The sequence below is a fragment of the Geodermatophilus sp. SYSU D00705 genome, from assembly GCF_054050135.1.
Window position 1 is genome coordinate 1 of record NZ_JBJGYT010000017.1, and the last position, 99790, is coordinate 99790.

The window sequence follows — 99790 nt, forward strand, 5'->3', positions numbered from 1 at the left end:
CACAGCGTTACGGCGGCCATGGCGAGAGGGAAACGCCCGGTCTCATTCCGAACCCGGAAGCTAAGCCTCTCAGCGCCGATGGTACTGCCCCGGAGACGGGGTGGGAGAGTAGGACGCCGCCGGACAAACCTTTCCGCCAGGGCCCCAGCATCCGTGCTGGGGCCCTGCCGGCATTCCCCGGAACAATCACGACGGCACCATTCCGGGCTCCGCCGGTGCGGTCACCGCCGGGCGCGCGGCTCCTTGGTCGTGGCGCCTACGTTGTCGGCGAACCAGGCGTTGAGCGCGTCGAGGTCACGCCACGCCGTCCGCACCTCGTCGAGTGCGCGCGCTTCGTGCAGCCACTCGGCCGGCTCCCAGCGACGCGTGGCGTGCAGGGACTTGTGCCGGAGGAGATCGGCACGGTCGCCGTCCGCGGAGAAGCCGCTCGGTACCCGGGTGAGCCGCTCACCGGCGATGTCCCACCCGCGGGCGGCGAGGCGGTCCACCTCGGCCCGCAGCCGGCCGCCCTGCACGTCGTCCGCCACGGCGCGGCGGTACCGCGCCACCTGGTCGGACTCGAGCCGCCAGCAGCCCCCGGAGACCCGCAGGCCGTCGGCGGAGACCTCGACGTACCAGGCGCCCGCCCCACGCCCCTCCGGGTTCACCACCGCGCCCTGGTGGGTCTTGTACGGCGTCTTGTCGTGGCTGAAGCGGACGTCGCGGTACGGGCGGAAGAGCTTCGCCGTCCCGAACTCCGGGGCCAGCTCGTCGACCAGGGCCTGCATCGGGGCACGCACGCAGGTGTCGTAGGTGGCCTTGTGCCGCGTCCAGTACGTCTTGCTGTTGTCGGCCTCCAGGCCCTCGTAGAAGACCAGTCCCTCGTCGGGGAACCCGGCGAAGCTCACCCTTCCGCCTCCTCCAGCAGTGCGTGCCAGCGCACCTCGCGCAGCGGGCCCTGCCCGGTGTCGAGGGTGCGCACCCAGCCGTCCGGCGCCCAGCCGGCCGACTGGAAGAAGTCCGCGGACACCCGGTCCTGTTCCGGCAGCCAGACCGAGAGGCGGGCCGCCCCGGAGTCGCGGGCGAGGTCGGCGACCGCGGCCAGCAGCCGGCTGCCGTGCCCACGCCGTCCCCAGCGGGGCTCGACGAGCAGTACGGCCACCTCGGTGGTCGGGCCCGCGGGGTGCGGCACCTCGCCTCCGCCCACCTCCGGTGGGCCGTAGGCCGCGAAGCCGACGACGTCCTCCCGCTCGAGGGCGACCAGCACGCCGTGCGCGGGCGTGGGGGGTGAGGTGACCGCGGCCAGCCAGCTGTTCGCGGCCGCCTCGTCGTCCCAGTCGTCGAGCACGTCGGCGGGGAGCACCGAGCGGTAGGCGGTGCGCCACGTGACCAGCTGGACCCGCGTGATGGCGGCGACGTCCTCGGCCCGGGCGCGGCGCACCGAGACCTCCGCGCTGCCCGAGAACCGGGGGAACGGCGAGGTCGGCTGCACGCGGCGAGCCTAGGGCCCGCGCGGTTCCCGTCGGACCCGCCGGGCAGGATCGAGATCGTGGCTGCTCCCGTCGTCGACCGGTTGCCCGCCGCGCTCGCGCGGCGCATCGCCCTGGCCGCCCAGGGACTCGCCGTCCCGCGGCCGGAGGGGACGGTCAACGGCGGGCACCTGCGGCGCCTGGCCGACCGGCTGGCCGTCGTCCAGATCGACTCGGTGAACGTCCTCTCCCGGTCGCACTACCTGCCGGCGTTCAGCCGGCTGGGCCCCTATCGGCGGGCCGCCTTCGACGAGCTGGCCGGGCGTCGCCGGGAGCTGTTCGAGTACTGGGCGCACGAGGCGTCGTTCCTGCCCGTCCGGCTGCACCCGCACCTGCGGTGGCGGATGGCCGCTGCGGAGGAGCACGCCTGGGGGTCGATGGTGCGCATCCAGCGCGAGCGCCCCGGCTTCGTCGCGGAGGTCCTCGACCGGGTGCGCGACGGGGGGCCGCTCAGGGCCAGCGACCTCGCCGGGCCGCGTCCGGACCGGCCCGGCAGCATGTGGAACTGGCACGCGGGCAAGGTCGCGCTGGAGTGGCTGTTCTACACCGGCGTCCTCAGCACCCGCGGCCGGACGGCCGGCTTCGAGCGCGTCTACGACCTGGCCGAGCGGGTGCTGCCCACCGAGGTGCTGCGCGCGCCCACCCCCGAGCCGGCCGAGGCGGTCCGCGAGCTCGTCCGGACGGCGTCCCGCGCCCTGGGCGTGGCCACCGAGCGCGACCTGCGCGACTACTTCCGGCTCCGGCCGGGGCCGGCGCGCACCGCCATCGCCGAGCTCGCCGACGCTGGCGAACTCCTGCCGGTCGAGGTCGCCGGGTGGGGTGCCCCGGCCTGGCTGCACCCGGAGGCGCGACGTCCGCGCTGGGCCCGGGCGCGGGCGCTGCTGAGCCCGTTCGACTCCCTGGTGTGGGAGCGGCCGCGGGTCGAGCGGATCTTCGGGTTCCGCTACCGCCTGGAGATCTACACGCCGGCGGACAAGCGGGTGCACGGGTACTACGTGCTGCCCTTCCTGCTCGGTGACCGGCTCGTCGCCCGCGTGGACCTCAAGGCCGACCGTCGGGCCGGCGTCCTCCGGGTGCAGTCCGCCTTCGCCGAGCACGGCGTCGACCGGGCCGAGGTGGCCGCCGAGCTCGCCGCCGAACTGGCCCTCATGGCCGGCTGGATGGAGCTGGAGGCGGTCGGCGTCGCCGATCGCGGCGACCTCGCCGGGGACCTGGCCGCCGCCGTCGTCGTCCGTTGAGACGGCCTCAGCTCTCCTGCAGGCCGGCCAGCCGGCGGACGACGGTGAGGCCGACCGGGCTGCCGGGCCACGCCCGGACCAGCGCGGCGTCCCCGGCGCTGCGCACCACCCACCGCAGCGCCAGCGCCACCACGACCACGTCGTCGGCGTAGCCGAGGACCGGCACGACGTCCGGCACCAGGTCGACCGGCGACAGCAGGTAGGTCAGCAGCGCCCACAGCCGCCACCGCACCCCGCGGGGGAGGGAGCGGTCGGCGGCCAGCCGGCGGACCAGGCGGACGAGGTCGGGCAGCAGGCGCAGCGCCTCCCGGACCGTCAGGTCCGGCGGGCGGGCCCGCCAGAGCAGCAGCAGGAGGACGGCCCAGAGCAGGAGCAGCCCGCCCGCGACGGCGAGCAGCGTCTCCCACCAGTCCACGGTGACGAGTCTGACCGGTGGGGCGGGAGCGATCCGCAGGCGCCCGGCCTCGCGCTCCCCGTCGGCGGCCCGCCGTAGTCTCGGGGCCGTGGGAAGCGCAACCGACGGCCCGATCGACACCCAGTACGAGGACCTGCTGCGCCGGGTGCTGGAGCAGGGCACCCCGAAGCAGGACCGCACCGGCACCGGCACCGTCAGCCTCTTCGGTGAGCGGCTGCGCTACGACCTCTCCGAGCGCTTTCCGCTGGTCACCACGAAGCGGGTCCACTTTCGGTCGGTCGCCGTCGAGCTGCTGTGGTTCCTCCGCGGCGACAGCAACGTGCAGTGGCTGCGCGACAACGGGGTCACGATCTGGGACGAGTGGGCCTCGGCCGAAGGGGAGCTGGGGCCGGTGTACGGCGTCCAGTGGCGGTCGTGGCCCACGCCGGGCGGCGAGCACGTCGACCAGATCAGCGCCGTCCTGCAGACCCTGCGCACCGATCCCGACTCGCGGCGCATGGTGGTCTCGGCCTGGAACGTCGCGGCCCTGCCCGAGATGGCGCTGGCCCCCTGCCACGCGTTGTTCCAGTTCCACGTCGCCGACGGAAGGCTGTCCTGCCAGCTCTACCAGCGCAGCGCCGACCTGTTCCTGGGCGTGCCGTTCAACATCGCCAGCTACGCGCTCCTGACCCGCATGGTCGCCGCCCAGGTGGGCCTGGCCCCCGGCGACCTCATCTGGGTCGGCGGGGACTGCCACGTCTACAGCAACCACGTCGAGCAGGTGACCGAGCAGCTCTCCCGGGAGGTGCTGCCGTTCCCGCGGCTGGAGCTGGCGCCCGCGCCGTCGCTGTTCGACTACACCTACGAGCACTTCACCCTCGACGACTACCGGCACCACCCGGCCATCAAGGCCCCGGTGGCCGTGTGACGGTCGCGCTGATCTGGGCCCAGGCCCACGGCGGGGTCATCGGCGCCGACGGGGCCCTGCCCTGGCACCTGCCCGAGGACCTCAGGCTCTTCCGCACCCTCACCACGGGCTCGACGGTGGTCATGGGCCGGCGGACGTGGGAGTCGCTGCCCGAGCGCTTCCGCCCGCTGCCGGGGCGGCGCAACGTCGTCCTCACCTCCGACCCCTCGTGGACGGCGGACGGCGCGCACGTGGCGTCGTCCGTGGCGCAGGTGCTCGCCGAGCGGGACGGCGACCTGTGGGTGATCGGCGGCGGCCAGGTGTACGTCGCCTTCCTGCCGTTCGCCGACCGGGTGGTCGTCACCGACGTCGACACCCGGGTGGACGGCGACACGTGGGCGCCGGAGCTCGGCGCCGAGTGGCACCGGGTGTCCCGGGAGCCGGGAGAGGGCTGGTCGACGTCCTCCACGGGCCTGCGGTACGCCGTCTCGGAGCACCGGCGGTCCGCGCCGGGGGACCGGCCCGGGATCGCTCGGTAGATTCTCCCCATGACCAGCGACCCCGCCCGGCCCTTCGGGCGCGTTCTGACGGCGATGGTCACCCCCCTGGCCGAGGACGGCTCGATCGACCTCGCCGGGGCCCAGGAACTGGCCGCGCACCTGGTGGACCGGGGTGGCCACGACGGCCTCGTCGTCGCCGGGACGACGGGGGAGTCGCCGACGCTCAGTGACGCCGAGCAGCGTGCCGTCCTCGAGGCGGTGCTCGACGCCGTCGGGAACCGCGCCACCGTCGTGGCCGGTGTCGGCACCAACGACACCGCCCACTCCATCGAGAAGGCGCGCGACGCCGAGCGCCTCGGTGCGCACGGCCTCATGGTCGTGACGCCGTACTACAACAAGCCCCCGCAGGCCGGCCTGCTGCGGCACTTCACCGCCGTCGCCGACTCCACCGACCTGCCGGTGATGCTCTACGACATCCCGCCGCGCACCGTGGTCCCCATCGAGGTGGAGACGCTGGTGCGGGCCGCGGAGCACCCGCGGATCGTCGCGGTGAAGGACGCCAAGGGCGACCTCGGCGCGGTGGCCTGGACCCTCGCCCGCACCGACCTCGCCTACTACAGCGGCGAGGACATGCTGAACCTGCCGCTGCTGGCCCTCGGCGCGGTCGGCGTCGTGAGCGTCGTCGGTCACCTGGTGGGCCCGCGCCTGGCCGAGCTGATCGCGGCGGTCGAGTCCGGTGACCTGGTGAAGGCCCGCGCGGTCAACGAGAGCCTGCTGCCGGTCTACACCGGGATCTTCCGGACGCAGGGGGTCATCCTGGTCAAGGCCGCGCTGCGCGAGCTCGGCCTGCCCGCCGGCCCGGTCCGCCCGCCGCTGGTCGACGCCACCCCTGAGCAGGTCGCCACCCTGCGCGCGGACCTCACCGCGGGCGGGGTCGCGCTGTGACGGCGGGTGCCGTCCAGCCGCACCTCGACCTGCAGGTCCCGCCCCCGCTGCCGGCCGGCGGCCTGCGGGTCATGGCGCTCGGCGGGCTCGGCGAGATCGGCCGCAACATGGCCGTGCTGGAGTTCGACGGCAAGCTGCTGGTCATCGACTGCGGCGTCCTCTTCCCGGAGGCCGAGCAGCCCGGCGTCGACCTGATCCTCCCGGACTTCGGCGTCATCGAGCACCGGCTGGACGACGTCGCCGCGGTGGTGCTCACCCACGGGCACGAGGACCACATCGGCGCCATCCCGTACCTGCTGCGGATGCGGGGGGACATCCCGCTGGTGGGCTCCCGGTTCACCCTCGCGCTGGTGCGGGCCAAGCTGCGCGAGCACCGCCTGGACCCGGTGCTGGTGGAGGTGGCCGCCGGCGAGGACCACGTGGCCGGGCCGTTCCACTGCGAGTTCCTCGCGGTCAACCACTCGATCCCCGACGCGCTGGCCGTCGCCGTCCACACGCCGGCCGGGGTCCTGGTGCACACCGGCGACTTCAAGATGGACCAGCTCCCGCTCGACGGCGTCCTCACCGACCTCGGTGCCTTCGCCCGGCTCGGGCTGGAGGGCATCGACCTGCTGCTGGCCGACTCGACCAACGCCGAGGTGCCCGGCTTCGTCGTCTCCGAGCGCGCGATCGGCCCCGTGCTCGAGGACGTCTTCCGCCGGGCCACCCAGCGGCTGATCGTCTCCAGCTTCGCCAGCCACGTGCACCGCATCCAGCAGGTGCTCGACGCCGCGGAGGTGCACGGCCGCAAGGTCGCCCTCGTCGGGCGCTCGATGGTCCGCAACATGGGCGTGGCCCGCGACCTGGGCCTGCTGCGGGTGGCACCCGGGCTGATGGTGTCGCTGGACGAGGCGACGTCCATGCCGCCCGAGCAGGTGGTGCTGGTCAGCACCGGTTCCCAGGGGGAGCCGCTGTCGGCGCTGGGGCGCATGGCCCGCGGTCAGCACCACCAGGTCACGATCGAGGCCGGGGACACCATCGTGCTGGCCTCCTCGCTCGTGCCGGGCAACGAGACCGCCGTCTACAAGGTCATCAACGGGCTGGCCCGCCTCGGCGCCACCGTCGTCCACAAGGAGACGGCGATGGTGCACGTCTCCGGGCACGCCCCCGCGGGGGAGCTGCGCACCCTGCTCAACGTCGCCAAGCCGCGGCACCTCATGCCGGTGCACGGGGAGTGGCGGCACCTGCGCGCCCACGCCGCGCTGGCCGAGCAGACCGGCATGGCCGCCGACCGGGTGCTGCTCGCGGAGAACGGCGTGGTCGTCGACCTCGTCGACGGCAAGGCCTCGATCGTCGGCAGCGTGCCCGTCGGCGACGTCTACGTGGACGGGCTCAACGTCGGCGACGTGGGGGAGGAGTCGCTGCAGGAGCGGCGGATCCTCGGCGACGAGGGCTTCGTGGCGCTCACCGTCGTCATCGAGCCCTCGACCGGCACCATCGTGCGGCCGGTGCACCTCAACGCCCGCGGCTTCGCCGACGACCCCACCGTCTTCGACCCCGCCCTGGCGCTGGTCGAGGACGCCCTGCGGCGCACGCTGGCCGACGGCGAGACCGACCCGCACCGGCTGTCCCAGGTGATCCGGCGGACGGTCGGCAAGTGGGTGTCGGACACCCACCGCCGCCGACCGATGATCATCCCCACCGTCCTCGAGGTGTGAGTCGGAGTGGGGGGAACGCGTCCCTCCCACTCCGTCACCGCAGCTCGATCGGCTCGATGCCCTCGTCCGCGGGCAGCTCGAAGCCCCACACCTGCGCGTAGAACGACAGCTCGCCGTCCAGGGCCGCGCGGATGTTCTCCGCCCGCCGGAACCCGTGCTGCTCGCCGGGGAAGAGCAGGTAGGCGTGCGGCACCCCCTTGTCCCGCAACGCCCCGACGATCGCCGCGGCCTGCTCGGGCGGGACGACGCGGTCCTCCTCGCCCTGGAACACCGCCAGCGGGGTGTCGAAGGCGTCCACGTGCGAGATCGGGGAGCGCTCGGCGTAGACGTCGGCGCCCTCCGGCCACGGGGCGACCAGCGAGTCCAGGTAGCGGGACTCGAACTTGTGGGTGTCGGCGGCCAGTGCGCCGAGGTCGGCGACGCCGAAGTGGCTCGCGCCGGCGGAGAAGACGCCCGGCCGCAGGCACAGCGCCGCCAGGGTGGTGTAGCCGCCGGCCGACCCGCCGCGGATGGCCATGCGGGCGGGATCCACCCGGCCGCTGTCGGCGAGGAACCGCGCGCAGGCCACGACGTCGTCGAGGTCGACCACACCCCACCGGCCGCGCAGCGCCTCCCGGTACCGCCGGCCGTAGCCGGTCGAGCCGCGGTGGTCGACGTCGGCGACGCAGAACCCGCGGGAGGTCCAGTACTGGACCCCCAGGTCGAGCACCGCGGAGGTCGCCGAGGTCGGGCCGCCGTGCACCAGCACGAGCAGCGGCGGCCGGGTGCCGGCGGGGGCGGAGGCCTCCGGGTTGGTCGGCGGGTAGACCAGCGCGTGCGCGACGTCGATGCCGGTCCCGTCCTCGGGTGTGGGGAAGCTGACGTGCTCGGGGCGGGAGAACCACGCCGGGTCCAGCCCGAGGTCGCGGGCCGGGCGCAGCACCTCGGCGGTCCCGTCGTCCGGGCCGACCCGCAGCACGACCGGCTCGGCGTCCGGACCGCCGGCGACGCAGACCACCGACCCGCCGGCGGCGGTCACGTACCGGAAGGCCGCGTACGGCAGCGCGAGGTCCCGCAGGGTCCCGTCGGGCTCGCGCACGGCCAGCCGGTCGGTGCCCTCCCCTGCGCGCGCGACGACCACCCGGCCGTCGGGCAGCACCGCGAACCGCCGGGCGCCGAACACCCACTGCGGCCCGGCGAGGTCCGCGCCGACGTCCAGCACCGGCTCGACGTCCCCACCCGGCCGCCATCGGTACAGCGCCCAGACGTCGCTGCGGTCGGCGCAGAACCACAGGCTGCCGTCGGCGGCCCAGACCGGCTGGACGACGGACTCCGCGCGGCCGTCCGGGGATCGGCCGCCGGCCACCACCGTCTCGGTGCCGTCGGCGGCCCGGACGACGAGCGCGGCGGCGTCCCACGGCATGTCGGGGTGGTCCCACTGCAGCCAGGCCAGGTGCCGGCCGTCGGGGGAGAGGCGGGGGTCGGAGACGAAGTCCGGGCCGGTGACCAGGACCTCGGTGGTGCCGTCCGTGCCGATCCGCACGACCTCGTTGACCACGTCGGCGGCCGCGCCGCCCGCCGCGTGCGTCTCCCGCACGGCGAGGACACCGCCCGGGACGACGTGCAGGTCGGCGTAGCGCACCCCGGACGGCAGCGGCGGCTCGGGCGTGACCGCGCTCGGCTCGGCGGCACCGGGGCCGAGCCGGTACAGCCGCTGGTCGGCGAACTCGGTGAACCACAGGACGCCGTCGGCGACGGTCCACGCGCCCCCGCCGTACTCGTGCACCCGGGCGCGGGCGTTCCACGGCGGGGGCAGGGGGTCGGCGGTCCGGCCGTCGGCGGCGCGACGGACCAGTGCCGAGCGCCCGCCCTCGCCGGGCCGTGACTCCGACCACCAGAGGTCGTCCCCGTCCACGGCCACCTCGCCGAGCCGGGCGGCGGCGCGGACGACGAGTCCCGAGGTGATCGGGGTGGGCCAGCTCCCGTACGGGGTCGTCGGCATGCCATGACCGTAGGTGGCGGACACGTCCCTCCGCCTGCCGTCAGGGGACCCCCGCGGCCATTACCGTCTGACGCATGCCTGCTCGCTCGACGACGACCCGGCCGTCGGGTCGGTCGTCCGCGCGCGGCCGCTCCGGCTCCGGGTCGACCGCGTCCCGGAAGCGACCGCCCGCGAAGCGACCCGCCTCCGGCGGTCGCAAGCCCGCGGCCCGCAAGCCCGCGGCGAAGAACTCCGGCCCCGGTCTCTGGGGCGTCATCAGCGGCGGCTGGTCGCTGCTGGCCCGCGGTGCCGGGGGGCTGGCCCGCTCCGTGGCCCGTCCGGAGGAGGCCGAGCCGCTCGCGCCCGAGCACCGCCGCGACGGGGTCGGCCTCGCCGTCCTCGGGCTGGCCGTCGTGCTCGGTGCGGCCGCCTGGACCAACGGCATCGGCCCGGTCGGCGCCGCGCTCGCCGACGCGGTGCGCTGGATCGTCGGCTCCCTGGTGATGGTGCTGCCGGTCGTGCTGTTCTTCGCCGCCCTCCGGCTGCTGCGCCGGGGTCCCCGCCCCGAGGCCCGCGGCCGGCTGGTGATCGGCTGGATCTGCGCCGTCGCCTCGGTGCTCGGCATCGCGCAGGTCGTGGGGGAGGGCGCCGTCCCCGCCGCGGGCCGGCCGGGGTCCGGCGGTCTCGTCGGCTGGGCGGCGGGCACCCCGCTGGTCGCCGGCGTCGGCAGCGTCGTCGCCGTCGTCCTGCTGGTCCTGCTCGCGTTCTTCGGCCTGCTGGTGCTCACCGCGACGCCGGTGCACCAGATCCCCGAGCGGCTGCGCGAGCTGGGGGACCGGCTGCTCGGCCAGGGGTCCGACGAGGACGCGTACGACGACTGGGACGACGAGGAGGACGACGAGCCGGTCGCCCCGCCGACCCCGCGTCGCGCCCGCCGCCGCTCGCTGTCGGAGGACCTGCTCGACACCGGCCCGGTCGACACCGTGCCGGCCATCGACCACGCCGCGTTCGACGAGGCGCCGGAGGCCGTGCGCCTCGAGCGGCCGCCCGAACCGCCCCCGGCGCCGCGCCGGCCGGTGGTCGACCGCACCGCCCCGCCGGAGGAGCTCGAGCCGGTCACCGAGCCCGAGCAGCTGCGCATCGAGCCGGTCGAGGGTGCCTACACGCTGCCCTCGGTCAGCGTGCTGCGCCCCGGCGACCCCCCGAAGAAGGGCTCGAAGGCCAACGACGCGGCCATCGAGGCGATCACCGGCGTGCTCGAGCAGTTCAACATCGACGCCGCCGTCACGAGCTTCACCCGCGGCCCGACGGTGACCCGCTACGAGATCGAGCTGGGCCCGGCGGTCAAGGTCGAGAAGATCACCGCGCTGACCAAGAACATGGCCTACGCGGTGGCCAACGACAACATCCGCATCCTCGCGCCGATCCCCGGCAAGTCCGCGGTCGGCGTCGAGGTGCCCAACGTCGACCGCGAGATGGTCAGCCTGGGCGACGTGCTCCGCTCGCAGGTGGCCAAGCAGGACCCGCACCCGATGCTGGTCGGCCTCGGCAAGGACATCGAGGGCGGCTTCGTCTGCGCGAACCTGGCGAAGATGCCGCACCTGCTGGTCGCCGGCGCCACCGGTGCCGGTAAGTCCAGCTGCGTCAACTCGCTGCTGACCTCGCTGCTGCTGCGGGCCACGCCCGACCAGCTGCGGATGATCCTCATCGACCCGAAGATGGTCGAGCTGACGCCGTACGACGGCATCCCGCACCTGATCACGCCGATCATCACCGACCCGAAGAAGGCGGCCACCGCGCTGGCCTGGCTGGTCGAGGAGATGGAGCAGCGCTACCAGGACATGCGGGCCACCGGCGTCCGGCACATCGACGACTTCAACCGCAAGGTGGAGCGCGGCGAGATCACCGCCCCGCCCGGCAGCGAGCGGGTGTACCGGCCCTACCCGTACATCCTCGCGATCGTCGACGAGCTCGCCGACCTCATGATGGTCGCGCCGCGCGACGTCGAGGAGTCGATCGTCCGGATCACCCAGAAGGCCCGCGCCGCCGGCATCCACCTGGTGCTGGCCACCCAGCGGCCGTCGGTGGACGTCGTCACCGGCCTGATCAAGGCCAACGTGCCCTCGCGGCTGGCGTTCTCCACCTCCAGCCTCACCGACAGCCGGGTCATCCTCGACCAGCCGGGCGCGGAGAAGCTGATCGGGATGGGCGACGCCCTGTTCCTGCCGATCGGCGCCGGCAAGCCGATGCGCGTGCAGGGCGCCTACGTCTCCGACGGCGAGATCGAGGCGGTCGTCGACTTCACCAAGCGGCAGGCCGAGCCCGAGTACCGGGAAGAGGTCTTCACCGCCGGCGGGGGCGAGAAGAAGGAGATCGACGAGGACATCGGCGGCGACCTCGACCTGCTGTGCCAGGCGGTCGAGCTGATCGTGACCAGCCAGTTCGGGTCGACGTCCATGCTGCAGCGCAAGCTGCGGGTCGGCTTCGCCAAGGCGGGCCGGCTCATGGACCTCGCCGAGAGCCGCGGCATCGTCGGCCCGTCGGAGGGCTCCAAGGCCCGCGACGTGCTGATCAAGCCCGACGAGCTCGAGTCGGTGCTGTTCACGCTGCGCGGCGGCACCCTCAGCGAGGCCTGAGGGCGGCCGCCCGGCGGGGAGGGCGGGGTCACTCGCGGGATCCCGACCGGGCTCGACGCGGCGACTACGATGGGCCGGTGACAGCTCTGCCCGACCCTGCCCGCAAGGTGGCGGTGGTGACCCTCGGGTGCGCCCGCAACGAGGTCGACTCGGAGGAGCTCGCCGGCCGGCTGGCCGCCGGCGGCTACGAACTGGTCGAGGACGCCGACGACGCCGACGCGGTGCTCGTCAACACCTGCGGGTTCATCGAGTCGGCCAAGAAGGACTCCGTCGACGCGATCCTCGCCGCCACCGACTCCGGCGCGCAGGTCGTGGCCGTCGGCTGCATGGCCGAGCGGTACGGCTCCGAGCTCGCCGGCGCGCTGCCCGAGGCCACGGTGCTCGGCTTCGACGACTACGCCGCGATCGGCGACCGGCTGGACGACGTCCTCACCGGCCGGCCGCTGGTGCCGCACGACCCGCGCGACCGCCGCACGCTCCTGCCGATCAGTCCGGTGGCCCGCACCGCGGCGGTCGCGGCGGTCGATGCCCCGGCGATCCCCGGCCACGGCTGGCTGCAGCGGCGCCGGCTGGCGTCGGGGCCGTCGGCGGCCCTGAAGCTGGCCTCCGGCTGCGACCGCCGGTGCGCCTTCTGCGCCATCCCGGCCTTCCGCGGCGCCTTCGTCTCCCGCCCCCCGGCCGAGGTCCTCGGCGAGGCGCAGTGGCTGGCCTCGCAGGGCGTGACCGAGCTGGTGCTGGTCAGCGAGAACTCGACCTCCTACGGCAAGGACCTCGGCGACCTGCGGTCGCTGGAGCGGCTGCTGCCGCAGCTGGCCGCCGTGGAGGGCATCACCCGGGTGCGGGTGGCCTACCTGCAGCCGGCCGAGATGCGGCCCGGCCTGCTCGAGGTCATCGCCGGCACCGAGGGGGTCGCGCCCTACTTCGACCTGTCGTTCCAGCACTCCTCGCCGGGGCTGCTGCGCCGCATGCGCCGCTTCGGCGGCACCGACGACTTCCTCGCGCTGATCGAGCGGGCCCGGTCGCTGGCCCCGGGCGCCGGCTTCCGCACCAACGTCATCCTCGGCTTCCCGGGGGAGACCGAGGACGACGTCGCCGAGCTCGAGCGCTTCCTCGTCGAGGGCCGGCTGGACGCGGTCGGCGTCTTCGGGTACTCCGACGAGGAGGGCACCGAGGCCGCGGGGCTGCCCGGCAAGCTCGACCAGGCCGAGATCGACGCCCGCGTCCGCCGGGTCACCGACCTGGTGGAGGAGCTCACCGCCCAGCGCGCCGAGGACCGCGTCGGCGACCGGGTCGAGGTGCTGCTCACCGAGGACCTCTCCGACACCGACGGCGAGGGCACCTGGCTCGGGCACGCGGCCCACCAGGACCCCGAGGCCGACGGGACGACGACGGTGACCGGCGTACCGGACGGCGCGGTCGCCGGACAGCTGGTGACCGCCGAGGTGGTCGGCACCGAGGGTGTCGACCTCGTCGCCGCCGCGCTGGTACCCGCGGTGACCGCATGAGCTCGGCACCCGCGGACCCGGCCGCGACCCCGCCGCAGTCGGTGCGGGTGCTCAACCTGCCCAACGCGCTGACCGTGCTGCGGCTCGCCGTGGTGCCGGTGTTCGCCGTCCTGCTGCTGACCGACGGCGGCACGGACGAGGCCCAGCGCTACTGGGCGACGCTGTTCTTCGCGCTGGCCATCATCACCGACCGCTACGACGGGATGATCGCCCGCCGCACCGGCCAGGTGACCGAGTTCGGCAAGCTGGCCGACCCGATCGCCGACAAGGCCCTCACCGGCACCGCGCTCATCGGGCTGTCGGTGCTGTCGCTGGTCGCGTGGTGGGTGACGCTGACGATCCTGGTCCGGGAGGTCGGCGTCACCCTGTTGCGGTTCTGGGTCATCCGGCACGGGGTGATCGCGGCCAGCCGGGGCGGCAAGGCCAAGACCGTCGTCCAGGCGCTGGCCGTCGGGCTCTACATCCTCCCGCTCGAGGGCGTGCTGGCCAGCGTCCGCTGGTGGGTGATGGCGGCGGCGCTCGTGCTGACCGTCGTGACCGGCCTGGACTACGTCTACCGCGCCCTCACCCTCCGGCGCACCAGCGCCCGGGCGATGCGGGCGGCAGCCGCGCGCCGCGCCGCCGGCCCCACCGGAGGACCCCGCACCGACGCGGCCGCCTGAGCGAGGACCCGCCGCACAGGACGGGGAAGGGCCGTGCGGCTCTGGGCGTTACGCCCAGAGCGGACGCGCCGGGGATGGCGCGGTGCCCGTCAGTGGCTCCGCGTACCGTGAGCGCACGGCGCCCCCGAGGGAGCCGCCGCCCCCGCAGAGGCAGGACAGGAGACGGCCATGACGCTGCTGCGCACCCAGCTCGGCACTTCCCTGCGCGGCCACCGGCTGCGTCAGCGCCGGACGCTGCGGGACGTCTCCGGAGCCGCCCGGGTGAGCCTGGGGTACCTCTCCGAGGTCGAGCGCGGCCAGAAGGAGGCATCCTCCGAGCTGCTCGCCTCGATCTGCGAGGCCCTCGACCTCGAGCTCGCCGACCTGCTCGCCGAGGTCAGCCTCGAACTGCGGCACGCCGACGGCGGGGTCCACCCGCTGACCCCCGCGCCCGGCGCCGTCGCCGCCGAGCCGCCCACCGAGGAGGCCGCGGAGGAGTCCGCCGCCGAGCCGGCGCTGGCCCTGGTGGGTGCACCCGCCCGCCCTGCGGCCCGTACCGCGGTGTCGCTGGCGGCCTGAGGTCGCCGACACGGCCGACGCGCAGCGCCCGCCGTCCTCGGCGCGCGCTCCGGGCGGTGCCGGACAGGACGCATGGTGACCGTCGGTCCTCCCTCCCCGCCGCCGGGCTGGGCGCCGCCGGCCCCGGTGCACGTGCCGGGCTCGCACACCCGCAGCGGCAACGCCATGAACCGCACCCGCGCCGGACTCCTGGACGGCGCCGCCCGGGCGTTCGCCGACCGCGGGCTGCGCCGCAGCACGATGCAGTCGGTCGCCGTCGCGGCCGGGGTGGCCAAGGCGACCCTGTACAACCACTTCCGCACCAAGGACGACGTCGCCCGGGCGCTGCTGGCCGCCGAGCTGGACCGGCTGACCGCGCTGGCCGCGGCGCTGCCGGCGGAGGCCGCGCTGGCCGCCCTCGCCGACGAGGTCGCCGAGCACCCGGTGCTGCGCCGGCTGGCCGAGGACGAGCCGGCCGAGCTGGTCGGCCTGCTGTCCGCCGCGCCCGAGCGCTGGACCGAGCTGGTCGAGCGGCTGGCGACGGCGCTGCGGGCCGAGCCCGACGCCGCGGACACGGTGGCGCACTGGCTGCTGGGACTGGTCCTCCAGCCGGGCGGTACCGCGGCCCGGCACGCCGCGGCGGCACGCCTCGCCGCGGTCCTCGGGCGCGCCTGACCCCTCCCGACCGCGCGGCAGGGCGCACCGGCGTGGGATGGTGACGGTCCGACACCGCCCGGGCGGGCGGCTGCTGCTGCACCATCGGAGTTCGCCGTGCGGTACCTGTTCCGGCCACCGGCCGCCGACGGGGCGGGCCTGCTGACCCTGCCCTGGCACCTCCCGCTCGAGGAGTGGGACCCCGACCTGCTGCTCGAGGTGCCGCAGCGCGGCATCTCGCGGCACGTTGTCCGCTTCGTCGCCCAGGACGGACACGTGTACGCGCTCAAGGAGATCGCCGAGCCGCTGGCCCGCCACGAGTACGCCCTGCTCGGCGAGTTCGAGGAGGAGGGCCTGCCGTCGGTGTCGGTGCTCGGCATCTGCGTCGACCGGCCCGGCGGGCAGGACGCCGTCCTGGTCACCCGGTACCTCGAGTACTCGATGTCCTACCGGTACCTGTTCTCCCGGCCCCACGGCGAGCAGTCGGCCGAGCAGCTGCTGGACACCCTGGTCGTGCTGCTGGTCCGGCTGCACCTCGCCGGGGTGTTCTGGGGCGACTGCTCGCTGTCGAACACCCTCTTCCGGCTCGACGCCGGCACCTTCGCCGCCTACCTGGTCGACGCCGAGACCGCCGAGCGCCACCCCCGGCTCAGCGACGGGCAGCGGCGCTACGACGTCGACCTGGCCCGCGAGCGGGTCGGTGCCGAGCTGCTGGACCTGCAGGCGGGCGGGCTGCTGCCCGGCGACGTCGACCCGATCGAGGTGGCCGACAGCCTGCCGCCGCGCTACGAGGGGCTGTGGGAGGAGGTCAACCGGGAGGAGGTCTTCGCCCCGGACGAGCAGCGGTACCGGGTGACCGCCCGGCTGCAGCGGCTCAACGACCTGGGGTTCGACGTCGGCGAGGTGGAGCTGGTCACCTCACCGGAGGGCGCGCGGCTGCGGGTGGAGACGCGGGTGGCCGAGCCGGGGGAGAACCGGCGGGAGCTGTTCCGCCTGACCGGCCTGGAGGTCCAGGAGCGCCAGGCCCGCCGGCTGCTCAACGACCTGCGGGCCTTCCGCGTGCACCTGGAGCAGAAGAGCGGGCGGCCGGTGCCCGAGACCGTCGCCGGCTACCGGTGGCTCGAGGAGGCCTACCAGCCGGTGGTCGAGGCGATCCCGCCGGACCTCGTCGGGCGGCTGGCCCCGGCCGAGGTGTTCCACGAGGTGCTGGAGCACCGCTGGTTCCTGTCGGAGAAGGCCGGCCGGGACGTCGGGACGACGGCGGCGGCGCGCGCGTACTTCGAGACCGTGCTGCCCCGCACACCCAAGGAGATGACCACGCCGTCGGCCATCGTGGGCCACCAGATCTGACCCCTGCGCGCACCGCCGGACCCCTGGTCAGGGGCGGTAACGGACGGGTTTCGTTCGAGTTGACAGCCCCTGTGACCTGGGCCACCGTACGAAATCCGAGAGATCAACGCCCACAGCCGCCAACGGAGGCGATGACGCGTGCTGAGAAGTGGCAGGAGGGCGGCGCACCGGCAGCGCGTCGCGCCGGACAGGAGGTCCGCGGGTCCTCGCTCCCGCCGGTTGCTGGGGGGCTCGGCGGCCACGCTGGTCCTGGCCTCGACCCTGGCCGCGTGCGGCGGTGGGGGCGGGGGCAGCGGTGCGCCGGTGCTCAACTGGTACATCAACCCCGACTCCGGCGGCCAGGCGGAGATCGCCGCCCGCTGTTCGGAGGCGTCGAACGGGGCGTACACGATCGAGGTGGCCCAGCTGCCCCGCGACTCGCCCGCCCAGCGGGAGCAGCTGATCCGCCGGCTGGCGGCCAACGACGAGTCGATCGACCTCATGAGTCTTGACGTGGTCTTCCCGCCGGAGTTCGCCCAGGCCGGCTTCCTCGCCCCCGTCCCGGAGGACGTGGCGCAGGAGGTCAGCGAGGGCGTGTTCGAGGGTGCGCTGGACTCCGCCACGTGGAACGGCGAGCTCGTCGCGGTCCCCTTCTGGGCCAACACCCAGCTCCTCTGGTACCGGCAGTCGGTGGCGGAGGCGGCCGGGCTCGACATGACCCAGCCGGTCACCTGGGACCAGCTGATCGAGGCCGCAGAGAGTCAGGACGTCCTGCTGAGTGCCCAGGGCAGGCGGTCGGAGTCCCTGATGGTGTGGTTCAACGCGCTCCTGGAGTCCGCCGGGGGCCAGTACATCGAGGAGAGCGGAGAGAGCCCGGAGGAGATCCAGTTCGGTCTCTCCACCCCCGAGGCGGACCGCGCCTCCGAGGTGATGGCCGCCGTCGCCAACTCCTCCGCGGTCGGCGCCGGCTTCACCACGGCCAGTGAGGACACGAGCGCGACCGAGTTCGAGAGCGACGACGCCGGCTTCATGGTGAACTGGCCGTTCGTCTACGCCCAGGCCGTCAGCAAGGTGGAGGCCGGCACCCTGGACCAGTCGGTGCCCGACGACTACGGCTGGGCGCTCTACCCGGCAGTCGACGAGGGCACGCCGAGTGCGCCTCCCCTCGGCGGGATCGACATCGCCGTGTCGGCCTTCAGCCGGAACGTCGACCTCGCCTACGAGGCGGTCACCTGCATCGTCCAGGACGAGAACCAGGCCGATTACATGGTGACCAACGGCAACCCGGCGTCGTCGATCGCGGTCTACGACGACCCCGAGGTGCGGGAGGCCTACCCGATGGCCGACACCATCCGCGAGTCCCTGGAGTTGGCGGCGTCCCGGCCACTCACGGCTTACTACAGCGAGGTCCTGGGGTCCTTCCTCCGCGAGTTCCACCCGCCGGGCTCGGTGAACGACCAGACCGGTGAGCGGACGGAGACCCTCACCAAGGCAGTCCTGACAGGAGAGCAGCTGCTATGAGCCAGACGACGCTGCCGCCGGTCGAGAAGACTCGACCCGTCTCCGCGCCCCGCGGCACGATCAGCGACCGGTCCCGGGCCGAGCGCAAGCTCGGCTGGATGCTGGCCGGTCCGGCGTTCGTGGTCATGCTGCTGGTGACCGCCTATCCGATCCTGCAGGCGGTCTGGTACTCGCTGTTCAACTACCGGTTGACCGACCCGGAGAACCGGACCTTCGAGGGCCTCGGCAACTACGCGGTGATCCTCACCGACTGGGTGTGGTGGCAGGCCATCATCGTCACCGTGGTCATCACGGTGGTCACGGTGGCCGTCGAGCTGGTGCTCGGCTTCGCGCTGGCCCTCGTGATGGCCAAGGCGCTCTCGTCGATCCGACCCGTCGTCCGGGCCGCCATCCTGATCCCGTACGCGGTGATCACGGTCGTGTCGGCCTTCGCCTGGCAGTTCGCATTCCGGATCGACACGGGCTTCGTCAACAACTGGTTCGCCTGGCTGCCGGGCGTCAGCGACACCACCGACTGGTTCGGTGGCCAGGCCTCCTCGCTGTTCGTGATCTGCCTGGCCGAGATCTGGAAGACCACCCCGTTCATCTCGCTGCTGCTCCTGGCCGGCCTGGCGCAGGTGCCGGAGGTGCTGCAGGAGGCGGCCAAGGTGGACGGCGCCACCTGGTGGCAGCGGATGTGGCGGGTCACGATCCCCAACATGAAGGCCGCCATCATGGTGGCCCTGCTGTTCCGGACCCTGGACGCGTTCCGGATCTTCGACAGCATCTTCGTCATGACCGCAGGCGCGAACAACACCGAGTCGGTGTCGTTCCTCGCCTACCGGCAGACGATCTCCCGGGTGGAGATCGGCCTCGGCTCGGCAGTCTCCGTGCTGCTGTTCCTGTCGGTGGTGCTCATCGCCTTCGGCTTCATCAAGGGATTCAGGGTCGACCTGGCCCAGGCACGAGGGGAGCGCTGATGTCGACCAAGGAGAAGACCTGGTGGTGGATCGGCGGGGTCCTGATCGTCGTCTACTGCCTGTTCCCGATCGCCTGGATCCTCTCGCTGTCCTTCAAGACCTCGGCGGACATCGCGAACAAGCAGTTCCTGCCGTCGAGCTGGACCTGGGAGAACTACACGACGATCCTCACCGGGTCGGCCAGTGACCTGTTCCTGCCGGCACTGCGCAACTCGTTCGGGATCTGCCTGATCGCCACGGCGATCTCGTGCGTGCTGTCGATGTTCGCCGCCTACGCCATCGCCCGGCTGGACTTCCCCGGCAAGAAGCTGATCCTCGGCACCGCGTTGGCCGTGGCGATCTTCCCGGTGATCTCGATCGTCACGCCGCTGTTCAACCTGTGGCGTCAGATCGGGCTCTACGACACCTGGCCCGGGCTGATCATCCCCTACCTCTCGCTGACGCTGCCGATCTCCATCTGGACGATGTCGGCGTTCTTCCGGGAGATCCCGTGGGAGATGGAGCAGGCGGCCCAGGTCGACGGTGCCACCACCTGGCAGGCGTTCCGCAAGGTGATCGTCCCGCTCGCCGCACCGGGCGTGTTCACCACGGCGATCATCGCGTTCTTCATCGCCTGGAACGACTTCGCGTACGGCATCTCGCTGACGTCCACCAATGCCGCCCGCCCGGTCCCGGCGGCGCTCGGGCTCTTCTCCGGCGCCTCCCAGTTCCAGGACCCGACAGGCGCCATCGCCGCGGCGGCGGTCGTGGTGACCATCCCCGTCGTCGTCCTCGTCCTGCTGTTCCAGCGGCGCATCGTGGCCGGCCTGACGAACGGCGCCGTCAAGGGCTGACGCCCGATCCACCCACCCATCGAGGGGACAACTGTCATGGCTTCGATCGAGATGCGGAACATCGTCAAGCAGTACGGCGACGGCTATCCGGCGGTGAACGACGTCAGCCTGGACATCGCCGACGGGGAGTTCATGATCCTCGTCGGCCCGTCCGGGTGCGGGAAGTCGACGTTGCTGCGGATGATCGTCGGCCTGGAGGACATCACCAGCGGGGACATGATCATCGGTGGCAAGCGGGTCAACGACATGGCTCCCCGCGACCGCAACCTCTCGATGGTCTTCCAGAACTACGCGCTGTACCCCCACATGACCGTCTACGAGAACATCGCGTTCCCGCTGCGGTTGTCGAAGACCCCGGACGACGAGGTGCGCCGCCGGGTCACCGAGGCGTCCGACGTCCTCGAGCTCAAGGAGCACCTGGAGCGCAAGCCGGCCAACCTCTCCGGCGGTCAGCGCCAGCGGGTCGCCATGGGGCGGGCCATCGTGCGCCAGGCCGAGGCGTTCCTCTTCGACGAGCCGCTGTCGAACCTCGACGCCAAGCTGCGCGGCCAGATGCGCACGGAGATCTCCCGGCTGCAGCGCCGGCTGGGGATCACCACCGTCTACGTCACCCACGACCAGACCGAGGCCATGACCCTCGGCGACCGGGTCTGCGTCCTCCGGAAGGGCAAGATCCAGCAGGTCGCCTCCCCGCGCGAGCTGTACGAGCAGCCCGTGAACCTGTTCGTCGCCGGGTTCATCGGCTCCCCGCCGATGAACTTCCTGCCGGCCACGTTGCAGGGCAACCGGCTGCAGACGCCGTTCGGCCAGATCGAGCTCGACGAGCGCCGGGCGGCGGCGGTGACCGGCCGCGATCTGCTGCTCGTCGGCATCCGGCCGGAGTACTTCGAGGACGCGGCCCTCGTGGACGAGGCCAAGCGGCCGCTCGGATCGGTCTTCCGTGCGCGCGTGGACGTCACCGAGTGGCTGGGCGACTCGCAGTACGCCTACATCCCCTACGAGGCACCCGAGGAGATCACCCGGCAGCTGCGGGACCTGTCCCGGGAGCTGGACTCCGAGGAACTGCGCACCCAGGCCATCGTGTCGATCGACGCGACCAGCCGCATCCGTGAGGGGCGCGAGGCGGAGTTCTGGCTCGACAGCCGCAAGGTGCACGTGTTCGACCCCCAGTCCGGCGAGAACCTGACCCGTGACGCCGAGGCCGGCGCCCGCCTGACGCAGATGGCGGCCGAGGACCGCGTCGAGCAGGTGCAGGACGCGCAGGCGTCCGGGCAGACGGTGGGGGGCGCGCACCGCGCCGGCGCGGCCTGATCGACGGCACCCCGCCGGTGGTCGCAGTGGCCACCGGCGGGGTGCCGCACCCCGTACGACCGGCCCCGGGGCGGCGCCCGCCCACCCGGGGCCCGAGCACGTCTGGAGCCCGATGTCTCCCCATGCTGGGCACGGGCGCCGCCCGTGGTGGTGGTCCGCCGTCGTCTACGAGGTGTACCTGCGCAGCTTCGCCGACTCCGACGGCGACGGCCTCGGGGACGTCAACGGCCTGCGCGGCCGCCTGTCCCACCTGGTCGAGCTGGGCGTCGACGCCCTGTGGATCACCCCGTGGTACCCGTCTCCGATGGCCGACGGCGGCTACGACGTCAGCGACTACCGGGCCATCGACCCGCGCTTCGGCACCCTCGCCGACGCCGACGCGCTGCTCGCCGAGGCCCACGCGGCCGGCCTGCGGGTCGTCATCGACCTGGTCGCCAACCACACGTCGGTCGAGCACCCGTGGTTCGCTGCCGCGGTGGCGGGCGGACCGGGTGCGCCGGAGCGGAGCCGGTACTTCTTCCGGGACGGTCGGGCCGGCGGCGCGGAGCCGCCCAACGACTGGATCAGCGCGTTCGGCGGCCCGGCGTGGACCCGGGTCACCGAGCCCGACGGCCGCCCGGGCCAGTGGTACCTGCACCTGTTCGCGCCGGAGCAACCCGATCTCGACTGGGACGACGTCGTGGTGCAGGAGGAGTTCGACGACGTCCTGCGGTTCTGGCTCGACCGCGGCGTCGACGGCATCCGGGTCGATGCCGCTCCGGCCATGGCCAAGGTGCCCACGCTGCCGGACGCCGGCCACGGGCCCGACGCGCTGTTCGAGTCGAGCTCCTGGGTGGACAACCCGCACTGGGACGTCGACGCGGTCCACGAGATCTTCCGCCGGTGGCGGCGCATCGGGGACACCTACGACGGGGACCGGCTGTTCGTCTCGGAGGCGGTGGTCAACGGCCCGGAGCGGCTGAGCCGGTACGTGCGCCCGGACGAGCTGCACACCACCTTCAACTTCGACTACCTCAAGGCCCCGTGGGACGCCGGCCGCCTCCGCGCGGTGGTCGACGGCACGCTGGCCGCGCTCGCGCCGGTCGGCGCCCCCGCCACGTGGGTGCTGTCCAGCCACGACGAGACCCGCCACGTCACCCGGTTCGGGCGCAGCCGGAGTGGCGCGGCGACCATGGGCTTCGACGCGGCGGCACCCGCGGACCCCCGGCTGGGCCTGCGGCGGGCCCGGGCGGCGGCGCTGCTGACCCTGGCCCTGCCGGGCGGGGCCTACCTCTACCAGGGCGAGGAGCTCGGCCTGCCGGAGGTGGAGGACCTCCCCGAGGAGCTGTTGCAGGACCCGACGTGGGAGCGCTCGGGTCACACGGCCCGGGGGCGGGACGGCTGCCGGGTGCCGCTGCCGTGGTCGGGGGACCGCCCGCCGTTCGGGTTCGCCGCCGACGGCGTCCGCCCGTGGCTGCCGCAGCCGCAGTCGTGGGCTGCCCTGACGGTGGCGGCCCAGCGGGAGGACCCCGCGTCGACCCTGTCGCTCCACCGCTCCGCGCTGCGCCTGCGCCGCAGCCTGCCCGGCCTCGCCGACGACCAGCCACTGACCTGGGTCGAGGCGGGGGAGGACGTGCTGGCCTTCGACAGGGGTCCCACCTTCCGGTGCGTCGTCAACATGTCGGACCGGTCCCTGCCCCTTCCCGGTGAGGGCCGGCTGGTGCTCAGCAGCGAGCCCCTCGAGGACGCGCTGCCGCCGGACACCGCGGCGTGGCTGGTGAGCGCCTAACGGGTCAGCGACCGCGTCAGCACCAGGCGGTCCTGCCCCGGCCCCGCGCGGTCGGCGGAGAGGTGGCCGGTCGCGCCCAGTGCGGTGTGCAGGCCGAGGGTCGCGGCGTCCTCCGGCCGGGCCACGGCCTGGACGACCCGCGCCCCGGTGCTGGTGGCGAGGGCGTCGAACCAGCCCACCAGCCGGCGTCCGAGACCGGCGCGGCGCCGGTCGTCGCGCACCGCGAGCAGGTGCACGTAGGCCAGCCGGTCGGCGGTGACGGTGCCGAGCAGGTACCCGGCGTCCACGCCGTCCGCGGTGCGCGCGAGCACCCCGAACCCGCCGAACTGGTCGAACCAGACGGGGTCGTGCAGCGGCCGGGTGTCGACGTCCCAGAACCGGTCGTGCTCGGCGAGCAGCCGCGCCCGGACCACCACGGCGGACAGCTCGGCGAGGCCGACGAGGGTGACCGCGGAGCTCACCGGCGGGCCGCCGCGAGCTCCTCGCGGGTCGGCGGGTCCGCGCCCACCCGGGTGCAGTTGAGCGCCGCGACGAGGGCGGCGTCGTCGACGATCGCCAGCAGCTGCTCGTCGGACAGCTCCCGCAGCGCGGTCCGGGTGGTGGCGCCGGCGGCGAGGAGACCGGCGAACAACCCGGCGGCGAGCGAGTCCCCGGCGCCCACCGTGTCGACGACGTCCACCCGGGGCGGTTCGCGGTGCAGCAGCGCCCGACCGGGGCGGGCGATCCGCAGCGGGGCACCGCCGTCGGTGAGCACCACGAGGGCGGCGCCGCGGTCCGCCCAGCGCACGGCGGTCGCGTCGAGGTCGGCCGCGGCGCCGGGCTCGAGCCAGGCGAGGTCCTCGGCGCTGACCTTGACGACGTCGGCCCGCGCCAGCAGCCGGTCCAGCCGGGCGTGCACCTCGGTGCGGCTGTTGCCCAGTGCCGTCCCGACCGGGCCGTCGGCCAGCATCGGCCGGATGTTGGGGTCCACGCTGACCAGGGCCCGCCCCGAGGCGGCCACGCGCTCCACGAGCCGGGCGATCGGGTCGCAGCCGGGCGGGGTCCAGCTGGAGATCGAGCCGACGTGCAGGATCGCCGTCCCCGGGGGGAGGACGGCGGCGAGCTCGTCGTCGGTCCACTGCCAGTCGGCCGCGCCCTGCACGTGGAATCCGTAGTCCGGTGCGCCGTCGGCCCCCAGGCCGACGACGGCGAGGCTGACCGGCTCGCTCGCGGGCACGAAGCCCGCCGGATCCACGCCGGACAGCTCCGCGTGCCGGCGCAGGGACGGGGCGAGCGGACCGGTGCCCAGCCGGGCCAGCAGCCGCACCGGCGTACCCAGCCGGCCCGCGGCGACGGCGACGTTGAGGGCGTTGCCCCCGGGGCGGGCGACGTACTGCGGGGCGGTGCCCTCCGGGCCGGCACCGGCCTCGGGCACGGGGATGAGGTCGACGACCAGCTCACCCAGGACGCTCAGCACCGGGTTCTCGGTGGACACCCCGAGACACTAACGGGGGAACGCCCCCGGGGCGTCCCTGGTGGCTCACGGACCGGCGCACCTGGGACGATGATCGGTGACGACCATCGCTGCGGCCCGCCGGCGATGACCGGTGGACGATCCGCGCCGAGCAGGAGGACCCATGCCCAACCCGTTCGTCAAGTTCTGGAAGTACCTCACGGCCTCGGCCAACGCGAAGATCGACGAGAAGGCCGACCCCAAGATCCAGATCGCGCAGGCGATCGAGGCCGAGCAGCAGCGGCACCAGGCCCTGGCCAACCAGGCGGCGGCGGTCCTGGGCAACCAGCGGCAGCTGGAGATGCGCCTGAACCGGCAGCTCGGCGAGGTGGAGAAGCTGCAGGCCTCCGCCCGCCAGGCGCTCGTCCTCGCCGACAACAGCCGGGCCGGCGGAGACGCGGCCAAGGCGAGTGAGTACGAGAACGCCGCGCAGGCCTTCGCCACCCAGCTCGTCGCAGCCGAGCAGGCGATGGAGGACCTCAAGCGCAGCCACGACGAGGCCCTCCAGGCCGCTGAGCAGGCGCGGGGCGCGGTCGAGCAGAGCCGGATGCGCCTGCAGACGACGCTCGCCGAGCGCACCAAGCTGATGAGCCAGCTGGAGCAGGCCCGGATGCAGGAGCACGTCGCGGCCTCGCTCAAGCAGGTCAACGAGCTGTCGGCGCCGGGCAACACGCCCAGCCTCTCGGAGGTCCGCGACAAGATCGAGGCGCGCTACGCCAACGCGCTGGGGCAGGCCGAGCTGGCCCAGACCTCGGTCGAGGGCCGCATGCTCGAGGTGCAGAAGGCGACCCTCGACGTCGCCGGGGCCTCGCGCCTGGACCAGATCCGGGCGTCGATGGGCGGGCAGGCGGCGGTCACCGGTGGGGCCGCGAACCCCGCGCTGGAGCAGGGTGCGCCCTCGGTGCCGACGCCGGAGGCGCAGCCGGCGGCCCAGCCCGCCGAGCGCCCCGAGACCGGGGCCTGACCTCTCCTTCTCCTCCTGGCCACGACGGGCCGGCCGCTCGCAGCGGCCGGCCCGTCGCGCTGCGGTGACCGCCGGTCGTCGTCCCGTGACGTCCGCCGGGTCAGTACCGCGTGGCGACCGGTGACGGTCGGCCGGGCTCGCCGGTCCGGGCGCCCGGGTCGACCGGGGTGCTGGCCGCCTGGCAGGTCGGGCACCACCACGTGACGCGTTCCTGCAGGTCCGGCCCCTGATCGCCGAGCAGGATCGGCGTGCGGCAGCGGCGGCAGGGCCGGCCGCGGCGGCCGAACACCCAGTGGTCCTGCCCGCGGCGCGGGTCGCCGGTGGTGTTCTGCTCCGGGTGCTCGCGGTTGGCGAGCATGAGGGTGCGGGCCCGCTCGACGAGGCCGGAGAGGTCGGGGACGTCGGCCACGCGGCTCCACGGGTGCACGCCGCAGAGGAACAGCGACTCGACCTTGTAGAGGTTGCCGATGCCGGCGAGGTTGCGCTGATCGAGGATCGCGACGCCGATCTGCTCGTCGGGGTGCGCCCGCAGCCGCCGCAGCGCCTCCTCCAGGTCCCAGTCGGGGCCCAGGACGTCGGGGCCGAGGTGGCCGACCAGCTCGTCCTCGTGCGCCGTGCGCACCAGGGCGACGTCGTGCAGCCGGTAGCCGACGCACTCCCACTGCTCGGTGCTCAGCACGGCCCGGACGTCGAAGGCGGGGCCGCCCCGCCAGCGGGCGCCGGAGCGGTAGATGTGCCAGCTGCCGTCCATCCGGAAGTGGGTGCGCAGCGTCCACCCGTCGGCGAACCGGACGAGCAGGTGTTTGCCGCGGGGGACCACCTCGGTGACCGCGCGCCCGGCGAGGTCGGTCGCGGCCAGCTGGGGCACGCGGAGCTCGCCGCGGCGCAGCGTGGAGCCGGCGAGCGCGGTGTTCATGCGCTTGGCCGCCAGCCACACGGTGTCTCCCTCGGGCACGCCGCCAGTGTCCCCTGTGCGGCCGCCACCTGCTGTGAGACCGCTGACAGCCGGGATGACGCCGTGTTCTCTCAGCGCTCAGGTACCTGTGGCCGTCCCGACCTTGATCCGCGCCCGCCTGCCCCGGCGTGAGGTGGGCGGGCGCACCCCGGAGCCGGTGACCGTCACGGTCGCGCGGGTCGTGCGCCCGCACCGCCGGCAGGCGTTCGAGCGCTGGGCGGCCGACGCGCTCGCCCTCGCCGCGACCTACCCCGGCAACCTCGGGGGCACGCTGCTCAAGCCCGGCCTCGGCAGCTCGGAGTACCACCTCGTCTACCGCTTCCGGGACGACGCCTCGCTGGCCGCGTGGGAGGCCTCGGAGCAGCGGCGCCAGGCACTGGAGCGGATGCAGGAGATGATCGACGAGGAGCGGTACGCACGGGTCGCGGGGCTGGACAGCTTCTTCACCCGGCCGGCGACGCCGGGGCCGCGGTGGCGGTCGACGGTGCTCACCATCGCCGCGGTCTTCCTCATCACCTCGACGCTGCAGCTGCTGGTCATGCCGCACATCGCCGGGTGGCCGTGGCCGCTGCGGCTGCTGCTGTCGGCCTGCATCGTCGTGGTCCTGCTCGGCTTCGTGGTGATGCCGACCCTGGCCCGGCTGTTCGCCGGCTGGCTGCGCCCCGACCGCTGACGCGCACCGTCGCTGCCGGGCCGATCGGGCGGGCTCGCGGTCAGGCCCGCAGCCGGAGACCGCGGGGGGTGGCGGCGAACCCGGCGGCCTGCAGCGCCGCCGACAGCGGCGTGGACTCGTGCACCGACGCCCCGTCGGCCTTCTGCACCACCATCCGGCCAAGCGCACCGGCGGCCGCGGCTCCGGAGAGCGCCGTCGCGGCCTCCTTGAGCACCGTCTCCTCCTCGGTCCACGACAGCAGGGTCTTGCCGCCCCGTTCGACGTAGAGCACGAGCTCGCCGTCGACGAGCACCACGAGCGCGCCGGCCTTGCGCCCGGCCCGGTGCCCCGACCCGGGCCGGCGGGTGCCGGTGCCCTCGCCGATGTCCACGGACTCCTCGTCCCCGCCGGTCGAGCGCTCGGGCCACGGCAGCGCCGCGCCGTAGACGTTGGCCGGGTCGGTGGCGGCCAGCACCACCGCGCCGCCGGGCACCCGGTCGGGCGAGGCGAAGCTGCGCAGCCGGTCGACCGATCCGGGCGTGCCGAACTGGGCGGCGCCCAGGGTCTCGACGAAGTAGCCACGCCGGGCCCGGCCGTTCTCCTCGAAGGCGCGCAGCACGGGGTAGACCGCGGGGAAGCCGCCGGGCACCTGCTCGGCCATCACGGCGCCGCGGGTGAGCACGCCGTGCCGTTCCAGCAGCGCCTCCGCGCGGGCGGTCGTCCGCTTGGTCGGGTTGGCCTCGCGGTCGGGCAGCCGGGACCAGCGGCCGGCCACCGTGGGCGGGCCGGTGCGGGTGGGCATGGCCGGCCGGCCCAGCCGGGGGCGCCCGTAACGGGTGCGGTCCAGCCGCGCCCGCGGCGGTGCCGGCTGCCGCTTGTGCGTGCCGCCGCCGGAGAGCCGGGTGCGCAGCGGTGCCAGGGTGTCGTTCGTGAGCTGCCCGGCCCAGACGAGGTCCCAGACGACGTCGGCCAGCGCGGTGTCGTCGGTGGCGCCGACGAGGTCGGACAGCCCGCGGAAGAACAGTGCCTGCCCCGCCGCCAGCCGATCGAGGACGGCGGAGCCGACGCTGCCGTCGTCGGGCTGCTCCAGCGGCTCGGGCAGCAGGAGCGGCGCGAGGTCGGCCGGGACGAGGCTGATCCACCCGTCGCCACCGGGCAGGCCCCCGGCTCCGGCCCACAGCACCTCGCCGGCGCTGGTGAGCTCGTCGAGCATCCCGGGGGAGTAGTCGCGCACCCGGGCCGGCAACACCAGCGACTCCAGCGCACTGGCCGGCACCAGTGCCCCGGCCAGCTGCTCGACCACGGCCAGCACGCCGTCGGGCCCGCGCATCCGGCTGCCGACCGACTGCCAGGACGGGGTGAACCGCGCCAGCGTGCCGATCGGCACCGGCTCGACCTCCTGGCGCAGCCGGGCCAGGCTGCGCCGGCGGATGGAGCGCAGCACGTCGGCGTCGCACCACTCCTGGCCGCTGCCGCCGGGGCGGAACTCGCCGGTGACCACCCGGCCGGTGCCCACGAGGCGCTGCACGGTCGCGGTGACGACGGCGACCCCCAGCCCCAGTCGCTGGGCGACCTCGCCGGGCTGGAAGGGCCCGTGCGTGCGGGCGTAGCGGCCGACCAGGTCGCCCAGGGGGTCGGGGACCGGCTCGGTGAAGACCTCGGGCACGCCGACGGGGAGGGCGGTGCCGAGGGCGTCGCGCAGGCGGCCGGCGTCCTCGATCGCCACGTGCCGCTCCTCGCCGGCGATCCGCACCACGAGCGCGCGCCGGGCGGCGACGAGCTCGTCGAGCCACTCCCGGGGGACACCGCGGGCGGCGGCCTCGGCCGGGGTCAGGTCGCCGACGAGGCGCAGCAGGTCGGCCGCGCCGTCCAGGCCACGGGGGTGCCGGTCGGCCGGCAGGCGCTGCAGCTCGGCCTCCACCTCGGCGAGGGCCTCGGCGTCGAGCAGCTCCCGCAGTTCCGAGCGGCCGAGCAGCTCGGCGAGCAGGCCGGTGTCGAGGGCGAGCGCCTGCGCCCGGCGCTCGGCCAGCGGGGCGTCGCCCTCGTATAGGAACTGCCCGACGTAGCCGAACAGCAGCGACTGGGCGAACGGTGAGGCCGCCTGCGTCTGCACGTCCACCACGCGCACGCGGCGGGCACGCACGTCGCGCATCAGCTCGACCAGCCCCGGGACGTCGTAGACGTCCTGCAGCACCTCGCGGGCGGCCTCCAGCGTGATCGGGAAACTGGAGAACTCGCTGGCCACGGACAGCAGTTGGGCCGCCCGCTGCCGCTGCTGCCACAGGGGCGTCCGGCGGCGCGGGTCGCGGCGCGGGAGCAGGAGCGCCCGCGCGGCGCACTCGCGGAACCGGCTGGCGAACAGCGCCGAGTTGCCGACCTCGGCGGTCACCTCGCGCTCGACGTCGTCGGGGTCGAGGACGGCGAGATCGGCCTCCGGCGGTTCCCCGGTCGTGTCCGGCAGCCGCAGCACGATGCCGTCGTCGGAGTGCATCGACGCGACGTCCACCCCGTAGCGCTCCCGCAGCCGGGCGGCCAGCACCAGCGCCCAGGGCGCGTTGACCTGCGCCCCGAACGGCGAGTGCACGACCAGCCGCCAGTCGCCGAGCTCGTCGCGAAAGCGCTCGACGAGCAGCGTCCGGTCGTCGGGGAGGTGGCCGGTGGCCTGCTTCTGCTCGGCGAGGTAGGTGAGCAGGTTGGCCGCGCCCCACTCGTCGAGCCCGGCCGCCCGGGCCCGGTCCAGGCCGGCCTCGGGGGTTGCGGAGCCGACCTCGCGCAGGAAGGCGCCCAGGGCCCGGCCGAGCTCCAGGGGGCGGCCGGGGGCGTCGCCGTGCCAGAACGGCATCTTCCCGGGCTGACCGGGAGCCGGACTGACCAGCACCCGGTCGTGGGTGATCTCCTCGATCCGCCACGACGAGGAGCCGAGCAGGAAGACGTCACCCACCCGGGACTCGTAGACCATCTCCTCGTCCAGCTCGCCCACGCGCCGCCCGCCGGACCCCTCCCCGCCGACCAGGAAGACGCCGAACAGGCCGCGGTCGGGGATGGTGCCGCCGCTGGTCACGGCCAGCCGCTGCGCGCTGCTGCGGGCGGTGAGGGTGTCGGTCACGCGGTCCCAGGTGAGCCGTGGCCGCAGCTCGGCGAACGCGTCGGAGGGGTAGCGCCCGGCCAGCATGTCGAGGACGGCGTGCAGTGCGGACTCGGGCAGCGAGGCGAACGGCGCCGACCGCCGGACCAGCTCGGCCACCTCGTCGACGGTGCGCGGCCGCTCCGAGACGATCGCCACGACCTGCTGGGCGAGGACGTCCAGCGGGTTGCGCAGGTAGCGGATCGACTCGATGGCGCCGGCCTTCATGCGCTCGGCGACCAGCGCGCACTGCACCAGGTCGCCGCGGTACTTGGGGAACAGCACTCCCCGGCTGACCGCGCCCACCTGGTGCCCGGCCCGGCCCACGCGTTGCAGGCCCGAGGCCACGGTCGGCGGCGCCTCCACCTGTACGACGAGGTCGACCGCGCCCATGTCGATGCCGAGCTCGAGGCTGGAGGTGGCCACCACCGCCGGCAGCTGCCCGGACTTCAGCGCCTCCTCGACGACGGCACGCTGCTCGCGGGACACCGAGCCGTGGTGGGCCGCGGCGACCGGCTGCACGCCCTCGGGTACCCCGCCGCCGGAGCCGGCCTGGGCCATGAGTGCGGCGGCGTTGGTGCCCGGTGGCACCGCCTCGCCGGTCGCCCGCTCGTAGGCCAGCTCGTTGAGCCGGCTGGTCAGCCGCTCGGCCAGCCGTCGGGAGTTGGCGAACACGATCGTGCTGCGGTGCGCCTGCACCAGATCGAGCACCCGCTCCTCGACCGCCGGCCAGATCGACGTCCGCGGCTGGTTGCCGGCCGCCGAGCCGTCCAGCTCACCCGTGGGCTGGCCGAGGGTGCTCATGTCCTCGACCGGGACGACGACCGAGAGGTCCCACTCCTTCGCCGAGCCGGGGGCCACGACCTCCACCGGACGGCCTCCGGCGAGGAAGGTCGCGACCTCCTCGATCGGCCGGACGGTGGCCGACAGGCCGATCCGCTGGGCGGGGCGCTCGAGCAGCTCGTCGAGGCGGTCGAGGGAGACCGCCATGTGCGCGCCGCGCTTGGTGTCGGCGACGGCGTGCACCTCGTCGACGATCACCGTCTCGACGCCCCGCAGCGCCTCTCGCGCCGAGCTGGTCAGCAGCAGGAACAACGACTCTGGGGTGGTGATGAGGATGTCGGTGGGCCGCCGGGTGAAGGCCCGTCGCTCGTCGGCCGGGGTGTCGCCGGAGCGGATGCCCACCTGGATCTCCGGGCGCGGCAGGCCCAGCCGGGCGGCGGCCTGCCCGATGCCGGCCAGCGGCGCGCGGAGGTTGCGCTCGACGTCCACGGCGAGGGCCTTGAGCGGTGAGACGTAGAGGACACGGCAGCGGGCGCGCTCGTCGGCGGGGGGTGGCGTGCTGGCCAGCCGGTCGAGGGACCACAGGAACGCCGCGAGCGTCTTGCCGGAGCCGGTGGGGGCGACCACCAGGGCGTGCCCGCCGCTGCTGATGGCCTCCCAGGCCCCCGCCTGGGCGGCGGTGGGCTCGGCGAAGGCGCCGGTGAACCACGCCCGGGTGGGTGCGGAGAACCGGTCGAGAGCGGTCACGGCCCCAGTCTCCACACGGGTACGACACTCCGCCGGTCCATCGAGGACGCGCGGTCGTGACCGTTCGATCGGGGGGAGGACGCAGGTCCGGGGTGCCTCCGCCGTCCGTGCGACGCCGTGGCCCGGGGAACCCGGTGGGAACGGTGGCGTCCGGCACACTGACCGCCATGCGCCGTTCCCTGTACGAGGCCGAGCACGAGGACTTCCGCGAGATGGTCCGGGCCTGGGCCGAGAAGACCGTCGTCCCCTTCCACGAGCAGTGGGAGAAGGCCGGCATCGTCCCGCGCGAGGTGTGGACGTCGGCCGGCGCGCAGGGGCTGTTCGGCATCGACATGGACGAGGAGTACGGCGGCGGGGGCGTCCGCGACTTCCGCTACCAGGCGGTCATCGACGAGGAGCTGATGCGGATCGGCGCCACCGGCGTCGGCTTCGCCCTGCACAACGACGTCGCCGGGCCGTACCTGCGGGACCTGGGCACCGACGAGCAGAAACGGCGCTGGCTGCCCGGGTTCTGCAGCGGCGAGCTGATCACCGCCATCGCGATGACCGAGCCCGCCGCCGGCAGCGACCTGCAGGGCATCCGGACGTCGGCCCGCCGCGACGGCGACGCCTGGGTCCTCAACGGCTCCAAGACCTTCATCACCAACGGGATCAACGCCGACCTGGTGATCGTGGTGGCCCGCACCGACCCGGACGCCCCCGGATCCAAGGGCCTCAGCCTGCTCGTCGTCGAGCGCGACATGCCCGGCTTCACCCGCGGCCGGAATCTGGAGAAGGTGGGCCTCAAGGCGCAGGACACCGCCGAGCTGTTCTTCGACGACGTGCGGGTGCCGGTGGAGAACCTCCTCGGCACCGAGAACCGCGGCTTCTACCACCTCATGGAGAACCTGCCGCAGGAGCGGCTGTCGATCGCCGTCGGCGCGGTCGCCTCGGCCGAGGCGGTGCTCGCCCACACCCTGGAGTACGTCACGGGGCGCACGGCGTTCGGCAAGCCGGTGAGCAGCTTCCAGAACACCCGGTTCGTGCTGGCCGAGCTGCAGACCGAGCTCACCATCGCCCGGACGTTCGTCGACGAGTGCATGCGGCAGCTCAACAGCGGCGACCTCACGCCGGTCGACGCCGCCATGGCCAAGTACTGGACGACGGAGCTGCAGAACAAGGTCGCCGACCGGTGCCTGCAGCTGCACGGGGGCTACGGCTACATGGACGAGTACTTCGTCTCCAAGGCCTGGCGTGACGCCCGTATCCAGCCGATCTACGGCGGCACCAACGAGATCATGCGGGAGATCATCGGCCGCTCGCTCGGTCTCTAGCGGCGGCCGGTGGACACGGTGCTGCCGTCGAGGCTCGACCCGGCGCGGGTGCAGCGCCGGACCCTCGGGGTGCTCGGCGGAGGCGTGGCCCTGGCCGGGCTGGGGGTCACCGTGGGCATCACGGTCGGCGGTCTCCTCGCCCGTGACGTCGCCGGCAGTGACACCGCGGCCGGGCTGGGTCAGACGGCCGGCGTGCTCGGTGCCGCGGTCGTCGCCGTCCCCCTCGCGCGGATCAGTGACCGGGCCGGTCGGCGTGCCGGGTTGGCCGCCGGGTACTCCGTCGCCGTCCTCGGTGCGGTGGTCACCGTGGTGGCGGCGGTGGTCTCGTCCCTGCCGCTGCTGCTCCTCGGTCTCTTCGCCTTCGGCGCCTCGACCGCGTGCGGCCTGCAGGCCCGGTACGCGGCGGCCGACCTGGCCGCACCCGAGCACCGCGGGCGCGCGCTCTCGCTCGTGGTGTGGGCGACCACCGTCGGCTCCGTGCTCGGCCCCAACCTCGCCGGCCCGGGCGCGGAGCTGGGCACCGCGCTGGGGCTGCCCGCGCTCGGCGGTGCCTTCGTGATCGCGTTCGCGGTCTTCTCCGTGGTGGCAGCGGGCATCCTCCTCCTGCTGCGGCCCGACCCGCTCCTGCTCGCCCGGCGCCTGCGTGGGACCGCGGCCGCCGGCGCCGTCCGCCCGCGACGGGCGACGGCGGCGGCGCTGCGGGCGGTCTGGGCCGATCCCGGCGGGAGGCTGGGGCTCACCGCGGTCGTGGTCTCCCACGCCGTGATGGTCGGCGTCATGGTGATGACGCCGGTCCACATGGGGCACGCCGGCGGGCCCGCGGGGACGACGCTGCGGGTGATCGGGATCGTGATCAGCGTCCACGTCGCCGGCATGTACCTGTTCTCGCCGCTCGTCGGGCAGCTCGCCGACCGGGCCGGCCGGCGGGCGACGGTCGCCGTGGCCGGGGCGCTCCTGCTCGCCGCCGCGGCGCTGGCCGGCACCGCCGGACCGGGGGACGCCCTCCAGCTCGGCACGGCGCTCCTGCTGCTCGGGCTGGGGTGGTCCTGCGGGCTGATCGCCGGGTCGACGCTGGTGACCGAGTCGGTGGGGGAGGAGCTGCGGCCGACCGCACAGGGCGGGACGGACCTGCTGATGGGCCTCGGGGCGGCCCTCGCCGGGGTCGCCGGCGGCCCCCTGCTCGCCCTCGGTGGCTACGGGTTGGTGGCCGCGGTCTCCGCGGCCCTGGTCCTGCCCCTCGGGGCGGTGTGGGCCGTCACCGCCGGCCCCGCGGCCGTCGCTCAGCGGCCCCGGTAGTTGCGGTACAGCAGCACGAGGGACACCAGCAGGCAGAGGGCGATGCCGATCTCGAGGACGAGGTCCCAGGTCGCCGAACCCGTGGTAGGGAACACACGGCCAGCGTAGGAGCCGCTCGTCGCCAGCGGCTGACCGCCGGCGCGCGCTAGCGTCGGGGACGTGCGCCTGCAGGATTTCTGGTCCCGTCTCACCGAGCAGTTCGGCCCCATCCGTGCCGAGAGCGTGGCGCGGGACCACGTCTTCTCCTCGCTGGGCGGGCGCAGCGCGGTGGACGCGCTCGAGGCCGGCCTGCCGGTGCGCCGGGTGTGGCTGGCCATCTGTGAGGAGTACGACGTCCCGCGCAAGGACCGCTGACTCCCGGATCCGGCGTGTCACGGTGGCAGTCGAACACACGTTCGGGATAGATTGGTCCGCGCAGTCCACAGGCCGGGCGCTCGTCCACAGGTCCGCCGGATCCCCCGGAAGTGTCAGACCCCCGCTCTAGCGTCGGCACCGACCCGCTTCCACGCGACTTCCCGAAGGTGAGCACCATGGCAACGCTCGACCGCGACAAGGCCCTCGACATGGCCCTCGCCCAGATCGACAAGCAGTTCGGCAAGGGCTCGGTCATGCGGCTGGGCGACAACGCCGCACAGGCGATCAAGGTCATCCCGACCGGTTCGATCGCCCTCGACATCGCGCTCGGCATCGGCGGCCTGCCCCGCGGCCGCGTCATCGAGGTGTACGGCCCCGAGGCCTCCGGCAAGACGACGGTCGCCCTGCACGCGGTGGCCAACGCCCAGGCGGCCGGCGGCATCGCGGCGTTCATCGACGCCGAGCACGCGCTCGACCCCGAGTACGCCCGCGCCATCGGCGTGGACACCGACGCCCTGCTGGTCAGCCAGCCCGACACCGGTGAGCAGGCGCTCGAGATCGCCGACATGCTCATCCGCTCCGGCGCGCTCGACATCATCGTCATCGACTCCGTCGCGGCCCTCGTGCCCCGCGCCGAGATCGAGGGCGAGATGGGTGACAGCCACGTCGGTCTGCAGGCCCGCCTGATGAGCCAGGCGCTCCGCAAGATCACCGGTGCGCTGAACAACTCCGGCACCACCGCGATCTTCATCAACCAGCTGCGCGAGAAGGTCGGCGTCGTCTACGGCTCCCCGGAGGTCACCACCGGTGGCCGGGCGCTGAAGTTCTACTCGTCGGTCCGGCTCGACGTGCGCCGCATCGAGACCCTCAAGCAGGGCACCGAGGCCGTCGGCAGCCGGGTGCGCGTGAAGGTCGTCAAGAACAAGGTGGCCGCGCCGTTCAAGCAGGCCGAGCTCGACCTCCTCTGGGGCACCGGGTTCAGCCGGGAGGGCGGCCTGATCGACGCCGGTGTCGAGCAGGGCTTCATCCGCAAGTCCGGCGCCTGGTACACGTACGAGGGCGACCAGCTCGGTCAGGGCAAGGAGAACGTCCGCTCGTTCCTGCGGGACAACCCCGACCTCGCCGACGAGATCGAGAAGAAGGTCAAGGAGAAGCTCGGCATCGGCCCGCAGCTCGACGCGCCTGCCGCGGCCGAGACGCCCGACTTCTGAGCCGGTGAGTGGCTGGCCTGAGGCGCGCGACCGCTCCGGCCCCGACCGTCGGCGTGGGCGGCGTCCCCGACTGTCCCCTGACCCGGACAGGGAGGACGCCGCCCGGCCGGGCGGTCCCACGAGTGAGGACGAGCCGGGCGACCCCGAGCAGGTGGCCCGCTCGATCTGCCTGCGCGCCCTGACCGGCGCGCCCAAGACCCGGCAACAGTTGGCCGATCTGCTCGCCAAGCGCGGGGTCCCCGACGACGCCGCGGAACGGGTGCTCGAGCGATTCGGCGAGGTGGGCCTCATCGACGACGCCGCCTTCGCCCGGGCCTGGGTGACCTCCCGTCAGGCCGGTCGCGGCCTGTCACGACGGGCGCTCAAGGCCGAACTGCGTGCCAAGGGCATCGACGGCGAGGTCGCCGAGGAGGCGGTCACCCTGGTCGACGACCAGGACGAGTGGGACGCCGCCCGGCGGCTGGTGGCACGGCGGGTGGCCGGCCTGCGCCGCGTCGACCGGGCCACCGCCGAACGGCGCCTGATCGGCATGCTCGCCCGCAAGGGGTACGGCGGTGGGTTGGCGTCCTGGGTCGTCCGTGAGGCGCTCGACGAGGACCGCGCGGCGTTGGACGCCGCGGAGGACGTGCGCGACGACGATCACGACGTCGACGAGGGCATCCCGGCCGGCATCCGGCGGCGGGCGGCCGGTCCCCACCCCGAGGTCGGTCTGGACGCCTGGCTGCCCTGAGCAGCCCACGCTGTTCTGAGCGCCCCACGCCGTTCTGAGCAGCTCGCGCCGTGAGGTGCCCGGCGGACACGCGCCACCGGGCTCCCGCCGTCGCCGTCCACCCGCCCCCGGGGCTGAGGGACGGCGGTCAGCGGGTGGGCCCGGCCAGGAGCCGGTGGGTCAGGCGGAGGTCCGTGCGGTCGCCGACCAGGCCGAGACGTCGACGGCCACGCCGTCCGGGGCCTCGTCGTCGGGCACCAGCCACTCGCCGTCGGCGCCGCGGCCGTGGGCGAGGTACGCCTGGATCTGCAGGTCGAAGGCCCGCTCCGACGATGCGGCGCTACGGCTCACCGGCCCGAGGAAGGTCAGGTCGGCCTCCTCGCCGCCGAGCAGACGCAGCACCACCCGGCACCGCGACCGCCGGTGCCGGGCCGGCGGCACGACCTCGCGCACGACGGCGGTCTCCGCGCCGGCAGCGGCGGCGAAGTCGGGAGCGGCGGCACGCATCCGGGTCACGAACTCCTGAGCGGCGTCGGTGAACCCGACGGGCTGGCGCACCAGGGGAGGCAGCGGCGGCACGGCGGGGCGGAGTGCGGTGTCCACACCGGTGATCTCGGCAGGCCACGACCCGGGTGTGACCTGCCGGCGCCCCACGAGTCCCAGCGGGAACGCCTGCCGCGGTCAGACCCGGACCGGGCCGCCTCCGCCGTCCATCTGCACCTCCGCCAGCTCGGGCTCGGTCGTGGCCGCCGTCTTGGCGTTCCGCCGGGTGCGCTTCTCGACGTACCGGGCCAGCCACGACAGCAGCAGGTTCACGACGATGTAGATCAGGCCGGCGGCCACGTACAGCTGGAACGTGTAGCGGTTGCCGAACTCGAAGTTGAAGAACTCCACGAGGCTGCGCGCCGTCCTGAGCAGCTCCAGGTAGCCGACGATGAAGCCCAGGGACGAGTCCTTGAGCAGCACGACGAGCTGGGCCACCAGCACCGGCAGCATGCGGCGGACCGCCTGCGGCAGCAGCACGAGGGTCATCACCTGGGTCTTGCGCATCCCCAGGGCGAAGGCGGCCTCCCGCTGACCGCGGTCCACCGACAGGATCCCGGCCCGGAAGATCTCGGCCAGGACGGCCATGTTGTACAGGGTCAGGCCGAGGACCAGCGCCCGGAACGCCGTCATCGGGACGCCGACGGTCGGGAGGAACAGCAGGCAGAACAGGATGAGGAGCAGGAGCGGCACGGCGCGGAAGAACTCGATCACGACCGTCACCGGCACGCGGACCCAGGCGTGGTCGGACAGCCGGCCGGCGGCCAGGAGCGCGCCGAAGACCGTGGCCAGCACCATGCCGACCGCGGCCGCCGCGAGGGTGTTGAGCAGCCCCTGCCAGAGAGCCTGGGGCACGCCGGTCGCCGGGTCGACCAGGATGGCCCACCGCTCCGGCTCCAGCTGGCCGTTGACCCCCAACCGCCACAGGACTGCGGCGATGAGACCCGCGACGACGATGCCGCCGATCACGGTGCCGACGCGCTGCCGCTGCCGGGCCCGCGGGCCGGGCAGGTCGAAGAGGACGGTGCTGCTCATCGGACGATCGCCACCCGCTTCTCGACCACCCGGATCAGCCACGCCGAGGGCAGTGTGATGACCAGGTAGCCGAGCACCACGGCCGCGAACACGGCCAGCAACTGGTCGGCGTTGACGTTGGACAGGCGCTGGAGCGCGGCCGTCAGGTCGGTCACCGCAAAGCCGGCGGCGATCGAGGTGTTCTTGGCCAGCGCGATCCACACGTTGCCCAGCGGGGGGATGACGGTGCGGAACGCCTGGGGGAGGACCACCGTGCGCAGTGACTGGCCGAAGTCCAGGCCCAGGGCCCGGGCGGCCTCCGCCTGACCCGGCGGGACCGCGTTGATGCCGGAGCGCAGCGCCTCGCACACGAACGCCGCGGTGTAGAGGGACAGCGCCGTCACCGCCGCGGCGAACCGGCTGGGGAACTGCAGGTCGATGTAGACCAGGCCGAAGACGAGGAAGAAGAACACCACGGTGAGCGGGGTGTTGCGGAAGACCTCGACGTAGAAGGTCGCCAGCCCCCGCAACGGCGGGATCGGGCTCACCCGCATGCCGACGAGCACGGTGCCCAGCACCAGGGCGCCCAGACCGCTGACGACCGCCAGGGACAGCGTCGTCAGGAACGCGCTCCACAGCAGGTCGAAGTTGTCGCTGATGAACTGCACCGCGGCCTCTCGACGTCAGTGACGGGACGACGCCGCCGGGTGGGTGCCCCACCCGGCGGCGTCGCGCGGACTCAGTAGCGGTCGACCGTCGGAGGCTCGGGAGCCTCCTCGCCGGTGATCGCACCGGCGGTGCGGTCCCAGGCCTCGGCCCAGCGGCCGTCCTCGTAGGACTCCTCGAGGACGTCGTTGATGAAGGTGCGGAACTCGGTGTCTCCGAGGGCCAGGCCGATGCCGTAGGGCTCCTCGGTGAACGGGTTGCCCACCAGTTCGAAGCCCTCGGGGTTGCCGGCGACCAGGCCGGTGAGGATGACGTTGTCCGTCGTGACCGCCTGGACGTTGCCGTTGGCCAGGTCGTCGGCACACTTCGAGTACACGTCGTAGGTGACCAGGTTGGCCTGCGGGTAGTTGTCCCGGATGTTCTGGGCCGGGGTCGAGCCCTCCACCGAGCAGACCGTCTTGCCCGCGAGGTCGTCGGGACCGGCGATGTTCTCGGGGTTGCCCGCGGCGACCATGATGTCCTGGCCGGCGACGTAGTAGGGCCCGGCGAAGTCGACGACCTGCTTGCGGGTGTCGTTGATCGTGTAGGTCGCCACGACGATGTCGACCTGGCCGTTCTGGATGAACGGCTCCCGGTTGGCCGAGACGGTCTCGGTCCAGGTGATGTCGTCGGCCGCGATGCCCAGCTCACCGGCGATGATCTTGGCGATCTCGACGTCGAAGCCCTCGGGGTCCTGAGTCTGCGGGTTGAGCAGCCCGAACCCCGGCTGGTCGAACTTGGTGCCGACCGTGATCGCGCCGGCCTCGGCCAGCTCGGCCATCGTCGTCCCGGCCTCGAACTGGACGTCCTCGGCGACCTCGGCGGTGTTCTGGGCCTCCTCCTCGGCCTGCTGGCCGGCCTCGCTGGAGCAGCCCGCGAGTACGAGGCCCAGCGCCCCGACGGTGGCGGCGTAGCGGGTGATGCGCATGTGCGTTCCTTTCCTACCGAGCTCAGTGGTTGAGGATCTTCGAGAGGAAGTCCTTGGCCCGGTCCGACTGCGGGCGGGTGAAGAACGACTCCGGGTCGGTCGCCTCGACGATGCGGCCGCCGTCCATGAAGACCACCCGGTTGGCGGCCCGGCGGGCGAAGCCCATCTCGTGGGTGACGACGACCATCGTCATGCCCTCGCGGGCCAGCGACGTCATGACGTCGAGGACCTCGTTGATCATCTCGGGGTCCAGGGCGGAGGTCGGCTCGTCGAAGAGCATGACCTTGGGGTCCATGGCCAGCGCGCGGGCGATCGCGACGCGCTGCTGCTGGCCGCCGGACAGCTGCGCCGGGTACTTGTCGGCCTGCGCGGCCACGCCCACCCGGTCCAGCAGCTCCCGGGCCCGCTGCTGGGCCTCGGACCGCGACTTCCCGCGCACCTTGACCGGCCCCAGCGTGACGTTCTCCAGGATCGTCTTGTGCGCGAAGAGGTTGAAGCTCTGGAACACCATGCCGACGTCGCTGCGCAGCCGGGCGAGGGCCTTCCCCTCCTCGGGCAGCCGCTGCCCGTCGATGGTGATCTCGCCCTGCTGGATCGACTCCAGCCGGTTGATCGTCCGGCACAGGGTCGACTTGCCCGACCCCGACGGGCCGATGACGACGACCACCTCGCCGCGGTCGATCGACAGGTCGATGTCCTGCAGGACGTGCAGCTCGCCGAACCACTTGTTGACGCCGGAGAGGCGGACGAGAGCTTCTCCCTTCGCAGCGCTGGTCACGCGAGCGACCCTAGGGCCGTGAGGCGACGGCGGCCGAACCGGGCGATCACGAAGCAGTAACGAACCGCGGGGACTGTGAGCGGCGGAACACCCGTCCGGGTCGCCGTACCCTCGCAGGCGACATGGGTACCGAGCTCCAGGGCGCCGGCCGGACCTACCGGGTCCGCACGTACGGCTGCCAGATGAACGTGCACGACTCCGAGCGCCTGTCCGGGCTGCTGGAGGCCGCCGGCTACGCCGCCGCCCCGGAGGGGGAGGACGCCGACGTCGTCGTCCTCAACACGTGCGCGGTGCGGGAGAACGCCGACAACCGGCTCTACGGGAACCTCGGGCACCTGCGGCCGGTGAAGGACGCCCACCCCGGCATGCAGATCGCCGTCGGTGGTTGCCTGGCGCAGAAGGACCGCGGCGAGATCGTGCGCCGCGCGCCGTGGGTGGACGTCGTCTTCGGCACGCACAACGTCGGTTCACTGCCGGCGCTGCTGGAGCGGGCCCGGCACAACGCCGAGGCGCAGGTGGAGATCGCGGAGGCCCTCGAGGTCTTCCCGTCGACGCTGCCGGCCAAGCGGGACTCCGCCCACTCCGGCTGGGTCTCCATCAGCGTCGGGTGCAACAACACCTGCACGTTCTGCATCGTCCCGGCGCTGCGCGGCAAGGAGAAGGACCGCCGTCCGGGCGAGGTCCTGGCCGAGGTGCAGGCGCTGGTGGACCAGGGCGTGCTCGAGGTGACCCTGCTCGGCCAGAACGTCAACAGCTACGGCGCCGAGTTCGGCGACCGCGGCGCCTTCGCCGACCTGCTGCGCGCCACCGGCCGGATCGAGGGCCTGGAGCGGATCCGCTTCACCAGCCCGCACCCCGCGATGTTCACCGATGACGTCATCGCCGCGATGGCCGAGACGCCGGCGGTCTGCCACTCCCTGCACATGCCGCTGCAGTCGGGGTCGGACGACGTCCTCAAGCGCATGCGCCGCGCCTACCGGCGGGACCGCTTCCTCGGCATCCTCGACCGCGTGCGGACGGCGATGCCCGACGCCGCGATCACCACCGACATCATCGTGGGCTTCCCCGGGGAGACCGACGAGGACTTCGAGCAGACCCTCGACCTGGTGCGCCAGGCCCGGTTCTCCAGCGCCTTCACCTTCCAGTACTCCAAGCGCCCCGGGACGCCGGCCGCCGAGATGGACGGGCAGCTGCCCAAGGACGTCGTCCAGGAGCGGTACCTGCGGCTGACCGCACTGCAGGACGAACTCAGCTGGGCCCAGAACCGCGCGCTGGTCGGCACCGGCGTGGAGCTCCTGGTCGCCGCGGGCGAGGGCAGCAAGGACGCCGCGCGGGGCCGGATGAGCGGCCGGGCCCGCGACGGGCGGCTGGTGCACTTCACGGCCGCCGACGGCGTCCGGCCCGGCGACGTCGTCGAGACCGTCGTCACGCAGGCCGCGCCGCACCACCTGGTCGCCGACGGCGCGCTCGTGTCGCACCGGCGCACCCGGGCCGGGGACGCCTCCGAGGCCGGCACGCGCCCCACCACGCCCGGTGTGCTGCTGGGCATGCCGCGGATCGGCGCCCCCGCCTGATCGGTCAACCCCGCGGAGCGGCGAGGAGCGTCTCCAGCTCCTGGGCCAGGCGGTCGGGCATGACCATCTGGACCATGTGCGACGACTCGAGCCGCACGACCCGGTCGGCGCCGGCCGCCATCGCCTCCTGGGCATCGGCCGGGAGCACGGCGTCCAGGGTGCAGACCACGTAGCTCACCGGGTGCGCGGGGTCCGGCGCGGTGCTGGGGCTCGCCAGCGCGGCGGCGGACTGCAGCCCGAGCCGCTCGACGAAGCGGGCGACCTCCTCGAGCGGCAGCTCCGCGCAGACGTGGGTGCGGACGGTGTCCACGTCCCTGGTCACCGCCAGGGTGCCGTCGTCCCGCGGTACCACCCACGGCGGGAGCGGACCCCCACCGAGGAGGTCGAGCACCGACTGGCCGCGTCGCGGCCGGAGTGCTGCCAAGTACACCGTCTGCGCCACGCCGGGATCGTCAGCGAGCTCGGCGACGACCATGCCGCCGTAGGAGTGCCCGACCAGGACCACCGGTTCGCCGGCGCCGCGGACCACGCCACGCAGGTGCTCTGCATCGGCCCGGAGGTCACCGAGGGTCGCCGGGTCGGTGCCGCTGCTGGGCAGCTGCGTCACCACGGTGACACGGTGGCCGTCCTTCTCCAGGTGCGTCACGAGGTCGTCCCAGACCCAACCGCCGCACCAGGACCCGTGCACGAGGACGAAGTGCGTCATGGTGCCGCAGTGTGGGCCGGCCGTCCGTGGCGGCCAAGGGGCGGCGATCCGGCGCCGGGTACTCCTGGCGTGCGGTCACCCGGTGTGGAGGCGGGCGCGGCCGACGTGCTCAGGCCAGGTCGAGCAGGAGGTCGGTCAGCTCCCGAGGGCGGTTCTGCGGCACCAGGTGGGTGGTGGCGATCTCGCGGTAGACCCACGCGTCCGAGGCCCGCGCACGGGCGGCCGCCGCCTCGAACCCCGGGTTGGGCGGGATCCCGGGCTCGTCGGCGGTGGCCCGCACGTAGGTGCGCCCGAACGGCCACTCCTCCAGCGGCCGGGACAGTCGCACGGGTTCGGTGAAGCAGCCGATCGGGTGCAGCGTGCGGCGCGGGGTGCTGAACGCCTCCTCGGCCGGGTCCTCGTAGGCCCGCACGGGACCCTCCACCAGCCACGGCGTCCCGAGGGTGCGCGGGAGCACCGGCACCCCGAGCAGCCCGTACAGCGACTGGCCGTCCTCCGGCACGAAGGCGTCGAGGTAGACCAGCGACCGGACGCGGTCCCCGATCGCGTCGAGCGCGCCGGTGACGACCATGCCGCCGTAGGAGAAGCCGAGCAGCACGACGTCGTCGAGGCCCTCGTAGAGCACCTGGTGGACGACGTCGGTGACGTGGGTCGTGAGGTCCACCTGCGGGCTGGCCAGGTGCGACCGCTCGCCGATCCCGGTCAGCGCCGGGGTGAACACCTCGTGGCCGGCCGCGCCCAGCAGCCGGCGGACGTGGCGGAACCCGTGGGCCCCACCCCAGGCGCCGTGCACCAGCACGAACGTCGTCACGGCGCCGTCCCGGCCGTCAGCGGCGGGAGGCCGTCTTCTCCGCCTCCGCCAGCCACTCGCGGCGGGTCGCGAGGTTGGCCTGCGCCTCCTCGATCCGCCGCGCGTCGCCGGCGGCCTCGGCCTTGGCCAGCTGCTCCTCGGCCTTCGTCACCGCCTGCCGCATGGAGGTGACCATCGGGTTCTCCGGTGCGACGCGGGCCCGCGTGGAGTCGACCGCGCCCCGGACCCGCTGCTCGACCGCCTGCATCCGGTCCTCCAGCTGCCGCATCACGCCGCGGGGCACGTGGCCGATCGCGTCGTAGCGCTCCTGCAGCTTGCGCAGCGCGTTCTGCGCCCCGCGCAGGTCGGTGGAGGGGTCGAGCTTCTCGGCCTCGGCGAGGATCTCCTCCTTGGCCTGCTGGTTGGCCACCTGCTCGGCGTTGCGGACCTTGTCCTGCTCGGAGCGGGCGGTGAAGAAGACGTCCTGGGCGGCGCGGAACTGCTTCCACAGGTCGTCGTCGCCGTCGCGGCCGGTGCGCGGGACGGCCTTCCAGCGGTCCATCAGCGAGCGCATCGCCGCGCTCGTGGCGCCCCAGTCGGTGGACGCCGACAGCCGCTGCGCCTCGGCGATGAGCTCCTGCTTGGCCGCGCGGGCCTCGCTGCGCTGAGCGTCGAGGGCGGCGAAGTGCGCGCCCCGGCGGCGGCCGAACGCGTCGCGCGCCGCGGCGAAGCGCGACCACAGGGCCTCGTCGGTCTTGCGGTCGATGCCGCGGATGGTCTTCCACTCCTCGACGATGGCCTTCAGCCGGTCGCCGGCGGCCTTCCACGAGGTGGACTCCGCGGCGATCTGCTCGGCCTCGGCGGCCAGCGTCTCCTTGCGGGCGATCTGCGCGGCGCGGGCCGCGGCCTTCTCCGCCCGGGACTCGGCGGCCGCGGAGTCAGCCGTCTCGACCATCGCGCGGGCGCGGGCGGCGAGCCCCTCCAGGTCGCCGACGGCGGTCGCGGTGGGGATGGAGTCGGCGAGGGCCTGGGCCTTCGCCTTGATCTCGCTCGGGTTGCCGGTGTGGGCCCTCAGCCGTGCCTCGAGCAGCGACACCTCGGTGGCGAGGTCGTCGTAGCGGCGGGCGTAGTGGGCCAGGCCCTCGGCCGGTTCCCCGGCCTGCCACGAGCCCACCGCCCGCTCGCCGTCGGCGGTGCGGACGTAGACGGTGCCGTCCTCGTCCACCCGGCCCCACTCGGCGGGGTCGGACGCCGGGGCGGCGGGCTGGTCCGGGGCGGACGGCGGGGCCGCGGCCTCGGCCGGAGAGGGAGCCGGGGCGTCCGGCACCGGCGCGACCACCTCGGGGGTGGTGGCCTCCGGCGGCACGACGTCCGGCTGCTCGGTGACCCCGGCGGACTCCGCCGTCGGATCGGCCAGCGCGGCGTCACCGGGGGAGGGCGCGGCCGCCGTCCCCGCCTCCGGGGTGACCGCCTCGGACCCGGCCGTCTCCGGCGTGGGGACCTGCTGCGAGGTGCTTGCGGCGTTCTCCGTGCTCGACACGCACCGCAGTGTCCCACGCCGCATCCGGGACACTGCTGCGGTGAGCACCTCCGCGGCCGAGCCGCGCACTCCGGAGCCCGGCGGTGCGGTGTCGGTGGCCTTCTGCCCGTGCCCGCCGCTGCTCCTCCCCGCGGTCGCCGGGCGGGCCGCGGCGGACACCGCCTGCCTCCGCGCGGCCTGTGCCGAGGCCCTCGAGGCGGCGCTGGCGGCCCGCCCCGAGGTGGTCGTGGTGGTCGGCGACGGGGCAGGAGGGCGGTTCGGTACCGGCGACGGCGGCGACCTGCGCGGGTTCGGCGTCGACCTGGAGGTGCCGTTCGCCGGTCCCGTGCAGCCCCGCGGGCGGCGCACGCCGCTGCCGCACACCGTCGGCGCCTGGCTGCTCGACCAGGCCGGGTACGCCGGCCCGCGGCTGGGGGTGGCCCCCGACGACCTCGCCGACGTCCTCGCGGGCCTGCCGGGACCGGTCACCGTGCTCGCGATGGGCGACGGCTCGGCGCGCCGCACGCTGAAGGCGCCCGGGTACCTGGACGAGGCCGCCGGTCCCTTCGACGACGCCGTGGCGGCCGCGTTCGCCGCCGGGGACGCCGCCGCGCTGGCCGCGCTGGACGCCGCGGAGGGCCGGCGGCTGCTCGCCGCCGGGGTGCCCACGTGGCGGGCGGTGGGCAGCGCGCTCGCCGGCCGGCCGGTCCGCGCGCGGCTGCACGTCCACGAGGCGCCGTTCGGCGTCGGCTACCTCGTGGCCGACTGGCTCCTGCCGTGACGGCTGCACCCCCGGTGGTGGCCCTGGTCGGGCCGACCGCGACCGGGAAGACGGCGCTCGGGGTCGCGCTGGCGCAGCGGCTCGGCGGCGAGGTGGTCAACGCCGACTCGATGCAGCTCTACCGCGGCATGGACATCGGCACCGCCAAGCCCGACGCCGCCGAGCGGGACGGCGTACCGCACCACCTGCTCGACCTGTGGCACGTGCGCGAGGCGGCGTCGGTGGCCGAGTACCGCCGGCTGGCCCGCGCCGAGATCGACCGGCTGCGGGCCGCCGGCACGGTGCCGCTGCTCGTCGGCGGGTCGGGTCTCTACGTCCGCGCCGTCCTCGACGACCTGGAGTTCCCCGGCACCGACCCCGCCGTGCGCGCGCGGCTGGAGGCGGAACTGGCCGAGGTCGGCCCGGGCCCGCTGCACGCCCGCCTCGCCGCCGTCGACCCCGCCGCGGCCGCGGCGGTGCTGCCGAGCAACGGACGCCGGATCGTGCGCGCCCTGGAGGTCGTGGAGATCACCGGGGGGCCGTTCCGCGCCACCCTGCCCGAGCCGCGGCCGCACTACCCGGCGGTGGTGGTGGGGCTGGACCGCGAGCCGGCCGCGCTCGACGAGCGGATCGCCGTCCGCGTGGACCGGATGTGGGCGGCGGGCTTCGTCGCCGAGGTGGAGGCCCTGGCCGCCGACGGACTGCGGGAGGGGCCGACGGCGTCGCGTGCCCTCGGCTACGCCCAGGTGCTGGCCCAGTTCGACGGTCGGCTGACGGCCGAGGAGGCACGCGAGCGCACGGTGGGCACGACGCGCCGCTTCGTCCGGCGGCAGCGGTCGTGGTTCCGCCGGGACGCGGCCACGACGTGGCTGGACGCCGCCCGGCCGGACCTGGTGGACGCGGCGGAGGCCGTGATCGGCGCACATACGATCGCCGGGTGAACGCAGACCGGGTGCTCATCGGCCACGGCACGGAGAACGACTTCGTCGTCCTGCCCGATCCCGACGGCACCGTATGGCCGGAGGACCGGCTGGACGCGGCGATGGTCCGCCGGTTGTGCGAGCGCCGCTCCGGGCTCGGTGGCGACGGCGTGCTGCGGGTCGTCCGCAGCGTGCACGTCCCCGATGCGCCGGCCGTGCTCGGCGAGGCGCTGGGCCGCTGCGAGTGGTTCATGGACCACCGCAACGCCGACGGCTCGCACGCGGAGATGTGCGGCAACGGGATCCGGCTGTTCCTGCACGTGCTGGTCACCGAGGGGCTGCTCGACCGCGCGGCCTGCGCCGACGGCGTGTGGGTGGGCACCCGGGGCGGTCCGCGACGGGTCGGTGCCGCGGCGGACGGCGGCTACTGGGTGGACATGGGCCCGGCGCGGCCGTTCGGCCACGGCGAGGCGCTGCTGGACGGCACGGCGTTCCCGGGCCGGGCGGTGTCCATGGGCAACCCGCACCTGGCCTGCCTGACCGACGTCGACGTCGACACGCTCGACCTGACGACCGCGCCGGCCGTCGACGCGGACCTGTTCCCCGACGGCGTCAACGTCGAGTTCGTCAACGTGCTCGAGCCGGCCGCCCACGTGCGGCTACGGGTGTCCGAGCGCGGTGTGGGAGAGACGCGGTCCTGCGGCACGGGGGCCTGCGCCGCGGCGTGGGCGGCGCTGGAAGCCGGCGGCGCGGCGACCGGCACCGTGACCGTCGACGTCCCCGGCGGCCGGCTCACCGTCACCGTCGACGGGACGACGACGGTGCTGACCGGCCCCGCGCTCGTGGTGGCCGCGGGCGAGCTGACGCCCGAGTGGCTCGGGAGCTGACCTGTCCCTCGGCCCTTGCAGGGTCCCGCCGCGAGCTCGCGAGCGGTGGGGGCAGGGGGTCCTCCTTCAGCCGCGGGTGTTGCCCGACTCCTCCGGCGACTCCGGCATCATCGACTCGCCGGCGGTGCCGGGGCTGCCCTTCGGCTCGCCGCGGCCGCTGTCCTGGTCCGGGCCGCCGGAGGTGCTGTCCAGGCCGCCGGACAGGGGGTTGCGCGGCGGGTTGAGGCCCTTCGGGTCGCGGCCGGGGTCGTCGATCTCCTCGCTGGCGCCCAGGCTGCTGCTGCCGCTCTCGCTCATCTGTGGCCTCCTCGCGTGGTCGTCGTCCGCCCCTACCCGCAGCAGCCCCGGCCACGCGTTCCCATCGCCGGGATGGTCCCGGACGCCTCCGGTGTTGTACCGGGCGATGACAACTCAGGTGCCCAGTCTGCTGGGCCGTGCCACGCTGGAGACGATGACGACAGCACAGAACCGCGCCGTCTCGGACGACGCCGAGGAGCGGGCCCTGCGCGCCGCCCCCGTCGACGAGGCGACCCGTCCCGCCCCCGCCGGTCAGTGGGACGAGCCCGACGACACGACCGGCTCCTACGAGCTCGAGGCGCGTGGCGCGCTGCGCCGGGTCGCCGGCCTGTCCACCGAGCTCGCCGACATCACCGAGGTCGAGTACCGGCAGCTGCGCCTCGAGCGCGTCGTGCTGGTCGGGGTCTGGACCGAGGGGACGCAGGCCGACGCCGACCGCTCCCTCGCCGAGCTCGCCGCCCTCGCCGAGACCGCCGGGTCACAGGTCCTCGAGGCGGTCAGCCAGCGCCGGGACAAGCCCGACGCCGGTACCTACGTGGGGTCGGGCAAGGCGGCCGAGATCCGCGACATCGTGTCCGCCACCGGCGCCGACACGGTGATCTGCGACGGCGAGCTGACGCCGGGCCAGCTCAACCAGCTGGAGAAGATCCTCAAGGTCAAGGTGGTCGACCGGACCGCGCTGATCCTCGACATCTTCGCCCAGCACGCGTCGAGCCGGGAGGGCAAGGCGCAGGTCGAGCTCGCCCAGATGCAGTACATGCTGCCGCGGCTGCGCGGCTGGGGTGAGTCGCTGTCCCGCCAGGCCGGTGGCCGCGTCGCCGGCGGTGGCGGCATCGGTACCCGCGGTCCCGGTGAGACCAAGATCGAGACCGACCGGAGGCGGATCCGCGCGCGGGTGAGCAAGCTGCGCCGGGAGATCGCCGGCATGGCGACCGCCCGGGCCACGCAACGGTCCAGCCGCGGGCGCAACGCCGTCCCGAGCGTGGCGATCGCCGGTTACACGAACGCCGGCAAGTCCAGCCTGCTCAACCGGCTCACCGGCGCCGGCGTGCTGGTGGAGAACGCGCTGTTCGCCACCCTCGACCCGACGGTGCGCCGGGCCCAGTCGCCCGACGGCCGCGAGTACACGCTGACCGACACGGTGGGCTTCGTGCGCCACCTGCCGCACCAGCTGGTCGACGCGTTCCGGTCGACCCTGGAGGAGGTGGCCGCCGCCGACCTGCTGCTGCACGTCGTCGACGGCTCCGACCCCGACCCGCTGGGCCAGATCGAGGCGGTCCACGTCGTCCTCCAGGAGATCGACGCGCGGTCCGTCCCGGAGCTGATCGTGGTCAACAAGGTCGACGCGATGACCGAGGAGGACGTGCTCACCCTCCGCCGGGCGCTGCCGGGCGCGGTGTGGGTGTCCGCCCGCACCGGTGCGGGGATCGAGCAGCTCCGGGAGATCGTCGCCGCCCGGCTGCCGCACCCCGACGTCGAGGTCGACGTGCTCGTCCCCTACGACCGAGGCGACCTGGTCGCCCGGGTGCACCGGGACGGCGAGGTCCTCAGCGAGCAGCACGAGGCCGGGGGCACGCGCCTGACCGCGCGGGTCGACGGCGCCCTCTCCGCCGCCCTGGAGGAGTTCGCCGCGCCGGTCGCCTGACCCGTCGCTCGTCCGTGGCACCGGCCCTCCGGCCGGTGCCACGCGCATGTCCGGCCCGTGCTCCGCGCGCGGGCGGCCGGTGTCCCGCGGGCTCGCGGCCCCCTCGGGCGGCGCGCCTCGCCCGGTCGGGCGAGGTCACGACCACGTCACGGGCCGGTACCGTGAGACGTGTGACCAGCGGCGCGGTGCAGCGGCGTCCCGGGGGACAGCTGCCCGCGGACGACGCCCGGCCCGCGCCGCACCCCCGCGTGGTCACGCCCGGCCGGCCGCCGTGGTGGCTGCTCACCCTCGCCCTGCTCGTGACCGTGGGCGTCACCGTCGACCTGCTCAGCCGCGGCACGCTCGAGCGGATGGACCTGCGCGTCTCCGAGACCGTCAGCGCCTGGGACCTCAAGGACTCCGCCGCCTACTGGCCGGTCTGGGCGGTCACCCAGCTCGGCGGCCGCGGGTTCATCCTCATCGTCCTGGCCGGCCTCGTCGCCCACCTCGTGGTGCGTCGGCGCACCGTCGTCCCGCTGCTGCGCGTGCTGGTCGCCCTCGCCCTGCTCACGGTCGTCGTCTACGGCTTCAAGTACGGGACCGGCCGCACCGCACCGGCCTACCCGGGGTCGTTCTTCTACCGGGACGGCGCGTCCTATCCCTCCGGCCACGTCGCCAACGCCGTCCTCATGTGGGGTGTGGCCCGCTGGCAGGCCGTCGAGTTCCGGCTCGCCCCCGCCGTCCAGCGGACCTTCCGGCTGCTCAGCGTCGCCGGTCCCGTGGCGACCGGGGTGGCGATGGTCTCGCTGGACTTCCACTGGGTCACCGACGCCGTCGTGGGAGCGGCGGTCGGCATCCTGCTGTTGGGCGTGGTTCACGGGCTGGACGCAGTCGTGCTGTCACGCTGGGTGGGTGCCCGAGCTGGCCGGCCGTCCGTGTAGCGGTGCCGGAGGGCGACGTCTGGCAGCAGGGGCAGCCCTCGCGGTGACGCTCGTCCTCGGTACCGCCCTGCCGGCGTCCGCCGAGGACGCCGCGGCGCCGGGCCCGTCGACGCAGTGCCAGATCACCGACCCGCGACTGCCGGAGTTGTCCGGCCTAGTCGTGGTCGGTGACCGGATGCTCGCCATCAACGACGGCGGCGACCAGCTCGACGTGTACGTCCTGGACGCCACCTGCCGGGTGCTCACGGTGCGCAGCGCGGCGGTGGACCCCTACGACCCCGAGGACCTCGCCCTCGCCGCCGACGGCACGGTCTGGCTGGCCGACACCGGCGACAACCAGGGCACCCGCGACACCGTGGCCCTGCTCGCGTTGCGGCCCGACGGCAGCACCGCGGTCTACCGGCTCAGCTATCCCGAGGGAGCCCGGGACGTCGAGGCGCTCCTGCTGGCTCCCGACGGCATGCCCTACCTCGTCTCCAAGGAGGTGCTGGGCGCGAGCAAGGTGTACCGCCCGGTGACCGCACTGGTCGAGTCGGGGACGGTGGCGCTCACCGAGGTGGGCGGCGTGGAGTTCACGCTCACCGGGACCACCGGTGGGCCGGTCGGCCGCGCAGGTCAGCTCATGGTCACCGGGGGAGCGGTGTCGGCCGACGGGAGCCACGTGGCGCTGCGGACGTACACCGACGCCTACGTGTGGCCCCTGTCGGGCTCCGACGTCGCCGGCGCCCTCGCGGGGGAGCCGGTGCGGATGGCGCTGCCCGACGCGCCCCAGGGGGAGGCGATCAGCTTCACCGCGGACGGCAGCGGGGTCCTCGTGGCGGGCGAGGGGGTGCCCGGCGACGTGACCGTCGTGCCGATCGCGGCCGAGCAGGCCGCCGGCGGTCCGGCTACGGCGTCGGAGTCGTCGAGCGGCCCCCTGCCGGGCCTGCTGACCGCCTCCGACGGCGGCATCCCGCTGGTGCCGGCCGCACTGGTCGCCGCCCTGGTGGCCACCGCTGTCGTGTGGGTGGGCGGGAAGCTGCGCCGCCGCACCTGAGCCGTATCCGGGGGCGCTCCACTGCGGCCGGGCAGACCGCGCGCGAGGACGGGGCACGGCTCCCGTGGGCCGGTCCGCCAGGACCGTCAGGCCCCGGCGGACCGAGGGATCACACCCGGCGCAGCACCGTGACGACGCGGCCGAGGATGGTGGCGTCGTCGCCGGGGATGGGCTCGTACGCCGGGTTGTGCGGCAGCAGCCACACGTGCCCGTCGCGGCGCTTGTAGGTCTTCACCGTCGCCTCGCCGTCGAGCATCGCGGCGACGATCTCGCCGTTCTCGGCGGTCGGCTGCTGGCGCACGACGACCCAGTCGCCGTCACAGATGGCCGCCTCCACCATCGAGTCACCGGCGACCTTGAGCATGAACAGTGTGCCCTCGCCGACCAGTTCGCGGGGCAGGGGGAACACGTCCTCCACCGCCTGCTCGGCCAGGACCGGGCCACCGGCGGCGATCCGCCCGACCAGCGGCACGTACGTCGGGGCCGGGGTCTCGTCGGACCCGGCGGCGGCCGGCTGCGGGACCTCCACGGCGGTGTCACCGGGCAGGCGGACGTCGAGAGCCCGGGGCCGGTTCGGGTCGCGGCGCAGCCAGCCCTTCTTCTGCAGCACGGTCAGCTGGTGGGCGACCGAGGAGGCGGAGGAGAGCCCGACGGCCTCACCGATCTCGCGCACCGAGGGCGGGTAGCCGCGGCGCTCGATGGAGTCGCGGATGACCTCGAGCACGCGCCGCTGACGCTGGGTCAGGCCGTCGCCGGCCTCGCCCCGGTCGGGGAACGTGCGCACGGCTGCCGTCCCGGTGGTCGCCGGCGGGGCCGGCGTCCTCCGGCGGCTCCCCGACGTCCCACTCTTCTCCGCCACCGTCGCCTCCTCGCCGGCTGCCCATGCAGCGCGTCTCGTCCTTCCGGACCGACCGTAGCGCGCCGGACGCGCCCGATCAAACACGTGTTCGAAGTGGGGGCGGGGTGGTGTGGCTTTCGTCGGAGCCATCCGGTAGACATCGAACAGACGTTCGGATCGAACACGCGTTCGACGGTCCGGGGCTCGGCGAGAGGAGTGGTCGTGACAGGCGTGCAGCGTGCGGTGCTGGAGTTCGACGACGCGGTTCAGGTGCCGTGGCGGCCCCGTCTGCGGGCCGTCCCGTCCCCCCGCGAGCCGGGCTCCCCGCGGCGGGCAGTCGTGTCCCCGGCCCCGTCGCGGGCCGGAACGGCGCGGCCGGCGACCGGGTCCCCGCGACCGGCCACGTCTGCTCGGCCGGCGAGCGGGTCGGCGCGACCAGCCGCACCGGCTCGGCCGGCGAGCGGGTCGGCGCGATCGGCCGTGGCCGGGGGCGTCCGGCCCCGCGCGGCGGGTACCGGCCGCCTGGGCGTGCCGGGGCCGGCGCGACCCGCGCCGACGGGCGTGACCCCGTCGCCGTCGAGTCGTCCGGTGCGGGGTGGGTGTGGCCGTGCGGAGCGGCCGGCGCGCACCGGTCTGCGACTGACCCGGCGGGCCCGCCGCCTGTCGGTGGTCCTGGCGCTCGGTGTCGGGCTGGCCCTGGGATCCTGGCTCGCACCCCTGCTGGGCGGGGGGTCGAACGACCTCCGGCTCGCGGGTGAGCGCAGTGTCGTCGTGCAGTCGGGGCAGACCGTGTGGTCCATCGCCACCGACGTCGCGGGTGACGACCAGGACGTCCGCGCCGTTGTCGACGCGATCGAGGAACTGAACGACCTCGACGGCGCCGTGGTCATCCCTGGTCAGGTCCTGCGACTGCCCTGAGTGAGCAGCTCCGCCGGGCGGCCCTGGGCCCCGGCGCCCGGGGTGGACCGGGCGCCGACCTGCGGCGACGGAGCCGCGGGGCCAGGGAGCGACAAGAGGCGCGCCTCATGTTCGTCAAGCCTGCGCGCCCGGTCGCTCACGGTCGGTGGTCGTCGCGCGACCTACGGTCGTCGACGTGTCAGGGATGTCGGTCCGCCGGGAAGCGGTCTTCACCGAGCAGTCGCAGGGCGTCGAGGTCCACGTGGACGGCGCCTGGAGGCCCGGGGTGATCCTGGGCTGGCGGCACGACTCGGGTGGTGCCTGCGAGGTCCGGGTGCGCGTCACCGTCGCCGGCGTGGTGCACGAGTCGTGGACCGACCTGGCCGAGCTGCGCCTGCCCCAGTCACAGGTGCCGGCTTCGGTGGGCTCCCGGCCGGGGCCCGTCGTCCCCGCTGCGTCTTCGACGGTGTCGTGGACGCGCGCTGCCGCCCGTGAGCGGCTGGTCGCCGGTGTCGCCGGCGCCGGGCCGGGTGCCGACGGTGCGGCGCCGACCGGTGCGGAGCCGCCGCGCCGCCGCCGGCGTCACGGCGGCGACGTCACCGCCGAGCAGTCTGCGGTCCGTGCCGACGTCACCGGCCGGCACCGCGCCCCGGCCGTCATCGGCCGGCACCGTGCCGCCGACGATCGTGTGGACGAGGGTGAGTCGCGCCCGGGAGCCGCGACGGCGGCGATGCCGGCGCAGCGAGCCGAGCTCGACTGCCTGACCCGTCCCCTGCGGCTGGGCGACCGGGTCCCGCGTCCGCGCATCCCGCGGCCCGACGGGTCCGTCCGCACCTGAGCGCGGGCCTGCGCGGCTGACTCCGGGCTCACGGGCCCGACTCGGGTCTCCGGGCCTGGGTCCGGAGCCGGCCCCGACGGTTGCAGAGGTCGTCCGCCGCGGTGTCCGCGGCGCTCACGGAGCGACACGCCCTACACCTGCCCGCGCCGCTGCGCGACCGTCGCGCGGGTGTGTCGCGACGTGTCCCGGTGACGTCTGGGACAGGAGGACGCTGCTGGTCACGGGCGGGTCTCGGTGGAACAGGCGGTGCGTGTCTCGGCTTGCACATGTAGTGGGGGCCGTCCTAGGGTTCCCCTACATCTAGTAGTTGCACGGATGTAAGCCCGTCCACAGGCCGATCCTCAGGTTCTCCCCGCGGCGTCCACCGGATGTCCCCAGGAGGGTCCACAGCCGGCCCGTGGAGCCGTCGTCGTCGGCGGCCGTGCTGCGGTTGTCGGGCGGCGCGGGTAAGAGCCGCGTCGGAGAGAGGGGAGGAGCGGTGCGCTGCCCCTTCTGTCACAACGCCGACAGCCGGGTCATCGACTCGCGTGAGGCCGACGAGGGTGCGACCACCCGCCGGCGGCGGTCGTGCCCCGCCTGCAACCGGCGGTTCACCACGGTGGAGGAAGCCGTCCTCGCCGTGGTGAAGCGCAGCGGCGTCAGCGAGCCGTTCAACCGCACGAAGGTCATCGCCGGCGTCCGCCGGGCCTGCCAGGGCCGACCGGTCGACGAGGACCAGCTGCAGAAGCTCGCCCAGCAGGTCGAGGACGCCATCCGGGCCACCGGGGCGGCCGAGGTGCCGAGCAACGAGGTCGGCCTGGCGATCCTGCGCCCGCTGCGCGAGCTCGACGAGGTGGCGTACCTGCGCTTCGCCAGCGTCTACCGCGCCTTCACCTCGCTCGAGGACTTCGAGAAGGAGATCACCGAGCTGCGGGCCCGGCACATCGCCGCCGGCACCCTGCCGCTCCCTGGGATGCAGAACGACCCGCCGATGGTCCGCCGGCGGGGTGCGGGGCGGACCCAGGCCGCCCCCGACGGCAGCGTCGCCGGCACCTGAGAACTGTCAGCACCACCCGTTAGAACAGAGTGCGGCTCTCTTCCCCAGCCGCCGAAACACCCACGACACAGGGAGAGCTCCGTGACCGAGACCGAGGATCGTTTGACGGGCCGCACGCGTCGCGCCGCCAAGGCGCCGACGAGGGGGAAGGGCCTGAAGGTCAAGCGCGTCTTCACCACCGCCGGGGTGCACCCGTACGACGAGGTGACCTGGGAGCGTCGTGACGTCGTCATGACCAACTGGCGGGACGGCTCGATCAACTTCGAGCAGCGCGGCGTGGAGTTCCCCGCCGAGTGGAGCATCAACGCCACCAACATCGTCACGACGAAGTACTTCCGCGGTGCCGTGGGCACGCCGCAGCGCGAGAGCAGCCTGCGCCAGCTCATCGACCGGGTGGTGCTCACCTACGGCCAGGCCGGCCGGGAGCACGGCTACTTCGCCACCGAGGGCGACGCGGAGATCTTCGAGCACGAGCTGACCTGGATGCTGCTGCACCAGTACTTCAGCTTCAACTCGCCCGTGTGGTTCAACGTCGGCACCAGCGCGCCGCAGCAGGTCAGCGCCTGCTTCATCCTCGCCGTCGACGACACGATGGACTCGATCCTCAACTGGTACCGGGAGGAGGGGCTGATCTTCAAGGGCGGCTCCGGCGCCGGCCTGAACCTCTCCCGCATCCGCTCCTCCAAGGAGCTGCTGTCCTCCGGTGGCACGGCCTCCGGCCCCGTCTCCTTCATGCGCGGCGCCGACGCCTCCGCCGGCACCATCAAGTCCGGTGGCGCCACCCGGCGCGCGGCGAAGATGGTCGTCCTCGACATCGACCACCCCGACATCGAGGAGTTCATCGAGACGAAGGCGCGCGAGGAGGACAAGATCCGCGCGCTGCGCGACGCCGGGTACGACATGGACCTCGGCGGCAAGGACATCACCAGCGTCCAGTACCAGAACGCCAACAACTCCGTCCGGGTCTCGGACGAGTTCATGCGCGCGGTGGAGGACGCCACCGAGTTCGGCCTGCGCGCCCGCCTCGACGGCACGGTCATCGAGACCGTCGACGCCAAGTCGCTGTTCCGCAAGGTCACCCAGGCCGCGTGGGAGTGCGCCGACCCGGGCATCCAGTACGACGACACGATCAACGACTGGCACACCAACCCCGAGACCGGGCGGATCAACGCGTCCAACCCGTGCTCGGAGTACATGAGCCTGGACAACAGTTCGTGCAACCTGGCGTCGCTGAACCTCATGAAGTTCCTCAAGGACGACGGCACGTTCGACGCGAAGAACTTCGTGAAGGCCGTCGAGCTGGTCATCACCGCGATGGACATCTCGATCTGCTTCGCCGACTTCCCGACCGACCCGATCGGTGAGACCACCCGCGCCTACCGTCAGCTGGGCATCGGCTACGCCAACCTGGGCGCGCTGCTGATGGCCACCGGCCACGCCTACGACTCGCGGGGCGGCCAGACGCTGGCCGCGGCGATCACCTCGCTGATGACCGGCACCGCCTACCGCCGTTCGGCGGAGCTGGCCGGCATCGTCGGCGCCTACGAGGGCTTCGCCCGCAACGCCGACGCCCACGCCCGCGTGATGCGCAAGCACGCCGCGGCCAACGACGCGATCCGTCCGGTCGGCGCCGACGACGCCGACGTGCTCAAGGCCGCGACGGCCGAGTGGCAGTCGTGCCTGGAGATCGGCGCCGACTTCGGCTGGCGCAACGCGCAGGCCTCGGTGCTCGCCCCCACCGGCACCATCGGCTTCATGATGGACTGCGACACGACCGGCATCGAGCCGGACTTCTCGCTGGTCAAGTTCAAGAAGCTGGTCGGCGGCGGCTCCATGCAGATCGTCAACCAGACGGTCCCGCGGGCGCTGAAGAGCCTGGGCTACCAGGACGAGCAGATCGAGGCGATCGTCGAGTTCATCGCCGAGCACGGCCACGTCGTCGACGCGCCGAGCCTGCGCCCGGAGCACTACGAGGTGTTCGACTGCGCGATGGGCGAGCGGGCCATCTCCCCGATGGGCCACGTCCGGATGATGGCCGCGGTCCAGCCGTTCATCTCCGGTGCCATCTCCAAGACGGTCAACATGCCGGAGACGGCGACCGTCGAGGACGTCGAGAACATCTACTTCCAGGGCTGGAAGCTCGGCCTCAAGGCGCTGGCGATCTACCGCGACAACTGCAAGGTCGGTCAGCCGCTGTCCGACGCCAAGGCCAAGAAGGCCGAGGCAAAGGCAGAGGTCGAGGCGGCCGTCCCGGCTGCGCTGGCGCACCCGGTGCGCAAGCGGCTGCCGAAGAAGCGGACCAGTGTCACCACCTCCTTCAGCGTCGCCGGCGCCGAGGGCTACATGACCGCCGGCATGTACGACGACGGCAGCCTCGGCGAGGTCTTCCTGAAGCTGGGCAAGCAGGGGTCGACCCTGGCCGGTGTGATGGACGCCTTCTCCATCTCGCTGTCCATCGCGCTGCAGCACGGTGTGCCGCTGGAGACCTACATCCAGAAGTTCACCAACATGCGCTTCGAGCCGGCCGGCATGACCGACGACCCGGACATCCGGATCGCCCAGTCGGTGATGGACTACATCTTCCGCCGCCTGGCGCTGGACCACCTGCCGGTCGACAAGCGGGCCACCCTCGGCATCTTCAGCGCCGAGGAGCGCGCCGCCCAGGTCTCCGGCTACGGCACCTCCGCATCGACCGCGACGGTCGTCGAGGAGGAGGAGGTCGACCTCGAGGCGCTGCGTGGTTCCGCGCCGACGGAGGCCCCGGCCACGCCCGAGCCCAAGGCCGAGAAGTCGGTCAAGGAGGCCCACTCCTCGGCCGAGCTGCTCGAGCTGGTCACCGGCACGGCCACCGACGCGCCGCTGTGCATGACCTGCGGCACGAAGATGCGCCCGGCCGGCAGCTGCTACGTCTGCGAGGGCTGCGGCTCCACCAGCGGCTGCAGCTGATGTAGTCGGCCAGCAGATGTCCCGGCTGGCGCGGTCAGCAATGTCCTGACTCGGGTCGGCCTCGTCCCGAGCCGGGGCGGCGGAACACTGCCGGGGCTGGCTCGACCTGTCCAGTGGCCCGGTCCCTCGTCAAGGGGACCGGGCCACTGGACGTTCGGGACAGGACGACCCGGGGAAGGGAGAGTTGCGGGAGATACGCGCCTGCCCGCTCGCGGGCACGACTGCCGGAACGACAGCGTCGCGGGACTCCGTGCCTCCGAGCTCGGCTGCCGAACCTCTCTGCACGCGGTGCGCCCTGTGGTCCTGTCCTGGCCCGTGGCGCGGCTGTGACCCCACGGTGGACCGGCTGTGCCGGGAGTCATCACACGCCGGGACGCGTCGGTCGGCTGCCGCGGCGAGACGCACAGGGGTGTTCGACAACTGACTGTGTGCGACGGTGCCGTCTGGCTTCCCGAGCTGTCACACGGCATCGAGAGGCGGATCACGAGCCCGCAGGGAGACTGCCATGCCGCTCGATCGCTCTGCTCTCACCCGGATCACCCGGTCGGTTGCTGGAGAGGTGCTGCAGCCGGCCGACGGGAGGTTCGCCGCTGCACGGGCTGAAGCCATCTGGAACGGCGCCATCACGCGGCAGCCGGCGCTCATCGTGCGGCCCGACTCGTCCGAGGACGTCATGCGGACGGTTGCTCTTCTTCGCGAGGAGGGGGCGGACTTCACGGTGCGCGGCGGCGGTCACAGCGGTGCGGGGAACGCCGTGGCAGATGACGCGGTCATGATCGAGCTGTCCCGCCTGGCCGAGGTTCGGGTTGACCCGGACGTGCGCCGGATCCACGTGGGAGGTGGCGCGACGTTGGCCGCCGTTGACGGTGCGACCGCGCCGTACGGTCTGGCCGTGGTCGGCGGCACGGTGAGTCACACGGGCGTGTCGGGCCTGACGCTCAGCGGCGGCCTGGGCTGGTTGACGTCCCAACAGGGGCTGGCCTGCGACAACCTGGTGTCGGCGACCCTGGTGACCGCCGACGGGCGCACGGTCACCGCCTCTGAAGAGGCCGAGCCTGATCTGTTCTGGGCCCTGCGTGGCGCCGGCACCAACTTCGGGGTCGTGACCGAGCTCGTGTTCGCCCTCCACGAGGTCAGCCCGATGGCCAACCTGGGCATGTTCTTCTGGCGGCCGGACGACGGCTTCGAGCCGCTGCGTTTCGTCCGCGAGTACCTGTTCGAGCTGCCTGCGGGGATCGCGGGTGCCGTGGTCGGGATGTCCGCGCCGCCGGAGCCGTTCGTACCGGAGGAGTATCGCGGCGTCAGGGGAGTCGCGGTCATGGTCGCCGGCTGGGGCAGCGCCGAGGAGCACGCCGCGGCGGTCCAACCGTTGCGCGAGCGCAACCCGTTGTTCGAGATGGTCACTCCGATCCCGTACGTGGCGCTGCAGCGGATGCTCGACGACGCCAATCCGTGGGGCATTCGCGCCTACGACAAGGGGCTGAACCTGGATGAGCTGAGCGATGATGCCCTCCAGGTCATCCTGGAGCGGCTTCCGCGCCTGCGGTCGCCGCTGTCCTACGTCCCGATGTTCCCGCTAGGCGGCAGGTACAGCGAGATCTCCGACGAGGCCACGGCATGGGGCAGCCCCCGACGCCCCCACTGGGCGCTGGCCCTCTTGGCCCTTGCTGCCGACGACCCGACCTACACGGCTGACCGGGACTGGGTCCGCGACCTCTGGCAAGCCTTGCGCCCATACGCGCCTGACGACGGGACGTACCTGAACTTCGAAGCCGACACCGACGAACGGCGCGTGCGCGCGTCCTACGGCGAAGGCAAGTACCGTCGCCTCGCCCAGCTCAAGGGCACCTGGGATCCGGAGAACGTCTTCCGACACAACCCCAACATCATGCCCGCCACAGCCGGCCTCCCCTCACCCCGCGGAGCCGCGACCGCGCGGGGCGAACAGACCGTCCGCTGACGACGTGCACCGCGGCGGCTCTCTGCATGGTCGCGGACACGGGCGGAGCACCGGTGGCTCAGGGTGGAGACGGCCGCCGCGGCGCCACGGTCCAGTCCCGGACGACCGGGTTCAGACGGGTGGTTCTCCGCCGCCACGGGCCGCGACGACCGGAGCGGGAGCCGAGGTCAGGGCCGGGTCGACGACGCCCGTCGGCTCGTCCGGACCCGCGGGGTCCGCGTCCCGGGCCGCCGCGTACGCCGCACTCAGCCGCCGGTAGGCCGGGCTGGCGAACGCCGCCAGGACGGCGAGGACCCCGATCAGCCCGGTGACGACGAAGACGAGCGCGATGCCGCGGTCGGGGCCGGTCCCGAACCAGCCGCCGATCGCCCGCGCACCGGCGCCGTCGGTCATGAACGGGATGACGAGGAACTCCGTGAGCGGGGCCATGAGGAAGGCGGTCAACGGGGACGCGGCCTGCTCGACGCTCTGGGCGAAGCCGAACACCCGGCCCTGCCGCTCGTAGGGCACCACCCGCTGCAGCACCGTCTGCTCGGCGGCCTCGGCGAAGGGCATCACGGTCATGAACACGGCCATCGCCACGGTCAGTGTGACCACCGAGGAGGCCAGCGGGAACAGCATCGTGCCGGTCCACATCGCCACGTCGACCAGCAGCAGCACCCGGATCGGGCGGCTGCCCAGACCGATCCGGGCCACCAGCAGCCCACCGATGATCAGCAGCGCGGACAGCCCGCCCCACAGCAGCCCCCACGCCTGCACCGACATCAGCGACAGGCCGTAGGGGTCCATCAACGCCATGAAGGCGCCACCGAGGAAGTTGTTGAAGCAGCTGAACAGGATCAGCGGCAGCAGCCCGGGCACGCCGCGGACCAGGCGGAGTGTCCCGCGCAGGTCGACGCCGGACCCGGCTGGCGGGCCGTTCCCGGCCCCGGCGAGCGGCGCCGCCCCGTCCCCGGCCCCGGCGAGCGGCGCCGCCCTGTGCTCGGGCACCTGGACGCGGGTCAGGTGCACCACCGACAGCACCAGGACGGTCAGAGCGAGCGCGAGGACGGCGGTCATGCCTCCGAAGGCGATCAGCAGCCCGCTGATCACCGAGGTGACCAGCATGGACAGGCCGGTCGCCGATCCGACGAGCCCGTTGGCGCGGTCCCGCCGGTCCGCCGGGACCAGCAGCGTGACCAGCGTCGGCAGCGCGATGGTGCGCGGGTTGCCGGCGATCACGCCGAGCATGAGCAGCACGACGAAGCACCACAGCGGCAGGCTGGCCGCCGTCCGGAACGACTCCTCCGGGGTCAGCTGGTACACCGCCAGCGCCAGCGCGTACAGGACGGTCGACGCACCTGCCGAGGCCTGCAGGACGGCGTGCTTGCGGTGGTGGTCGACCAGGCTGCCGAACCAGATGCCGGTCCCGGCCGTCGCGACCAGGAAGATGCCGGCGATCATCCCGGTGGCGAACACCGACCCCGTCTCGAGGAACACCCAGAAGGTGACCGCGAACCAGACGGTGTAGTTGACGACCGACACCAGCAGGTTGTTGACCAGCAGGTGGGCGAAGACCCGCTCGGGTCCCGAGCGCAGGTCGAGTGCGGGAGCCCGGTCGGCCACGGTGTCCTCCTCCGTCGGCACCGGGGTCCGCGGGCGGGGCCCGGTGCCGGTGCGGTCTCCAGATGAGACCGCGCGGAGCGGGCGCGCTCATCGGTGCACGCCGATGTTGCCTGCACCGCGTCGTCCGGTCAGCCGGGTCCCCCAGGCGGGACCGGAGGAGATCCGTGGGCGTGACGCGACGTCCGGCTCGCGGAACGACACCGGCCCCCTGCACGGCGCAGCCGTCGCGCCGGGCCGCGTGCCGTCGCGGACCTGCGCGGGCCGGATCCGGCCCGGTACCCGGGGGTGCGGGTGCAGGCTGTGGCCCTCTCCGCGTCGCGCCCCGAGAGGAGCAGCCATGCCACCCCTGATCGACACGGACACCGCGACCACGTCCACCCCGCGGATGCGCGCGTCGGACGCCGACCGACTGGCCACCGTGGAGCGCCTGCAGGACGCGGTTGCCCGCGGCCTGCTCGGTCCGGATGAGGGCAGCGAGCGGATGGCCGAGGCCTTTGCCGCCGTCCACCTGACCGACCTCGACCCGCTCACCGAGGACCTCCCGCCGGCGCCGCCCGAGCGGACGGCGCCGGGCTGGCGGTCGGTCGGGGCGCTCGCGGTCGAGCAGTTGCGGGCCTCCCTGACCACCGCCACCGGCGGGTTGAGGGCGGCGCGCGTGGGGGTCGTGCTCCTGGTCGCCGCCCTCTTCCTCGTCCTCGTCGGTGCCCTGAGTGGGGCGGCGCTGTCCGACGGCGGTGGGGACGGCGGGGGCGGGGGCTGGCACGAGGACTGGCACGAGGACTGGGACGACGACTGGGACGACGACTGGGACGACGACTGGGACGACGACTGACCGCTCGGCGATCGCGGCGTCGTACGGGGCGAGAGCGCTCCGCCGCCCCAGGCCTCGGCTCAGCCCGGAGCGGGGGAGGGGGGAGAAGTTGGCCTGCTCCGCGCACGGGGGCCGACTGGTTGACCGCTCCGCGTCGTTGCGGAGGGGGACTCCCCGGAGGGTCTGCTACCCCCGGACGAGGCCGCCACGCGCGGACGGTAGGTGTTTTTACGGGTTCTTTGAGAGGCATGGTGCTCGTGGAGGCGTGTGCTCGCTTCCGGTCCCGCGGTGGACGATGATCCTCTGAGTCGACACCGGACGACCGCGGCACCCGCGCTGAGACGTGGCGAGGGGTGGACGTTCCGAGTTGGTGTGGGAACGACGAGGCGACGCCGCCAGCGCCCGGAGTCGGGACGTCGATGGACCATGCCGAGATCCTCCGCGACTTCACCCGCCTCGCCGCCGAACCGGGCGGGCTGGCGGAGCGCGCCGAGGCGCTGCTCACGCTGCTGCAGCGGGTGGTGCCCTTCGACGCAGGCGCGATCAGCCTGCTGCTGCCCGACCAGGACGTGCACGCGCTGGTCGCCGGTACCGGCTTCGGCGAGCGGATCCGGCACTACCTGGTCAGCCCCGCCCTGCTCGCCGACGTGGACGTGGTCGGCCTGCGCCGATCGCACCGGCCGGTGCGGCTGGGGGACCTGGTGGTCGCGCCGTCGGAGCTCATCGGGTGGTCCGAGTACCTGGAGCCGGCGGGGTTCCGCGACGGCATCGTCGCCGGGCTGTTCACCGCCGAGGGCGACTACCTGGGGGTGCTCGGCCTCATCACCGAGGCGCCGGGCCGGATCACCGATGCCGCCCGGGACCTGGTCGGGCTGCTCGCGACGCCGATCGCGACCGGTGTGGACCCGTGGCGGTCCCTCGCGGCGATCGCCCGCGGCGTCGAGCCTGCCACGGCCGGGATCGTCCTGACCCCCTCCGGCGGGGTCCAGCCGCTGCCGGGACTGCCTGGCCACCGACTGCTCGAGGCGGGATCCGGCGTCCTGGCGGCCGCCGCCTCGCAGTTGGCCGAGGGGGGCTCCCTGGTCTCGTTCCTCGCTCCGCCCCCGGCCGTCGCGGGCGACGGCGTGGCAGCCGACGGTGCGGGGACACACGTGCGGATCACGGTGATGGCCGCTCCGCCGGACGTGCGGTTCCTGGCCAGCGCGGTCGTCCTCACCGGCCCGGCCGGGGAGCTGTACGGGCTCAGCGCGCAGGAGCTCCAAGTGCTCGGGCTGCTGGTCACCGGGGCGTCCAACGAGCGGATCGCGACGGCCCTGGGCATCACGCGGCGAACCGTGGACGGGCACGTCGACCACGTGCGGGCGAAGCTGGCCGGGCGGTCCCGCACCGCCGCGGCCGCGCGGGCCCTGCGGCTGGGCCTGTTCGTGCCACCGGCCCTGTTCGTCCGCCGGTCGGCCCGTGTCCCGGGAGGACGGCCACCGGCCTGAGCGGGGTCCGCGGCGGAGCGGGAGGTCAGAGCGGGTGCGGCCGGTCGCTCGCGGGTTCGTCGTCCGGGCCGGGGAGGCGGCCACCGCGCAGCCGCACCGTGAAGCCGCCGGTGTCGGTGAGCAGGGCGATGTCGACGGAGGGGAACTGGTGCGCCAGCCACAGCCCGAGTCCCGCGCCGGCCGTGCCCTCGGGGGCGGGGACGAGGCCGGTGAGGGGGTCCGTCGGCCCCGGGCCGGTGTCGTGCACGTGCACCACGGTCCGGTCGGGGCCCGTCCAGGCCCGCACGGTGACCGGCCGGCGCCCGTACAGCTGGGCGTTGAGGACCGCCTCGGAGAGCGCGAACAGCAGCTCGTCGGACGTCGCGGCGTCGACCCGCCCGCGCGCCGCCGCAGCGACCCGCCGCCGGACCTGCCGCAGCGGAGCGTCGGTCAGCGTGACGGCGGGGCGGGTCCCCTCCAGCGGATCGGCCGCCGGGGGCAGGGGCGCGAAGTCGGGGACCGTCTCGTACCGGAGGCTGGTCGCGACGCCGCCGTCAGCGCTGAGCAGCCGGGGGTGGGTGCGTGCCACGACGTCCCGCACGGCGTCGGCCACGGTGGTGGCGTCGTACAGGCAGCGGCTGTACACCGGGTAGTCCTGCCAGGTGACGTTGACCGCGGACTCGTACCGGTCCCAGCCGGCGAACCGGCCACCGTTGCCCTCGTGCGGGACGTCGCCGGCGATGCGGATCTGCTCGGCGCCGGTCGCCACGTGCTCCTCGAACTGTTCCCGGTAGGCCTCGATGGCGCGCGCGGGTGTGGCGTACAGGCTGCTGTCGCCGATGAAGGTGACGGCCTCCGGTCGGGGCAGCGACGCGCGCAGCAGGTCGCACTTGCGCTCGTCGTAGCCGAGCACCACCGGCTCGCCCGCGGCCAGCCCGTCGGTCACGAAGGGCACGATCAGCGCCAGGAACTCCTCGTCGGAGGCGTAGAAGCCGGCCTCGTGGACGTGCCCGACGCACCCTCGCGCCCTGCCGGTCCTCATGGCTGCGCCGCCGATCGTGCACAGCGCAGGACCTCGTGCGCGCAGCACTCGGCACCCCGTGGACCACGGCTCTCGGCGGAGCCCGCGCGACCGGAGGGACGCACAGCCCTAACGCTACGCCCGCCCGGACGGCGTGCGACCACGGTCCGGCTCCTTTCCGGATCCGCCGGTCGGCACGCAGCCCTCCGCGCCTACGACCCCGCTCGGCAGCGCGTCGGGAACGGGCGGACGGCGATCGGCACTCGCGACGCCGCCACCTGGTGGCGCCCGCCCGGCGACCCGGGGTGCGAGGACCGGCGTGGCTCGTCCGGCGCGGGTGATGCCGGACGGCGGTGCCTCGGCGACCGTGCCGGGATGACCGTTGCCGTCGGTCCCGAGGCGAGGACCGCACCGCGGCGGGCGGGGCTCGTCCTGACCGCGCTGATCCTGGTCGCCGCGGTGGCCAACCTGAACCTGTCGGTGGCGAACGTGGCGCTGCCGTCGATCGGCCGGTCCTTCGACTCCGGCCAGACCGCCCTGGACCTGATCGCGGTGGGCTACTCGCTGGGCCTGGCCTGCTCCGTGCTGTGGCTGGGCGCGCTGGGCGACCGGTACGGGCGCAAGCTCATGCTGCTCTCGGGCACGACCCTCGCCGTCCCGATGTCGCTCCTGGCGGCCTACGCGCCGAGCGATGTCGTGCTGTTCGCGGCCCGGCTGGGCGGCGGCGTGGCGGCCGGGATGGCGTACCCGACGACCCTGGCGCTCATCACCGCCCTCTGGACCGGGCCCGGCAGGACGAAGGCGATCGCCCTGTGGTCCGGCGTCGGGGGAGCGATCGCCGCCCTCGGCCCGGTCTGCTCCGGACTGCTGCTGAGGCACTTCTGGTGGGGATCGGTCTTCCTGCTCACCCTGCCGCTGGCCGTGCTCGCCGTCGGCATGGCGTGGACGCTCGTGCCGTCCCACGTCAACGAGGCCACCGGAGCGGTCGACAACTGGGGCGGCCTGATGTCGCTGGTCCTCGTCGGCTCGCTGATCCTGTCGATCAACTTCGCGCCGGTGCCCGCCGCCGGGACCCTCACCCTCCTGCTCGCCGTGGTCGCGCTGGTCGCGCTGGTCGCCTTCGTCGTCCGGCAGCGGCGTGCGCGCGAACCGCTGTACGACCTGGCGGTGGCCGCCCGGCCGACCTTCTGGGTGGCCGCCTGCGCCGGGATCATCGTGTTCGGCTCCCTCATGGGCGCCATGTTCATCGGCCAGCAGTTCCTGCAGAACGTGCTGGGCTACTCCACGCTCGCCGCGGGGCTGGCGATCCTGCCGGCCGCAGCGCTGATGGTGCTGGTCGCGCCCCGGTCGGCGGCTCTCGTCGAGGCCCGCGGCGCCCGCTTCGCGCTGCTGAGCGGCTACGCCTTCGTGCTGCTCGGCTTCCTGGTGATGCTGCTGCTGTGGCGTGAGGACGCCGGCTACTGGCGCGTGGGGCTCGGCTACGCCCTGGTCGGGATCGGCGTCGGCCTGGCCGGCACCCCCGCCTCGCACTCGCTGACCGGGTCGGTGCCGGTGCGCCGGGTCGGCATGGCCTCGGGCACGGCCGACCTGCAGCGGGACCTGGGCGGGGCGGTCATGCAGTCGGTCTTCGGCGCGCTGCTCACCGCCGGTTACGTCTCGGCGGCCGGCGCCGAGCTCGCCGCGGCGGGGGCGGACGTCCCCACCAGCGTGCAGAGCGAGCTGACCAAGTCCTTCGCCAGCGCCGCCGACACCGCGCAGCGGTACCCGGCGCAGGCCGACCAGATCGTGGCGGCGGCCGAGACCGCCTTCCTGCAGGGCGACCAGTGGGCCTACCTGGCCGGGATCGTCGCCGTGCTGCTCGGGGCGGCGCTGGTGTTCTTCGCGTTCCCCCGGCGGGACCAGGAGCGCCGGCTGCTCGCCGGCTACCGGGACGACGACGCGCCGCCCGCCGGCGTGGCTGCAAGGACCGACCGGGAGGCCGCGGGACCCGACGTCCCCACACCGCGCACGCCACCCGAGCCCTCGGCCGGCGGCAGGCGACACCGTGCGGACGAGCGCACGCCCGGCGGTGTCCCGGCGCAGGAGCACCAGGGCCCCGAGCGGGAGGGGTAGGGAGTCGTCCACGCCGTGGCCGGTCGAGCGGCCGGCGGTCGAGCGGCCGTCTCGACCCCGGGCGACGACCGGGGCTGCGGAACCGCCCGGGTGCCCGCGCCCGCGAGTCGTTCGAGCAGGTGGTCGCCGACCCGCAGCGCGTTCGCGATCGCGGTCAGCGAGGGGTTCACCGCGCCGATGCTCGGGGAGAAGCTCGTGTCGGCGACGTAGAGGTCGTCCAGTTCGTGCGCCTTGCAGTGCGGGTCGAGCCCCGAGGTCGCCGGGTCCGTGCCGAACCGGATGGTGCACGGCGGAGAGCTGGAGAGCTCCTCCGGCTGACCTCCGGCGGCTACCTCAGGGCGGCGCTCCGCCGGCTGGCCATCCGCCGCTGGACCGACCACCCGAAGGCGCTGAGCACCAGCCACGCCGCGCCGCTGACGACCGCCTCGGTCGCGGTGTCCGGCGTGCGCAGGAAGCCCAGCGTGTCCGGCCAGATCCGGGCCACCCCGCTGAGGGCGAGCGCGGCGCCACCGAAGGCGCAGGCCCAGATGACGGCGGCCTCGCGGTAGCGCTGGGTGGCCAGGCCGGTGAGCACGGCGACGGCTCCGGTGAAGAGGACCGCCAGGACGACGTTGCCGTCGTCCTCCTCCAGCAGCCCGAAGAGCTTCGCGCCGATCACCGCGCCGGCGATCGCCCCGGTGAAGAACAGCGCCGCCCGGAACACGAAGGTGGCCAGCACCCAGGCCACCACGGCGGTGCAGAGGGCGACGACCGCCGCGACGCCGGGCGAGGCGCCGAACGCCTCCGCCAGCAGCCAGCCGAGGGCGAAGCCGGACGACAGCACCGCCAGGTGGATCGAGAGCAGCCCGGCGAAGCACAGCAGCAGGCCGACGACGGCCACGCCGACGCCGGTCACGCCGCGCGCTCCGCGGGACGCGGTGCCGGGACGTGGGTGGCCGTGTCCGGCCGGTTCGCGCTGCTCGCCATCCCGGGCCCTCCCGTCGGCGCTGTCCGGGGAACTCTCCGGGGGCCCGGGCCGGTCCGGCGTCACCCCCGGAGGGTGAGTCCGCACGCCGTCCCCGCCCGGCGCGACGGCGACCCGTGGGCGATGAGGGCACCGCCTGACGCGACGGCGCCCCGGCCCCGCGAGGTGCGGGACCGGGGCGCCCGGGTGCGCGGGTGCTCAGACGACGACCGCGGCCAGCGACTCCGGGGCGAACAGCTCCTCGGGCTCGTACCGCCGCGGCGAGAGGCCCTGCTCGTGGTGGTAGCGCAGGAACGTCTCGAGCGTGGTCCGGTTGGCCTCCAGGCCGTAGGGCCACCAGTCCTCCCCGAGCGCGGTCCGGGTGCGCTCGACCTCGGCCCACAGCCACGGCAGGGCGTAGCGCAGCGCGGCGGTCTCACCGACGCCGGCCAGGCCGACGTCCTTGGCCGCGCCACAGGCCTTGACCAGCTCGCGGGCCAGCCAGCGGTGCTGCTCGTAGACCTCCCGGCGGATCACCAGCGTGTGCATGATGGGGAAGATGCCGGTGCGGGCGTGGTACTGCCGCTCGACCTCGGCGGCGTCGCCGAACAGCCGCCGGATGCCGCCCCCGCCCGGGGTGTTGAACGGACCCGGGTTGCGGGCGCTGTAGACCGCGTCGAGCTCGCCGTCGAGCAGCAGTTGGGAGAGCGTCTCGGACGACCCGATCGGGGTCACCTCGACGCCGGCCGGCAGCTCCAGCTGCACCTTCTCCGTGCGGCCGGGCTCGTCGAGGCCGCCGGTGCGGTAGCGCACCGACTCCACCGGCAGGCCGTGGTGCTCGGCGAGCGTCCCGCGGATCCACACCGACGCGGTGATCTGGTACTCGGGCACGCCGACGGTCTTGCCCGCCAGCTCGGCCGGGTCCTTGATCGGCGAGTCCGACCGGACGTAGATGCCGCTGTGCCGGAAGGCCCGGGACGGGAAGACCGGCACCGCGACGAACGGCGCCCCCCGGCCCAGGGTCATCACGTAGCTGGACAGGGACAGCTCGGCGATGTCGAACTCACCGAACTTGAGCATCCGGAAGAACGTCTCCTCGACCGGCAGGTCGAGGAAGTTCAGCTCCGCGCCGCCGACGCGGACGGTGCCGTCGCGCAGCGCCTGCATGCGGTCGTAGGCCTGGCAGGCCATCGTGAACACGGGTGCGGCCATGGGGGCGCTCCTCTCGGGGTGGGGATCAGCCCAGCTGGGCGGGCAGGACGAAGAGCAGGACGGAGGCCAGCGGCGCGACGACGATCATCGTCAGGCCGAAGGTGAGCAGCTTGCGCGAGACCGAACGCTGCTGGTCCTCGGGTGCGCTGGCCACGACCAGGGCGCCGACCGAGGAGAACGGGCTGGCGTCGACGACGGTCGCGGACAGCGCGATCGCGATGAGCAGCGCGGTGGGGGAGAGGTGGCCCAGGGCCATCAGCGGGATCGCGAGCGGCACGATCGCGCCGATCACCCCGGTGCTGGAGGCGAACGCCGACACCAGCGCGGCGACCCCGCAGAGCAGGAGCGCGCTGACCACCGGGGAGCCGACGCCGGCGACGCCCTCACCGATGCGCGTGATCGTGCCGGCGCGGTCGAGCACCTCGATCAGCGTGACCAGGCCGCAGACCAGCAGGATGACGTTCCAGCTGATGTGCGCGGTGTTGGCCTTGCGGGGGAACACCACGTGGACGGCGACGGCGGCCACGATCGCCAGCATGCCGATGTCCCAGCCGAGGACGAGGGAGCCGAGCGCCACCAGTGCGATCGCGACCAGCGTGGTGGCCCGGGCGGCGTCCAGCCGGGGGCGGAGCATCACCGGCGCCGTCGACGCGACGACCGTCGCGGCACCACCGCCGCCGATGCCGGCGGAGGGCGCCGACTCCAGCGGGGTCCCGCCGCCGTCGGTGGCGCGAACCGCGTCGCCCAGCCGCTCGCCGGTGGCCCGCAGGCCGCCCAGGACGACGTAGACGGCGACGGCGAGGACGACGTTGAACGCCAGGGTCCCCAGCCACAGGGTGACCGGGCTGACGTCGAAGCCCTCGCCGGCCACGGCCTCGTTGGCGATGATCCCGAGGGTGGACAGCGGCGAGAAGGTGCCCGCGCCGACGCCGGTGACGACCATCAGACCGGCCAGCAGCGGGCGGATGCCGAACTCGCGGGCCAGGCTGATGCCGATCGGCGCCATGATCCCGGCGGCGGCCTGACCCGGCGCGCCGGCCGAGGTGACCGCGGCGGTGACCGCGAAGAGCAGCAGCGGCACGACCCGTGCGTTGCCGCGGACGAGCCTGGCCATCGACATCACCAGCCACTCCGTCGTGCCGTTGGCCGCGGCGACGGAGAACAGGTAGGTGATGCCGAACAGCAGCGTGAAGAGGTTGGCCGGGAACCCCGACAGGATCGTGGGCACGTCCTCACCGAGCACCAGCGTGCCGAGGGCGAAGGCCCCGACGAGCGCCAGCGCGCCGATGTTGACCGTGCTGATCGTGCCGACGAGGAACACGGCGAGCAGTACGACGACAGCGAGGACGTCGATGGACACGTTGCCTCCGCGAACGGGCGTCCGGGCACTCCGGACGGCAGGGGGAGGGGCGGGCGGACTGCCCGCACCTGGGGAGGTGCCGGGGGTCGACGCCCCGGCCACTGCGCTCCATGGGACCCGGGTCACTGTGTCCCGGACAACAGCCCTCCCTATAGTCGGGAGGATCGGAGGTGGTCCGGGTGCCCGGAACGGGGTCGCGCAGCGTCGCGTCCAAGGTGTGCGCGGTGCTCGACGCGATCGGTGCCGCGCCCGCCGGCCTGTCGGCGACCGAGGTGAGCCGGGAGACCGGCATGCCGCTGTCGACGGCCCACCGGCTGGTGCAGACGCTCGCGGCCTGGGGCGGCCTGGAGCGGCAGCCGGACGGCCGGTACCGCGCCGGGCTGCGGCTGTGGGAGGTCGCCGCCTCCGCGCCCCGGGCCAGCGCGCTGCGCGACACCGCCCGGCCGTTCCTCGAGGACCTCTACGAGGCGACGGAGCAGAACGTCCAGCTGGCGGTGCGGGACGCCGGCGCGGCGCTGGTCGTGGAGCACTTCGCCACCCGGTCGGCGGTGCGCACGGCGACCCGCATCGGCGGCCGGCTGCCGCTGCACGCCAGCGGGGTCGGGCTGGTCCTGCTCGCCTGGGCGCCCAAGGAGGAGCAGGACGCCGTCCTCGCCGGCCCCCTCGAGCGCTACACCCCCAACACGGTCACCGAGCCCGGTCGGCTGCGCAGGGTGCTGGCCGAGGTCCGGCGGTCGGGCGTGGCCGTGGCGACGAGCACGATGCCGCTGCCGGCGCTGGCCGTCGCCGCACCGGTGGTCGGCCGCGGCGGGGTCGTCGTGGGCGCGGTGTCGGTCGTCGTCCCCCCGGAGGACACCTCCGCGCCGAGCTACGTGCCCGCGGTGATCGCGACCGCGCGCGGGGTGTCCCGGCAGCTGGCCGGCGTGCCGGTGGCCACGCGCCGGTGACCCGGGTCAGAGGCGGTTCTTCTGCTTCCCCCAGCCGAACACGGCGGTGGCCACGAAGAACAGCAGGCCGATGACCGCCAGCCAGAACAGGCCCTCGACCACCGCGCCGATGACGGTGATGACCAGCCAGATGACCAGCAGGAGTCCGAGTAGGCGGAGCACGGTCATCTCCCAGGGGGACGGCGGTCGGGGTCGTCGTCCCCGACCCTAGGCCCTGAGGGGCCGCCCACCAGGGCCGAGCGGCCCCGCCACGAGAGAGGAGCCCGCGCCGTGCTCGACGACCTCGACGCACTGCTCGCCGGCGTCAGCCAGGAGGTGGGCGCCCTGGTGCGGGGCGCCGACGAACTCGTCCGGCGCACCGACGCGGACGTCGTCCGCGTCGTCTGGCCGCACCAGAAGACGGTCGGCTACGGCGTCGGCCCGAAGAAGACCACCGAGCACTACGCCTACCTCGCCGTGTACGGGCAGGTGCTCAACCTCGGCTTCAACCACGGCGCCGGGCTCGACCACGGCGGCCTGCTCGACGGCACCGGGAAGTCGTTCCGCAAGCTCCGCGTCCACGGCACCGAGACGCTGCAGGACCCGCGGGTGGCCGGCCTGCTGCGCGCCGCCCGGGCCGAGCGCCTCGCCGCCCTCGGCCGCACCTGAGGGGGCAGCCGTCAGCGCTCCAGGTCACGGATCTCCTGGTCGAACGTGACACCCACCACGAGGCCGTAGGGGATCTGCACCACGCCGCCGTGAGGCAGCGTGCAGACCGCGGTGCCCCGTTGCCAGACGCGCTTCCAGTCGAGAACCACCTCGACGGCGGTCCGGCCGGGGACCGTCACCTCGATCTCCTCCTCGAAGAGGTTCTCCTCCTCCCAGGTCTTCGCGTACCTGCCGGAGACGGCGGACGTGACCTCGGCCTTCAGATCCACCAGCAGGCTAGGGGTGAGGCAGAGCCCGCTGGCCGTGGACTCGGAGCGCTCCACCTCGACGTCGCACCGGCGTAGCCAGCGGTGCGTGGCGACCATCCGGCGGACGGACGTGACGTCGCTGCGCGAGTTGTCGATCACTCGTGCCTCGCGGCCGAGCGGCTCGAGGACCCGCGCGGTCTCCCGGAGGGTGACCGTCGTAGCCGTCTGCGGTGGTGGCCGGACGTCGGCTTCCGGGGCGAAGACGCGCCATTCCCCGAGGCACCTGGGGCACTGCGCGATCGCCCCTCTGTCGATGAACGGCGCGAGGGCGAATCGCGAGATGGGCGTGCCGTCGGGGCGCCGGTCTCGCGTCAGGACCACGCGGTTGCAGTGCGGACACCGGAAGGTCAACTCGTATCGCTGTTGTTCCCGGGACAAGCCGAACATCGACGTCCTCCTCGGAACAACGAGGAGCGGTGGGGCTGCCGCCCGCGTGCGAACTGTGGCACTGCCGGGGCGGGGTCGGCAAGGAACACCGCCGCCCTCGGTCGCGGCCGAGCCGGTCGGCCGGGCCGCTGGTTGGATCGAGTGCATGGCCTACCGCGCGTCCGACACCCGCTACGACTCGATGACCTACCGGCGCACCGGCCGCAGCGGCCTGGACCTGCCGGCGATCAGCCTGGGCCTGTGGCACAACTTCGGGGACGACGTCCCGTTCGACCGGCAGCGAGACATCCTCCGCCGCGCCTTCGACCTCGGGATCACGCACTTCGACCTGGCCAACAACTACGGCCCGCCCTACGGCTCGGCCGAGACGAACTTCGGCCGACACCTCGCCGACGACTTCGCGCCCTACCGCGACGAGCTCGTGATCTCCACCAAGGCCGGCTACGACATGTGGCCCGGCCCCTACGGCCAGGGCGGCGGCTCGCGGAAGTACCTCACCGCCAGCCTCGACCAGTCGCTGCGCCGGATGGGCCTGGACTACGTCGACATCTTCTACTCGCACCGCCCCGACCCGACCGCGCCGCTCGAGGAGACGATGGGCGCCCTGCACAGCGCCGTCCGGGCCGGCAAGGCGCTCTACGCCGGCATCTCCAGCTACGGCCCGGAGGACACCGCGAAGGCGGCGGAGATCCTCGCCGACCTCGGGACGCCGCTGCTGATCCACCAGCCGTCGTACTCGATGCTCAACCGCTGGATCGAGACCGAGGGCCTGCTCGACGTCCTCGAGGACGCCGGCGCCGGCTGCATCGCCTTCTCCCCGCTGGCCCAGGGGATGCTGACGACCAAGTACCTGGACGGCGTCCCGGCGGGCTCGCGGGCCAGCCAGGAGAAGTCGCTGTCGACCGACCTGCTCACCGAGGAGGCGCTCGGCCACGTGCGGGCGCTGAACGACATCGCGCAGCAGCGCGGGCAGAGCCTGGCCCAGCTGGCGCTGGCCTGGGCGCTGCGCGACGCCCGGGTGACCACGGTGCTCATCGGGGCCAGCAGCGTCGGCCAGTTGGAGCAGAACGTCGGCGCGCTGCAGAACCTGGCGTTCGCCGACGGCGAGCTGGCCGCCATCGACCAGCACGCCGTCGACGCCGGCATCGACATCTGGCAGGCGCCGCGCACCGGCGCCTGAGGGTCAGCGGGGCCGGTCGGCGGTCCCGTCCTCGTCGCGGCCGACGCCGGGGTCGAGGGTGCGCTGCGCGATCGGCTCCGGCCCCTCGTCGAGGACCTCGGACGGGACGCCCGCCCCGGCCTCCGAGGCGTGGGCGGCGAGCCGCTCCGACGGGGGGATCTCCACCGGTCCGGGCTTGTCCTCGGCCTCATCGGAGCCGCTCGCGGCCACCGCCGCTCCCACGGCTGCGGCGCCCGCGGCCACCGCGGCGACGCCGGCCGCGACCGCGGTGCCCGAGACCCCGGCCTTCCCGCTGTCGCCGCGGGTGGCCGCGGCGTCCTCGACGCCCGGGGTGCCGACGCCGGCGCCGGCGTTGATCGACCCGCGCCAGACGCCGGTCGGGTAGCCCTCGTCCTCGACCAGCGCCTTGAACCGCTCGAGGTCGGAGCGGACCTGCCGCTCGACGATGCCGAGCGCGTCGCCGACCCGCTCGACGACGCCCTCCGGCTCGTACTCCAGCGTCAGGTGGACCACCGTCGCGTTCGGCCCGGCCGCCTCGAACCGCACGGCCCCGGCGTTGGTCGCCCCGCTGGTGGCGGCCCACGCGATCCTCGTGTCCGGTTCCTGCTCCAGGATGGCGGCCTCCCACTCGCGGCGGACGCCGGCGATCTGGGCGACCCAGTGCAGCCGGCGGTCGTCGAGCTGGCGCACCTCGGTGACGCCGCCCATGAAGTGCGGGAAGTCCTCGAACTGTGTCCACTGCCCGTACGCCGTGCGCAGCGGCACCTCGACCTGGATGGAGCGTTCGACCCTCGTCGTCATGGGGACGCCGGGTACCCCTCCGGCCCGCCCTGATGCGCAGGCTCAGCGGCGGCGGCCCACCCCCACCGCGACGAGCACGACGCCGCCCACCACCGCCGGTCGCGGCGCCGAGGGACCGGGGTCAGCCCGGACCGAGCTGGCCGCTCTCCACGAGGTCGGCCAGCCGGTCCAGCGACTGCCGCCAGCCGGTCTCGTTGTCGGCGGAGGAGACCCCGTCGGGCAGCCCCTCGTGCACGGCGAGCAGGTCGGTGCCGCCGTCGACGTCCCGCAGCGTGACGGTGATGGTCATCTCGCCCTGCAGGGCCGGGTCGGCGGTCTCGAACTCGTCGACCTCGACCACCAGCTCGTCGGGCACCAGCCGCGCGAACCGGCCGCGGTAGGTGTCGGTGTGCGCGGTCGTCTTGCCGACGGCGTCGGGCGCGTCGTAGGTCAGCGAGATGCGGAAGGTGCCGCCCTCGGCGCCGCTGAACTCGTGCACGGTGGCGGTCATCCCCGGGGGCGCCTTCCAGCGGGCGACGGCGTCGGCGTCGACGAGCGCCCGGTAGACGGCGGAGCGCGGTGCGCGCAGGTGACGGCTGACCCGGGTCGTGCCCACGGCCGCCATCGTGCCCGCCCCGGCCGGCCGGTGGTGATCGATCTGACCGCCCGGGGCGGCGCCGGTGTGAGAAGCTCGGGGTGGGTCCGGAGCCGGACTCCCGGACGAGTGACGCCGTACCCGGACAGCGACAAGACGGCGTTCCAGGAGATCCCCGTGTACTGGCTCGTCCTCGTCCTGTCCGGTGTCCTCGAGGCCGTCTGGGCCACCGCTCTCGGCCGCTCGGAGGGCTTCACCCGCCTGGTACCGAGCGCCGTGTTCGCCGTCGCGCTGGTCAGCAGCATGGCCGGGCTCGCCTACGCGATGCGGGGCCTGCCGATCGGCACCGCCTACGCGGTCTGGGTCGGCATCGGCGCGGCGCTGACCGCCGGCTACGCCATGTGGGCGGGCCAGGAGCCGATGTCGGTGGTCCGCGTGCTCCTGCTCGCCGGCATCGTCGGCTGCGTCGTCGGGCTCAAGCTGACCCACTAGGCGACGTCCGGCTGGGAACCCACGGCGGCGCCACCGGCGGCACTCTCCCGGACCGTGCAGGGGCCCGGTACTCGGGCGCACGTGCTGGAGTGCCGCAGCCGCCTCTTGTCCGTGGCCTCCGTCGGGAGAACGCTCGACGCATGAACGGGTCCGACGAGCGGGCCGCCGACGAGCTCATGCCGGGCGAGCGGACGCGCCGGGAGCAGCAGCGCCGTCGAGCCGAGCAGGCCTCCGAGCGCCTCCGGCAGGACGTCCGGCGGCTCCGGGAGCGGCTGAGCCGGGGTGCCGCGGCGGTGGCCGTGACCGAGAGCGGCGTCGCCGCCACGAACCTCACCCTGGCCGAACGGGCACTGCGGGAGGGCCGTCTCGAGGATGCGCGGGGGCTGCTGAGCGAGGCGGCGGCGGCGCTGCAGGCTGTCGAGCACGAGCGTCTGCGGGCGCATCGGTGGCCCATGGACACCATCTCCGATCCCACGGACGAGGTGCGCGCCGAGCAGAGACGGATCGCGGCCGGCCGGGCGCTGGACGATGCGGCCCGGCGTCGCGATCGGGCCGCTCACCGGCGGGACGAGGCGGCTGTGGAACGCGAGCAGGCTGCGCAGCTGCGCGACGAGGTGGCCGCGGAGCGGGACCTGCGGGCCCGGGAGCGCGGCGAGGCAGCGGGCCGCCGGGAGGCGGCTGCCGAGGAGCGTCGGGCCGACCAGGCGCGGCGGGCGAACCGGCCTCCTCCGGCCGGCGGGCTGTTGGACGACGCGGCCGAGCAGCAGCGGGCCATCGACGCCGAGGTCGACACGAGCTACCGAGGCTGGGCCGAGGACGACCGGGCGCGCGCCGAGGCCGACCGAGCGGTCGACGCGGCCGACCGCCGGGCGGCGGAGCAGGACCGGCGCGCGGCGGAGCGGGACCGTGCAGCCGCCCGCGCCGACCGTGAGCAGGACGACCGTGACCGGGCCGCGGCCGAAGCGGACCGCGAACCGCCCCCGTGATGCCGACCCTGTCATCCCTCGGGCCCGGGTCACGCGTTGCCCGAGTCGCCCGGCACGTGCGTCCGGAAGGGGACCGTCGATGACCGGCAGCGCGACGTCACTGCAGTGTTCCTTCTGCGGCAAGAGCCACGGGCAGGTCGAGAAGCTCGTGGCAGGTCCGGGGGTGTACATCTGCGACGCGTGCGTCCGCCTGTGCTGCGAGGTCATGGAGGAAGCGGAGGCCCTCGTCCCGCGGGGCGCCGATGCCGCTGCAGACCCGGAGCGCCTCCTCAGGACGTGGGTGGCGACGATCGACCGGGAGGACGCCGAGCGGGTCCGGGCGGCGAGGGAGTTGCTGGAGGAGCTGCTCAGCCGTCTCGACAGCTGATCCAGGAGTGGCCGCACCCGGAGCGGAGCCTGTTGACTCCGGGCATGACCGTGCCACTCCCGGAGCCGGAACCGCCCATCGATCCGGACCAGCCCGTGCCGGACGATCCGGCCGAACTGCTCCCCGACGCCTCGGAACCGTTGCCCCCGCCGCCGATCGAGGCGACGCCCGACGACCCCGGTGGAGACCCGGGGGGAGTCCCTGAGCCGGCCTGAGCGGCCGCCGGCAGGCCGGCTCAGGCGCCGCCGACTACGCCGTCGTCCGCGGCAACTCGAGGTTGTGGAGCTCGAAGACCTCCGGTTCGCCGGCGGCCTGGACCCCGACCTCGGCGAGTACCGGTAGGAGGTGCTCGCCGAACGCGGCGAGCTGCTCAGGGGAGTCCCAGATCTCGCTGACCTTCAGGTCCCCGTCGGTCCCGAACAGCACGTGCATCTGCATCCCGTCCGGGGGCCACAGTCCGGCCTTCTCCAGGCGGAGGCTCACCTCGTCGTACTGCTGACGCGTCAAGCCGACTACCGGAAAACGCACGACGATGCTCACGCGGACCTCCCCGGTGACGCACTGGCGCCCGGGCGAATGCGCCCGGACCTCGGACGAGCGGGACGGTACGACCGATCGGCCGAGCGGACGGCACACCTCTGCGTCCCGGGACGACGCGTGCGCGTGGCGACCACCCAACGGCCAGGACCTCCCACGGTTCGGCCACGGCCGGCTCCGGAAACCCGTTGCTCCCGCGGCGCTGGCGAGCACACTGAGGCCATGGCAGCGCGCGGGTCCTGCACCACGACGCCGGGACCTCCCGGCGCCGTGAACCCGCGGGCGCGCTGACCAGCGCCGCCCCGATCCACCACCCATCCGGCCCCGGGAGCTCCCCGGGGCCGGCGTCGTCTTCGGGCCGGTTCGCTGCCCGGGAGCTCCTCCGACCACCCCAGGGAGCACCTCGTGAACGCCCTGCCGTACCCCGCCCTGCCCGCCTCCGTCGACCCTCGCGAGCACGGGCCGGCCGAGTCGCTACCGGCCGACGACCACCGCCGACTCGGGCGGGAACTGGACCTGTTCGCCTCCGACCCGTTGCTGCCCGCCGGCATGCCGGTCTGGCTGCCGGCCGGGGCGGTCATCCGCGGTGAGCTCGAGCGCTACGTCGTCGAGGTCGAACGCGCCGCCGGCTACGCCCACGTCTACTCACCGCCGCTGGGCAAGAAGGCCATGTACGAGATCTCCGGCCACTGGGAGCACTACGCCGAGGCGATGTTCCCGCCGATCGAGGACGGCGGGAGCGGCCCGATCGTGCTGCGCCCGATGAACTGCCCGCACCACATCGTCGCCTACCGGTCCCGGCCGAGGTCCTGGCGGGAGCTGCCGTTGCGGATCGCCGAGCTGGGCGCGATGTTCCGCAACGAGCCGTCCGGGTCGCTGTCCGGGCTCTCACGGGTGCGTGCGATGGTCCTCAACGACGCCCACCACTTCTGCGACCCCGCTCGTGTCGCCGAGGAGGTCGCGCTCGTCGTGGGCCTGATCGAGGACGCCTACGCCGTCCTCGGCCTGGCCGGCCACTCCTACCGGCTCTCGCTGCGCGGGGACGGGGACAAGTACGGCGCCGAGGAGGCGCGGTGGGACCGGGCCGAGGAGGTGCTGGCCGGCGTCCTGGACGACCTGGGCGTGGCCTACGAGCCGGTGCGCGGCGAGGGGGCGTTCTACGGCCCGAAGATCGACGTCCAGATGCCCGGCCGCGGCCGACGGGAGGAGTCGTTCTCCTCGGTGCAGCTGGACTTCCTCCTCCCGCAGCGGTTCGACCTGCGCTACGCCGGCCCGGACGGCCCTCGCCGTCCGGTGGTGCTGCACCGCTCGGTGCTCTCGAGCATGGAACGGTGCCTGGCGTTCCTGCTCGAGCAGCACGGCGGCAACCTGCCCGTGTGGCTCGCGCCGGTGCAGGCCGTGGTGCTGCCGGTCGACGCGTCCTCGGCCGTGCAGGCGCGGGCCGTGGTCGAGGTGGTGGACGCGGCCCGGGCCGCCGGCCTGCGGGTCGACGTCGACGACGCGGCCGAGCCGCTCGGCGCGCGGATCCGCCGCGCCCGGCTCGCCCGCGTCCCCTACCGGGTGGTGGTGGGCGAGCGGGAGGCCGCCGCCGGGCAGGTGGCGGTGGACCTGCGCGACGGCCGCCGGCTCGACCCGATGCCCCCGCAGCGGTTCGTCGCCGTCGCCGCCAGGGTCGCCGCCGGCCGCTCACGGGGGCTGTGGTCGTGACCGTCGGTCCTCGACCACGACCGGGACGCCCTCGCCGGCTCTCTCACCCCCGGCGCACCCTCGCTGCCGAACTCGACCGGGGTGAGCTCCGGGGCGGTTGCGCGCGTGAGGACCGCTGACGGCCGTCGGCCAGATGCGACGTCAGGTGGACGCGGGCAGCAGCTCCGCCAGCAGCGCCCGCACGCGGACCTCGATCTCGTCGCGGATGGGCCGGACGGCGTCGACACCCTTGCCGGCCGGGTCGGCCAGCTGCCAGTCGAGGTAGCGCTTGCCGGGGTAGACGGGGCAGACGTCGCCGCAGCCCATCGTGATGACGACGTCGGAGGCCTCGACCGCCGCGGTCGTGAGCACCTTCGGCCGCTGGGCGGTGATGTCGATGCCGACCTCGGCCATGGCCTGGACCGCCGCGGGGTTCACCTGGTCGGCGGGCAGCGAGCCGGCCGAGCGGACCTCGACGGCGTCCCCGGCCAGGTGCCGCAGCCAGCCGGCGGCCATCTGGGAGCGGCCGGCGTTGTGCACGCAGACGAACAGCACGCTGGGCGTGTCGGACACGGCGTTCCTCCGGGGGTGGCTCAGCTGGGGGTGGGTGCCGAGATGAGTTCGGCGAGCAGCGCACGGACGCGGGTGTCGATGTCGTCGCGGACCACCCGGACCTCCTCGAGCGGCCGACCCGCGGGGTCGGGCACCGGCCAGTCGAGGTAGCGCTTGCCCGGGTACACCGGACAGGCGTCGCCGCAGCCCATCGTCACCACGACGTCCGCCGCGCGGACGACGTCGTCGGTGAGCGGCTTGGGGAACGAGCCGGCCAGGTCGACGCCGACCTCGGCCATGGCCTCGGTGACGACGCCGGCGACGCCGGTGCCCGGTCGCGACCCGGCCGACCGGACGTGCACCCGGCCCCCTCCGTGGCGCGCCAGGAGACCGGCGGCCATCTGGGAGCGCCCGGCGTTGTGCACGCACACGAAGAGCACCTCGCAGGCGTCCTTCCCGACGGCGCCGCTCGCCTGCGCGAGCGCGGTCAGGCGCTCGGTCGCGAACCGTTCGGTCAGCACCGCCAGGTGCGCGCCCACGGTGGCGGCGCTCGCCATGGCGACGAAGGACTCGTGCACGTAGCGGTCGACCGTCTCCCGGGCGAAGACGCCGGTGAAGCGGCGGGCCAGGTCGTCGGCCACCCGGGTCAGCGTGGCGTCCGCGGAGGTCAGACCGCGGATCCCGTCGAAGGAGGTGGTCACGTGCGGCTCCTCCCGGTGACGGGGGCGGTGGGGTCGCCGGCGAACCAGCGGCGCCCCGCCCAGAGGGCGACGTAGACCAGCGCGACGAGCACCGGCACCTCGATCAGCGGCCCCACGACGCCGGCCAGCGCCTGGCCCGACGTGACGCCGAAGGTGCCGATCGCCACCGCGATGGCGAGCTCGAAGTTGTTGCCGGCCGCGGTGAAGGCCAGCGTGGCGGTCTTCGCGTAGCCCAGGCGCAGCTGCATCCCGAGCAGGAACGAGCCCCCGAACACCAGCACGAAGTACGCCAGCAGGGGGAGGGCGATGCGGGCGACGTCCACCGGCCGGGAGGTGATCGCCTCGCCCTGGAGCGCGAAGAGCACGGTGATCGTGAACAGCAGCCCGTAGAGGGCGACCGGGCCGATGCGCGGCAGGAAGCGGCCCTCGTACCAGTCGCGGCCCCTCCGGCGCTCGCCGATCGTCCGGGTCAGGAAGCCGGCCAGCAGCGGGATGCCGAGGAAGACCAGCACCGACAGCACGATCGCCCAGACGCTGAACTCCGCGGAGGTCGTCGGCAGGCCCAGCCAGCCGGGCAGCACCTGCAGGTAGAACCAGCCGAGCGCGGCGAAGGCGAGGATCTGGAACACCGAGTTGACCGCCACCAGCACCGCGGCGGCCTCCCGGTCACCGCAGGACAGGTCGTTCCAGATCAGCACCATGGCGATGCAGCGGGCCAGCCCGACGACGACCAGGCCGGTGCGGTACTCGGGCAGGTCGGGCAGCAGCAGCCAGGCCAGGGCGAACATCAGCGCCGGGCCGACCACCCAGTTGAGCACCAGGCTCGCGGCCATCAGCCGGCGGTCGCCCGTGACCCGGTCCAGCTCGGAGTACCGCACCTTGGCCAGCACCGGGTACATCATCAGGACCAGCCCGACGGCGATCGGCAGGCTGACGTTGCCGACCTCGACCGCGGACAGCGCGTCGTCCAGACCCGGGACCCACCGCCCCAGCAGCAGGCCGAGCGCCATCGCGGCGACGATCCAGACCGGCAGGAACCGGTCGAGGGTGGACAGGCGCTGCAGGACCGGGGCCTCGGGGCCCGCGACCGGGACCTCGCGGACGGCGTCGCTCACGCCGGGACCACCGCGGTGTCGAACAGCCCGGCGACGGCGGCAAGCGCGTCGCGGCGCACCGCGTAGTAGACCCACACGCCCCGCTTCTCGCGGTCGAGCAGCCCGGCGGAGTGCAGCACCTTGAGGTGGTGGCTGATCGTCGCCTGGGTCAGGTCGAAGGCCTCGTTGAGGTCGCAGACGCAGGCCTCACCGGACGTGCTGGAGGCGATCAGGCTGACCAGGCGCAGCCGCACCGGGTCGGCCAGGGCCTTGAGCAGGGGCGCGACCTGCTCGGCCTGCTCGGCGGACATGGCCGTTCCGGTCAGCGGTGTGCAGCAGGCGAGGTCGGGGTCGTTCATCGGGGTCGTCTCCTCCGGTCGGACATCGGCGCCCATCGTAATGACGACCATCGTATTGACAAGCATCGATGCATAGTGGTCACCTGAGCCCAGACATCGACGCCCGTCGATGTCCCACCCCCTCAGGAGGTCCCCGTGTCCCGGATCGAGCTCGCCCTCCGCGTCGCCGACCTCGACGCCGCCGTCGACTTCTACTCGCGGCTGTTCGCGACCACCCCGGCCAAGCGCCGGCCCGGCTACGCCAACTTCGCCGTCGCCGAGCCGCCGCTCAAGCTCGTCCTCCTGGAGGGTGCCGCCGGGGAGCCCACCCGCATGGACCACCTCGGCGTCGAGGTCCCCTCCCGCGGCGAGGTGTCCGCGGCCACCGCGCGGCTGGCCGGCGCCGGCCTGGCCACGCGCGTCGAGGAGCAGACGACCTGCTGCTACGCGGTCCAGGACAAGGTGTGGGTGACCGGTCCCGGTGGAGAGCCGTGGGAGGTCTACACGGTCACCGGCGACGCCCGCCCGGACCTCGAGGGGGAGACGTCCCTCGAGCTCTCCGCCGTCGGCGGGAACGACAGCTGCTGCGTGCCGGGTGAGGACGGCGCCTGCGTCGCCACCTGCTGCTGACCGTTCCGGGGTCGTGGCAGGGTCGCCCCGTGGATCTCGACGAGGTGGCCGACGAGCTCTACGAGGTGCCGCCCGAGGAGTTCACCGCGCGGCGCAAGGAGCGCCAGGACCAGGCGAGGGACGGCGGCGACCGGCCGCTGGCCAAGGCGATCGGCGCGCTGCCCAAGCCGTCGGCGGCCGCGTGGGTGTGCAACCTGCTCGTGAGGGAGCACCGCGAGGAGATCGAGGGCCTCGTCGAGCTCGGCGGGCTGCTCCGCGAGGCGCAGGAGAGCCTCGCCGGCGACTCGCTCAAGGCGCTGAACCGGCAGCGCTCCCAGCTGCTCGCCGCTCTGAGCCGGCAGGCCGCCGCGCTCGCCCGCGAGCGCGGCCACCGGGTGAGCAGCTCGGTGGAGGGGCAGGTCGAGGACACGCTGCGCGCGGCCATGGCCGACCCCGAGGCCGGGGAGGCGCTGCTGTCCGGTCGCCTCACCTCCCCGATGTCCTACAGCGGCATGGGGACGACCGGGGTGCGCCCGGCGCTGCGGCTGGTGCCGCCGGCCCGCCCGGAGCAGCCGGCGGCGCCCGCCCGGCCGCGCGGGGCGGACGCCGCCGAGCGCCGGCGGCAGCGCGAGGAGGAGGCCCGCCGTCGCGAGGAGGAGGCGCGCCGGGCCGAGGAGGAGCGGCGCCGCGAGCAGCTCGAGGACGCCCGGCGGGCCGCGGCGGAGGCCGCTGCCGTCGCCGCCGAGACCCGGGCCGCCGCCGAGGAGCAGCGGCACCGCGTCGACGACCTCGACGCCCGCCGGACCGACCTGCAGGCACGGGTCGAGGAGCTCGCCGACGAACTGGCCCGCGTCGAGCGCGAGGCGGCGGAGACCGCGGAGGAGCTGAAGAGCGCCGAGCGACACCGACGCACCGCCGAGCGCCGGGCGACCGAGGCCGCCGCCGCCCGCGACCGGGCCCTCGAGCACGTCACCGAGCTGGAGGGCGACGGCTGACCCGGCCCTTGCCGTGGCGCCGCCGGGGGCCGAGACTGCGCCCCACCCACGCCGCCGACGGGAAGGTCCGCCCGTGAACGAGGAACCGGCCACCGAGGGCACCTCGCCCGACGACTCCCGCAGCGGCGCCGACGTCGCCGAGGCGATCGAGGTCGCCGAGCGCGGCAGCTCGGTCCAGGAGGTGCACGACCAGGGGACGGCGGCGACGACCGGCACCGCCCCGGTCGAGCGCAGCGCGGGTGACCCCGAGATGACCGAGGGGCAGGTCGTGCTCGGCGAGGGCACCCCGGGCGGGGGCACCGGCGCCGGGCCGGCCGCACCCGAGGGCGTCTCCGGCGGCGCGCAGTCCCAGCAGGGCGCCCGCGCGTCGGACCGGGTGGCCGGCGGGCCGGAGGGCTGAGTCAGCTCCCCACGAGGGTTGCCGGTGAAGCCCATCCCGCGCGGGTTGTGCACTCATCGTGCCCTGGCGGAGCCCGACGCCACGATGAGTGCACGACCCGCGCCGCAGGCCGGATGTCCGCGGTCACAGCACTAGCTCCAGATCCCGACGCGGACGGTCGGCCGCGCCCGGTCCCGCGGGGCCGGCCGGGCCAGCAGGGCGCTGGTCGCGTCGGGGGTGGTGAGGAAGCGCTGCAGCGCGGCGGCCCCTGCGGCCGCGCGCCCCTCACCGGGGACCCCCGCCCACCACATCCCGGTCACCGGCGTGCCCTCCACCGGGAGCCGCACCAGCCGGCCGGTCCGCAGGTCGTCGCGGACGGCGTGCCCGAGCGCGAGCAGCACCCCGGCGCCGTCGCGCGCGGCGTCCAGCGCGTCGGCCTCGGTGGCCAGACGCTGCACCAGCGCGTGCCCGGCCGGCCCGGCCCACCGGCGCTCCTCGGTGCCGGGCTCGATGCCGGCCGGTCCGGCGAGCCACGCGTACCGGCCGAGCTCGGCCACTGGCACGCGGCTCCGCTCGGCGGCCAGCGGGTGCCCGGGCGCGGCCACCACCACCCGCTGGTAGCGCAGGAACGGCACCGCCACGAGCGCCTGCCCGGCCGCCGGGACCGGACGTGCGCCCAGCACGATGTCGGCCTCGTCGTCGGCCAGGACCGCGGCGGTGCGCTCGGCGGCGACGACGTCCAGGAGCACCTCGGTGCGCGGCGAGCGCCGGGCGAAGGCGGCCACCAGCGGGCCCGCGACGTGCTCGGCGCACGCCGCGGTGGCCAGCGCCCGCAGCCGGCCCGTCGTCCCCGCCGAGGTCACCTCCCGCCGGGTGCGCTCGGCCAGCCGCACGAGCTCGCGGGCCCGGACGGCGAGCGCGCGGCCGCCGGCGGTGAGCTCGATCCCGCCGGCGGCGCGCACGAACAGCGGGTCGCCGAGGTCCACGCGCAGGGCCGCGACCGCGGCGGAGACCGCCGGCTCGCTCACCCCCAGTGCCGCCGCCGCGGCGCGCAGCGAGCCGAGCTCGGCCACGAGGGCGAAGGCGCGGAGCTGCGTGAACGTCACGGTCGGCACCCGTCCTAAGGGATCGCTTATCGCGATCTTGACAGCTCTGTGGCGCGCGTCACAAGCTCCTGCGCCACCAGGGGCCCCACCGTCGAGGCCCCCACGGGAAGGAGTTCCCCGTGCAGGTGCCGGCCCCCTTCGACTACGTGCGGGCGACCAGCGTCGCCGACGCCCTGGACCTCCTCGAACGCCACGGCCCCGAGTCCCGCGTCGTCGCCGGCGGGCACAGCCTGCTGCCGATGATGAAGCTGCGGCTGGCCCGCCCCGAGTGGCTGATCGACATCAACGACGTGGCCGAGCTCGACCACGTCACCCGGGACGGCGACTGGCTGCGGGTCGGGGCGCTCACCCGGCACGCCACGCTGCTGTCCTCGCCGCTGGTGGGGGAGCTGTTCCCGATCGTGCACGACGCCGAGCGGGTCATCGCCGACCCCGTGGTCCGCAACCGCGGCACGATCGGCGGCTCGCTGGGGCAGGCCGACCCCGCCGAGGACCTCACCACCGTGTGCGACGTGCTGCGTGCCCGCGTCGTCGTCACCGGTCGCGGCGGCGAGCGGGTCATCGGCATGGACGAGTTCCACCGCGGCCCCTACGAGACCGCCTGCGAGCAGTCCGAGCTGATCACCGAGGTGCGGTTCCCGATCCGGCCGCGCGCGGGCAGCGCCTACGAGAAGGTCGAGCGCCGGGTCGGCGACTGGGCGGTCGCCGCCGCGGGCGCCCAGCTGGTGCTCGCCGACGACGGCACCGTCGCCGACGCCACCGTCGGCCTCACCGCGCTCGGCCTCGAGGGCTGCGCGGTGGACGCCGCCGCCGTCCTGCTCGGCGCGCACCCCAGCGAGGAGGTCTTCGCCGAGGCCGGGCGGCTGGCCGCCGCGGCCAGCTCCCCGGTCGAGGACCAGCGCGGTCCGGTCGACTACAAGCGCCACCTCGCCGACGAGCTCACCCGCCGGGTGCTCCGCACCGCCGCCACGCGCGCCGGAGCCGGCGCCCTGACCGCCACCACCGGAGGCTGACCATGCAGGTCACCATGACCGTCAACGGGGCCGAGGTCACCCGCGACGTCGAACCCCGGCAGCTGCTCGTGCACTTCCTGCGCGACACGCTCGGCCTGACCGGCACCCACTGGGGGTGCGACACCAGCAACTGCGGCACCTGCGTGGTCCTGGTCGACGGTCAGCCGGTGAAGTCGTGCACCGCGCTGGCCGCGATGACCGCCGGCCACGAGGTGCGCACCGTCGAGGGGCTCGCCGACGGCGCCACGCTGGACCCGGTGCAGCAGGGCTTCATGGAGGAGCACGGCCTGCAGTGCGGGTTCTGCACCCCCGGGATGATGCTCACCGCCCGCGCGCTGCTCGACCGCGACCCCGACCCGGACGAGCAGACGATCCGCGAGGCGATCTCCGGGCAGATCTGCCGGTGCACCGGCTACGCGACGATCGTCCGTTCCATCCGCTGGGCCGCCCGCGCCGAGGCGCAGGCCGCTGCCGAGGCCCCGGTCATCCCCGAGCCGGCCGCCCCGCCCGCCGCCGAGGAGGTGCGGGCATGACCGCCGTCGAGGAGCGCCCGGCCCACCCGGCCAACCCGGCGGCCACCTCGGCCGACCGGCCGATCGGCTTCGGGCGCATCCAGCGCAAGGAGGACCCCCGGTTCATCCGCGGGCGCGGCCGCTACGTCGACGACATCGTGCTCCCCGGGATGCTGCACGGCGCCATCCTCCGCTCGCCGCTGGCGCACGCCCGCCTGGTCTCGATCGACACGACCGAGGCGCTGGCCCACCCCAAGGTGCACGCGGTCATCACCGGCCGGGACCTCGAGGGGCTCAACCTCGCCTGGGCCCCGACGCTGTCGGCCGACGTCCAGGCGGTGCTGGCCACCGACAAGGTGCGCTTCCAGGGGCAGGAGGTGGCCTTCGTCGTCGCCGACGACCGGTACGCCGCCCGCGACGCGCTCGAGCTGATCGACGTCGAGTACGAGGAGCTGCCGCCGGTCGTCGACGTCCGCCGCGCGCTGGACCCAGGCGCCCCGGTCATCCGCGACGACAAGGAGGGCCAGACCGACAACCACATCTTCGACTGGGAGGCCGGCGACCGGGCCGAGACCGACGCCGTGTTCGCCTCCGCCGAGGTCGTGGTCAGCGAGGAGGTCGTCTACCCGCGGGTGCACCCGGCGCCGATGGAGACCTGCGGCGCGGTCGCCGACTACGACCCGGTCGACGGCAAGCTCACCCTCTACGAGACCACCCAGGCCCCGCACGCCCACCGCACCCTGTTCGCGATGGTGGCCGGCATCCCGGAGCACAAGATCCGGGTGGTCAGCCCCGACATCGGCGGCGGGTTCGGCAACAAGGTCGGCATCTACCCGGGCTACGTCCTCGCCGTCGTCGGCTCGATCGTGACCGGCAAGCCGGTGAAGTGGGTGGAGGACCGCTCGGAGAACCTCATGTCCACCTCGTTCGCCCGCGACTACGTCATGCGCGGCGAGGTGGCGGCCACCCGCGAGGGGAAGATCCTCGCCGTCCGCACCCAGGTGCTGGCCGACCACGGGGCGTTCAACGCCACCGCCCAGCCGACCAAGTACCCGGCCGGCTTCTTCTCCATCTTCACCGGCAGCTACGACCTGCAGGCCGCGCACTGCTCGGTCACCGGCGTCTACACCAACAAGGCGCCGGGCGGGGTCGCCTACGCCTGCTCGTTCCGGGTCACCGAGGCGGTGTACCTGGTCGAGCGCATGGTCGACGTCCTCGCCGCGGAGCTGGAGATGGACCCCGCCGAGCTGCGGCTGCGCAACTTCATCCGCCCCGAGCAGTTCCCGTACCAGAACAAGACGGGGTGGGAGTACGACTCCGGTGACTACGAGCCGACCATGCGCAAGGCGCTGACGATGGCCGGCTACGAGGAGCTGCGCCGCGAGCAGGCGGAGAAGCGGTCCCGCGGCGAGCTCATGGGCATCGGGCTGTCGTTCTTCACCGAGACCGTGGGCGCCGGCCCGCGCAAGCACATGGACATCGTCGGGCTCGGCATGGCCGACGGCGCCGAGGTGCGGGTGCACCCCACCGGCAAGGCCGTCGTCCGGCTGTCGGTGCAGAGCCAGGGCCAGGGCCACGAGACGACGTTCGCCCAGATCCTCGCCGAGGAGCTGGGCATCCCGCCGGAGGACATCGACGTCGTCCACGGCGACACCGACCAGACCCCGTTCGGGCTGGGCACCTACGGCAGCCGGTCCACCCCGGTCAGCGGGGGAGCGGTGGCCCTGGCCGCCCGCAAGGTCCGGGACAAGGCGCGGGCGATCGCCGCGGCCATGCTCGAGACCCGCCCCGAGGACCTGGAGTGGGAGAAGGGCCGCTGGTACGTGAAGGGCGACCCGGGCGCCGGGAAGACGATCGCCGAGATCGCGCTCGGCGCCCACGGCACCGTCGCGCTGCCCGAGGGCGTCGACGGCAACCTCGACGCCGAGGTCACCTACGACCCGCCCAACCTCACCTTCCCGTTCGGCGCCTACGTCTGCGTGGTGGACGTCGACCGGGGCACCGGCAAGGTGCACGTCCGCCGGTTCGTCGCCGTGGACGACTGCGGCACCCGGATCAACCCGATGATCATCGAGGGCCAGGTGCACGGCGGCCTGACCGACGGCGTCGGGATGGCGCTCATGGAGTTCATCGGCTTCGACGAGCAGGGCAACTGCCTCGGCGGCTCGTTCATGGACTACCTCATCCCCACCGCGATGGAGGTGCCGGACTGGGAGACCGGGCACACCGTCACGCCCTCGCCGCACCACCCGATCGGCGCCAAGGGCATCGGGGAGTCCGCGACCGTCGGCTCGCCCCCGGCCGTGGTCAACGCCGTCGTCGACGCCCTCGCCCCGTTCGGCGTCCGGCACGTGGACATGCCGTGCACCCCGGCCCGCGTGTGGGAGGCCATGCAGGGCCGGCCGACCCCACCGATCTGATGGCCGTGACCGACCGGGCGGCCGAGCTGGTCCGCAGCCGGGTGCCGTTCGTGCAGGCCACCGTGGTGCGCGCGCAGCGCCCGGCCAGCGCGCACGCCGGCGACACCGCGCTGATCCGGGCCGACGGTGTCATCGACGGGTTCGTCGGGGGCACCTGCGCGGAGTCCTCGGTGCGCGAGTACGGGCTGATGACGCTGTCGACCAACGAGCCGCTGCTGCTGCGGATCGTGCCCGGCGGCCGGCCGGGGCCGGCCGAGGAGGGCGCGGTCACCGTCGCCAACCCGTGCCTGTCCGGCGGCTCGGTGGAGATCTTCCTCGAGCCGCGGGTGCCGGCGCCTCGGGTCCTGGTGGTCGGCGACAGCCCGGTCGCCGAGGCGCTGGCGGCCCTCGGCGGGCCGCTCGGGTTCGCCGTCGAGCGGGTCCCGGGGGTGGACGCCGCCCCCGCGGCCGACGACGCGGCGCTGGTGGTCGCCTCGCACGGCCGGGGCGAGGAGCCCGCGCTCACCGCGGCGCTGCGGCTCGGCGTCCCCTACGTCGGGCTGGTCGCCAGCCGGATCCGCGGCGCGGCGGTGCTCGCCGCCCTCGACGTGACCGACGAGCAGCGGTCCCGGGTCCGCAGCCCGGCCGGGCTGGACATCGGCGCCCGCACCGCGGCGGAGATCGCGCTGTCGATCTGGGGTCAGGTGGTCGCCGAGCGGCGGGCCGCCGAGGTCCGCCTGCCCTCCCCCCGGCTCCCGGCGTCGGCCCGCACGGTGGACCCGGTCTGCGGGATGGGCGTCGCCGCCGTCGAGGCCAGCCCGCACGTCACCGTCGACGGGGTCACGACCTGGTTCTGCTGCGACGGCTGCCGGACGGCGTTCACCGTGGACCCGGCCCGGTATGCCCCCGCTTGACGCCGTGTCATCGGCGCGGACGGGGGCGGAGGAGGAGGTCCGCGACCGGGTGCCGGACGTCGCGACCCTGGCCGCCGCGCTCGACGGCGTCGACTACCTCGCCGACCCCGGCCTGGCCACGGCCCTGTTCCTCGCCGTCCGGCTGCCGCAGCCCCTGCTGCTGGAGGGCGAGCCGGGCGTCGGGAAGACCGAGGCGGCCAAGGCGCTGGCCCGCGTGCTGGACACCCCGCTGTACCGGCTGCAGTGCTACGAGGGCATCGACGCCGCCGAGGCGCTGTACGAGTGGAACCACCCGCGGCAGCTGCTGGGGATCCGGCTGGCCGAGGCGGCCGGGGCGCCGCTGGGGGAGGAGGACCTCTTCGGCCCCGAGTACCTGCTGCGGCGGCCGCTGCTGCAGGCCATCGAGCACCCCGGTCCGCGGCCGGCGGTGCTGCTGCTGGACGAGATCGACCGGGCCGACGCCGAGTTCGAGGCGTTCACCTTCGAGGTGCTGGCCGAGGCCGCGGTCACCGTGCCCGAGCTCGGCACCGTGCGGGCGGCCCACCCGCCGGTCGTCGTCCTCACCTCCAACCGGACCCGCGACCTGCACGACGCGCTGACCCGGCGCTGCCTCTACCACTGGATCGACTTCCCGGCGCCGGACCGGGTGGCCGAGATCGTCCGCCGGCGGGTGCCGGGCAGCAGCGAGCCGCTGGCGGTCGCCGCCGCGTCGGCCGTCGGGTGGCTGCGCGGTCTGGACCTGGTCAAGCCGCCGGGCATCGCCGAGGTCATCGACTGGGTCGCCGCCCTCGACGTGCTCGGCGTCGACCGCCTCGACCCGCCGGCGGTGGCGGCGACCTGGGGCTCGGTGCTCAAGAACCGCGACGACCAGGAGCTGGCCCGCACGCGGGGTGCGGCCTGGCTGGCCGGTGCCTGAACCGCGGCCGGGGACCGACCGCCGGCCGGGGGTTCACCGCCGGCCGGTCGCGCCCGGACCGCTCGCCGTCGGGCTGACCACCGCGCTGCACCGGGCGGGGCTGCCCACCACCCCCGAGCGGGCCGCGGGGCTCGCGCGGTCGCTGCAGCTGGTGCCCCCGGTGGACCGCGCCGCTCTCTACTGGACCTGCCGGGTCGCACTGGTCACCGACCGCGCCCAGCTGCCGGTGTTCGACGCGGTCTTCTCCGCCGTCTTCGACGGTCGGCTCGACCCGGCCGACACCCGCGGGGACCCGACCGCACCCCCGCCCGTGGGGTCCGAGCCGCGGGTGCGCCCCGCCCCGCCGGATCGCCGTCCGCCCGGGGAGGCGCCGGCAGGATCCGGCGTCTCGCTCCCCGGGGACGGCGCGGGTGGCGAGCGGGACGCCGTCCTGGCCGCGGCGTCGGCCGACGAGCGGCTGCGGCACACCTCCTTCGCCGAGCTGACCCCCGACGAGCTGGCCGGGGTGCGCGAGCTGGTCCGGCGGATCGTGCTCAGCACGCCGGACCGGCGCAGCCGGCGGGTGCGGCCCACCCGGCGCCGCGCCGACCGGCTCGACCTGCGCCGGACGGTGCGGGCGGCGCAGCGCTCCGGCGGCGACCCGGTCCGACTGGTGCACGCCGCCCGGCGGACGCAGCCACGCCGGCTGGTGCTGCTGTGCGACGTCTCCGGGTCGATGGAGCCCTACACCCGCGTCTACCTCTCGCTGCTGCAGGGCGCGGTGGCCGGGGCGCGGGCGGAGGCGTTCGTCTTCTCCACCCGGCTGACCCGGCTCACCCGGCAGCTCGCCGTCCGGGACCCCGACCGGGCACTGGCCCGCGCCGCGGCGACCGAGTCCGGCTGGGCCGGCGGCACCCGCCTGGCCGCCGGGATCGGGGGCTTCGTCGCCACGCACGGCCGCCGCGGCCTGGCCCGCGGCGCGGTCGTGGTGGTGCTCTCCGACGGGTGGGCCACCGACGACCCCGAGGACGTCGCCGAGGCGATGCGGCGGCTGCGGCGGCTGGCCCACCGCATCGTGTGGGTCAACCCCCGCAAGGCCGCGCCCGGCTACGCCCCGCTGGTGGGCGGGATGGCGGCGGCGCTGCCCCTGTGCGACGCCTTCGTCAGCGGGCACAGCCTCGCCGCGCTGGAGCAGGTGGCCGCCGCGGTCCAGGAGGCATAGGAAGCGACACCCACGTCAGCGGGCGGCCGACGTGGGTGTCGCTTCCTGTGCCTGGGGATCCCTCGGCCGTCAGCCCATCGTCTTCTGGCCGTCGAGGGACTCCCGCAGGATGTCGGCGTGCCCCGCGTGCTGGGCGGTCTCGGCGACGATGTGCAGGAACACCCGCCGGGCCGACCGGCGCGCACCCGGCTGGAACCAGGGCGCCTCCGGCAGCGGGTGCGAGGCGTCGAGGTCGGGCAGCGTGCGCACCAGCTCGTCGGTGCGGGCGGCGACCTCCTCGTAGCGGGCGAGGACGCCCTCGAGCGTCTCGTCCGGCCCCATCCGGAACTCCTCGGCCCACTTCGCCATCTGCTCGGGGTCGTCCGGGCCGGGCATCGACTCCGGGCCCTCCAGGATGAACCGCACCCAGCCGGCCTCCTGCGCGGCGACGTGCTTGACCAGGCCACCCAGGGTCAGCTCGCTGGCCGTCGTCCGCTGCCGGGCCTGCTCGTCGGTCAGGCCCTGGACGGTGTACCGCAGGAAGTACCGGTGGGCGGCGAGGGCCTCCAGCAGGTCCGCCCGCTCCCCGGTGAGGGTGCTCGTCGTGGTGGTCATGGTCTCCGCCCTCCGTGTCCCGGTGGATCCGTCACGGACGACGCTAGGGGCCATTGGTGCCAGTTCCTGTCCTCGATGCCCGACAATCTGGTCGCATGGGCGACACCGGGAACCGCACCCTGCGGCTGCTCTCCCTCATGCAGAACCGGCGGCACTGGGCCGGTGCCGAGCTGGCCGAGCGGCTCGGCGTCTCGCTGCGCACGCTGCGGCGCGACGTCGACCGGCTGCGCGACCTCGGCTACCCGGTCGAGGCCCAGCCCGGGGTCGACGGCGGCTACCGGCTCGCGCCCGGTGCCGCGCTGCCGCCGCTGGTCCTCGACGACGAGGAGGCCGTCGCCCTCGTCGTCGGCCTGCAGGCGGCGGCGCAGAGCGCGATCGCCGGGACGGCGGAGTCGTCGGTGCGCGCGCTGACCAAGGTGGTGCAGGTGCTGCCGCCCCGGCTGCGCCGCCGGGCCGACGCGCTGCGGGCGGTCACCGAGCCGGCCGGCTGGCGCGGGGTCCCGGCGGACATCGACGCGGAGGTGCTGACCACCGTCGCGCAGGCCTGCCGCGACACCGAGCGCCTGGCGTTCGGCTACACGGCGGCCGACGGCGCCCCCACCGAGCGGGAGGTCGAGCCCGCCCGGCTGGTCCCGCTCGGCCGCCGCTGGTACCTGGTCGCCTACGACCTCGGCCGCGGCGACTGGCGCAGCTTCCGGCTGGACCGGGTCACCGCCCCGCGCCCCACCGGCGCCCGCTTCGCGCCGCGGCGGCTGCCGGCCGAGGACGCCGCGGCCTTCGTGCGCGCGGCGATGGGACCGCGAGCGACGCCGGTGGCGGTCGAGGCGGTGGTGGCCGCGCCCGCGGAGCAGGTCCGCGACCGCATCGGCCGCTGGGCGCGGGTGGTGGAGGAGGGGCCGCGGTCGAGCCGCGTGTACCTGGAGACCGACGCCCTGGACTGGCCCGCGTTCGCCCTCGGGTCGCTCGGGGCGGAGTTCACCGTGGTCGGGCCGCCTGAGTTGCGGGACCTCCTGCGCGAGTGGGCGGACCGGTTCGGCCGCGCGGTGGTCGGTATCGATTCGGTTGCGACTGGTCCCGGTGCACCGGCCCCCGAAACCCGGGGCTGACAGGCTCCCCGAACCCGACCCCGTGACGAGGATGGTGCCCGCTCATGCGCTCCACCCGGATGTTCCTCCGCTCCGCCGCCCTCTGCTCCGCGCTGCTCCTCACGGCCACCGCCTGTGGCGGGGACGGCGACGGCGGTGGTGGTGGCGGCGGAGGTGGTGGGGACGGCGAGGCGCCGCGGGTCGCCGCGGTCTTCTCCGGCACCACCACCGACGCCGACTACACCTTCCTCGGCCTCGAGGCGCTGCAGGCGGCCGAGAGCGAGTACGGCGCGGAGACCACCTACTCCGAGAGCGTGGCGGTGCCCGACGCGCAGCGGGTCCTGCGCGAGTACGTCGCCGACGGCTACACCGTCATCTGGACCCACGGCAGCCAGTTCTACGACGCCACCGTCGCCGTGGCCGAGGAGGCACCGGACGTCGTCTTCATCGCCGAGCAGGACACCCAACCCGCCGACGTCCCCGAGAACGTGTGGGTGCTCGACCGGAACTTCCACCTGGCCTTCTACCCGCTGGGCGTGCTGGCCGCGGCCACCACGCAGAGCCAGCAGATCGCCTACCTGGGCGGGGCCACCCTGCCGTTCAGCTACTCCGAGGTGCACGCGGTCGAGCAGGCGCTGGCCGACGTCGGCAGCACCGCGACGCTGACCCCCGTGTGGACCGGTGACCTCAACGACCCCACCCGCGGCCAGCAGTTCACCAGCCAGCTGATCGCCGGCGGCGCCGACGTCGTCCTCGGCTCGCTCAACCTCGGCATGGTCGGCGCGTTCGAGGCGGTCAAGGCCGAGCCCGCGGGCGCCGTCCGGATCACCGCGAAGTACACCGACAAGTCCGACCTGGCCCCCGACCACTACCTGACCTCGGTGCTCTACGACTTCTCGGTCATGCTCGACGAGATCCTGGGCCAGGTGCAGGACGGCGAGACCGGCGGCTACCTCGGCATGACCTTCGAGCAGGGCATCTCGCTGCAGCCGCCGGCCGGTGTCGACCAGGCCGTCATCGACCAGGTCGACGAGGTCGTCGCGGGTCTCACCAGTGGCGAGATCGAGGTCGAGCGCGACGTCACCCCGGTCGAGTGACGGCCGGGCAGCAGCCGCGGGCGGGGGAGGCAGCGCCCCCGCCCGCGGGGCGGGTGCCGCTGTCGATGAGCGGCGTGACCAAGTCCTTCGGGCCGGTCAAGGCGCTCGTCGACGCGGACTTCGAGCTCGCCGCCGGCGAGGTGCACGGCCTGGTCGGCGGCAACGGCGCCGGCAAGACCACCCTGATGAACGTCCTGTACGGGCTGTACCGGCCCGACGCGGGCACCATCCGGGTCGACGGCCGTGAGGTGCACGTGCGGTCGCCGCGCGACGCGATCGGCCTGGGCATCGGCATGGTGCACCAGCACCTGCTCCAGGTGCCCGCGTACACGGTCGTGGAGAACGTCGTCGTCGGCACCAGCGGCGGCTCGGGCGGGCTGCGCGCGGCCGGACGGCGGATCGCCGAGCTCTCCGACCGCTTCGGCCTGGCCGTCGACCCGCGGGCGCGCACCGACCGGCTGTCGGTGGGCGCCCGCCAGCGGGTGGAGATCCTCAAGGTGCTCTACCGCGGGGCGCGGATCCTCGTCCTCGACGAGCCGACGACCAACCTGACCCCGCAGGAGGTCGACGCGCTGTTCGCCTCGCTGCGCGAGATCGTCGCCGAGGGCACCAGCGTCGTGTTCATCTCGCACAAGGTGCGCGAGGTGCTGGCCATCTGCGACCGCATCTCCGTCATGCGCGACGGCCGCCGGCTCACCACGGTCCGCCGCGACGAGACCGACGCCGCGGGCGTGGCCGGGCTGATGGTCGGCGAGCTGGCGGCGGAGCAGTCCACCGAGGTCGCCGCCGCGCTCGGCCTGGCCGAGGTCGGAGCCGTCGCGGCGGAGGCACCGGAGCACGCGACCGCCGGCTCCGCGGTGCGGCTGGCCGTCACGGACCTCGAGGTCGACAACGACCACGGCGTGCCGGCGCTGCACGGCCTGGGCCTCACCGTCCGGGCGGGGGAGGTCCTGGGGGTCGCCGGGGTCGCCGGCAACGGCCAGGTGGAGCTCGCCGAGGCGCTGTCCGGCGTGCGTCCGGTGCGGTCGGGCAGCGTGGCCGTCGACGGCGCCGAGCTGGCCGGCCGGCCGACGCTGCGGTGGCTGGGCGCCGGGGTCGCCTACGTGCCGGAGGACCGCCACCGCGACGGCATCCTCGGCGCGGCGTCGGTCACCGACAACCTGCTGCTCGGCTCCCAGCGCGACCGCGCCCACCGCCGGGCCGGGTTGATCGACTGGCGGGGCGTGCGCGAGCACGCCCGGCGCACCATCGAGCGCTACGCCATCCGGACGCCGGGCCCCGACGCCCCGGCCGCCAACCTCTCCGGCGGCAACATCCAGCGGCTGGTGCTGGCCCGGGCGTTCGAGCGCGAGCCCGCGGTGCTCGTGCTGCAGAACCCCACCCGCGGCCTGGACCTGCGCTCCACCCGCTTCGTCTACGACCGTGTCGAGGAGGCCCGCGACCGCGGCTGCGCCGTCGTGCTCATCTCCGAGGACCTCGACGAGCTGAGCCTGCTCGCCGACCGCATGGTGGTCCTCTACTCCGGCCGGGTGGTCGGGGAGCGCGCCCGCGGGGACTTCGACGCCTACGCACTGGGCCGGCTGATGGCCGGCGTCCGGGAGGATGCATGACCGCCCCCACGGCACCGGCGCAGACCGAGGTGCCGGACGTCCCGCTGCACGGTGGACTGCGGGTGCTGCGCGACCTGCTGCCCTACGTGCTGGCCCTCGTGCTCGCCTTCCTCGTCTCCGGCGTGGTCATGGCGGTGCTCGGGTACGACGCCCTCGGCGCGTTCACCACGATCCTGACGACGTCGTTCAAGACGACGTTCGGCTTCACCGAGACCCTCACCAAGTGGGTCACCGTCGTCCTCCTGGCGCTGGCGTTCACCATCCCGCTGGCCGTCGGCCGGTTCAACATCGGCGGCGAGGGCCAGCTGCTGGTCGGCGGCACCGCGGCGGCCGGCGTCGGCATCGTGTACGCCGACCTGCCGACGGCGGTGCTGCTGCCGCTGGTGCTGCTCGCCGGCGTGCTCGCCGGGCTGCTCTGGGCGGGGATCGCCGCGCTGCTCATGGCGCGGTTCGGGGTGAACGAGATCCTCAGCACCGTCCTGCTGAACTTCGTCTCCTTCCAGGTGCTGGACTACGCCGCCACCGAGGTGTGGGCCGACCCCGCCGCCGGCGTGGCGGCCACCCGGACGGTGGGGGAGTCGGCCGAGCTGCCGGTCCTCGGTGGGCCCCCCGGCGTGCACGCCGGGATCCTGCTGGCGGTGGTGGTGAGCCTGGCGAGCATCGTCGTCACCCGGCGGACGGCGGCCGGCTTCGAGCTGCGGGCCGCCGGGACCAACCCGCGGGCGGCGGCGATCAACGGCATCCGTGTCGGGCGGGTGGCGGTCGTCGCGCTCGTCGTCGGCGGGGCGCTGGCCGGGCTGGCCGGCGCCATCGAGGTGGCCGGCGTCCACGGCCGGGCCATCGAGGGGATGCAGGCCAACTACCTGCTGCTCGGCATCATCGTCGGGCTCATCGCCCGCGGGAACGCGCTGTGGGTGCCGGTGGTCGCCTTCGGGATCTCGATCCTCGAGGTCGGCGCCAGCTCGATGCAGCGCACGGTCGGGGTGCCGGCCGAGATGGTCCTCATCATCGAGGCCCTGATCCTGATCTTCCTGCTCCTGTCCGACGTCATCGCCGGGCGACTCGCGCGGAGGGCCGCGACGTGAGCGAGCTTGCGAGCTCACCCATGGACAGAGCACCGGCGGTCGTGCGGCCGACGAGCGCCAGCGAGGAGGACGCATGACCGAGTTCGAGACCCTGGCCCAGCTCACCGTGATCGCCACGGTGCCCTACCTGCTGGCCTCGCTGGGCACGATGCTCGGCGGGCTGGCCGGCGTCTTCAGCGTCTCGCAGGAGGGCGTCATGGTGCTGGGCGCCTCGGTCGGCTTCCTCGTCAGCTACGGCGTCGGCAGCAACACGGTCGGCATCGTCTGCGCCGCGGCCGTGGGGGCGCTGTTCGGCCTCGTGCTCGGCTGGGCGACGACGTCCCTGCGGCTGGACCAGTTCGTCATCGGCCTGGCGCTGTTCTTCGCCGCGACCGGGCTGGCCGGGCTGCTGTTCCGGGTGGTCGTCGGGCAGTCGGGCACGCAGCCGCTGATCCAGACCCTGCCGCGGGTGGAGATCCCGCTGCTCAGCGACATCCCGGTGCTCGGCACCGTGCTGTTCTCGAACAACCTGCTGGTCTACTTCGCCGCGCTCGTGGCGGTCGGGCTGTACTTCTTCCTGTACCGCACGCGGGCCGGCCTGGACCTGCGCGCGGTGGGGGAGAACCCGAAGGCGGCCGACAGTCTCGGCATCCCGGTCGCCCGGACCCGCATCTGGACGGCGACGGCCGGCGGCGCGCTCATGGCCATCGCAGGGGCCTACCTGCCCATGGTCTACACCGGCACGTTCACCGAGGGCATCGTCGGCGGCCGCGGGTGGCTGGCGATCGCGCTGACCTTCTTCGGCGGGTGGCGGCCGCAGTTCATCGCCGCGGGCGCGCTGTTCTTCGCCGCGATGGACGTCATCGCCCTGCGGGCCGAGGTCGGCGACGTCGGCATCCCGAGCCAGGTGCTGCTCGTGGTGCCCTACGTGGCGACCCTGCTGGTGATGATCTTCGCGTTCCGCTGGGCGCGGGTGCCGGCGTTCCTGGGCAAGAACTACGACCGGGAGAGCCGCACGGCGTGAGCCGCGCACGCCGGGTCGGGGGTGCGGTTCCTGTCGTACCCCCGGCCTAGCGTGCGAGGCGTCCCGGCACGGGAGCGAGTCCCAGGGGAGGTCACCATGACCCGCACCGTCACCAACCTCGACGACCTCGACCTGGAGATCGCCGTCGCCTACATCGCCCTCGGCGTGGCCCGCAGCGCGGAGGCGTACTGCCCGTCGGCGGAGAACACCCGGCTGGTCGAGGAGGACCGGGCATCGGTCGACGCGCTCCTCGACGAGCGCCTCGCGGCCGCCGCCTGACCTCCGTCCCGCCCGCAGCCGGCGCCTCGAGCCGCCGTGGAGCAGCCCCTCGCGGCCCCCGGTCGCTGAGACGCGTCTCGCCGACGAGCTCCGTCGGCGCTCCATGGGCAGCAGCCCCTGCGGGGGGTCATGGACCCGGCTCCTCGCGTCGGCAAGACCCCCTACCGATCTGTGGACAGCGCTCTGAACTGGGAATTCAGGTGGTTAGGGGTCTCCTGCGGCGGTAGACTTCGAACGTCTGATCGAAGGTGGGAGGTGTCGTGGACGGCTTGCCGTCGGTGCTCGACGCCGTGGTCGGTGAGGAGCTGGCGCCGCTGGGCGCGGCGGAGTTGCTGGACCGGCTGCGCGGGTTGCTGGTCGCGTCGAACCGGCTGGCGGCGGAGGTCGTCCGCACGGTGCGGGCGTGCGAGGTGAGCGGGGCGGCGGAGCACGACGGGCTGACGAGCATGCAGTCGTGGCTGCGCGGGCACGGGCGGCTGTCGCCGGCCGAGGCCGGGCGGGTGGTGCGCAACGGCCGCGCCCTGGTCCAGCTGTCGGCGGTGGCCGCGGCGTGCGCCGACGGGCACGTCAGCGCCGTGCAGGTCGCCGTCATCGCCCCGATCACCAAGGACGACCGGCTGGCCGCCGCCGTCGAGCAGGGCGTGGACCTGGCCGAGGTGGACGGGGTCCTGGCCGGGGTGGCCGCCACGCGGCCTTACACCGTGCTGCGGCGGGTGGTCGGCCACTACCTGGCCCGGCTGGAGCCCGACGGGGCCGAGCCCGATCCCACCGAGGCCCGCGCGGTGTGGCTCGCCCGGCACGCCGACGGCGGCCTCACCGCCCGGGTCGAGCTCGACGCCGTGGGCGGGGAGAGGTTCTGCACCG

The 99790-nt window shown here is 74.3% G+C and carries 95 protein-coding genes, 1 rRNA gene, 1 pseudogene and 1 riboswitch; of the genes and pseudogenes, 62 read left to right on the forward strand and 35 right to left on the reverse strand.

Annotated elements, in window-relative coordinates:
- Positions 1–8 precede the first annotated feature (8 nt).
- Positions 9–125: ribosomal RNA gene (rrf, locus tag ACI78Q_RS14415) — 5S ribosomal RNA — on the forward strand.
- Positions 126–221: 96 nt separating this feature from the next.
- Here the strand turns inward: rrf and ACI78Q_RS14420 are convergent.
- Both ACI78Q_RS14420 and ACI78Q_RS14425 read right to left on the reverse strand, forming a co-directional pair.
- On the reverse strand, positions 222–887 hold the full coding sequence (locus ACI78Q_RS14420) for a DUF2461 domain-containing protein (RefSeq protein WP_456924083.1): 666 nt from the start codon (positions 885–887) through the stop codon (positions 222–224).
- Positions 884–1471: an N-acetyltransferase family protein gene (locus ACI78Q_RS14425; RefSeq protein ID WP_456924084.1), complete on the reverse strand. Its 588-nt coding sequence runs from the start codon at positions 1469–1471 to the stop codon at positions 884–886. The genes ACI78Q_RS14420 and ACI78Q_RS14425 overlap by 4 nt, the downstream gene beginning before the upstream one ends.
- A gap of 57 nt (positions 1472–1528) precedes the next feature.
- On the opposite strand from ACI78Q_RS14425, the gene ACI78Q_RS14430 reads away from it, so the two are divergent.
- The gene (locus tag ACI78Q_RS14430) at positions 1529–2746 is read left to right on the forward strand and encodes a winged helix-turn-helix domain-containing protein (RefSeq protein ID WP_456924085.1); all 1218 of its coding nucleotides are present in this window, start codon (positions 1529–1531) and stop codon (positions 2744–2746) included.
- 7 nt (positions 2747–2753) lie between these two features.
- On the opposite strand, the gene ACI78Q_RS14435 is transcribed toward ACI78Q_RS14430, so the two are convergent.
- Positions 2754–3161: a DUF1232 domain-containing protein gene (locus ACI78Q_RS14435; RefSeq protein ID WP_456924086.1), complete on the reverse strand. Its 408-nt coding sequence runs from the start codon at positions 3159–3161 to the stop codon at positions 2754–2756.
- Positions 3162–3249: 88 nt separating this feature from the next.
- Here ACI78Q_RS14435 and ACI78Q_RS14440 point away from each other — a divergent pair, with 88 nt between their 5' ends.
- Genes ACI78Q_RS14440 through ACI78Q_RS14455 form a run of 4 tightly spaced genes read left to right on the forward strand, consistent with a single transcriptional unit; the run spans position 3250 to position 7189 of the window.
- Complete coding sequence (locus ACI78Q_RS14440) at positions 3250–4068, forward strand: thymidylate synthase (protein ID WP_456924087.1); 819 nt, start codon at positions 3250–3252, stop codon at positions 4066–4068.
- Positions 4065–4586 carry a dihydrofolate reductase gene (locus tag ACI78Q_RS14445; RefSeq protein ID WP_456924088.1) on the forward strand — a complete coding sequence of 174 codons (522 nt, stop codon included), beginning with the start codon at positions 4065–4067 and terminating at the stop codon, positions 4584–4586. The genes ACI78Q_RS14440 and ACI78Q_RS14445 overlap by 4 nt, the downstream gene beginning before the upstream one ends.
- A 9-nt stretch (positions 4587–4595) precedes the next feature.
- Positions 4596–5492 carry a 4-hydroxy-tetrahydrodipicolinate synthase gene (gene dapA, locus ACI78Q_RS14450; protein WP_456924089.1) on the forward strand — a complete coding sequence of 299 codons (897 nt, stop codon included), beginning with the start codon at positions 4596–4598 and terminating at the stop codon, positions 5490–5492.
- Complete coding sequence (locus ACI78Q_RS14455; RefSeq protein ID WP_456924090.1) at positions 5489–7189, forward strand: ribonuclease J; 1701 nt, start codon at positions 5489–5491, stop codon at positions 7187–7189. The genes dapA and ACI78Q_RS14455 overlap by 4 nt, the downstream gene beginning before the upstream one ends.
- A 34-nt stretch (positions 7190–7223) precedes the next feature.
- Here ACI78Q_RS14455 and ACI78Q_RS14460 read toward each other — a convergent pair whose 3' ends face one another.
- The gene (locus tag ACI78Q_RS14460) at positions 7224–9170 is read right to left on the reverse strand and encodes a dipeptidyl-peptidase 5 (protein ID WP_456924091.1); all 1947 of its coding nucleotides are present in this window, start codon (positions 9168–9170) and stop codon (positions 7224–7226) included.
- Between the two features lie 74 nt (positions 9171–9244).
- Here ACI78Q_RS14460 and ACI78Q_RS14465 point away from each other — a divergent pair, with 74 nt between their 5' ends.
- From ACI78Q_RS14465 to ACI78Q_RS14515, 11 genes are all read left to right on the forward strand, one after another.
- Positions 9245–11785: a DNA translocase FtsK 4TM domain-containing protein gene (locus ACI78Q_RS14465; protein ID WP_456924092.1), complete on the forward strand. Its 2541-nt coding sequence runs from the start codon at positions 9245–9247 to the stop codon at positions 11783–11785.
- Between the two features lie 77 nt (positions 11786–11862).
- Positions 11863–13290, forward strand: a complete 1428-nt coding sequence (gene rimO / locus ACI78Q_RS14470) for a 30S ribosomal protein S12 methylthiotransferase RimO (RefSeq protein WP_456924093.1) — start codon at positions 11863–11865, stop codon at positions 13288–13290.
- On the forward strand, positions 13287–13952 hold the full coding sequence (gene pgsA / locus ACI78Q_RS14475) for a CDP-diacylglycerol--glycerol-3-phosphate 3-phosphatidyltransferase (RefSeq protein WP_456924094.1): 666 nt from the start codon (positions 13287–13289) through the stop codon (positions 13950–13952). The genes rimO and pgsA overlap by 4 nt, the downstream gene beginning before the upstream one ends.
- A 168-nt stretch (positions 13953–14120) precedes the next feature.
- The gene (locus tag ACI78Q_RS14480) at positions 14121–14510 is read left to right on the forward strand and encodes a helix-turn-helix domain-containing protein (RefSeq protein WP_456924095.1); all 390 of its coding nucleotides are present in this window, start codon (positions 14121–14123) and stop codon (positions 14508–14510) included.
- Positions 14511–14585: 75 nt separating this feature from the next.
- Positions 14586–15164, forward strand: coding sequence for a TetR family transcriptional regulator (locus tag ACI78Q_RS14485; RefSeq protein ID WP_456924096.1), 579 nt, complete (start codon positions 14586–14588; stop codon positions 15162–15164).
- A gap of 96 nt (positions 15165–15260) precedes the next feature.
- Complete coding sequence (locus ACI78Q_RS14490) at positions 15261–16493, forward strand: DUF4032 domain-containing protein (RefSeq protein WP_456924097.1); 1233 nt, start codon at positions 15261–15263, stop codon at positions 16491–16493.
- A 219-nt stretch (positions 16494–16712) separates the two neighbouring features.
- Complete coding sequence (locus ACI78Q_RS14495; protein WP_456924098.1) at positions 16713–17993, forward strand: extracellular solute-binding protein; 1281 nt, start codon at positions 16713–16715, stop codon at positions 17991–17993.
- Positions 17990–18952 (forward strand): carbohydrate ABC transporter permease, encoded by a 963-nt coding sequence (locus tag ACI78Q_RS14500; protein ID WP_456924099.1) that lies wholly within the window; start codon positions 17990–17992, stop codon positions 18950–18952. The genes ACI78Q_RS14495 and ACI78Q_RS14500 overlap by 4 nt, the downstream gene beginning before the upstream one ends.
- Positions 18952–19785, forward strand: a complete 834-nt coding sequence (locus ACI78Q_RS14505) for a carbohydrate ABC transporter permease (RefSeq protein ID WP_456924100.1) — start codon at positions 18952–18954, stop codon at positions 19783–19785. Before ACI78Q_RS14500 ends, ACI78Q_RS14505 begins: the two co-directional genes overlap by 1 nt.
- A gap of 36 nt (positions 19786–19821) precedes the next feature.
- Positions 19822–21096 carry an ABC transporter ATP-binding protein gene (locus ACI78Q_RS14510; RefSeq protein ID WP_456924101.1) on the forward strand — a complete coding sequence of 425 codons (1275 nt, stop codon included), beginning with the start codon at positions 19822–19824 and terminating at the stop codon, positions 21094–21096.
- 112 nt (positions 21097–21208) lie between these two features.
- Positions 21209–22864: a glycoside hydrolase family 13 protein gene (locus ACI78Q_RS14515; protein ID WP_456924102.1), complete on the forward strand. Its 1656-nt coding sequence runs from the start codon at positions 21209–21211 to the stop codon at positions 22862–22864.
- Here the strand turns inward: ACI78Q_RS14515 and ACI78Q_RS14520 are convergent.
- A complete protein-coding gene (locus tag ACI78Q_RS14520) occupies positions 22861–23325 on the reverse strand; it encodes a GNAT family N-acetyltransferase (RefSeq protein WP_456924103.1) in 465 nt (154 codons plus the stop codon). The two genes, ACI78Q_RS14515 and ACI78Q_RS14520, sit on opposite strands and share 4 nt — an antisense overlap.
- Positions 23322–24338, reverse strand: a complete 1017-nt coding sequence (locus ACI78Q_RS14525) for a carbohydrate kinase family protein (protein WP_456924104.1) — start codon at positions 24336–24338, stop codon at positions 23322–23324. The genes ACI78Q_RS14520 and ACI78Q_RS14525 overlap by 4 nt, the downstream gene beginning before the upstream one ends.
- Positions 24339–24480: 142 nt before the next feature.
- Here ACI78Q_RS14525 and ACI78Q_RS14530 point away from each other — a divergent pair, with 142 nt between their 5' ends.
- Positions 24481–25320: a PspA/IM30 family protein gene (locus ACI78Q_RS14530; protein ID WP_456924105.1), complete on the forward strand. Its 840-nt coding sequence runs from the start codon at positions 24481–24483 to the stop codon at positions 25318–25320.
- A 100-nt stretch (positions 25321–25420) separates the two neighbouring features.
- On the opposite strand, the gene ACI78Q_RS14535 is transcribed toward ACI78Q_RS14530, so the two are convergent.
- A complete protein-coding gene (locus ACI78Q_RS14535; protein ID WP_456924106.1) occupies positions 25421–26275 on the reverse strand; it encodes a DNA-formamidopyrimidine glycosylase family protein in 855 nt (284 codons plus the stop codon).
- Between the two features lie 157 nt (positions 26276–26432).
- On the opposite strand from ACI78Q_RS14535, the gene ACI78Q_RS14540 reads away from it, so the two are divergent.
- On the forward strand, positions 26433–26948 hold the full coding sequence (locus tag ACI78Q_RS14540; protein WP_456924107.1) for an antibiotic biosynthesis monooxygenase: 516 nt from the start codon (positions 26433–26435) through the stop codon (positions 26946–26948).
- Positions 26949–26988: 40 nt separating this feature from the next.
- Here ACI78Q_RS14540 and ACI78Q_RS14545 read toward each other — a convergent pair whose 3' ends face one another.
- Positions 26989–31581 (reverse strand): ATP-dependent helicase, encoded by a 4593-nt coding sequence (locus tag ACI78Q_RS14545; RefSeq protein WP_456924108.1) that lies wholly within the window; start codon positions 31579–31581, stop codon positions 26989–26991.
- Positions 31582–31748: 167 nt separating this feature from the next.
- Here ACI78Q_RS14545 and ACI78Q_RS14550 point away from each other — a divergent pair, with 167 nt between their 5' ends.
- The 5 genes from ACI78Q_RS14550 to ACI78Q_RS14570 all read left to right on the forward strand — a co-directional run bounded on the left by ACI78Q_RS14550 (position 31749) and on the right by ACI78Q_RS14570 (position 36485).
- On the forward strand, positions 31749–32894 hold the full coding sequence (locus tag ACI78Q_RS14550) for an acyl-CoA dehydrogenase family protein (RefSeq protein WP_456924109.1): 1146 nt from the start codon (positions 31749–31751) through the stop codon (positions 32892–32894).
- 9 nt (positions 32895–32903) lie between these two features.
- Positions 32904–34190, forward strand: a complete 1287-nt coding sequence (locus ACI78Q_RS14555) for an MFS transporter (protein WP_456924110.1) — start codon at positions 32904–32906, stop codon at positions 34188–34190.
- A gap of 159 nt (positions 34191–34349) precedes the next feature.
- A complete protein-coding gene (locus ACI78Q_RS14560) occupies positions 34350–34544 on the forward strand; it encodes a DUF3046 domain-containing protein (protein WP_456924111.1) in 195 nt (64 codons plus the stop codon).
- 176 nt (positions 34545–34720) lie between these two features.
- On the forward strand, positions 34721–35755 hold the full coding sequence (recA, locus tag ACI78Q_RS14565) for a recombinase RecA (RefSeq protein ID WP_456924112.1): 1035 nt from the start codon (positions 34721–34723) through the stop codon (positions 35753–35755).
- Positions 35756–35906: 151 nt separating this feature from the next.
- Positions 35907–36485, forward strand: a complete 579-nt coding sequence (locus ACI78Q_RS14570) for a regulatory protein RecX (RefSeq protein WP_456924113.1) — start codon at positions 35907–35909, stop codon at positions 36483–36485.
- A gap of 159 nt (positions 36486–36644) precedes the next feature.
- Here the strand turns inward: ACI78Q_RS14570 and ACI78Q_RS14575 are convergent, their stop codons facing one another.
- The 5 genes from ACI78Q_RS14575 to ACI78Q_RS14595 form a co-directional block, all read right to left on the reverse strand.
- Positions 36645–37022: a hypothetical protein gene (locus tag ACI78Q_RS14575; RefSeq protein ID WP_456924114.1), complete on the reverse strand. Its 378-nt coding sequence runs from the start codon at positions 37020–37022 to the stop codon at positions 36645–36647.
- A 123-nt stretch (positions 37023–37145) separates the two neighbouring features.
- Positions 37146–38042 (reverse strand): amino acid ABC transporter permease, encoded by an 897-nt coding sequence (locus ACI78Q_RS14580; protein WP_456924115.1) that lies wholly within the window; start codon positions 38040–38042, stop codon positions 37146–37148.
- Positions 38039–38689 (reverse strand): amino acid ABC transporter permease, encoded by a 651-nt coding sequence (locus ACI78Q_RS14585; RefSeq protein WP_456924116.1) that lies wholly within the window; start codon positions 38687–38689, stop codon positions 38039–38041. The genes ACI78Q_RS14580 and ACI78Q_RS14585 overlap by 4 nt, the downstream gene beginning before the upstream one ends.
- A 71-nt stretch (positions 38690–38760) precedes the next feature.
- On the reverse strand, positions 38761–39654 hold the full coding sequence (locus ACI78Q_RS14590; RefSeq protein WP_456924117.1) for a glutamate ABC transporter substrate-binding protein: 894 nt from the start codon (positions 39652–39654) through the stop codon (positions 38761–38763).
- Positions 39655–39676: 22 nt separating this feature from the next.
- Complete coding sequence (locus tag ACI78Q_RS14595) at positions 39677–40432, reverse strand: amino acid ABC transporter ATP-binding protein (protein ID WP_456924118.1); 756 nt, start codon at positions 40430–40432, stop codon at positions 39677–39679.
- A 122-nt stretch (positions 40433–40554) separates the two neighbouring features.
- On the opposite strand from ACI78Q_RS14595, the gene miaB reads away from it, so the two are divergent.
- Entirely contained in the window at positions 40555–42006 is a 1452-nt protein-coding gene (gene miaB / locus ACI78Q_RS14600) for a tRNA (N6-isopentenyl adenosine(37)-C2)-methylthiotransferase MiaB (RefSeq protein ID WP_456924119.1), read from the forward strand.
- A 4-nt stretch (positions 42007–42010) separates the two neighbouring features.
- Here the strand turns inward: miaB and ACI78Q_RS14605 are convergent, their stop codons facing one another.
- From ACI78Q_RS14605 to ACI78Q_RS14615, 3 genes are all read right to left on the reverse strand, one after another.
- Positions 42011–42712: an alpha/beta fold hydrolase gene (locus tag ACI78Q_RS14605; RefSeq protein WP_456924120.1), complete on the reverse strand. Its 702-nt coding sequence runs from the start codon at positions 42710–42712 to the stop codon at positions 42011–42013.
- A gap of 109 nt (positions 42713–42821) precedes the next feature.
- Positions 42822–43523, reverse strand: coding sequence for an alpha/beta fold hydrolase (locus ACI78Q_RS14610; RefSeq protein WP_456924121.1), 702 nt, complete (start codon positions 43521–43523; stop codon positions 42822–42824).
- A gap of 16 nt (positions 43524–43539) precedes the next feature.
- Positions 43540–45042 (reverse strand): DUF349 domain-containing protein, encoded by a 1503-nt coding sequence (locus ACI78Q_RS14615; RefSeq protein ID WP_456924122.1) that lies wholly within the window; start codon positions 45040–45042, stop codon positions 43540–43542.
- Between the two features lie 40 nt (positions 45043–45082).
- Here ACI78Q_RS14615 and ACI78Q_RS14620 point away from each other — a divergent pair, with 40 nt between their 5' ends.
- Genes ACI78Q_RS14620 through dapF form a run of 3 tightly spaced genes read left to right on the forward strand, consistent with a single transcriptional unit; the run spans position 45083 to position 47588 of the window.
- Positions 45083–45802, forward strand: coding sequence for a hypothetical protein (locus ACI78Q_RS14620; RefSeq protein ID WP_456924123.1), 720 nt, complete (start codon positions 45083–45085; stop codon positions 45800–45802).
- The gene (gene miaA / locus ACI78Q_RS14625) at positions 45799–46722 is read left to right on the forward strand and encodes a tRNA (adenosine(37)-N6)-dimethylallyltransferase MiaA (RefSeq protein WP_456924124.1); all 924 of its coding nucleotides are present in this window, start codon (positions 45799–45801) and stop codon (positions 46720–46722) included. Before ACI78Q_RS14620 ends, miaA begins: the two co-directional genes overlap by 4 nt.
- Positions 46719–47588 (forward strand): diaminopimelate epimerase, encoded by an 870-nt coding sequence (dapF, locus tag ACI78Q_RS14630; protein ID WP_456924125.1) that lies wholly within the window; start codon positions 46719–46721, stop codon positions 47586–47588. The genes miaA and dapF overlap by 4 nt, the downstream gene beginning before the upstream one ends.
- Before the next feature lie 66 nt (positions 47589–47654).
- Here the strand turns inward: dapF and ACI78Q_RS14635 are convergent, their stop codons facing one another.
- Positions 47655–47885: a hypothetical protein gene (locus ACI78Q_RS14635; protein WP_456924126.1), complete on the reverse strand. Its 231-nt coding sequence runs from the start codon at positions 47883–47885 to the stop codon at positions 47655–47657.
- A gap of 154 nt (positions 47886–48039) precedes the next feature.
- Between ACI78Q_RS14635 and hflX the strand changes: the two genes are divergently transcribed.
- The 3 genes from hflX to ACI78Q_RS14650 all read left to right on the forward strand — a co-directional run bounded on the left by hflX (position 48040) and on the right by ACI78Q_RS14650 (position 51486).
- Entirely contained in the window at positions 48040–49530 is a 1491-nt protein-coding gene (gene hflX / locus ACI78Q_RS14640; RefSeq protein ID WP_456924127.1) for a GTPase HflX, read from the forward strand.
- 170 nt (positions 49531–49700) lie between these two features.
- A complete protein-coding gene (locus ACI78Q_RS14645; RefSeq protein ID WP_456924128.1) occupies positions 49701–50450 on the forward strand; it encodes a phosphatase PAP2 family protein in 750 nt (249 codons plus the stop codon).
- 43 nt (positions 50451–50493) lie between these two features.
- Positions 50494–51486 carry a hypothetical protein gene (locus tag ACI78Q_RS14650; protein WP_456924129.1) on the forward strand — a complete coding sequence of 331 codons (993 nt, stop codon included), beginning with the start codon at positions 50494–50496 and terminating at the stop codon, positions 51484–51486.
- A 109-nt stretch (positions 51487–51595) separates the two neighbouring features.
- On the opposite strand, the gene lexA is transcribed toward ACI78Q_RS14650, so the two are convergent.
- The gene (gene lexA, locus ACI78Q_RS14655; RefSeq protein WP_456924130.1) at positions 51596–52345 is read right to left on the reverse strand and encodes a transcriptional repressor LexA; all 750 of its coding nucleotides are present in this window, start codon (positions 52343–52345) and stop codon (positions 51596–51598) included.
- A 750-nt stretch (positions 52346–53095) separates the two neighbouring features.
- Between lexA and ACI78Q_RS14660 the strand changes: the two genes are divergently transcribed.
- From ACI78Q_RS14660 to ACI78Q_RS14680, 5 genes are all read left to right on the forward strand, one after another.
- Complete coding sequence (locus ACI78Q_RS14660; protein WP_456924131.1) at positions 53096–53242, forward strand: LysM peptidoglycan-binding domain-containing protein; 147 nt, start codon at positions 53096–53098, stop codon at positions 53240–53242.
- Positions 53243–53417: 175 nt separating this feature from the next.
- Entirely contained in the window at positions 53418–54059 is a 642-nt protein-coding gene (locus tag ACI78Q_RS14665; RefSeq protein ID WP_456924132.1) for a hypothetical protein, read from the forward strand.
- 478 nt (positions 54060–54537) lie between these two features.
- Positions 54538–55095, forward strand: a complete 558-nt coding sequence (nrdR, locus tag ACI78Q_RS14670) for a transcriptional regulator NrdR (protein ID WP_456924133.1) — start codon at positions 54538–54540, stop codon at positions 55093–55095.
- A gap of 81 nt (positions 55096–55176) precedes the next feature.
- Positions 55177–58041, forward strand: coding sequence for a vitamin B12-dependent ribonucleotide reductase (locus tag ACI78Q_RS14675; RefSeq protein WP_456924134.1), 2865 nt, complete (start codon positions 55177–55179; stop codon positions 58039–58041).
- Between the two features lie 505 nt (positions 58042–58546).
- The gene (locus ACI78Q_RS14680) at positions 58547–60001 is read left to right on the forward strand and encodes an FAD-binding oxidoreductase (RefSeq protein WP_456924135.1); all 1455 of its coding nucleotides are present in this window, start codon (positions 58547–58549) and stop codon (positions 59999–60001) included.
- A gap of 111 nt (positions 60002–60112) precedes the next feature.
- On the opposite strand, the gene ACI78Q_RS14685 is transcribed toward ACI78Q_RS14680, so the two are convergent.
- Complete coding sequence (locus ACI78Q_RS14685; RefSeq protein ID WP_456924136.1) at positions 60113–61606, reverse strand: MFS transporter; 1494 nt, start codon at positions 61604–61606, stop codon at positions 60113–60115.
- A 337-nt stretch (positions 61607–61943) separates the two neighbouring features.
- On the opposite strand from ACI78Q_RS14685, the gene ACI78Q_RS14690 reads away from it, so the two are divergent.
- Positions 61944–62438, forward strand: a complete 495-nt coding sequence (locus ACI78Q_RS14690; RefSeq protein WP_456924137.1) for a DUF1707 SHOCT-like domain-containing protein — start codon at positions 61944–61946, stop codon at positions 62436–62438.
- 398 nt (positions 62439–62836) lie between these two features.
- A complete protein-coding gene (locus ACI78Q_RS14695; RefSeq protein ID WP_456924138.1) occupies positions 62837–63904 on the forward strand; it encodes a LuxR C-terminal-related transcriptional regulator in 1068 nt (355 codons plus the stop codon).
- Between the two features lie 25 nt (positions 63905–63929).
- Here ACI78Q_RS14695 and ACI78Q_RS14700 read toward each other — a convergent pair whose 3' ends face one another.
- Positions 63930–64925 carry an anti-sigma factor RsbA family regulatory protein gene (locus ACI78Q_RS14700; protein ID WP_456924139.1) on the reverse strand — a complete coding sequence of 332 codons (996 nt, stop codon included), beginning with the start codon at positions 64923–64925 and terminating at the stop codon, positions 63930–63932.
- A 354-nt stretch (positions 64926–65279) separates the two neighbouring features.
- On the opposite strand from ACI78Q_RS14700, the gene ACI78Q_RS14705 reads away from it, so the two are divergent.
- Complete coding sequence (locus tag ACI78Q_RS14705; protein WP_456924140.1) at positions 65280–67016, forward strand: MFS transporter; 1737 nt, start codon at positions 65280–65282, stop codon at positions 67014–67016.
- A 149-nt stretch (positions 67017–67165) separates the two neighbouring features.
- Here ACI78Q_RS14705 and ACI78Q_RS14710 read toward each other — a convergent pair.
- From ACI78Q_RS14710 to ACI78Q_RS14725, 4 genes and pseudogenes are all read right to left on the reverse strand, one after another.
- Positions 67166–67420: pseudogene (locus ACI78Q_RS14710) on the reverse strand (GMC oxidoreductase); the annotation flags it as partial.
- The gene (locus ACI78Q_RS14715; protein WP_456924141.1) at positions 67345–67911 is read right to left on the reverse strand and encodes a hypothetical protein; all 567 of its coding nucleotides are present in this window, start codon (positions 67909–67911) and stop codon (positions 67345–67347) included. The pseudogene ACI78Q_RS14710 and the gene ACI78Q_RS14715, both read right to left, overlap by 76 nt.
- A 267-nt stretch (positions 67912–68178) precedes the next feature.
- Complete coding sequence (locus ACI78Q_RS14720; RefSeq protein ID WP_456924142.1) at positions 68179–69171, reverse strand: ABC transporter substrate-binding protein; 993 nt, start codon at positions 69169–69171, stop codon at positions 68179–68181.
- Positions 69172–69196: 25 nt separating this feature from the next.
- On the reverse strand, positions 69197–70531 hold the full coding sequence (locus ACI78Q_RS14725) for an SLC13 family permease (RefSeq protein ID WP_456924143.1): 1335 nt from the start codon (positions 70529–70531) through the stop codon (positions 69197–69199).
- A 179-nt stretch (positions 70532–70710) separates the two neighbouring features.
- Between ACI78Q_RS14725 and ACI78Q_RS14730 the strand changes: the two genes are divergently transcribed.
- Entirely contained in the window at positions 70711–71478 is a 768-nt protein-coding gene (locus tag ACI78Q_RS14730; protein WP_456924144.1) for an IclR family transcriptional regulator, read from the forward strand.
- A gap of 6 nt (positions 71479–71484) precedes the next feature.
- Here the strand turns inward: ACI78Q_RS14730 and ACI78Q_RS14735 are convergent, their stop codons facing one another.
- Positions 71485–71646: a hypothetical protein gene (locus tag ACI78Q_RS14735; protein ID WP_456924145.1), complete on the reverse strand. Its 162-nt coding sequence runs from the start codon at positions 71644–71646 to the stop codon at positions 71485–71487.
- A 102-nt stretch (positions 71647–71748) separates the two neighbouring features.
- Here ACI78Q_RS14735 and ACI78Q_RS14740 point away from each other — a divergent pair, with 102 nt between their 5' ends.
- Positions 71749–72126 (forward strand): hypothetical protein, encoded by a 378-nt coding sequence (locus tag ACI78Q_RS14740; RefSeq protein ID WP_456924146.1) that lies wholly within the window; start codon positions 71749–71751, stop codon positions 72124–72126.
- An 11-nt stretch (positions 72127–72137) separates the two neighbouring features.
- Here ACI78Q_RS14740 and ACI78Q_RS14745 read toward each other — a convergent pair whose 3' ends face one another.
- Positions 72138–72755, reverse strand: a complete 618-nt coding sequence (locus ACI78Q_RS14745; RefSeq protein ID WP_456924147.1) for a hypothetical protein — start codon at positions 72753–72755, stop codon at positions 72138–72140.
- Positions 72756–72966: 211 nt separating this feature from the next.
- On the opposite strand from ACI78Q_RS14745, the gene mgrA reads away from it, so the two are divergent.
- On the forward strand, positions 72967–74001 hold the full coding sequence (gene mgrA, locus ACI78Q_RS14750) for an L-glyceraldehyde 3-phosphate reductase (RefSeq protein ID WP_456924148.1): 1035 nt from the start codon (positions 72967–72969) through the stop codon (positions 73999–74001).
- 3 nt (positions 74002–74004) lie between these two features.
- Here mgrA and ACI78Q_RS14755 read toward each other — a convergent pair whose 3' ends face one another.
- The gene (locus ACI78Q_RS14755) at positions 74005–74802 is read right to left on the reverse strand and encodes an SRPBCC family protein (RefSeq protein WP_456924149.1); all 798 of its coding nucleotides are present in this window, start codon (positions 74800–74802) and stop codon (positions 74005–74007) included.
- 121 nt (positions 74803–74923) lie between these two features.
- Positions 74924–75406: an SRPBCC family protein gene (locus ACI78Q_RS14760; protein ID WP_456924150.1), complete on the reverse strand. Its 483-nt coding sequence runs from the start codon at positions 75404–75406 to the stop codon at positions 74924–74926.
- Positions 75407–75476: 70 nt separating this feature from the next.
- A riboswitch (guanidine-III (ykkC-III) riboswitch) is annotated at positions 75477–75542 on the forward strand.
- Between the two features lie 11 nt (positions 75543–75553).
- Between ACI78Q_RS14760 and ACI78Q_RS14765 the strand changes: the two genes are divergently transcribed.
- From ACI78Q_RS14765 to ACI78Q_RS14775, 3 genes are all read left to right on the forward strand, one after another.
- Positions 75554–75868: a DMT family transporter gene (locus ACI78Q_RS14765; RefSeq protein WP_456924151.1), complete on the forward strand. Its 315-nt coding sequence runs from the start codon at positions 75554–75556 to the stop codon at positions 75866–75868.
- 140 nt (positions 75869–76008) lie between these two features.
- Positions 76009–76854 carry a hypothetical protein gene (locus ACI78Q_RS14770; protein ID WP_456924152.1) on the forward strand — a complete coding sequence of 282 codons (846 nt, stop codon included), beginning with the start codon at positions 76009–76011 and terminating at the stop codon, positions 76852–76854.
- Between the two features lie 79 nt (positions 76855–76933).
- Entirely contained in the window at positions 76934–77221 is a 288-nt protein-coding gene (locus tag ACI78Q_RS14775; RefSeq protein WP_456924153.1) for a ClpX C4-type zinc finger protein, read from the forward strand.
- A gap of 249 nt (positions 77222–77470) precedes the next feature.
- Here the strand turns inward: ACI78Q_RS14775 and ACI78Q_RS14780 are convergent, their stop codons facing one another.
- Positions 77471–77728 carry a hypothetical protein gene (locus ACI78Q_RS14780; protein ID WP_456924154.1) on the reverse strand — a complete coding sequence of 86 codons (258 nt, stop codon included), beginning with the start codon at positions 77726–77728 and terminating at the stop codon, positions 77471–77473.
- A 435-nt stretch (positions 77729–78163) separates the two neighbouring features.
- Between ACI78Q_RS14780 and thrS the strand changes: the two genes are divergently transcribed.
- Complete coding sequence (gene thrS, locus ACI78Q_RS14785; protein WP_456924155.1) at positions 78164–79465, forward strand: threonine--tRNA ligase; 1302 nt, start codon at positions 78164–78166, stop codon at positions 79463–79465.
- Positions 79466–79606: 141 nt separating this feature from the next.
- Here thrS and ACI78Q_RS14790 read toward each other — a convergent pair whose 3' ends face one another.
- Genes ACI78Q_RS14790 through ACI78Q_RS14805 form a run of 4 tightly spaced genes read right to left on the reverse strand, consistent with a single transcriptional unit; the run spans position 79607 to position 82150 of the window.
- Positions 79607–80017 carry an arsenate reductase ArsC gene (locus ACI78Q_RS14790; RefSeq protein WP_456924156.1) on the reverse strand — a complete coding sequence of 137 codons (411 nt, stop codon included), beginning with the start codon at positions 80015–80017 and terminating at the stop codon, positions 79607–79609.
- A 20-nt stretch (positions 80018–80037) separates the two neighbouring features.
- Entirely contained in the window at positions 80038–80697 is a 660-nt protein-coding gene (locus ACI78Q_RS14795; protein WP_456924157.1) for an arsenate reductase ArsC, read from the reverse strand.
- Entirely contained in the window at positions 80694–81812 is a 1119-nt protein-coding gene (gene arsB / locus ACI78Q_RS14800; RefSeq protein ID WP_456924158.1) for an ACR3 family arsenite efflux transporter, read from the reverse strand. The genes ACI78Q_RS14795 and arsB overlap by 4 nt, the downstream gene beginning before the upstream one ends.
- The gene (locus ACI78Q_RS14805; RefSeq protein WP_456924159.1) at positions 81809–82150 is read right to left on the reverse strand and encodes a metalloregulator ArsR/SmtB family transcription factor; all 342 of its coding nucleotides are present in this window, start codon (positions 82148–82150) and stop codon (positions 81809–81811) included. Before ACI78Q_RS14805 ends, arsB begins: the two co-directional genes overlap by 4 nt.
- A gap of 135 nt (positions 82151–82285) precedes the next feature.
- Here ACI78Q_RS14805 and ACI78Q_RS14810 point away from each other — a divergent pair, with 135 nt between their 5' ends.
- From ACI78Q_RS14810 to ACI78Q_RS14820, 3 genes are all read left to right on the forward strand, one after another.
- Positions 82286–82759 carry an ArsI/CadI family heavy metal resistance metalloenzyme gene (locus ACI78Q_RS14810; RefSeq protein WP_456924160.1) on the forward strand — a complete coding sequence of 158 codons (474 nt, stop codon included), beginning with the start codon at positions 82286–82288 and terminating at the stop codon, positions 82757–82759.
- Between the two features lie 29 nt (positions 82760–82788).
- A complete protein-coding gene (locus ACI78Q_RS14815; RefSeq protein WP_456924161.1) occupies positions 82789–83733 on the forward strand; it encodes a hypothetical protein in 945 nt (314 codons plus the stop codon).
- A gap of 73 nt (positions 83734–83806) precedes the next feature.
- Positions 83807–84133 (forward strand): hypothetical protein, encoded by a 327-nt coding sequence (locus tag ACI78Q_RS14820; RefSeq protein ID WP_456924162.1) that lies wholly within the window; start codon positions 83807–83809, stop codon positions 84131–84133.
- 131 nt (positions 84134–84264) lie between these two features.
- Here ACI78Q_RS14820 and ACI78Q_RS14825 read toward each other — a convergent pair whose 3' ends face one another.
- Positions 84265–85218 (reverse strand): LysR family transcriptional regulator, encoded by a 954-nt coding sequence (locus ACI78Q_RS14825; protein WP_456924163.1) that lies wholly within the window; start codon positions 85216–85218, stop codon positions 84265–84267.
- A gap of 119 nt (positions 85219–85337) precedes the next feature.
- Between ACI78Q_RS14825 and ACI78Q_RS14830 the strand changes: the two genes are divergently transcribed.
- From ACI78Q_RS14830 to ACI78Q_RS14855, 6 genes are read left to right on the forward strand one after another with little or no spacing between them, the layout of a single operon-like run.
- On the forward strand, positions 85338–86231 hold the full coding sequence (locus tag ACI78Q_RS14830; RefSeq protein ID WP_456924164.1) for an FAD binding domain-containing protein: 894 nt from the start codon (positions 85338–85340) through the stop codon (positions 86229–86231).
- 2 nt (positions 86232–86233) lie between these two features.
- Positions 86234–86764, forward strand: a complete 531-nt coding sequence (locus tag ACI78Q_RS14835; protein WP_456924165.1) for a (2Fe-2S)-binding protein — start codon at positions 86234–86236, stop codon at positions 86762–86764.
- Positions 86761–89163 carry an aerobic carbon-monoxide dehydrogenase large subunit gene (locus tag ACI78Q_RS14840; RefSeq protein ID WP_456924166.1) on the forward strand — a complete coding sequence of 801 codons (2403 nt, stop codon included), beginning with the start codon at positions 86761–86763 and terminating at the stop codon, positions 89161–89163. Before ACI78Q_RS14835 ends, ACI78Q_RS14840 begins: the two co-directional genes overlap by 4 nt.
- A complete protein-coding gene (locus tag ACI78Q_RS14845; protein WP_456924167.1) occupies positions 89163–90056 on the forward strand; it encodes an XdhC family protein in 894 nt (297 codons plus the stop codon). Before ACI78Q_RS14840 ends, ACI78Q_RS14845 begins: the two co-directional genes overlap by 1 nt.
- 49 nt (positions 90057–90105) lie before the next feature.
- Positions 90106–90972 (forward strand): AAA family ATPase, encoded by an 867-nt coding sequence (locus tag ACI78Q_RS14850; protein ID WP_456924168.1) that lies wholly within the window; start codon positions 90106–90108, stop codon positions 90970–90972.
- Positions 90965–92173, forward strand: coding sequence for a vWA domain-containing protein (locus ACI78Q_RS14855; RefSeq protein WP_456924169.1), 1209 nt, complete (start codon positions 90965–90967; stop codon positions 92171–92173). Before ACI78Q_RS14850 ends, ACI78Q_RS14855 begins: the two co-directional genes overlap by 8 nt.
- A gap of 69 nt (positions 92174–92242) precedes the next feature.
- On the opposite strand, the gene ACI78Q_RS14860 is transcribed toward ACI78Q_RS14855, so the two are convergent.
- Complete coding sequence (locus ACI78Q_RS14860; protein WP_456924170.1) at positions 92243–92767, reverse strand: DinB family protein; 525 nt, start codon at positions 92765–92767, stop codon at positions 92243–92245.
- A 95-nt stretch (positions 92768–92862) separates the two neighbouring features.
- Here ACI78Q_RS14860 and ACI78Q_RS14865 point away from each other — a divergent pair, with 95 nt between their 5' ends.
- From ACI78Q_RS14865 to ACI78Q_RS14895, 7 genes are all read left to right on the forward strand, one after another.
- Complete coding sequence (locus ACI78Q_RS14865) at positions 92863–93873, forward strand: helix-turn-helix transcriptional regulator (protein ID WP_456924171.1); 1011 nt, start codon at positions 92863–92865, stop codon at positions 93871–93873.
- Positions 93874–93917: 44 nt separating this feature from the next.
- Positions 93918–94949, forward strand: a complete 1032-nt coding sequence (locus ACI78Q_RS14870) for a BMP family protein (protein ID WP_456924172.1) — start codon at positions 93918–93920, stop codon at positions 94947–94949.
- Between the two features lie 74 nt (positions 94950–95023).
- On the forward strand, positions 95024–96559 hold the full coding sequence (locus ACI78Q_RS14875; RefSeq protein WP_456924173.1) for an ABC transporter ATP-binding protein: 1536 nt from the start codon (positions 95024–95026) through the stop codon (positions 96557–96559).
- Positions 96556–97644 (forward strand): ABC transporter permease, encoded by a 1089-nt coding sequence (locus ACI78Q_RS14880; protein ID WP_456924174.1) that lies wholly within the window; start codon positions 96556–96558, stop codon positions 97642–97644. Before ACI78Q_RS14875 ends, ACI78Q_RS14880 begins: the two co-directional genes overlap by 4 nt.
- Positions 97645–97717: 73 nt before the next feature.
- Positions 97718–98647, forward strand: a complete 930-nt coding sequence (locus ACI78Q_RS14885; protein WP_456924175.1) for an ABC transporter permease — start codon at positions 97718–97720, stop codon at positions 98645–98647.
- Positions 98648–98743: 96 nt separating this feature from the next.
- Positions 98744–98926 carry a hypothetical protein gene (locus ACI78Q_RS14890; protein ID WP_456924176.1) on the forward strand — a complete coding sequence of 61 codons (183 nt, stop codon included), beginning with the start codon at positions 98744–98746 and terminating at the stop codon, positions 98924–98926.
- Positions 98927–99186: 260 nt separating this feature from the next.
- On the forward strand, positions 99187–99790 hold a 604-nt coding region (locus tag ACI78Q_RS14895; RefSeq protein ID WP_456924177.1), incomplete at its 3' end, for a DUF222 domain-containing protein.

What these genes read in the sequence shown, in the direction of transcription:
- ACI78Q_RS14465 (WP_456924092.1), top strand. Translation starts at nt 9,245, where the DNA reads ATGCCTGCTCGCTCGACGACGACCCGGCCGTCGGGTCGGTCGTCCGCG.
- ACI78Q_RS14775 (WP_456924153.1), top strand. Translation starts at nt 76,934, where the DNA reads ATGACCGGCAGCGCGACGTCACTGCAGTGTTCCTTCTGCGGCAAGAGC.
- ACI78Q_RS14690 (WP_456924137.1), top strand. Translation starts at nt 61,944, where the DNA reads ATGCCACCCCTGATCGACACGGACACCGCGACCACGTCCACCCCGCGG.
- ACI78Q_RS14880 (WP_456924174.1), top strand. Translation starts at nt 96,556, where the DNA reads ATGACCGCCCCCACGGCACCGGCGCAGACCGAGGTGCCGGACGTCCCG.
- ACI78Q_RS14885 (WP_456924175.1), top strand. Translation starts at nt 97,718, where the DNA reads ATGACCGAGTTCGAGACCCTGGCCCAGCTCACCGTGATCGCCACGGTG.
- ACI78Q_RS14845 (WP_456924167.1), top strand. Translation starts at nt 89,163, where the DNA reads ATGGCCGTGACCGACCGGGCGGCCGAGCTGGTCCGCAGCCGGGTGCCG.
- dapA (WP_456924089.1), top strand. Translation starts at nt 4,596, where the DNA reads ATGACCAGCGACCCCGCCCGGCCCTTCGGGCGCGTTCTGACGGCGATG.
- mgrA (WP_456924148.1), top strand. Translation starts at nt 72,967, where the DNA reads ATGGCCTACCGCGCGTCCGACACCCGCTACGACTCGATGACCTACCGG.
- ACI78Q_RS14460 (WP_456924091.1), bottom strand. Translation starts at nt 9,170, where the DNA reads ATGCCGACGACCCCGTACGGGAGCTGGCCCACCCCGATCACCTCGGGA.
- ACI78Q_RS14870 (WP_456924172.1), top strand. Translation starts at nt 93,918, where the DNA reads ATGCGCTCCACCCGGATGTTCCTCCGCTCCGCCGCCCTCTGCTCCGCG.
- ACI78Q_RS14860 (WP_456924170.1), bottom strand. Translation starts at nt 92,767, where the DNA reads ATGACCACCACGACGAGCACCCTCACCGGGGAGCGGGCGGACCTGCTG.
- ACI78Q_RS14580 (WP_456924115.1), bottom strand. Translation starts at nt 38,042, where the DNA reads ATGAGCAGCACCGTCCTCTTCGACCTGCCCGGCCCGCGGGCCCGGCAG.
- ACI78Q_RS14865 (WP_456924171.1), top strand. Translation starts at nt 92,863, where the DNA reads ATGGGCGACACCGGGAACCGCACCCTGCGGCTGCTCTCCCTCATGCAG.
- ACI78Q_RS14705 (WP_456924140.1), top strand. Translation starts at nt 65,280, where the DNA reads ATGACCGTTGCCGTCGGTCCCGAGGCGAGGACCGCACCGCGGCGGGCG.
- miaB (WP_456924119.1), top strand. Translation starts at nt 40,555, where the DNA reads ATGGGTACCGAGCTCCAGGGCGCCGGCCGGACCTACCGGGTCCGCACG.
- ACI78Q_RS14695 (WP_456924138.1), top strand. Translation starts at nt 62,837, where the DNA reads ATGGACCATGCCGAGATCCTCCGCGACTTCACCCGCCTCGCCGCCGAA.
- ACI78Q_RS14635 (WP_456924126.1), bottom strand. Translation starts at nt 47,885, where the DNA reads ATGAGCGAGAGCGGCAGCAGCAGCCTGGGCGCCAGCGAGGAGATCGAC.
- ACI78Q_RS14515 (WP_456924102.1), top strand. Translation starts at nt 21,209, where the DNA reads ATGTCTCCCCATGCTGGGCACGGGCGCCGCCCGTGGTGGTGGTCCGCC.
- ACI78Q_RS14590 (WP_456924117.1), bottom strand. Translation starts at nt 39,654, where the DNA reads ATGCGCATCACCCGCTACGCCGCCACCGTCGGGGCGCTGGGCCTCGTA.
- ACI78Q_RS14505 (WP_456924100.1), top strand. Translation starts at nt 18,952, where the DNA reads ATGTCGACCAAGGAGAAGACCTGGTGGTGGATCGGCGGGGTCCTGATC.
- ACI78Q_RS14835 (WP_456924165.1), top strand. Translation starts at nt 86,234, where the DNA reads ATGCAGGTCACCATGACCGTCAACGGGGCCGAGGTCACCCGCGACGTC.
- ACI78Q_RS14840 (WP_456924166.1), top strand. Translation starts at nt 86,761, where the DNA reads ATGACCGCCGTCGAGGAGCGCCCGGCCCACCCGGCCAACCCGGCGGCC.
- hflX (WP_456924127.1), top strand. Translation starts at nt 48,040, where the DNA reads ATGACGACAGCACAGAACCGCGCCGTCTCGGACGACGCCGAGGAGCGG.
- ACI78Q_RS14510 (WP_456924101.1), top strand. Translation starts at nt 19,822, where the DNA reads ATGGCTTCGATCGAGATGCGGAACATCGTCAAGCAGTACGGCGACGGC.
- pgsA (WP_456924094.1), top strand. Translation starts at nt 13,287, where the DNA reads ATGAGCTCGGCACCCGCGGACCCGGCCGCGACCCCGCCGCAGTCGGTG.
- ACI78Q_RS14500 (WP_456924099.1), top strand. Translation starts at nt 17,990, where the DNA reads ATGAGCCAGACGACGCTGCCGCCGGTCGAGAAGACTCGACCCGTCTCC.
- ACI78Q_RS14530 (WP_456924105.1), top strand. Translation starts at nt 24,481, where the DNA reads ATGCCCAACCCGTTCGTCAAGTTCTGGAAGTACCTCACGGCCTCGGCC.
- ACI78Q_RS14805 (WP_456924159.1), bottom strand. Translation starts at nt 82,150, where the DNA reads ATGAACGACCCCGACCTCGCCTGCTGCACACCGCTGACCGGAACGGCC.
- ACI78Q_RS14720 (WP_456924142.1), bottom strand. Translation starts at nt 69,171, where the DNA reads ATGGCCGCACCCGTGTTCACGATGGCCTGCCAGGCCTACGACCGCATG.
- ACI78Q_RS14480 (WP_456924095.1), top strand. Translation starts at nt 14,121, where the DNA reads ATGACGCTGCTGCGCACCCAGCTCGGCACTTCCCTGCGCGGCCACCGG.
- ACI78Q_RS14680 (WP_456924135.1), top strand. Translation starts at nt 58,547, where the DNA reads ATGCCGCTCGATCGCTCTGCTCTCACCCGGATCACCCGGTCGGTTGCT.
- ACI78Q_RS14700 (WP_456924139.1), bottom strand. Translation starts at nt 64,925, where the DNA reads ATGAGGACCGGCAGGGCGCGAGGGTGCGTCGGGCACGTCCACGAGGCC.
- ACI78Q_RS14890 (WP_456924176.1), top strand. Translation starts at nt 98,744, where the DNA reads ATGACCCGCACCGTCACCAACCTCGACGACCTCGACCTGGAGATCGCC.
- recA (WP_456924112.1), top strand. Translation starts at nt 34,721, where the DNA reads ATGGCAACGCTCGACCGCGACAAGGCCCTCGACATGGCCCTCGCCCAG.
- ACI78Q_RS14735 (WP_456924145.1), bottom strand. Translation starts at nt 71,646, where the DNA reads ATGACCGTGCTCCGCCTACTCGGACTCCTGCTGGTCATCTGGCTGGTC.
- ACI78Q_RS14760 (WP_456924150.1), bottom strand. Translation starts at nt 75,406, where the DNA reads ATGGCGGCCGTGGGCACGACCCGGGTCAGCCGTCACCTGCGCGCACCG.
- ACI78Q_RS14605 (WP_456924120.1), bottom strand. Translation starts at nt 42,712, where the DNA reads ATGACGCACTTCGTCCTCGTGCACGGGTCCTGGTGCGGCGGTTGGGTC.
- ACI78Q_RS14755 (WP_456924149.1), bottom strand. Translation starts at nt 74,802, where the DNA reads ATGACGACGAGGGTCGAACGCTCCATCCAGGTCGAGGTGCCGCTGCGC.
- ACI78Q_RS14770 (WP_456924152.1), top strand. Translation starts at nt 76,009, where the DNA reads ATGAACGGGTCCGACGAGCGGGCCGCCGACGAGCTCATGCCGGGCGAG.
- ACI78Q_RS14550 (WP_456924109.1), top strand. Translation starts at nt 31,749, where the DNA reads ATGCGCCGTTCCCTGTACGAGGCCGAGCACGAGGACTTCCGCGAGATG.